Origin of the sequence: Burkholderia stagnalis (genome assembly GCF_039848545.1) — a bacterium.
In the GTDB taxonomy this organism is placed as follows: domain Bacteria; phylum Pseudomonadota; class Gammaproteobacteria; order Burkholderiales; family Burkholderiaceae; genus Burkholderia; species Burkholderia stagnalis.
Genome location: NZ_CP156685.1, coordinates 1235907 through 1349307, shown reverse-complemented (window position 1 = coordinate 1349307; position 113401 = coordinate 1235907). Strand labels below are relative to the sequence as shown.

Here is a 113401-nt window from a genome sequence, read left to right as displayed (position 1 = left end):
CGACCTGATGCGCGCCGGCGAGCGCCTGCTCGGTCTTCAGGCGAGTCTCGGCGGCCTGCGCGTCGAGCACCTTCTGGCGCGCGACCAGCGTGTCGTCGAGCCGGTCGACCTTGCGGTTCAGCGCATAGCCGCCGACGCCTGCCGCGCAGCCGAGCACGACGACGACGAGCCACAGGATCGCGCTGCCGCCGCGGCGCGCGGGCGGCTCGGGCGACCGGAAAGGTGGGCTGGCGGACGCGGCGGATGCAGCGGCCGGCTGGGAAGCGACGCTCTTGGAATCGTTGGTATCTGTCATGCGTTTAATCACCGGTGCGGCTGTCGCCGGTTGGACGGCCTCGTCGGCCATCGATCGAAACGCGCGGACGATGCGCTCATCGCCCGCGCCGGTCAGCGTAATCCTATCAAAACCCAATGCCCGCGCGGTCTGCTCGATCCGCGGGTGCGGCGTCACGAGCGGCGCGTGCTTCAACGCGCCGATCTCGGCCTCGGTGAGGTGCGCGTGCGCGAGTTCGTGCAGGTTGCGCACGCCTTCCGAGCTCGTCACGAGCCACGCATGCGGTTCGCCGCCGAGCAGCGCATGCACGCGCTCCCACGTGCCGATGCGCGGCTCCGGCACGACGCGGCGGTACGCGGCGACCAGGTGAACCTCCGCGCCGGCTTCGCGCAGCCGGTCGGCCAGCCATTCGCGGCCGCCGTCGCCGCGCACGATCAGCACGCGCCGGCCGGCGAGCGCGGCCGCGCCGCCGAACGCGGCCTCGATGCACGCGAACAGGCTTTCGGAATCGTAATGCGGCGCGCCGCCGTCGTCGGGCGCCTGCGGCGCGATCACCCGGTACGCGGGCGCGGCGATGCCGTGACGCTCGAGCGCGGCGACGCTGCCCGGACCGACGACGCCGACCGGCAGCGCGTTCGGCCAGATCGCGCCGTACTGCGCGAGCGCGCGGTCGATCGCGTTCGGCGACACGAAGATCACCAGCGCGTAGTCGGCGAGCGCCGCGAACGCGGCGGCGAGCGGCGCGGGATCGTCGAGCGGCGCGATGTCGATCAGCGGAAAGTCGAGGACGTCGCAGCCGGCTTCGGCCAGTTGCGCCGCGAGCCCGGCGGACTGGCCGTCCGGGCGCGTGAGGACGGCGGTGAACGCGCGTGCGCCGCCCGCCATCAGGCGTCGCCCTTGCCGGCCTGCGAACCGGCGAGCAACGCGTGGACGATGTCGAGCGCGCCCTGCGCTTCCAGCTCGTCGGAGACGGCGCGGCCGAGCGCGAGCGCATCGGCGACGGTCATCGCCGCCGCGCATGCGTCGGCCGTCAGCACGCGCTTGCCGTCGGTGGTCGACACGCGGCCCGTCAGGTACAGCTCGCCCGCGCGCCACACCGCGTGCGCGGCGAGCGGCACCTCGCAGCTGCCGCCGAGCGCGCGCGACACCATCCGCTCGGCCTCGACCGCGAGCGCGGTGTCGTGGTCGTGCAGCGGCGCGAGCCACGCGGCGACGTCGGCGCGGTGCGCGGCGATCTCGATGCCGAGCGCGCCCTGGCCGGCCGCCGGCGGGCTGTCCTCGACGTCGATGAGCGCGCGGATGCGTGCATCGAGACCGAGGCGCTTGAGCCCGGCCGCCGCGAGGATGATCGCCGCGTAGTCGCCGCGGTCGAGCTTGCCGAGCCGCGTGTCGAGGTTGCCGCGCAGCGGCTGCACCTGCAGGTGCGGGTAGCGCGCGCGCAGCATCGCCTCGCGGCGCAGGCTCGACGTGCCGACCACGGCGCCGGCCGGCAGCGCGTCGAGCGACGCGTAGTCGTTCGACACGAACGCGTCGCGCGGGTCTTCGCGGCTCATGATCGCCGCGAGCGAGAAGCCGTCCGGCAGCGCCATCGGCACGTCCTTCAGCGAATGCACGGCGAGATCCGCGCGGCCGTCGGCGAGCGCGTTCTCCAGCTCCTTCACGAACAGGCCCTTGCCGCCGACCTTCGACAGCGTGCGATCGAGAATTTGATCGCCACGGGTCGTCATCCCGAGGATTTTCACGTCACAAGCTGGATATAATTTGCGCAGCGCATCACGCACATGTTCGGCTTGCCACATCGCCAGGCGGCTTTCGCGCGAAGCAATCGTCAGCGTCGCCGGCGGCTGTGCCTGTCGCGGCCCGGCCGATAGGGTCTCGGAATTCATTGCAGGAACATCGAAGGACGGGATTGAAGATCGAACAATGGTAGCACGCACGCCCGCGCCCGCCGGGGCGCGGAGCCGGCCCCGGCGCCGCCTGGCGCGGGCGGCGGCGCGGATGCGCGGAAGTGCCGCAGAAGTCGCAGGTTGCTGGACCGCAGTGCCCGCAGTCCCTTTTCACTCGAGCTTTCCCAAGGAAACCCATCGTGAAGTCTTCCGGATCGGCGCGTACGGCGCGCCGCAATGCTGCCTTGCCCTCCTCCGATGCCCAGACGGGCTCCGTCGCCGCCGCCGCGAACGGCCGTGCGAAACCGGCAACCAAACCGAAAGACCCGATACGTCAGACCAAACGCGCGGCCGAGGCCGCCGGCGCAGCCGTCACGGCGACGAAGCCGAACGGCCGCACGCGCGAGGACAAGGACCGCCCGCTGTTCGAGGACATCCGCTTCCTCGGCCGCCTGCTCGGCGACGTCGTGCGCGAGCAGGAAGGCGACGCGGTGTTCGACGTGGTCGAGACGATCCGCCAGACCGCGGTGAAATTCCGCCGCGAGGACGACCGCGACGCCGCGCAGACGCTCGAGAAGAAGCTGCGCAAGCTGACGCCCGAGCAGACGGTGAGCGTCGTGCGCGCGTTCAGCTATTTCTCGCACCTCGCGAACATCGCCGAGGACCGCCACCACAACCGGCGCCGCCGCATCCACGCGCTCGCCGGCTCCGCGCCGCAGCCCGGCACCGTCGCGTTCGCGCTCGACCAGCTGAAGCAGGCGGGCGGCGCGTCGAAGGGCGTGCTGCAGCGCTTCTTCGACGACGCGCTGATCGTGCCCGTGCTGACCGCGCACCCGACCGAAGTGCAGCGCAAGAGCATCCTCGACGCGCAGCACGACATCGCGCGGCTGCTCGCCGAGCGCGACCAGGAGCTGACCGCGCGCGAACGCCAGCACAACGAATCGATGCTGCGCGCGCGCGTGACCGCGCTGTGGCAGACGCGGATGCTGCGCGACGCGCGCCTGACCGTCGGCGACGAGATCGAGAACGCGCTGTCGTACTACCGCGCGACGTTCCTCGACGAGCTGCCCGCGCTGTACGGCGACATCGAGGCCGCGCTGGCCGAGCACGGCCTGCCCGCCCGCGTGCCGGCGTTCTTCCAGATGGGCAGCTGGATCGGCGGCGACCGCGACGGCAACCCGAACGTCACCGCCACGACGCTCGACGAGGCGATCAACCGCCAGGCCGCGGTGATCCTCGAGCACTACCTGGAACAGGTGCACAAGCTCGGCGCCGAGCTGTCGGTGTCGAACCTGCTGGTCGGTGCGAACGACGCGGTGAAGGCGCTCGCCGCCGCGTCGCCGGACCAGTCGCCGCACCGTGTCGACGAGCCGTACCGCCGCGCGCTGATCGGCATCTACACGCGGCTCGCCGCGAGCGCGCGGGTGCGCGTGGGCGAAGGCACGGTGCCGGTGCGCAGCGCCGGGCGCGGCACGCCGCCGGTACGCGCGACGCCGTATGCCGATTCCGAGGAATTCGTGCGCGATCTCAAGGTGCTGATGGAATCGCTCGCCGAGCATCACGGCGCATCGCTCGCCGCGCCGCGCCTCGCGCCGCTCGCGCGCGCGGCCGAGGTGTTCGGTTTCCACCTGGCGAGCATCGACCTGCGGCAGAGCTCCGACATCCACGAGGCGGTGGTCGCCGAGCTGTTCGCGCGCGCCGGCGTCGAAGCCGACTACGCGGCGCTCGCCGAGGAAGACAAGCTGCGCGTGCTGCTCGCCGCGCTCGCCGATCCGCGGCCGCTGCGCTTGCCGTACTTCGAGTACTCGGCGCTCGCGCAGAGCGAGCTCGGCGTGTTCGAGAAGGCGCGCGCGGTGCGTGCGCAGTTCGGGCCGCGCGCGGTGCGCAACTACATCATCTCGCACACCGAGACGGTCAGCGACCTCGTCGAGGTGCTGCTGCTGCAGAAGGAAACCGGCCTGCTCGAAGGCGCGCTCGGCGCGAAGCACGGCGGCGCGCGCAACGGCCTGATGGTGATCCCGCTGTTCGAGACGATTCCCGACCTGCGCGATGCGTCGCGGATCATGCGCGAGTACTTCGCGCTGCCGGGCGTCGAATCGCTGGTCGCGCACCAGGGCGGCGAGCAGGAAGTGATGCTCGGCTACTCGGACAGCAACAAGGACGGCGGCTTCCTCACGTCGAACTGGGAGCTGTATCGCGCCGAACTCGCGCTCGTCGACCTGTTCCGCGAGCGCGGCATCACGCTGCGGCTGTTCCACGGCCGCGGCGGCACGGTCGGCCGCGGCGGCGGCCCGACCTACCAGGCGATCCTGTCGCAGCCGCCGGGCACCGTGAACGGCCAGATCCGCCTGACCGAACAGGGCGAGGTGATCGCGAGCAAGTTCGCGAACCCGGAAATCGGCCGGCGCAACCTCGAAACCGTCGTCGCCGCGACGCTCGAGGCGTCGCTGCTGCCGCAGTCGAACGCGCCCGCGCACCTGCCGGCGTTCGAGACGGCGATGCAGACGCTGTCCGATGCGGCCATGGCGTCGTACCGCGCGCTCGTCTACGAGACGCCCGGCTTCACCGACTACTTCTTCTCGTCGACGCCGATCAGCGAGATCGCCGAGCTGAACATCGGCAGCCGGCCCGCGTCGCGCAAGCTGCAGGATCCGAAGCACCGCCGGATCGAGGATCTGCGCGCGATTCCGTGGGGCTTCTCGTGGGGCCAGTGCCGCCTGCTGCTGACCGGCTGGTACGGCTTCGGCAGCGCGGTGGCCGCGTATCTGGACGGCGCAAAGGACGACGCCGAGCGCGCCAAGCGCCTCGCGCTGCTGAAGAAGATGCACAAGACCTGGCCGTTCTTCTCGAACCTGCTGTCGAACATGGACATGGTGCTCGCGAAGACCGATCTCGCGGTCGCGTCGCGCTACGCGCAGCTCGTCGCGGACAAGAAGCTGCGCAAGCACGTGTTCGAGCGGATCGTCGCCGAGTGGGAGCGCACGTCGCAGGCGCTGGCCGAGATCACCGGCCACGGCACGCGGCTCGCGACCAACCCGCTGCTCGCGCGCTCGATCAAGAACCGCTTCCCGTATCTCGATCCGCTGAACCACCTGCAGGTCGAGCTGATCAAGCGGCACCGCGCGGGCGACACCAACGCGCGGCTGCGGCGCGGGATTCACCTCACCATCAACGGGATCGCCGCCGGCCTGCGCAACACCGGCTGACCCGCGAACCCGGTGTGACGCATGCGGCGCATGTGCTGCACCGGAAATACATCGGCCGCGATACGCATTCGTGTGTGTCGCGGCCTTTTTTCGTCTGGCGCGATGCGGGGATCGCCAGGCAGTGCGCGCGTCAGTGCGCGTCGATCATCAGCGCATCGTGCTCGAACGAGCCGTCCGGCTGCACCGCGTAATGGCTGCGCACCTCGTCGGGCGCGTGCGCCCACAGCGCGCGGATGCCCGTCACGCTGTCGGCCGGCGTGCGGATCCGCGCGACCCAGGTGTCGAAATCGATCGGCAGGCGCCAGCGGCTCGCCACCTGCGCGTCGAAACCCGCGCCACGGAACATCGCGAGCCATTCGTCGGCCCGGTAGTCGCGCACGTGCGACGCGTCGCGCAGCACTTCCGCCGCTTGCAGGTAGGTATCGAGCAGCGGATGGTCGTGGCCCGCGATGTCGATCATCAGCACCCGGCCGCCCGGCTTCAGCACGCGGCGCATCTCGGCGAGCGCCGCGCGCACGTCGTGCCAGTGATGCGCGCTCATCCGGCTCACGATCCAGTCGAAGGTCGCCGCCTCGAACGGCAGCCGCTCGGCCGGCCCGTGGCAGGTGCGGATGTTTGCGAAGCCGCGCTCGCGCGCCGCTGCGTCGACCGTGGCGAGCATCTGCGGCGCGAGATCGTACGCGGTGACCTCGCGCGCATGCGGCGCGACCGCGAAGCTCGCATGGCCCGCGCCGCAGCCGAGGTCGAGCACCGCGGCGCCCGGCGTCGTGCGCACCGCGTCGGCGAGCGCCTGCAGGTCGGCGCCCGTCGCGTGCACGGCGCTCGTCAGGTAGGCTGCGGCCGTCGAGCCGAATGCGTCGGCGACCTGATCGTGATGTTTCATCGCACTCTCCTTTGTCGGCCGGAGTTGGCGCTTTAGCGCTTACTCCGGCCCCATGCAAGGTTGTCAGCCGGAGTTGGCGCTTCAGCGCCTGCTCCGGTCCCGTGCAAAGCGGTCGGCCGGAGGCGGCGCGTCAGCGCTTGCTCCGGCCACCATGCAAAGCCGGGTGGGGGGACCGTCCGCGCCGATGCGGGCGGACGCGTGAGCCGCTACAATAGGCCTGCATCTGTACCAGTACAAGTTAAGTAGTTATTCTGGTATTCGACCCACCTGCCTGACGCTTTCCGCATGAGCCTTCCACCCGCCGCCCCCACCCCGCCGCTCGACGCGTCGCCCGCCCGCGCGCTCGGCGATTTCATCCGCACGCACCGCGAGCGCCTGTCGCCGCAGGCCGTCGGCCTGCCGCCCGGCCCGCGCCGCCGCACGCCGGGGCTGCGCCGCGAGGAAGTCGCGCAACTGTGCGGGGTCAGCCCGACCTGGTACACATGGATCGAGCAGGGCCGCCCGGTGTCCGCGTCGGCCGACGCGCTCGCGCGCATCGCGGTCGCGCTGCAGCTGTCGCGGGCCGAGCGCGCGTACCTGTTCGAGCTGGCCGCGCAGCGCGACCCGGCCGAACCCGACGTCGCCGCCGGCGACCTGCCGCCGACGCTCGCCGCGACCGTCGCCGCGATCGCGACGCCCGCGTACGTACTCGACCGCCAATGGAACGCGCTCGCATGGAATGCGCCCGCCGCCGCGCTGTTCACGGGCTGGCTCGACGGCGATCACGACCGCAACCTGCTGCGCTTCACGTTCATGGCGCCGGCCGCGCGCGCGCTGATCGTCGACTGGGAAACGCGCGCGCGCCGGCTCGCCGCAGAATTCCGCGCCGATTCGATCCGCCACCTGAGCGATGCGCCGACCCGCGCGCTGATCGATGCGCTGACGGCCGGCAGCGACGCGTTCGCGCAGTACTGGGCGTCGCAGGACGTGTTCGAGCGCGAAGGCGGCCAGCGCGAGTTCGACCACCCGGCCGAAGGCCGGCTCGTGTACCAGCAGATCACGCTGAAGCCCGCGCACCGCGAGGACCTGAAGCTCGTCGTGCTGGTGCTCGAGTGACGCGGCTCGGGCTCAGAAGCTGATCGTCGCGGTGATCGTATCGCTGTAGTTGCCCGGCGCGGGCGTGGCCTGGGCCGGCACGCGCCCGTAGACGGTGATGGCCTGCGCGAGCCCACTGCCGGTGCCGGTCGCCATCGACGTGCCGCCGGTGCCGTCGCCCCATGGCTGCGTATAGCCGGCGTCCCGATAGAGCTGATAGCCGACCGAGCCCCCGCCGCCGCTGCGCTGCATCGTGCGCGCGGCGACATTGCTGCTGCTGCCGCCGTTCAGCGCGATCTGGAACGCGTCGCCGTTCGTGCACTGCGCGCTGATCGAGCCGGTGGCCGTCTGCGCCGACGTCAGCACGCCCGTTGCGGGAAACGCAACATTCGTCGCATTGATCAAGCAATTGTTCACGACGGTCGCATTCGTCGAGTACGCGAACGTGCCCGCCGACGCCTGCGACGTGCACGGCACCAGCTGGATGCCGAGCAGCGCGAAGTTGTAGCTGTACGACGCCTGGTTCCCGGCGAACGTCTGCGAGTAGAGCGTGCTGCTGTTGTTGACGCTCGGCACGGTCGGCTGGTTCGGCGCGATGCGGCCGTAGACGGTCAGCGTCGCGTTCGCGCTCGTGCCGAGCCCCGGCTTCGCCAGCGTGACCGACATCGGCGTCGTGCCGCTGGCGACCGCGCCCCAGACCTGCGTATAGCCGTTGTCCTGGTACAGGTCGTACTGCATCTGGTTGGCCCCGTTCGTCATCGCACGCGGGCTCGTGGCGCCGAGATTCAGGCAGACGAGCGCGGTCGTGTTCAGGCTCAGCGTATCCCACGTGCACGTCACGCCCACCGTGCTGGTGGTCGTGTACGCGGCCTGCGTGATCGGGCTGACCGAACCGAAGCTCGTCGTCTGCGCGCTCACCGTGCAGCTGTCCGCGTACGCGGACAGCCACGGCCCGCACAGCAGCGCGGCCAGCAGCCAGCACGCCACCCGATGCAGATACCGGTACGCCCGCACGACCCGCTGCTCCGTCATGGTTTTCCCCATAGAAAAGCGTCCGTTCCGGCGGCGGCCCGCATGCCGCCCCGATCGTTGATCCAGATCAAGCCGCCCGCCCGCACAATGTTCAGACAATGCGAACTAGTCAGCATTTCTACCATTGCATGCAACCAAATGCGTAGAGTAGTCTAGTCAGACGAATGTGCGGTTCCGTCGACACGGCGGCGCATCACGCGGTTCGGGCACCGCGGGCCGGGGCGACACTCCCTGAACGGCTGGAGACCATCACAATGAACGCCATCACGCGTCACGGGCTGTCCACCGCCATCGCGGCGGCCATCGCACTCACCCCGGCGTGGCGCCCTGTCGCCGCCGCCGTCTATTCCAACGGCACCGCCACCGCGCAATTCAACGTCACGCTGACCATCCAGGCGAACTGCGCGGTCAGCGCGAACCCGCTCGCATTCGGCACCTCGGGCGTGCTGACGTCCGCGATCAACCAGCAGACCACGCTGTCCGTCACCTGCAGCAACTCGACGCCGTACAACGTCGGGCTCGACGCGGGCGGCGTCTCCGGCTCGACGGTCAGCGCGCGGCTGATGGCCGGCACGACCAGCGGCAATACGGGCACGACGCTCGGCTTCCAGCTCTTCCAGGACAGCGGCCACACGACGATCTGGGGCAACACGCAGGGCACCGACACCGTCGGCGGCACCGGCAACGGCTCCGCCCAGACGATCAACGTGTACGGGCAGGTGCAGACGCAAGCCACCCCGAAGCCGGACACCTACCAGGCCACCATCACCGCGACCGTCTACTTCTGACGCGCCGTGGCGATCCGCTCCCGTCTCGCCGCCGCGCTGTGCGCCGCGTCGGCCGCGACCGCGCCGGCCGCGACGCTGCAGATTTCGCCGGTAACGCTCGAGCTGCCGCCGTCGGTCACGGCGGCGGGCGTCACGCTCGCCAATTCGGGCGTGCAGCCGATCTACGGCCAGGTGCGCACGTTCCGCTGGACGCAGGAGAACGGCGAGGACGTGCTGACGCCGACCGATTCGCTCGCCGCGTCGCCGCCGTTGCTGCAGATCGGCGCGAACGCCGAGCAGCTGATCCGCCTCGTGCGCACTATGCGCGCGACGCCTGCCACGGAGGAAAGCTATCGCGTGCTGATCGACGAGTTGCCTGCGCCCGGCACGCCGGCGCAGAACGGCATCGCGATCCGCGTGCGCTACTCGGTGCCCGTGTTCGTCGAGCCCGCCGCGCCGCCCGGCCCGCCGCAGCTCGACTGGCGCATCGAAGCCGATCAGCAGGGCCTGCGGCTGTCGGTCGCGAATCTCGGCGGCCGGCGCGCGCAGCTCTCCGCGGTGCAGCTCGTCGATGCGCACGGCAACGCGCACGAAGTCGCGCGCGGGCTGCTCGGCTACGCGCTGGCCGGCAGCGTGCGGCGCTGGCCGCTCAAGCTCGACGCGCGCCCGTCACCGTTCGTGAAAGTCCGCGCGACGGTGAACACGCAACCCATCGAGGCCCGGCTGACGCCGCGCTGAACCCGGCGCCAGCCCCCTCCCGCCCCGTTGCGCGCGCCGACGACGCGACATGCCAACCGAACGACGCCAGCGAGGCGCTACGCGTGGCTCGCCGCCCTCACGCTGGCGCTGCGCGCGGGCGCCGCAGGCGCGCAGCCGGCGGCCGAACTGCCGCCCTCCGCCGCCCCGGAGCCCGGCGCGCTGTATCTCGAGGTGTCGCTCAACGGCGAGCCGACCCACCGGATCGCGCGCTTCCGGCAGGCCGACGGGCACCTGTTCGCGGCGTCGGCCGACCTGAACGACCTCGGCATCGCGACCGGCGACCGCGCGCAGCCGCTGTCGAACACGCCGGTCGCGCTCGATGCGCTCGCGGGCCTGCGCTACGACTACGATCCGGGCCGCCAGACGATCGACCTGCACGTGCCCGACGCGCTGCGCATTCCGCACACGTTCGACGCGCGCGGCCTCGCCGCCACGCCGCCCGCGACGTCCGGCCGGGGCATCGTGCTGAACTACGATGCGTACGCGCAGACCACCGCGCATGCGCCGCTCGCGGTGTGGACCGAGATGCGCTACTTCGATCCGGCCGGCGTGTTCAGCAACACCGGCATCGGCTACTTCCGCCGCGACGGGCAGCGCTACATGCGCTACGACACGTCGTGGGCGACGTCCGACCCGCGCACGCTCACGACGACCCAGTTCGGCGACACGATCTCGTCGTCGCTGTCGTGGACCCGCTCGCTGCGCGTCGGCGGCGTGCAGTGGCGCAGCAACTTCGGCCTGCGCCCCGATCTCGTGACTTTCCCGGTGCCGGCGCTGTCGGGCAGCGCGGTCGTGCCGTCGGCCGTCGACCTGTACGTGAACAACGTGCGCCAGTTCAGCGGCAACGTGCCGGGCGGCCCGTTCGTGATCAACAGCGTGCCGGGCATCACCGGCGCCGGCAACGCGACGGTGATCACGCGCGACGCGCTCGGCCGCACGATCGCCACGTCGATCCCGCTCTACGTCGACACGCGCCTGCTCGCGCCCGGCCTCGCCAGCTATTCGGTGGAGGCGGGCTTCCTGCGCCGCGCGTACGGCCAGGATGCGTTCGACTATGCGCGCACGCCGGCCGCGAGCGGATCGCTGCGCTACGGCGTCACCGAGCGGCTGACGGCCGAGGCGCACGCCGAAGCGACGAGCGGCATCTACAACGCCGGCGCGGGCGTGCTCGCGCGCATCGGCGGCGGCGGCGTCGCCAACGCGTCGCTGGCCGTCAGCGCCGGGCGCTTCTCCGGCGCGCAGGCGGGCCTCGGCTACCAGTACGTGACGCCGCGCTTCTCGGTCGACGCGCAGACGCTGCGCGCGTTCGGCGGCTACGGCGACCTCGGCGCGCGCGAAGGCACGCCGGTCGCGACCGTCAGCGACCGCGTGACGGTGTCGTTCCCGTTCCTGCGCGCGCAGTCGCTGTCGTTCAGCTATCTCGGCCTCAAGTACCCGGGCGCGAGCGCGTCGCGGATCGGCTCGGCGGCGTGGTCGGTCAACTTCGGGATGCGGGCGTCGATGACGGTCAGCGCCTTCCAGGATTTCCGGCAGCACGACGCGCGCGGCTTCTTCGTCAGCCTGAGCATCGGCCTCGGCGACAACACGTCGGTCGCGGCGAGCGTCGGCCGGCAGAACGGCGAGTCGACCCGCGCGGTCAGCGCGTCGCGCGCGCCCGACTACGACGGCGGCTTCGGCTGGAACGTGCAGGCCGGCGAGAACGGCCCGCTGCGCTACGGCCAGGGGCAGCTGCAATACCTGGGCCGCGCGGGCCAGGTCACGCTGCTCGGGCAGTCGTTCCGCGGGCAGCGCGACGCGTCGGTCGACGTGACCGGCGCGCTCGTGCTGATGAGCGGCCAGTTGCTGGCGTCGCGCCGCATCGACGACGGCTTCGCGCTCGTGTCGACCGATGCCGGGCGCGTGCCGGTGCTGCACCAGAACCGGCCGATCGGCGAGACCGATCGCACCGGCTTCCTGCTGGTGCCGGACCTGAGCGCGTACCAGCACAACCGCGTCGCGATCGACGGCACGACGCTGCCGGCCGATGCGCGCCTCGCGGATACCACGCTCGACGTCGTGCCGCAGGCCCGCTCGGGCGTGCTCGCGCGCTTTCCGGTCACGCGCTACCGCGCGGCGTCGATCGCGCTGCGCGCGCCGGACGGCGCGCCGCTGCCGCCCGGCCTCGACGTCGTGCACGTGGAAAGCGGCCAGCGCACGATCGTCGGCTACGACGGCCTGACGTTCGTCGACGGCCTCGCCGCGGACAATCATCTGGAGATTTCCGGCGGCGGGCGCCGCTGCGGCGTCGAATTCGCGTACACGCGCCCGGACGACGGCACGCTGCCGCGCATCGGCCCGCTGACCTGCGCGCTGCGCTGACGCGCGCCCGGCCGCGCGGCGGCGGATGCTAAAATCCCCGGATTCCTCGCGGCGCACGCCGCCCAACACCCCCTCGAAGAATCGCCATGACGTCCCAACTGCACAAAAAGGGCGAGGCCTGGTCGGCCCGCTTCTCGGAACCGATGTCGGAGCTGGTCAAGCGCTACACGTCGTCGGTGTTTTTCGACAAGCGTCTCGCGCTCGTCGACATCGCCGGCTCGCTCGCGCACGCGAAGATGCTCGCGGCGCAGAAAATCATCAGCGCCGACGACCTGGCCGCGATCGAACGCGGGATGGCGCAGATCCAGGGCGAGATCGAGCGCGGCGAATTCGAATGGCAGCTCGACCTCGAGGACGTCCACCTGAACATCGAGGCGCGCCTCACCGCGCTGATCGGCGACGCCGGCAAGCGCCTGCACACCGGCCGCTCGCGCAACGACCAGGTCGCGACCGACATCCGCCTGTGGCTGCGCGGCGAGATCGACCGCATCGGCGGCCTGCTGAACGACCTGCGCGGCGCGCTGATCGACCTCGCGGAACAGAACGCCGACACGATCATGCCGGGCTTCACGCACCTGCAGGTCGCGCAGCCGGTCACGTTCGGCCACCACCTGCTCGCGTACGTCGAGATGTTCTCGCGCGATGCCGAGCGCATGCGCGACTGCCGCACCCGCGTGAACCGCCTGCCGCTCGGCGCGGCCGCGCTCGCGGGCACCAGCTACCCGATCGACCGTCACGCGGTGGCGAAGACCCTCGGCTTCGACGGCATCTGCGCGAACTCGCTCGACGCGGTGTCGGATCGCGACTTCGCGATCGAATTCACGGCCGCGTCGGCACTGGTGATGACGCACGTGTCGCGCTTCTCGGAAGAGCTCGTGCTGTGGATGAGCCCGCGCGTCGGCTTCATCGACATCGCCGACCGCTTCTGCACGGGCAGCTCGATCATGCCGCAGAAGAAGAACCCGGACGTGCCGGAACTCGCGCGCGGCAAGACCGGCCGCGTGAACGGCCACCTGATGGCGCTGCTCACGCTGATGAAGGGCCAGCCGCTCGCGTACAACAAGGACAACCAGGAAGACAAGGAACCGCTGTTCGACACGGTCGACACCGTCGCCGACACGCTGCGGATCTTCGCCGAGATGGTCGCGGGCATCACCGTGAAGCCGGACGCGATGCGCGCGGCGGCGCTGCAGGGCTTCTCGACCGCGACCGACCTCGCGGACTACCTCGTGAAGCGCGGCCTGCCGTTCCGCGACGCGCACGAGGCGGTCGCGCACGCGGTGCGGATCTGCGACGATCGCGGCATCGACCTCGCCGACCTGACGCTCGACGAGATGAAGCAGGAACTGCCGAACGTCGCGCACCTGATCGGCGACGACGTGTTCGGCTACCTGACGCTCGAAGGCTCGGTCGCGAGCCGCAACCACCCGGGCGGCACCGCGCCGGACCAGGTGCGCGCCGCCGTGAAGGCCGCGCGCGCCGCGCTCGGCAAGTAAGCCGGCCGCTTCGGACGGACGCCTCTGCGGCGTCCGTTTTTTGTTTGCGCGGCCACGCCCGTTGCGTGCGCCGCGCGCCCCCGACTCACGGATTTCCCATGACGTTTTCCGCTGCGATCTTCGACATGGACGGCCTGCTCATCGATTCCGAGCGGACGATCATGAACACGTGGATCGACGTCGCGCACGCGCATGGCGTCGCGCTGTCGGTCGCCGATTACCTGCAGATCGTCGGCCGCTCGTTCGCGGAAGGCCAGGTGATCCTCGCGGGCATCATCGGCGATACCGACACGTTCCAGTCGGTACGCACACGCGTGCGCGAACAGCTCGCCGCGCCCGAGCCGCATCCGAAGTTTCCGCTGAAGCCCGGCGCGCACGCGCTGCTCAGCACGCTCGCGCAGGCCGGCATTCCGTGCGCGGTCGCGTCGTCGTCCGCGCGCGACGTGATCCGCACGCGGCTCGACGCGGTCGGCGCGCTGCCGTTCTTCCACGCGATCGCGGGCGGCGACGAAGTCGCGCGCGGCAAGCCCGACCCGGCCGTCTACCGGCTCGCGGCCGAACGGCTCGGCGTGCCGGCCGATGCGTGCGTCGCGTTCGAGGACAGCGACTTCGGCGCGCAGTCCGCGGCCGGCGCGGGCGCGTCGGTCATCACCGTGCCCGACCTGAAGGCGCCCACGCCGGAAATCGTCACGCTGAGCCTGCACGTGCTCGCGTCGCTCGACGACGCGCTCGCGCTCGTGCCGACCTGGTTCGGGCTGCCCGACGCACTGCGCCGCTGAGCCGGCGCGCGCCCCAAACGCAAACGGGCACCGCGGTGCCCGTTTTTCATTGCCGTCGCAGAAGCGGCACACCATGCGCACCCTCGCGCGTCAGCGGTTGCCGGCCGTCTCCGACAAGCGCTTCATCGTCGCGATGCGCGCGCCGATCAGGTCGATCCGCCCTTCCTCGCCGACGAGCGGCGCCGTCGCGTCGCGGAAGGCGCTCCACGCGCGCTGCGCATGCACGAGCGTCGCGGCCGAGTGCGCGGGCATCTTGCGGCGCAGCTTCTGGTAGTAGCGATTCAGGTCGAACAGCGCGTGCTCGCACGCAGCGTCCTGCTCGCACGGCCGGATGCGGCGCACGGGGTCGCGCGTGTCGCTCTTCGATGCATTCGCCGGGCCGCCCGTCGCCGCGACCGCCGCACCCGCCGCGCCCGACGCGCCGCTGTCCACCGCCTTCGGCGCCGCATAGCGATCGGCCGCGGCCCGCAGCGCGAGCGCGCGCTCGCGCACCGGCTGCAGCTGCATGTCGGCGCTCGCCATCGTGTACATCGTGCCGCGCGTCGTCTCGTACACGGCCTTCAGCAGATACGCCTCGTCCTTGCGCCACGTGACCCAGCGCCGCTGGCTCTCCTGCCAGCCGCGCTTCGCGTCGCCGGGCGCGTCGTTCAGCAGGCGCTGGTACGCGTCGTCCATCACGGCCTGCCACTGCTGCTGCGCTTCGCCCATGCACTGGATCTGCCCGGCCGTCGACGAACGGTCGCGCCGCGCGAGACACTGCCGCATCGCCACGTCGTTCGGGTCAGCCGCCGCGACTTCCGCATGCGCCGCGCCCGACCAGGCCGCCCAGGCGACGAGCGCGGCCGCGGCCGCGCGCATCGTCCCGAATCGAGTCTGCTTCATCGTCAATCGCGCACGCAGTCGACGAAATACTCGACGCGCCCGTTCACCTCTTCCGCGACGAGGCCGTGGATGTCGGTGTGGAAGCCCGGGAAGCGCTCGTTGAAGTCGCGCGCGAACCGCAGGTAGTTGACGATCGTCTTGTTGAAGCGCTCGCCCGGGATCAAGAGCGGAATGCCCGGCGGGTACGGCGTCAGCAGGATGCTCGTCACGCGGCCTTCGAGCTCGTCGAGCGGCACGCGGTCGATCTTGCGGTGCGCGAGCTTCGCGAACGCGTCCGACGGCTTCATCGCGGGCTCCATGTCCGACAGGTACATCTCGGTCGTCAGGCGCGCGATGTCGTTCGCGCGATACACGTCGTGGATCTGCGTGCACAGGTCACGCAGGCCGACGCGCTCGTAGCGCGGATGCTGCGCGACGAATTCCGGCAGCACGCGCCACAGCGGCTGGTTGTTGTCGTAGTCGTCCTTGAACTGCTGCAGCTCGGTCACCATCGAGTTCCAGCGGCCCTTCGTGATGCCGATCGTGAACATGATGAAGAACGAGTACAGGCCCGTCTTCTCGACGATGATCCCGTGCTCGGCGAGGTACTTCGTGACGATCGCGGCCGGAATGCCGGTCTCGCCGAATTCGCCGTCGACGTCGAGCCCCGGCGTGATGATCGTCGCCTTGATCGGGTCGAGCATGTTGAAGCCTTCCGCGAGCGGGCCGAAGCCGTGCCAGCGGTCGTTCGGCTTCAGCATCCAGTCGTCGCGCGAGCCGATGCCTTCCTGCGCGAGGTCTTCCGGGCCCCACACGCTGAAGAACCAGTCGTCGCCGTATTCGGCGTCGACCTTGCGCATCGCGCGGCGGAAGTCGATCGCCTCGGCGATCGATTCCTCGACGAGCGCGGTGCCGCCCGGCGGCTCCATCATCGCGGCCGCGACGTCGCACGACGCGATGATCGCGTACTGCGGGCTCGTCGACGTGTGCATCAGGTACGCCTCGTTGAAGCGATGCTTGTCGAACGTGCGATTTTCGGAATCCTGCACGACGATCTGCGACGCCTGCGAGATGCCGGCGAGCAGCTTGTGCGTGGAGTGCGTCGCGAACACGAGCGCGCCGGTGCGCGGCCGGCCGTCGCCGATCGCGTGCATGTCGCGGTAGAAGTCGTGGAACGTCGCGTGCGGCAGCCATGCTTCGTCGAAGTGCAGCGTGTCGAGCAGGTCGCCGAGCAGGTCCTTGATCATCTCGACGTTGTAGACGACGCCGTCGTACGTGCTCTGCGTGATCGTCAGGATGCGCGGCTTCAGGTCCGGGTTCTGGCGCAGCGCCTCGCGCGCGAACGGGTTCGCCTCGATCTTCTTGCGGATGTTCTCCGGCTTGAATTCGTCGCGCGGGATCGGGCCGATGATGCCGAAGTGGTTGCGCGTCGGCGTGAGGAACACGGGGATCGCGCCCGTCATCGTGATCGCGTGCAGGATCGACTTGTGGCAGTTGCGGTCGACCAGCACGATGTCGCCGGGCGCGACCGTCGCGTGCCAGACGATCTTGTTCGACGTCGACGTGCCGTTGGTCACGAAGAACAGGTGGTCGGCGCTGAAGATGCGCGCCGCGTTGCGCTCGGAAGCGGCCACCGGGCCCGTGTGGTCGAGCAGCTGGCCGAGTTCGTCCACCGCGTTGCAGACGTCCGCGCGCAGCATGTTCTCGCCGAAGAACTGGTGGAACATCTGGCCGAGCGGGTTCTTCAGGAACGCGACGCCGCCCGAGTGGCCCGGGCAGTGCCACGAGTACGAGCCTTCGTCCGCGTACTTGACGAGTTCCTTGAAGAACGGCGGCGCGAGCGAGTCGAGATAGACCTTCGCCTCGCGGATGATGTGGCGCGCGACGAACTCCGGCGTGTCCTCGAACATGTGGATGAAGCCGTGCAGTTCGCGCAGGATGTCGTTCGGCAGGTGGCGCGACGTGCGCGTCTCGCCGTACAGGAAGATCGGGATGTCCGCGTTGCGGCGGCGCACTTCGGTCACGAACGCGCGCAGCTCGATGATCGCGGTGGCGAGCTCGGGCAGCTCGCCGTCCGGGCCGGTTTCGCCGAGCATGAGTTCGTCGTCGTCGATCGACAGGATGAAGCACGACGCGCGGCTCGACTGCTGCGCGAACGACGTCAGATCGCCGTAGCTCGTGAGGCCGAGGACTTCGACGCCCTCCTTCTCGATCGCTTCGGCCAGCGCCCGGATGCCGGAGCCCGAGATGTTCTCGGAGCGGAAATCTTCGTCGATGATGACGACGGGAAAACGAAACTTCATGGGCGAATCTCCAAAAAGAAACGACCGCGGCGCGTCACGCGCAGCGGTCACCCGGAAACTGGTCGGTGTCGGACGGATAGTCAACCAGATCAGGTTTTCGGCAGCGTGACACCCCGTTGCCCTTGATATTTGCCGCCGCGATCCGCGTACGACACGTCGCACACCTCGTCGCTCTCGAAGAAGAGCACCTGGGCGACGCCTTCGTTCGCGTAGATCTTCGCGGGCAACGGCGTGGTGTTCGAGAATTCCAGCGTGACGTAGCCTTCCCATTCGGGTTCGAACGGCGTCACGTTGACGATGATCCCGCAGCGCGCATAGGTCGACTTGCCGAGGCAGACCGTCAGCACGGTGCGCGGAATGCGGAAATATTCGACGGTGCGGGCCAGCGCGAACGAATTCGGCGGAATGATGCACACGTCGCCCTTGAAATCGACGAACGACCCTTCGTCGAAGTTCTTCGGATCGACGATCGTCGAGTTGATGTTCGTGAAGATCTTGAATTCGTCCGCGCAGCGGATGTCGTAGCCGTAGCTCGACGTCCCGTAGCTGACGATCCTGCGGCCGTCCTCGGACGCACGCACCTGATCGGGCACGAACGGCTCGATCATCTTGTGCTCTTCGGCCATGCGCCGGATCCACTTGTCGGATTTGATGCTCATATCAGGGCGCCAGAAAACGCTGCGTGACGGTAAACGAGGGCCGCCGCTTCGGGGCGGCCGGGAAAGGCGCACATTTTACGCGATCGCGGACGCACGCATGCGGCGCCCTTCAGCGGATCACGCCGCACGCGAGCGCGGGCCCCGCGCCGTGCTGCGCAAACGCGGGGTCGCTCGGGTCGCGGTGCACCAGCGCCGCGCGGTTGATCGCCGAGCGCACGCCGTCGAGCGCGAGGTCGGGCGCGACGATGAAGCCCGCCGCCACGCCGTTCGCGTCCGCATGGATGTTGCCGAGATCGCCCGCGACCCGCACGCCCGCGCGCAGCCGGTCGGCGGCCGGCGAGAACACCTGGCCGGCGCTCGAGCCGTCGCCCGCGTTGCAGTCGCCGCGCTCGTGCACCTGCAGCGCGTGGTCGCTGTTCGGCGGCAGGCCCGTCAGGTTGTAGGTGACCTGCACGCCGTCGGGGCGCTCGACCAGCGTCACCGAGCCGCGCGCCTGCGCGCCGACCGTCGGCTGCAGTTGCGCGTCGGCGCGCTTTTCGTACGTCGACGAAAAGGAAGTACAGCCGGCCACGAGGGCCAGCGTGGCGGCGGCCAGCAGCGCGTGCCTCGCGCTGCCGGCGCGCGCGCCGCAATATCGTTCGTTCATTCGATCCTCGTGCCGGCAGGCGGCCGTCTGACACGGCGCCCTGCCGGGCGGGCAAAGGGGACCCTGCAAAAGTCGCCATGATACCGCGCCTCGCGGCGCCGTAAACAGCGTCCGGCCCCGCCCCGCAAGGGTTTTACGTATTTTGAACAACGATGCTCGGAAACTTCGACGTCATGTCGCGCGCGCGCTCGGCAATCGCCAGCGCAACGCCGCGCGCGATTTCGCGGTAACGCTGCGCGATCGCGCCGTCCGGATCGGCCGCGACCGTCGGCGCGCCGCTGTCGGCCCGCTCGCGAATCGCGATGTCGAGCGGCAGGCTGCCGAGCACGTTCACGCCGTATTCCTTCGACATCCGCTCGGCGCCGCCCGCGCCGAAGATGTGCTCCTCGTGGCCGCAGTTCGAGCAGATGTGGATGCTCATGTTCTCGACGATGCCGAGGATCGGGATGCCGACCTTCTCGAACATCTTCAGGCCCTTTTTCGCGTCGAGCAGCGCGATGTCCTGCGGCGTCGTGACGATCACCGCGCCCGTCACCGGCACGCGCTGCGCGAGCGTCAGCTGGATGTCGCCGGTGCCCGGCGGCATGTCGACGATCAGGTAGTCGAGCTCGCGCCAGTTGGTCTGGCGCAGCAGCTGCTCGAGCGCCGAGGTCGCCATCGGGCCGCGCCACACCATCGGGTTGTCTTCCTCGATCAGGAAACCGATCGAGTTCGCCTGCAGGCCGTGGCCGACGAGCGGGTTCATCGACTGGTTGTCCGGCGACTCGGGCCGCTGGCCGTGGATGCCGAGCATCGTCGGCAGCGACGGGCCGTAGATGTCCGCATCGAGGATGCCGACCGACGCGCCTTCCGCGGCGAGCGCGAGCGCGAGGTTGACGGCGGTCGTGCTCTTGCCGACGCCGCCCTTGCCCGACGCGATGGCCACGATGTTCTTGACGTTCGGCAACAATTTCACGCCGCGCTGCACGGTGTGCGCGACGATCTCCTGCGACACGTTGACGCGCGCGTCGCGCACGCCCGGCACGGCCTTCAGCGCGGCGCTCACGCGCGCGCGCACGTCGTCGTGCTGGCTCTTCGCCGGATAGCCGAGCACGACGTCCACCGACACGGCGTCGCCGTCGATCGCGACGTTGCGCACGCCTTTGCCGGCCGCGTACGGGCGGCCCGTGTTGGGGTCAGCGACTGCCGCGAGCGCGGCGTCGACGAGGGCCCGGTCAATGCTCATCGAAACTCCGTGAAAAACGTTCTTTTCGCGCTCAAACGTCAAGAATTATCAAATAACGCGGCGAAAATCGGGAAAAGTGAAAGAATCTGTTGCATGCCATTGCGCGAACGCGCGAGCCGGCGCAATCTTCGCGTGCGGCACGCCATGGGGCCAAATCGACCCCTTACCGCCTATATTGTAGAGGCTGACGCGTCGCGCTGCCCGAACAGCCACGCTGCGGGGCAGGGCATGTGGTCGCCGCGGCGACCGCCGCGCGTGCAGGATCGCCCGGCCTGATCCGGGCGGGCCTGCCTGAAAGCCGTATCTGTTGTCGTTGTCGACTCGTTCAACCAAGAGAGGAATCCCAGATGAACATGAAAATCGCAACCCGCTTGTCCGTCTTCGTATTGGCCGGTGCGGTTCTCGCCGGCTGCGCGACGTCGCCGCAAGGCACCAACACGGCCGTCGGCACGGGCGCGGGCGCCGCGCTGGGCGCCGGCATCGGTGCGCTGGCGGGCGGCGGCAAGGGCGCGGCGATCGGCGCAGGCGTCGGCGCGCTGGTCGGCGGCGTGACGGGCTACAACTGGCAGGCGATCAAGAACAAGCTGGCGCCGTCGGCAGCCCAGACCGGCACGCAGGTGACGGAGCAGCCGGACGGCTCGCTGAAGCTGAACGTGCCGAGCTCGGTCACGTTCGCGACGAACCAGTACGCGATCACGCCGGCGTTCACGCCGCTGCTGAACGACCTGGCCACGACGCTGAACCAGAACCCGCAGGTGACCGCGTCGGTCGTCGGCTACACCGACAGCACGGGCTCGGCACAGCTCAACCAGACGCTGTCGCAGAACCGCGCGCAGAGCGTCGTGAACGCGCTCGCGCAGCGCGGCGTCAACGCCGGCCGCCTGTCGGCACAGGGCATGGGCCCGTCGAACCCGATCGCGGACAACGCGACGGAAGCCGGCCGCGCGCAGAACCGCCGCGTCGAGATCTACCTGCGCGCCGCGCAGGCGCAGTAAGCGCGCGACAGCGAAGGGAATATGCGGGCGCGCCGCTCGCACAGCCCCGCCGGACGCCTTGTCCGGCGGGGCAAGTAACAAATCGAAAAAAATTTCGAACTTCTGTCGCAAGCCGTGGTCTGTCTTTACGGTACGCGGCTGGTGTTGCCGGCGCGTCACCATTCTCCTCTTGTCGTTGTTGCTCCGGGGCCGTATCCGCCCCGGTTTTTTTTGCCCGCGAAAAACGTGCTGCATCGCAACAACCGGCACCCTGCCACGGCATGTCCATGCTGTCGGCCCCTGCCCGCCCGGCCTGCGGCGGCCACCCGCCTGCCTCGCCCGCGCCCCTGCTAGAATCGCAGTTTCCCGTGGTTTCCCGCCGTTCCTCTACAGACCCTATGTCCGCATCCGACCTCACTTCCGTGCAGGCCGCCGCGCCGCAAGGCCGCCGCCAGATCCTCGTCACGTCCGCGCTGCCGTATGCCAACGGCCAGATCCACATCGGCCACCTGGTCGAGTACATCCAGACCGACATCTGGGTGCGGGCGTTGCGAATGCACGGCCATGAGGTCTACTACATCGGCGCCGACGACACCCACGGCACGCCGGTCATGCTGCGCGCCGAGAAGGAAGGCGTCACGCCGAAGCAGCTGATCGACCGCGTCTGGACCGAGCACAAGCGCGACTTCGACAGCTTCGGCGTGTCGTTCGACAACTTCTACTCGACCGATTCCGACGAGAACCGCGTGCTGAGCGAGAAGATCTATCTCGCGCTGAAGGAAAACGGCCTGATCGCCGAGCGCGAGATCGAGCAGGCGTACGACCCGGTCAAGGAAATGTTCCTGCCGGACCGCTTCATCAAGGGCGAGTGCCCGAAGTGCCATGCGAAGGACCAGTACGGCGACAACTGCGAGGTGTGCGGCTCGACCTACCTGCCGACCGAGCTGCTGAACCCGTACTCGGTGGTGTCGGGCGCGACGCCGGTGCGCAAGACGTCGACGCACTACTTCTTCCGCCTGTCCGACCCGCGCTGCGAAACGTTCCTGCGCGACTGGGTGAGCGGCCTCGCGCAGCCGGAGGCGACCAACAAGATGCGCGAGTGGCTCGGCGACGCCGGCGAGGCGAAGCTGGCCGACTGGGACATCTCGCGCGACGCGCCGTACTTCGGCTTCGAGATCCCCGGCGCGCCCGGCAAGTATTTCTACGTGTGGCTCGACGCGCCGGTCGGCTACTACGCGAGCTTCAAGAACCTGTGCGACCGCCAGGGCATCGATTTCGACGCGTGGATCCGCCCGGGCACGGCCGCCGAGCAGTACCACTTCATCGGCAAGGACATCCTGTACTTCCACACGCTGTTCTGGCCCGCGATGCTCGAGTTCTCGGGCCACCGCACGCCGACCAACGTGTTCGCGCACGGCTTCCTGACGGTCGACGGTGCGAAGATGTCGAAGTCGCGCGGCACGTTCATCACCGCGCAGAGCTACATCGACACGGGCCTGAACCCCGAATGGCTGCGCTACTACTTCGCCGCGAAGCTGAACGCGACGATGGAAGACATCGACCTGAACCTCGACGACTTCCAGGCGCGCGTGAACAGCGATCTCGTCGGCAAGTACGTGAACATCGCGAGCCGCGCGGCGGGCTTCCTGCTCAAGCGCTTCGACGGCCGCGTGCAGGACAGCGCGATGAACCATCCGCTCGTCGCGACGCTGCGCGACGCGATTCCGCAGATCGCCGCGCACTACGAGGCGCGCGAATACTCGCGCGCGCTGCGCCAGACGATGGAGCTCGCCGACGAGGTCAACGCGTACGTCGACGGCGCGAAGCCGTGGGAGCTCGCGAAGGATCCGGCCAATGCGGTGGCGCTGCATGAAACCTGCAGCGTGAGCCTCGAGGCGTTCCGCCTGCTGTCGCTCGCGCTGAAGCCGGTGATGCCGCGTGTCGCGGAAGCGGTCGAGGCGTTCTTCGGCGTCGCGCCGCTCACGTGGGCCGACGCCGCCAAGCCGCTGTCGTCCGAGCAGCCGATCAAGGCGTACCAGCACCTGATGACGCGCGTCGACGTGAAGCAGATCGACGCGCTGCTCGCCGCGAACCGCGATTCGCTGCAGGCCGCGCCGGGCGGCGCGGCGGCGGATGCAGCCGGCAGCGCGAAGGCTGCGAAAGCTGCGAAGGCCGACGCGAAGACGAATGCAAAGCCCGCCGCAGCCGCCAACGGCGCGGACGACGACGCCGCGCCGATCTCGATCGACGATTTCGCGAAGATCGACCTGCGCATCGCGAAGATCGTCGCGTGCCAGGCGGTCGAAGGCTCGGACAAGCTGCTGCAGCTCACGCTCGACGTCGGCGAGGAGAAGACCCGCAACGTGTTCTCCGGCATCAAGTCCGCGTACCAGCCCGAGCAGCTCGTCGGCAAGCTGACGGTGATGGTCGCGAACCTCGCGCCGCGCAAGATGAAGTTCGGCCTGTCCGAAGGGATGGTGCTCGCGGCGTCGTCCGCCGACGAGAAGGCCGAGCCGGGCCTCTACATCCTCGAGCCGCACAGCGGCGCGAAGCCGGGCATGCGCGTGAAGTAAGCGGCGCGCGCGGGCGCATCGCCGCCCGCCCCGGAAAGGAAAAAAACCCCGCGCGGTTCTATCCGCGCGGGGTTTTTTATTGGTGCTGCGTCGGCTCGGCAACGGCGGGCGGCACGCGCACCGCCGTCACCGGCTCCCGAACCACCGGTCGAAGCGCCGCGTGTAGTTCAGGTCGACGCCCTGGAACGTGCCGCCGTACGCGGACACCGACCAGAAGCGCGTCAGGTTGATCGTCGCCTTGAACGCGTTGGCCGCCGATTGCAGCCCCTGCTCGTAGCCGAGCACGAAGCGCTCGTTGATCGCCTTCGAGATCTGCACGACCTGCGGATCGGTCAGGCCGACGTCGCTGCGGCCGATCGAGAATTCGTCGAGGCCGATGCTCTGCGCGACGCGCTTGCCGGTCGCGCTGCCGAGCAGCGCGAGCGCGGCGGTCATCGCGTTCTGCTGGCCGACGTTGTTGCCCTGGTCGGTGCCGTGGCCGAACAGCAGCCAAGACAGCTTCTCGTTGTCGGTCACGTTCGGCTCCGACACGAGCTTCACCGTCGGCGCCTGGATCGTGCCCGTCACCTGCACCCCCGCCTCGACTTCCTGGTTGCGCCGCATCGCGAGGATGTTGATCCCCGGGTTCGACACCGGGCCGTTGAACGTGAAGAAGCCGTTCTCGACCGCGAGCTTGCGGCCGAACGACGTGTAGGTGGAGCCTTCCGTCACGCGCACGTTGCCGACCGCGCGCAGCGGCACGCCGGGCGCGCTCGTCACGGTGATCGTGCCGCGCAGCCCGAGATCCGCGCCGTGGCCCTTGAAGCGGAAGTCGTTGCCGAGCCCGATGTCGATGTTCGCGCGCGGCGCGAGCGACGGCGCGGGCTTGTCCGCGGCCGGCTGCGGCTTCGCGATCGCGGTGCCGGTCTGCGTCTCGCCGCGCACCGTGCCGTCGGCGCGCACGATCACGACGTCGTCGGACAGGTGCGGCGCCGCCGCCTCCGGCAGGTCGAACAGCGCGCGATCGACGACGAACTTGCCGTCGATCGCGAGCCCGCCGCGCGGCCCTGCGTTCGCGACCGTGGCCTTGCCCGACAGCGACAGCTTGCGGTCAGGCGCCGCAAACAGCTCGAGCTTGTCGGCAACGATGCTTGCCGTGAGGTCAGGCGCCTCGTTGTCGAGCCGCACGCGGCCGATCGCGCGCAGCGTGCCGTCGCCGCCGTGGAACTCGACCTGCTGGAATTCGACGAGGTTCTCCGCGAGCCGGATGCGCACGATGCCGTCCTTCAGCTGCACGCCCTGGTCGACGAGCGTCGCGGACAGCGCGTCGCCGGTCAGCATGCCGGACACGGTCGGCTTCGCCGGCGTGCCGGCGACGGTGAGCTTCAGCGCCGCGCGCCCGCCGAGCAGGTAGCTCGGCCCGAACAGGTTGCCGGTCGCTTTCAGCGACGGGATGTCCGCGTCGATGCGGCCCGCCAGCGGGCCGTCGTCGGCCACCGCGAGCACGCCGTCGCGCGGCGCGAACGGCACCGCGACGTTCGCATCGAGCGTGCCGATCCGGCTCGCCTTGGCCTGCGCGGTCACGTTCAGGCGATTGCCCGCGCCGAACGCGGCGCGCGCGGCGAGTTCGGTCAGGCCGAGCGACGAGATCCCGCGCGCGGTCTCGACGGTCACGTCGCCGCCGCGCCGCTTGACCTGCAGGTAACCGGTCGCGGTCGCGCCGACCGAGAAATCCCAGTCGGCATCGAGCACGACGTCGGTGCGCACCGGCGGGCGCTGGCCGGTCAGCGCCTGGCGGACCTCGAGGAAGCGCGCGACCGACGCGCCGCGCACCGCGCCCGCGGAGCGCAGCTGGCCATGGTCGTATGCGAACGACTTCAGGTCGATCGCCGCGCCTTCGAGCGTGAGCTTCGCCGCGCCGAGCACCGCGCGCCCGCCGCCCGCGGATACGGCGAGCGGCGTCTCCAGCGCGAAGGACGGCGTGCCGCGGTTCGCCAGCCGCGTGACGGTGCCGTCCCAGCGCATCCCGTCGCGGTTCTCCACCACCCCGCCGTTCGCCGCGAGCGTCGCGTCGATCACGCGCCCGCCGGCCATCCCGAGCGCCGACGCGTCGAGCGTGTGCTTCGCGCGCGTGCCGTCGAGGTGCGCGCGCAGCGTCTTCAGTTGCAGCGAGCCGAGCGCGACGTTGCTCGCGTCGGCGGTGAACATCAGCGCACCGTGCGCGCCGTCGCGGATGTCGGCGCGGCCCTGCGCGGCGCCGATCCGGTTCGCGCCGAACACGACGCCTTCGGCCTTGTAGGTTGCAGTGACGTTCGGATGCGCGAAGCTGCCGGTCAGGTCGCCCTGCGCCTGCACGAGCCCCGCGACGCCGAAGCCGAGCCGGTCGAGCTGCGGCGCATCGACGGCGAAGCGCAGCCGGTCGCCGGGCGCGCCGAAGCTGCCGTGCAGGTCGACGCGGTTGCCGGCGATCGACAGGTTCGCGTTGCTCGGCAGGATGCGCGCGCCGGCGAGCTGCACGACGCCCGCGCCGGTCAGCGGCAAGCCGTCGTACAGGCTGTCGCCGAGCTTGAAGGTCGCCTTCGTCGACACCTGCGGCGCGAACGCGCCCGATGCGGTCAGCGTGCCGTTCACGCGCGTCTCGCCGCGCTTGGCCGGCGCGGCTTGCGCGGATCGCACGGCCCTCGCGCCCGGCTTACCCGCCGCGGCCGATTTCGGCGCAGCCGGCTTAGGCGCGGCCAGCGCAGCGAGCAGCAGCGGATCGAAGTTCGCGAGCGTCGCCTTCGCGTCGTAGCTCGAATGCGCGTCGTGGCGGAACACGCCGGTCAGGTCGATGCGCCCCTTGGCCGCCGTCACGCGCGCGTCCGTCACCACCGTCTGCTGCGGCGTGAGCGCGACCTTCGCGCGCGCGCCGAGCGCGAGCTTCGGATCGGCGAGATCGAACTCGACGGTCTGCGCGCCGCTCGCGAGCGTCACGCCGACCGGGCCGCCGAGCCGCATCGGGCGCAGCGCCGCGACGAACGCGTTGAGGTCGAGGTTCGCGACCTTCAGGTCGAAGCGGCCCTTGCCGCCCGCGAGCGCGCCGCCGCCCGTCACGCTGCCGTCGCGGATCAGCTTCAGCGCGAGGCCGTCGATGCGCTGCGCGTGCGCGTCGAGCCGCACCGTCGCCTTCGCGTCGACGACCGGCAGCAGCTGGTCGCCGAGCGTGCCGGGCTTCGCGTTGACGATCGACACGGGGCCCGTCACCGCGAACACGTGCGGATGCTCGGGATCGGCCGGCGCGGGCGCGAGTTCGGCACGCACCGCGAGATCGGCGGCCGGCGCGCCCGGCGCCAGCGCCTGCGGATTCACGTGATCGAACGCGAGCGATGCGCGCGTGAGCGGCACCGCGCCGAACGGCGCCGCCTCGACGTGCGCGCGCCCGTTCAGCTTCAGGCCGCTCGCGTCGACGTCGGCGACCAGCGCGTCGAGCGAACCCGACACGCGCGCCCGCGCATCGACCGGCTCGTCGGCGAGCTTGCCCGCGTAGGTCGCGTCGCCCGTCAGCGCGAACGGCCGCATCCCGTCGAGCTTCGCGCGCGCGCTCAGCGCGCCGAACGGCGTATCGACGTGTTCGAGTACCAGGTCGTGAAGGCGGCCGTCGCTGCGGCCGTTCAGCGCGAGATGGTCGAGCTGCGTCGTCGATACGCCTTCATGAATCGCGAGGCGATCGACACGCAGGTCGTCGATCCGCAACTGCAGCGGCAGGCGCAGATCCTGCGGCATCACCGTCGGCGTCGACGGCCCCGGCGCGATCCGCACGTCGATCGTGCCCGCGCGCAGATAGGCGATCGTCGCGCGCAACGGCGCGCGGGTCAGCGACCAGCGGCCGTCGAGACGGTCGATGCGCACCTCGGTGCCTGCGCCGTCCGGGCTCGTCCACGCGAACGACTTCACGCGCACGCCGGTGGCCAGCGCGCCGCCTTCGAGCGTGCCCGCGAGCCGCCCGCCGAGCACGCGCACCGCCGCGTCCCACGCGAGCCGCGTGCCGCGCTCGGTCGTGATCGCGGCCAGCACGAGCCCCGCCGCCAGCACGACGAGCAGCACGGCGCCGGCGAGCGTCCATGCGGCGCCGCGCACGAGCCGCGACCGGCGCGGCGCGCCGTCGGGCGCTCGCTCGGGCGAATCCGGATCGTGAGGCGGCGGCGTGTCGTGAATGTCCTTCGTCATGCGGTGTGTCGTGGCGGAAGCGGTTGGGTCAGAAGGCGACGCCGAGCGTCAGGTAAGGTCGCACGCTGTGGTTGCGCAGCCCGTAGGCGACGTCGAGGTTGATCGGCCCGACCGGGCTGCGCCAGCGCGCGCCGATGCCGACGCCCGGATAGAACACCCGCTCGCCCCATGCGTCGGTCGCGGTGCCGATGTCGAAGAAGGTCGCGGCGCCCCAGTCGCGGTTGAACCAGTGCTGGTATTCGGCGGTGCCGGTCACGAGGTACTTGGTCGGCAGCACCGAGCCGGCGACGTTGTTGCCGATGCCCTGGTAGCCGTAGCCGCGCACCGAGTTCGAGCCGCCCGCGCGGAACAGCAGCGACGCCGGCACGCTCGACGAGCTGCCGCTCGTGAACACGCCGCCGAGCTCCGCGCGGAACACGACCAGGTCGCGCTTGCCGATCGGCAGGTACTGCTGGCCGCGCGCGTAGCCGCGGACGAAGGTCTGGTCGGCCAGCGCGCCCTTCACAGCGAAGCCGGCCTCCGCATGAATCAGGTTGCCCGAGCGCGGAAACAGCGGATCGTCGACGTTGCGGCGCGTCCACGCCCACTGCGGCACGAGCGCGTGGCTCATGGTCGGCCCCGCGCCGTTCTGCTTGAGCCGGTCCTGATAGAACATCAGCGAATACGCGTAGTCGATGAACTGCCCGGTGCGGGTGCGCTGCACGCCGACCCGCGCGCTGAAGATGCGCGTGTCGGACACGTCGGTGTTCGTGTACGACGCGAGCACGCTGTTGGTCCACGCGCGCTCGCCCGGCGGCATCGACAGCTGGATCTGGCCGTACTGCTGGATCTGGTCGAGGCGGCCCGACACCGTCAGCGGCCAGGCCGCGCCGAACGTGTCGAGATACGTATATGCACCCTGCACGTGCGGGCCCGTGTCGGTCGCGTAGCCGACCCCGCCGCGGATGTTGTTGTACGGATACTCGCTGACCTTCACGTGCACCGGCGTCAGCTCGGGCTTCGCGGTGTCGCTGCCGACGTCGATCGCGACGCTCGCGTAGTACGGCGTGTTCTGCAGTTGCCGCTGCAGCTCGGTGATCCGCCGGGTGTCGTAGATCTCGCCTTCGGACAGCGGATTGACGTTGGTGACGATCTTCTCCGGATAGCGGCGCGCGCCCTCGACGTCGACCTTGCCGATCGTGAAGGTCGGGCCGCTGTCGAACGTGACCGCGAGCGTCGCGCGCTGCGTGCGCGGATCGATGCGCGCCTCGGACGCGGTGATCTTCGCGCCGAGATAGCGGCGCGACTGCAGCTGCCGCAGCGCGGCGCCCTTCGCGCCGTCCCAGCCGGCCTGCGTGAACGGGTCGCCCGTCTTCATCGAGAACGCGAAGCGCGTCGCGTTCTCCTGCTGCGGGTCTTCCGACTCGACCGGCCCGTGGAACGTCAGGTCGACCGCCGACACGACGGTCTGCGGCCCCGGGTCGACCGACACCCTGACGTCGCGCTTGCCGTCGCGGGTGCGCACGTCGGTGCGCACGACCGGCGAGAAGTAGCCTTCCGTCGCGGTCAGGTCGCGCACCTGCTGCGGCGTCGCGGTGACGAGGAAGTCGAACTGGTCGTCGCTGATGTCGTCACGCTTGGCGAAGCGCGCGATGTCGAGGTGCGACTTCAGCAGCTTGCGGACCGTGCGCGGCGCGTCGATCTCGACGTCGTACTTCGCATAGGCCGGCAGCGCGGCGAGCGCCGCCAGGCAGCCGGCGAGGATGCGCGCGGCCCGCGCCGCGCCCGCGTGGCCGCGCCGGACGCCGCCGCAGGCCGCGGGCCGCCCGGCGTCATGCGCCGTGATTCGTTGCTGGTTCGCCTGCCCCGCCAAATATGACCTCGCCCTCGGAGATGGATGAATGCTTGGAAACCCCGTATTTGACCATACGGATGCCGCCGCGCCCCGATGTGCGCCGCTTCGGCGGCGGCCTGACGCTTGCGCGCAACGGCGCGCGGGCGATCCGGCGGCCCGCGCATTCGACGTGCGTTTGGCGCCGGCTGTTCCCCGCGATGCGGTAAAATCCTGCCATCCCACATTCCGGCGCCCCGCGCGCCGCCTGAAACGGAAAGCCAAGCCATGCCGTACCAGTCCGACGTCACGCAGTTCCTGAACCAGCTCAAGCAGCAGAAGCCGGCGCTCGAAGAAGAACAGCGCAAGGGCCGCTCCCTGCTGTGGGACAAGCAGCCGATCGACCTCGACGAGCGCGCCGCGCAGCAGGAATCGCGCGTGAAGCAGACGCCGTACGTCTACTACCAGAACTTCTGACGACGTGAGCGCCGCCGACGAGCCCAGCGCCGCCCGGCCTGACGCGGCCCGGCCCGACGTGGCCCGCCCGGAAGACGCGGTCGCCGCGCCCGCGGGCGCCGATTCGACGCCCGACACGGTCGACAGCGTCGCGGCGTTCGCTCGCCTGTACGGCGAGCCGCTGTTCAAGCTGCCGCAGGATCTCTACATCCCGCCCGATGCGCTCGAGATCTTCCTCGAAGCGTTCGAAGGCCCGCTCGACCTGCTGCTGTACCTGATCCGCAAGCAGAACTTCAACGTGCTCGACATCCCGATGGCGCAGGTCACCGCGCAGTATCTCGGCTATGTCGACCAGATCCGCGAGACGAACCTCGAGCTGGCCGCCGAATACCTGCTGATGGCCGCGATGCTGATCGAGATCAAGTCGCGGATGCTGCTGCCGGTCAAGAAGGCCGACACCGGCGAGGAAGCCGAGGATCCGCGCGCCGAGCTGGTGCGCCGCCTGCTCGAATACGAGCAGATGAAGCTCGCCGCGCAGCGCCTCGACAAGCTGCCGCAGCTCGGCCGCGACTTCCTGCGCGCCGAGGTCTACATCGAGCAGAGCGTCACGCCGCGCTTCCCGGACGTGAATTCGGACGATCTGCGCGCCGCGTGGGCCGACGTGCTGAAGCGCGCGAAGCTCGTGCAGCACCACAAGATCTCCCGCGAGGAGCTGTCGGTGCGCGAGCACATGAGCCTGATCCTGCGCCGGCTGCAGAGCGCGCGCTTCATGGAGTTCGCCGACCTGTTCGACACGTCGCGCGGCGTGCCGGTCGTCGTCGTGAACTTCATCGCGATGCTCGAACTCGCGCGCGAGTCGCTCGTCGAGATCACCCAGGCCGAACCGTTCGCGCCGATCTACGTCCGCCTCGCTTACCTGCCCGCCTGAGCCGCCATAAGGCCCTCGAATCGGGGCCGGTTCGCCCCGGCCGGCCGTATTCCCGACAGAAGAGAACGACCGTGCGTTTATCGGTGCGTCCGGCGGTCAAATCCTCTACAATCCGCCGACGCCCGCCGCGCCGCCCGCGCGCGGGCACCTTTGCCGCTTCGACCCCGACGCCGCGTGCCGCGGCGCCAACGCGCGCCAGCGCGAGGAACCCCGCTACCCGATCATGAAAGTCATCAGCTCGATCCAGGAACTGCGCGACCAGCTGCGCGGCCAGAACCGCACCGCCTTCGTGCCGACGATGGGCAACCTGCACGAAGGGCATCTGTCGCTGATGCGCCTTGCGCGCCAGCACGGCGATCCGGTCGTGGCGAGCATCTTCGTGAACCGGCTGCAGTTCGGCCCGAACGAGGATTTCGACAAGTATCCGCGCACGATGCAGGACGACATCGAGAAGCTGCAGAAGGAAAACGTCTACGTGCTGTTCGCGCCGACCGAGCGCGACATGTACCCGGAGCCGCAGGAATACCGCGTGCAGCCGCCGGACGACCTCGGCGGGATCCTCGAGGGCGAGTTCCGGCCCGGCTTCTTCACCGGCGTGTGCACGGTCGTCACGAAGCTGATGGCGTGCGTGCAGCCCCGTGTGGCGGTGTTCGGCAAGAAGGATTACCAGCAGCTGATGATCGTGCGCCGCATGTGCCAGCAGCTCGCGCTGCCGGTCGACATCGTCGCGGCCGAGACGGTGCGCGACGCCGACGGCCTCGCGCTGTCGTCGCGCAACCGCTATCTCGCGCCGGCCGAGCGCCAGGAGGCGCCCGAGCTCGCGAAGACGCTGCAGCGCGTGCGCGAAAGCGTGCTCGACGGCGAGCGCGATCTCGTGAAGCTCGAACAGCAGGCGCACACGCACCTCGCCGGCCGCGGCTGGGCGCCGGACTACATCTCGATCCGCCGGCGCGCGAACCTGATCGCGCCCAGCGCCGCCGAACTCGACGCCGGCGAGCCGCTCGTCGTGCTCGCGGCCGCGAAGCTCGGCGCGACCCGCCTCATCGACAACCTGGAAATCTGACGGCCCCGCCCGCCAGTGCCTCTCGACGCATCAAGGAGTCACCCCATGCAGCGCCACATGCTCAAATCGAAGATCCACCGCGTGGCCGTCACGCACTGCGAACTGCACTACGAAGGTTCGTGCGCGATCGACGAGGATCTGCTCGACGCCGCGAACATCGCGGAAAACGAGCGGATCGACATCTGGAACATCAACAACGGCGAGCGCTTCTCGACCTATGCGATCAAGGGCGAGCGCGGCAGCGGCATGATCTCGCTGAACGGCTCGGCCGCGCGCCGCGCGCAGCTCGGCGACCTCGTGATCATCGCGGCGTTCGCGGTGGTCGACGAGGCCGAACTGCAGGCCGGCTGGAAGCCGAACCTCGTGTTCGTCGACGACGACAACAAGATCAAGGGCAGCCGCGACCACGTGCCGACGCAGGCCTGGTCGTAAGCCACGGCGCGATGCAACGCAAAGGGCCGGATTCCGTGCTGAACGGAATCCGGCCCTTGTCATTCGTGCCGGGCGCCCGCCGGCGCCGTCACGCGCCCTTCGACGGCTTGCGCTCCGCCCATTCGACGATCGGCCGCCACTGTTCGAGATCCTTGTCGACGCGGCTCTTCGCGACGTCCCACAGCGTGAGCCCGTGCGCGGCGAGCTGCACGTAGTTCTGCGTGTCGCGCACGTAGCCGAGCACCGGCAGCTTGAGCCCCTCGACGAAGCGGTGCAGCTGCTCCGACGAGCGCGTGCGCGCATCGACCCGCATCCCGACGATGCCGACCTCGATGTTGCCCTTGCGCACCGCCTTCTCGTTCGCGAGGTGCTCGAGAAAGTGCTGGGTCGCCAGGATATCGAACATCGACGGCTGCAGCGGCACGATCACCTTGTCGGCAAGCTGCAGCGCGACGTTGAGCCGGTTGCCGTGCAGCCCGGCCGGCGTGTCGATCACCGCGTATTCGAGCCCGCGCGGCGGCTTCGACGGCGCCTCGGGATCGAGCCCCCACGCCTCGATCGCGGGCAGCCCGGCCGGACGCAGGTCGAGCCACGCATGCGAGGACTGCTGCCGGTCGAGATCGGCCAGCGCGACCCACGCGCCCTGCGCCGCGAAGTAACCGGCAAGATTGGTGGACAGCGTGCTCTTTCCCACGCCGCCCTTCGGATTCGCCACCACGATGACCGTCATGAATTCCCCCGAAGAAGCCGCGCGACGCCGGCCGGCCCGGCGGGCGTCGCACAATTGCAGATACAGGGTGCGATGATATCGGCAAATGGGGTATCACCGGAACCGCCGGCGCCGATCCGGCCCCGCCGGTGGCCCGCGGTCCGGCGCAATCACGTGCAATGACGAGCGCTTACGTGCGCTTACGTGCGCTTATGCGCGCTGCGCCGCGGCGCCCGGCGTGCCGAGCGCAAACGCGCCGCCGCCCAGCAACGCCTGCACCGCGAGCGTCACCGCCCAGAATGCCGGATATTCCCAGCCGCCGTGCGGCGACCCGAAGCTCCAGCCGTTCGGCAGATGGGCCGCGGTCGCGCCGAGCATGAACGGCAGCAGCGCCAGCGCGACGATACGCACGCGGAAGCCCGCGATGAGCGCGATGCCGCCCGCCAGCTCGACGGCCGTCGTCAGGTACGCGAGCCACGCGGGCAGGCCGATCGATGCGAAGAACTGCGCGGTGCCGGGCAGCGTGAAAACGAACACCTTCTGCGCAACGTGCGCGAGATACAGCACGCCGAGCGCGACGCGCAGCAGCGTGGCGGCGAAATCGGGGTAGCGGTTCGGGTTCATGTCGGGGTTCCTTCGTGGATGAATGAGATGGAACGCACTCTATTCGAACCATTTTTCCCGATAAACACGCCAACTCGCTTAAATTGATTCCCAACTAGAACGAATCGAGCGAAAAAAGGGGCATGACCGATCATGCCCCGCGATTCAAGCCTCAGTAGCCGCCCTTGCCTTGCGCGGGGCCGCTGTAGCCGGACGAGCCGCTGCCCGATCCATACGAATCGCATGCCTGCGCCCACGTCGAGGCGGTCAGCAACGCCAGGAGCAGTACAGCCCACCACCGTCGTGCCTTCATCGTCGCGCTCCTTCGGACGGACATCCGCCCTCCTTTGGTTGTACGCCACGCGACGAAAAAAGCGAGGACGATCGGCCGCCGCCGGCCGAACGGCTCAGCGGAATTCGGCGTACAGCGCCGGCAGGTCGAGGTGCGCGGCGAAGGTGTCCGCGAGCCGTTCCAGCGATGCTTCGCGCAACGCCGGGTAGTCGATCCGCTCGGCCGCGTCGAGCCCCGCCCAGGCGAGCAGCGCCGTGCACGCGTCGGGCGCGTCGAACAAGCCGTGCACGTAGGTCGCGAGGATCCGGCCGTCGTCGGACAGCGCGCCGTCCGCGTGCGCGCCGCTCGCGCCGTCGGCCGTCAGTTCGAGCGCCGGCGCCGCGAGCGCGGGCCCGCGCGTCTCGCCCATGTGGATCTCGTAGCCGCGCACGGCCGCGCCGCCCGGCAGCGCCAGCCGTCCGGTCACGTTCTTCAGCGTCTTGTGCGGCTGCAGCGTCGTGTCGAAATCGAGCAGGCCGAGCCCCGGCACGCTGCCCGGCACGCCTTCGAGGCCGAGCGGATCGTCGAGCGAGCGGCCGAGCATCTGCATGCCGCCGCAGATGCCGATCACCTTGCCGCCATAGCGCAGGTGGCGCCGGATCACCGCATCCCAGCCCGCGTCGCGCAGCCACGCGAGGTCGCGCTGCACGCTCTTCGAGCCGGGCAGGATCAGCAGGTCGGCGGCCGGCACGGGGCCGCTCTTCCAGTAGGTGAACTCCACCTGCGGATGCGCGCGCAGCGGATCGAAATCGGTGTGGTTGCTGATGCGCGGCAGCGCCGGCACGACGACCCGCAGCACGCCGCCGTCGCCGTCCGCGCCGCGCGCGGCGCCGCTGCGCGCCTGCGCGGGCAGCATGTCCTCCGCGTCGAGCGTGAGGCCGTGCAGGTACGGCAGCACGCCGAACACCGGCTTGCCGGTCTGCGCGCGCAGCCAGTCGAGGCCCGGCTCGAGCAGCTTGAAGTCGCCGCGGAAGCGGTTGATCACGAACCCGCGCACGCGCGCGCGCTCGCTGTCGGACAGGCACGCGAGCGTGCCGACCAGATGCGCGAACACGCCGCCGCGGTCGATGTCGGCGACCAGCACGACCGGGCAGTCGACGCGCTCCGCGAAGCCCATGTTCGCGATGTCGCCTTCGCGCAGGTTGATCTCGGCCGGGCTGCCCGCGCCTTCGACGATCACGGTGTCGTACCCGGCGCGCAGCCGCGCGTACGACTCGAGCACCGCGTCGAACGCGACCGGCTTGTAGTCGTGGTACGCACGGGCGTTCAGGTTCGCGCGCGCCTGGCCGTGGATGATCACCTGCGCGCCGCGGTCGCTGGTCGGCTTCAGCAGCACGGGGTTGAAATCGGTATGCGGCGCGACGCCCGCGGCGAGCGCCTGCAGCGCCTGCGCGCGGCCGATCTCACCGCCGTCGGCCGTCACCGCGCTGTTCAGCGCCATGTTCTGCGGCTTGAACGGCGCGACGCGCGCGCCCGCGCGGCGCGCGAGGCGGCACAGGCCCGCGACGAGCGTGCTCTTGCCCGCATCGGACGTCGTGCCCTGGATCATCAGCGTGCCGCGCGGCCGCAGCTCGGGTGCATTCATCGTGTGGAAGGCGTGGCGAATCGAAGGCCGCATTATCGCCTGCGCCGTTACAATCACGCGATGATTCCGCACGACCTCACCTTCGTGCTCGGCGGCGCGCGTTCGGGCAAGAGCGCGTATGCCGAGCGGCTCGCCGCCGACTGCGGCCGCCCTGTCACCTATATCGCGACCGCGTACGCGGGCGACGCCGAATTCGCGCAGCGCATCGCGCATCACCGCGCGCGCCGGCCGGCGAGCTGGGGGTTCGCCGACGCGCCCGTCGAGCTCGCCGACACGCTCGCGCGGCTCGACGATCCGCACGCGTGCCTGCTCGTCGACTGCCTCACGTTGTGGCTCACGAACCTGCTGTGCCCGGCGCAGGGCGAGCCGCTCGACGACGCGCAGTACGACGCGCGCGTCGCGGCGCTCGAAGCCGCGCTGTGCAACGCCCGCGCGAAGGTGATCGTCGTCAGCAACGAGATCGGGCTCGGCGTCGTGCCGCTCGGCGCCATCACGCGCCGCTACGTCGACGAGCTCGGCCGCCTCAACCAGCGCGTCGCCGCGCTCGCGCCCCGCGTGACGCTGCTGGTCGCGGGGCTGCCGGTCGCGATCAAGACGGAGCCTGCGTGATGCTGATGCTGTCGTTGTCCACGGTCGCGATGCTCGCGGTCGTCGCCGTGATCGTCGATCGCATGCTCGGCGAACCGTCGGCCGGGCACCCGCTCGTCGCGTTCGGGCGGCTCGCCGCGCGCGTCGAAACCGCGCTCAATACCGGCCGGCGCGGCCGCCTGGTCGGCCTCGCCGCGTGGTTCGCGGCCGTCGCGCCGCCGGTCGCGCTGGCCGCGTGGCTCGCCGCCGTGCTGCCCGCGCCGCTCGCGGCCGCGCTGCACGTCGCGCTGCTGTGGTTCGCGCTCGGCGCGAAGAGCCTCGCCGATCACCTCGCGCCGATCGCCGCCGCGCTGCTGCGGCGCGACCTGCCCGGCGCGCGCGCGCTGACCGCACGGATCGTGTCGCGCGACACGAGCGACGCCGATGAAGGCGCGCTGTCGCGCGCGGCCGTCGAATCGGCGCTCGAGAACGGCAACGACGCGATCTTCGGCGCGCTGTTCTGGTTCGTCGTCGCGGGCGGCCCGGGCGCGTTGATGTTCCGGCTCGCGAACACGCTCGACGCGATGTGGGGCTACCGCACGCCGCGCTTCCTGAAGTTCGGCTGGGCCGCCGCGCGGATCGACGACGCGCTGAACTGGATTCCCGCGCGCCTCACCGCCGCCAGCTACGCGCTGCTCGGCGACACCGCGAACGCGTGGCGCTGCTGGCGCACGCAGGCGCGCCACTGGGACAGCCCGAACGCAGGCCCGGTGATGGCCGCGGGCGCGGGCAGCCTGAACGTGCAGCTCGGCGGCCCGGCCGTCTATCACGGCGAGCTCGAACAGCGGCCGGTGCTCGGCAGCGGCGCGCCCGCCAGCGCCGCGCACATCGTCGCCGCGCTGTCGCTCGTCACCCGCACGCTCGCGCTGTGGCTCGCGCTGCTCGTCGCGAGCGCCTTCCTCGTCATGGGCACCCAGCATGTCTGACCTTCCGATCGCACACGGCGGCAACCTGCACGAAGCCGCGCGCCGCCACGGCATCCCGTACGACGCGTGGCTCGACCTGTCGACGGGCATCAACCCGGTCGGCTACCCGGTGCCGCCCGTGCCCGCCGACGCATGGCGGCGGCTGCCCGACGACGGCGACGGGCTCGCCGCGTGCGCGGCCCGCTACTACGGCGCGCCGGGCCCCGCGCACGTGCTGCCGGTCGCCGGCAGCCAGGCCGCGATCCGCGCGCTGCCCGCGCTGCTGCCGCACGGCAATGCAGGCGTCGCCGCACTCGCGTACGGCGAATACGCGCCCGCGTTCGCGCGTCACGGCCATCGCATCGCCCCGCTCGACATCGCCGCGGACACGCTGCCCGCGACGCTGCGCCACGTCATCGTCGGGAATCCGAACAACCCGACCGCCGAGCGCGTCCCGGTCGAGCGCCTGCTCGGCTGGCACGCGCAGGTGTCGGCGCGCGGCGGCACGCTGATCGTCGACGAAGCGTTCGCCGACACCGGCGCGACCGATTCGCTCGCCGCGCACGTGGATCGCCCGGGGCTCGTCGTGCTGCGCTCGGTCGGCAAGTTCTTCGGCCTCGCCGGCATCCGCGCCGGCTTCGTGCTCGCGCATCCCGCGCAGATCGCCGCGCTGCGCGACACGCTCGGCGCGTGGACGGTCGGCGGCCCCGCGCGTCACGCGGTCGCGGCCGCGTTCGCCGATCGCGCGTGGCAGGCCGCCGCCCGCGAGCGGCTCGCCGCCGACGGCGCGCGCCTCGCGGCGCTGCTGCGCGGCCACGGCTTCACGGTACACGCGACGCCGCTGTTCAGCTGGACCGACGATCCGCGTGCCGCGGCGCTGCATGCGGCGCTCGCGCGCCGGGGCATCTGGACGCGCCATTTCGCGCAGCCGTCGAGCGTGCGCTTCGGCTTGCCGGCCAACGACGCCGAATGGCGACGGCTCGCGGATGCGCTCGCGCAATGCGCGGCGGAACTGGACGGGGACGCGCGTTGACGAAGCGCCTGCTTGCCTGCCCGCTCGCCTGCCTGCTGCCGGCCGCGGCGCTGCTCGCGCTCGGCAGCGCCCCATCTGCACACGCGGAAGTCAGCGCGCGCGACGACGCCGGCAACACGGTCACGCTGCCCGCGCCCGCGCAACGCGTCGTCAGTCTCGCGCCGCATGCCACGGAGCTGATCTACGCGGCGGGCGGCGGCGCGAAGCTGGTCGGCACCGTCACGTACAGCGACTATCCGCCCGCCGCGAAGGCCGTGCCGCGCGTCGGCGACAACAAAGCGCTCGATCTCGAGCGCATCGCCGCGCTGAAGCCCGACCTGATCGTCGTGTGGCGCCACGGCAACGCCGAGCGGCAGACCGATGCGCTGCGTGCGCTGCATCTCCCGCTGTTCTTCAGCGAGCCGAAGCATCTCGACGACATCGCCACGTCGCTCGGCCGCCTCGGCACGCTGCTCGGCACGCAGCCCGCGGCCGACGCGGCGGCGGCGGCCTTCACGCGCGACGTCGCCGCGCTGCGCGCGCGCTATGCGGCGCGCCCGCCCGTCACGCTGTTCTTCCAGGTCTGGGACCGGCCGCTGACGACGCTCAACGGCACGCATCTGATCGACGACGTGTTCGCACTGTGCGGCGGCCGCAACGTGTTCGCGCAGCTCAAGCCGCTCGTGCCGACCGTGACGGACGAGGCCGTGCTCGCGGCCAACCCCGAAGCGATCGTGACGACGAGCGCGGGCGCGACGCCGTCGCGCGAGCCGCTGCCGAGCCTCGTGCGCTGGCGTGCGTGGCCGGCGCTGACCGCCGTCGCGCGCGACAACCTGTTCGCGATCGACGGCGATCTGCTGACGCGCGCGTCCCCCCGGATCGCGCAGGGCGCGGCCGCGCTATGCGCGGATCTCGATCGCGCCCGCGCACGGCGGCCGGCACGCTGACGCCCGCGGGGCGCTCATGCGTCCCAGTGCACGAGCTCCCAGCCGCCGGCCGCATCGTGCATGCGCAGCCACACGACGCCGCCGAACGGCACGGGCCGCGACAGCAGCGTGTCGAGCGGCACGTGCAGCACCTGCGACGCGAACGCGCGAATCACCCCCGCATGCGTGACGGCCCATTGCGGGGCACGGGTTTCCGCGGCTGAATCGACCGCGCGCGAAACCCGCGCGGCGAAGCGCGCCACGCTTTCGCCGCCATGCGCGCACGCATGCATCAGGTCGGCCGCCCATGCGTCGAGCGCGGCGCGGTCAATGTCGTCCCAGCGCTGCCCTTCCCACGCGCCGAAATCCATTTCCTGCCAGCACGCATCGCGCCGCAGCGGCACGCCGAGTGCCTGCGCGAGCGGCGCGCCGACCGACGCGCAGCGCACGAGCGGGCTCGACCACACGCATTGCGGCAGCGGCGCGCGCAGTTCGGCGAGACGCGCGCGCATCGCCTGCGCGCCGGCCTCGGCCGATGCGGCGAGCGGCACGTCGCTGCGCCCGTAGCACACGCCCGGCTCGACGCCGACCGCCGGATGCCGGATCAGGACGACGTCCATCCGAGCACCACCAGGTAGATCGCAAGTTCGCTCAGCTGCTGCGCGAAGCCGAGGCAATCGCCGGTATAACCGCCGATGCGCCGCACCAGATAGCGCGCGAGCCACGCGCGCAGCAGCACCAGCGCGGCGAGCGCCGCCACGCCCGCGCGCCAGTCCGGCCAGAACAGCCACGGCAGCCCGAACGCGGCCGCGACGCACGCCGCACGCGGCCCCATCCGCTGGGCGACCGGCTTCGCCTTGCCTTCGGGCCGCACGTAGTCGAGCGACATCAGCAGGCTCACCGCCGCCGCGCGGCTCGCGGCGTGCGCGGCAATCATCGTCCACGCGGCGCGCAGCGGCGGCAGCGCGGCGAGCGCCTGCCACTTCAGGCCGAGCGCGATCACGAGCGCGGCCGCGCCGAACGTGCCGATCCGCGAATCGTGCATGATGCGCAGCACGTCGTCGCGCGTATAGCCGCCGCCGAACGCGTCGCAGCTGTCGGCAAGGCCGTCCTCGTGGAATGCGCCGGTGGCGAGCAGCGTCGCGGCGATCGACAGGCCCGCCGCGATCGACGCGGGCAACGCGTGCAGCGCGGCGAGGTACACGAGCGCGCCCCACGCGCCGACGCACGCGCCAACGAGCGGGAAATAGCGCGCGGCCTGGTCGAGATCGCCGGCCGCATAGCCGATCGCGCGCGGCACCGGCACGCGCGTGAAATAGCCGAGCGCGACGAAGAAATAGCGCAGTTCGGCGCGCAGGCCGCTCGCGCGATCAGGCGTCACGATTGTCGACGCCCGCGGATTCGAAGCTCGCCATCTCGCTCATGAACGCGGCCGCCGCGCGCACGAGCGGCAGCGCGAGCGCCGCGCCCGTGCCCTCGCCGAGCCGCAGGTCGAGCGCGAGCAGCGGCTTCGCGCCGAAATGCTCGAGCATGCGCCGGTGCCCCGCCTCGTTCGACGTGTGCGAGAACACGCAGTAGTCGCGCACGGCCGGCGCGAGCCGCTCGGCAACCAGCAGCGCGGACGTCGCGATGAAGCCGTCGACGAGGATCGTCATCCGCTCGCTCGCCGCGGCGAGATACGCGCCCGTCATCATCGCGATCTCGAAGCCGCCGAACGTCGCGAGCACGTCGAGCGGCTCGGTCGCATCGGGGTGCTGCGCGAGCGCGCGTTCGAGCACTGCGCGCTTGTGTGCAAGGCCTGCATCGTCGAGGCCCGTGCCGCGGCCGACGCACGCGTCGAGCGGCACGCCGAGCAGCCGGCTCATCAGGCACGCGGCCGACGACGTGTTCGCGATCCCCATCTCGCCGAAGCCGATCACGTTGGTGCCGAGCGCCGCGTGATGACGCACGCGCGCTGCGCCGGCGGCGAGCGCGCCGAGCGCCTCGTCGCGCGTCATCGCCGGCTCGTGCGCGAAATTGCGCGTGCCGCGCGCGACCGGCAGCGCGATCAGCCGGTCCGATGCGGGCAGCGGCGACGCGACGCCCGCATCGACGATCTCGAGCACGCTCTGCGCGACGCCCGAGAACGCGTTGATCGCCGCGCCGCCGGCGAGGAAGTTCGCGACCATCTGCGCGGTCACGGCCTGCGGATACGGGCTCACGCCTTCGGCCGCGATGCCGTGATCGGCGGCGAACACGATCGTCGCCGGGCGCTGCACGAGCGGGCGCTCGGTGCGCTGGATCAGGCCCAGCTGCAGCGCCAGCGCCTCGAGCTGGCCGAGGCTGCCGGGCGGCTTGGTCTTGTGGTCGATCACGTGCTGCAGGCGCGCGCGCAGCGGTGCGTCGAGCGGGGTGATGTCGGGGAGGAAGTCGGTCGGGTTCATCGGAGGTTCGCCTCGTTGGCGCGGCAGGCGCCGCGCATCGAAAGAATGGAATTCATCGTCGCGGCGGCCACGCGGGCAGCAGCGCGTCGTGGCCGTCCTGGCGGATCAGCACCAGCGGATAGCCGAACGCGTCGCTCGCGCGCTCGGGGGTCAGCACGTCGTGCACGGGCCCGGCCCACGCGTGGCCGCGGCCGTCGAGCAGCAGCGCGTGCGTCGCGAAACGGCGCGCGAGATTCAGGTCGTGGCACGAGAACAGCACGGTGCGCGCCCCCGCGTCGAGCCATGCGCCCAGCGCGGTCAGGCAATCGATCTGGTGATGCAGGTCGAGATGCGCGAGCGGCTCGTCGAGCAGCAGCAGCGGCGCATCCTGGCACAAGGTGGCGGCCAGCGCGACGCGCTGCCGCTCGCCGCCGGACAGCGACAGCACGTCGCGCCCGGCGAACGCCGCGAGGCCGAAGGTCGCGAGCGCGTCGCGCGCGGCCGCGCGGTCGCCGTCGCGTTCCCAGCCCCAGCCGCCGAGATACGGGAAGCGGCTGAGCAGCACCGTGTCGAACACGGTTGCGCTGAACGCGTCGTGCAACTGCTGCGGCATCAGCGCGCGACGCCGCGCGAGCTGCTCGGGCGCCCAGTCGGCGAGCGGCCGGCCGTCGGCCTCCACGTGGCCGCCCGCCGGCGCATGCAGGCCCGCGAGGGTCGCGAGCAGCGTCGTCTTGCCGGCGCCGTTCGGCCCCGCGACGCACCAGATCTCGCCGGGCCGGAACGCCTGCGTGAAGCCGTCCAGCAGCGTGCGCGCGCCGGCCCGCAGCGTCAGGCCGACGGCCGCGCAGGCGATGCCGCCGGCATCGAGGGATCGGGTTGCGGTCATCGCATCGGTCTCCTCAGCAACATCCAGAGGAACACCGGCACGCCGATCAGCGCGGTCATCACGCCGACCGGCAATTGTGCGGGCGCGATCACGGTGCGCGCGAGCAGGTCGGCCGCCATCACGCCGCCGCCGCCCGCGAGCATCGCGGCGGGCAGCAGCATGCGCTGGTCGTTGCCGAACGCGAGACGCAGCGCATGCGGGACGACGAGGCCGACGAAGCCGATCGTGCCGGCCGTCGTCACCGCCGCGGCCGCGGCCAGCGACGCGACCAGGTAGATCCGCATGCGCAGCCGCGCGACCGGCACACCGAGCGCGAGCGCGGTCGCATCGCCGCGCAGCAGCACGTTCAGCTGCGGCGCGGCCGGCAGCGCGACGCATGCGGCCAACGCGAGCGCGCCCCACGCGAACCACGGCGCCGTGACGCCGTTCAGGTCGCCGGTCAGCCAGAAGATGATGCCGCGCAGCCGCGCGTCGGGCGCGAGCGACAGCAGCAGCGTGACGAGCGCGCCCCACCCGGCCGCGATCACGACGCCGGTGAGCAGCAGCCGCGGCGACGCGTCGCGCGGGTCGCCGCGCCACAGCTCGCGGCGCGCGAGGCCGAGCACGAGGCCGACCGACACGAGCGCGCCGGCGAATGCCGACGCATCGACGAGCCACCACGCGCCGCCCGCGATCATCGCCACCAGCGCGAAGCCGGCCGCGCCGCCCGACACGCCGAGCACGTACGGCTCGGCGAGCGGATTGCGCAGCAGCACCTGCAGCAGCGCGCCCGCGAGCGCGAGCAGCGCGCCGCAGCCGAAGCCCGCGAGCGCGCGCGGCAGGCGCAGCGTGCGGACGATGTCGGCGAACAGCGCGGCGTCGCCGCCCGCATGCGGGGCCAGCGACGCGAGCGCCTGCCACGGCGAGATCGGCACGCTGCCGATCGACAGCGACGCGACGAACAGCGCGGCGACCGCGGCCGCGAGCGCGGCCCAGATCGCGGCGGCGCGCGCGGCGCTCATGCGGCGGCCCGCATCGCGCCCGCCGGCTTGCCGCCCGCCCGCTTACTGCTGCTGCCAGCCGAGCGTGACGTAGGCGCCGCGCCGCGGCGTGTTGTATGCGTAGGCAAGCTCGTAGTCCTTGTCGAAGAGGTTGTCGATGCGCGCGCTGACGTACCACGCCTTCGTGATGTTGTAGCGCGCGGACAGGTTGACGAGCCCGTAGCCGCCGAGCCGCCCGCCGCCCGAATCGTTGCGCGCGCCGCTGACGAGCCACTCGCCGCCGACGCGCAATGGGCCGAACGGGTGGCTCGCCGACGCCGACGCAAACCGCCGCGCGCGGCGGTCCAGGTCCTGATTCTGCGTTTCGTTGACCGGATTCTGCAAGGTGCCGGCCACCCGCACGTCGGTTGCGCCGACGTGCCCCTGCCACGATGCCTCGAGCCCCTGCACCTTCGCGCGGCCGACGTTGCGCGCGACATAGAAGCCGCTGCGCGCGTCGGGCTGGTAGTCGATCAGGTTCGCGTAGCGGGTCTGGAACGCGGTGACGCGCACGACGCCCACTTCGTCGGACGCGTACTGCACCGCGGCCTCGACCGAGTGGCTGCGCTCGGGCTGGATCGACGCGTTGCCCGCGTTCGGGTAGTAGAGGTCGTTGAAGGTCGGCGCGCGAAACGCGCTCGAATAGCTCGCGGTGACCTTCCAGCGATCGGTGAGCTCGAGACCGTAGCCGAGATAGTAGGAATTCGCGCCGCCGAAATCCGAATACTGGTCGCGCCGCACGCTCGCCTGAAACTGCTGGCGGCCGACGCGCCCCGTATAGCCGAGCCAGCCGGAGTTCACGTGGCGCTGCGGCGCGGAATACACGTTCGACATGAACTGCTGGTCGAGACGCTCGTAGCCGGCCTGGATCGTGTGATCCTGCGCGATCCGGAAATCGTTCTGCCACGTGTACTGGCGGTTGTCGGTATTGAAGTGGTCGGTGTACGCGCCGTTCAGCTGCGTCTGGCTGCGATCGTTGCCCGCGGCGACACTGACGTGCGTCGTCCACCAGTCGAACAGCTTGCCGTTCGCGAACACGCGCGCCTGCTGCACGCGCGAATAGAGATTGTTCAGGTCGGCCGGCGCGCCGAATGCATTGTCGTAGCTGTTGTTGCCGTTCGCCTGGAAGTAGCTGACGCCCGCGTCCCAGCGCGCATCGAAGCGATGGCGCAGCGATGCGGTCACGCTCTCGTTGAGGTAGCCGTTCGCGTTCGGGTTCGCACTCGGCCGCTTCGCCGGGTCGAGCGCGGAGAAACCGTTGTCCTTCTCGCGCGCGACCGCCACGCTGAAGGTCGTCCTGCCGTCGCCGTCGAGCCGGCCCGACACGCCGGCCTGCTGCGTCTGCGTGCCGTAGCTGCCGAGGCCCACCGCGAAATTGAAGCGCGGCGGATGGTTGCCGCCGTCCTTCGTGAACACCTGCACGACGCCGCCGATCGCGCCCGAGCCGTACAGCGACGACACGTTGCCGTTCACGATCTCGACGCGCTGGATCTGGTCGAGCGGCAACTGGCTGAGCTGCGCGTTGCCGAGGCTCGCGGAGTCGACCCGCACGCCGTCGATCAGCACGAGCGACTGGTTCGACTGCGCGCCGCGCAGGAACAGCGACGCGTTCGCGCCCGGGCCGCCGTTGCGCACGATCTGCGCCCCCGGCGCGAACGCGAGCAGGGTCGGCAGATCGGCGCCGGGGTGCGCGGCGATGTCCTGCGCGTCGAACACGGTCGTTTGCGGAATCGCGTCGGCGAGCGCCTGCGGCGCGCGCTGCGCGGTCACCACCATCGGCGCGAGCAGCGGCGCGTCGGCGTGCCGCCCGGCGGCGGGTGCGGCGGAGTTGGAAGACGGGGTGTCGGCGGGGGCCGTCTGCGCGGCGGCCGCGAGCGGCAGCCCGCATAGCGCGCCGAGCGCGGTGCGGGCGATTGGGGTCAGCATCGAAGAAGTCCTGTGAACCGCAGCGCAGCCTGCTTCCCCGCGGGCCGCGCGTCACGGAGCCCGCGTGCGGGCTCCCCGCCTCGGCCGGTATCCGGGCTGGCGGCGTTCCGGCTCGCCTTCCCGCGCGAACAGCACGCGCAGTGGCCTGCGCCCGCGTGCATGTGGCACACGCCGAGCGCACCCGAGCCGGCCTGCATCGTCCGATGCGGCCGCTTACCGTTGCGGGGGCAGCGCAGGTTGGCGGCACGCTGCGGCGCCACGCCCTGCTTCCCGTTTAACCGCGCGTCGCACGCGCGAGCACCGAGGCGGCGCCAGTTTAGGAGCGGGCCGCGCGAGCGTCAAGAAAGCATCCGGCCGCACGCAAAACCGGCTCGCGATGCGCGCATTCGAGGCAAGAAGCGGGGGTGTTACGACTGGAAACGTTACAGATGTCGGAATGCGCGTTATTCCGCGCTAAAATGCTGGGTCTTTAGAGGACGCAGCAGATGCTCAACGAACTCGAAACCCTATCTCAAAATATTGGCCGACTGATCGCGCTGAATCAGCGCTATCACTCGGAACGACTCGCGCTCGAGGAGCAGGTCGCGCAATTGCGCGCGGAAACGGACACGGTGCGCAGCGAGCTCGCGCAACTGCGCGAGGAACGCAATGCGCTCGCGGAGGAACGCGACACGCTGTCGGCAAAGATCGACGACGCGCAGGTGAAGCTGAACGCGATTCTCGAGAAGCTGCCGCGCACGAAGAGCGTGGCGGAGGCCGACAACCAGCTCGACCTGCTGGATACGCAGGCGCGCACCGATCGCGACGACGCAGCCAGCCACGGAGAACACGCATGAGCACCAAGCAGATCGAAGTCTCGATTCTCGGCCAGGCCTATCGGCTTGCCTGTTCGGCCGAGACCGAAGCGGCGCTGCTGGAGGCGGTCGCGCGTGTCGACGCGGAAATGACGAAGATCCGTTCGAACAGCTCGGTGCGCGGCACCGACCGCATCGCGGTGATGGCGGCGCTGTCGCTCGCGTCGGAACTGCTGCGGCTGCAAACGAGCGTGCGTCACGGTGAAGCATTTCCGGCGGAAGAAATCCGGCGTACAATGCACCAGATGAACGAACAACTCGGTGCGGTGCTCGCACAGCACGAGACGCAGTAACCTCGAATCGAAGCGTCGATTTTCCTTGATCTCGACGGTCAACGGTGGTCAAATTGGCGCGTAGATTCACAGTTCAATCAGCTTCCCTGCCTGGTTCGCCAAGGTCATATATTCCTTGAACCAATGCCATGTGCACGGTTGCGGAAATTTGTAGCACGGGCGCGCGCGTCACTCTGTCTGATGTACCCGAAGTGCTGCTAACTGCGACCAATTCTGAACCCCAGGTTCAGGATGCCGGCCTAGCGGCTAAGGCGGGGGCCTATCCAACGGCATCGGGCAATTCCCGGTGCCGTTTCCTTTTGTAGCCGCCGCTGTTTGCAGCAGCCTCTTTCTGCGTCGATTACGATCCATGCAATTCTGGCTGATGAAGTCCGAACCGGACGAAGCGAGCATCGACGATCTCGCGAATGCGCCGCAGCGCACGCTGCCGTGGACGGGCGTGCGCAACTATCAGGCGCGCAATTTCATGCGCGACACGATGAAGATCGGCGACGGCGTGCTGTTCTATCACTCGAGCTGCCCCGAGCCTGGCATCGCGGGCCTCGCCGAAGTGTCGTCGACACCCTACCCCGACCCCACGCAGTTCGATCCGAAGAGTCCCTATTACGACCCGAAGTCGACGCGGGAAGCGCCGCGCTGGCTGCTCGTCGATGTGCGCTTCGTGAAGAAGGCGGCGCTCGTGCCGCTCGGCGCGCTGCGCGAATACGACGAACTCGCGGACATGCGCGTGCTCGCGAAAGGCAACCGGCTATCGATCACGCCCGTCACGCGCGCCGAATGGCGCTTCATCACCGAACGGCTGATGAAGTGAGCGCAAGCGGACGAACGTCAAATTTGGTCAGCGCAGCGCGGCCCGCCCGGAACTCGCGGCGCCCTCGCACGGCCTAAGCAACCGCTGCCGGCCGATCGGGCCGGCTGTCGTTTTTTTCGTCGCGCGGTCCGCCCGCGTCGCGCACGCGTGATCCGCGTGCGCGCCCTCGCACAAGGAGTCCAACAATGACCAAGAAATCCGCACTCGCGCTGTCGCTCGTTCTCGCTGCCGCCGTGCCCGTCGCGCTGACGCTCGCGTCGCCGGCCGCGCGCGCACAGGCCGTCAACCCGCACTTTCCGGAGCCGTCGGGCGTGCTGTCGCTGTCGTCGCAGGCGAGCGCCGAGGTGCCGCAGGACATCATCCACATCACGCTGTTCTACGAACAGCAGGCGAAGGACCCGGGCAGCCTGACGTCCGCGCTGAACCAGCGCGCCGATGCGGCGCTCGCCCAGGCGAAGGGCGTGTCGGGCGTCACCGCGCACACGGGCGCGTTCTCCGTCTATCCGAGCACCGATCGCGACGGCAAGATCTCCGCGTGGCGCGGCCGCACGGAGATCGTGCTCGAATCGCGCGATTTCGCCGCGGCATCGAAGCTCGCGGGCCAGCTGTCGAACCTGATGCAGATCGCAAACGTCGAGTTCTCGCTGTCGCCGGAAGCGCAGCGCGCGGCCGAGCAGAAGCTCACGACCGAAGCGATCAAGTCGTTCCGCGTGCGCGCCGACGAGGCCGCGAAGGCGTTCGGCTACAACAGCTATGCGATTCGCGACGTGAACGTCGGCGGCGGCCGCAACGTGCAGCCGTATCCGCGCATGATGGCGATGGCCGCCCCCGCGATGGACAGCGCGAAGATGAGCGCACCGATCGCGGTCGAAGGCGGCAAGGCGACCGTGTCGGTCACGGTCAACGGCTCGGTGCAGATGAAGTAACGCGCGCCGCAGCGCGAATGCAAGAACGCCGGCCCGAAGGCCGGCGTTTTTCGTTGATGCACGCGTCAATCGCGGGCCCGCATCACGCGGCCGCAGCGCGGCGGCGATAAGCCCAGACCATCATCAGGACGCCCGCGAGGATCATCGGCAGCGACAGCCACTGCCCCATCGACAGGTTGAGCGCGAGCAGGCCGAGGAAGTCGTCCGGTTCGCGCGCGAACTCCACCGTGAAGCGCGCGAGGCCATAGCCGATCAGGAACAGCGCGGACACCGCGCCCATCGGCCGCGACTTGCGCGCGAACAGGAACAGCACGAAGAACAGCACGACGCCTTCGAGCGCGATTTCATAGAGCTGCGAAGGATGGCGCGGCAGCATCTGGTACTGCATGAACACGTCGGTCAGGTGCCACTTCTCGACCAGCTCGGGATGCTTCGGCAGCCATGCCGCGTCGTCGCGCATCGCGCCCGGGAACAGCATCGCCCACGGCGAATTCGGATCGGTCACGCGGCCCCACAGCTCGCCGTTGATGAAGTTGCCGAGCCGGCCCGCCGCGAGCCCCGTCGGCACCATCGGCGCGACGAAGTCGGTGACCTCCAGCCAGTGGCGCTTGCGCTGCCATGCGAACAGCGCCATCGCGAGCGTCACGCCGAGAAAGCCGCCGTGGAACGACATGCCGCCCTCCCACACCTTGAAGATGTCGAGCGGGTGCGCGAGGTAATAGCTTGCCTTGTAGAACAGCACGTAGCCGAGGCGACCGCCGAGCACCGTGCCGAGCACGCCGTAGAACATCATGTCGTCGATGTCCTTCACGGTCCAGCCCTGCGCGGCCACATGCGGCAGCTTCAGGCGGATCCGGCCGACGACGATCGCCGCGATGAACGCGACGAGATACATGAGCCCGTACCAGCGCACGGCCAGCGGCCCGAGATGGATCGCAACGGGGTCGAAATTCGGGTGAATGATCATGGGTTAGCGGTGAAGTTTTCGAATGCGGTGCGACGGCATGCAAACGTGCCGCGCCGCGCGTTGGACGGCGCCGGTGCGCCATCGTTCGCGTCATGCGTGCGTATTTGCCTGCGCACGCACGATGTCGATGAAGCCGGCCAGCACCGGACTGACGTCGCCGGTGCGCCACACGAGGCCCGTCTCGACGACGGGCGCGCCGCCGGCGAGCGGCCGGTAGACCACGCCGGTGCGCCGCAGGTTACGCAGCGATTGCGGCACCAGTGCGACGCCCATGCCGGCCGACACGAGGCTGACGATCGTCTGCATCTGGATCGCCTCCTGGCCGATGCGCGGGGTCTCCCCCGCCGCACCGTAGCAGCCCGTAATGATGTCATAAAAGCCGGGCGCCAAACGGCGCGGGAAGATCACGAGCGGCAGCGCGGCGACGTCGGCGAGGCGCACCGGCACATCGTCGGACGCGTCCGGCGATCCCGTCGCGGGCATCGCCAGCACGAGCGGCTCGCGCACCACCGGCAGGTACGACAGCTCGGCCGCGTGGCGCGGCGGCACCGGCGGAATGATCAGCCCGGCATCGATGCGGCCCGCGACGAGCTCCTCGATCTGCACGTCGCTCGTCGCTTCCGCGAGCTGCAGGCGCACCCTCGGGTAGCGCGCGCCGAACGCGTGCAGCAGCGACGGCAGCAGCCCGTAATCGGCGGTCGACACGAACGCGAGCGCGAGCGAGCCGGTCTCGCCGCGCGCAAGGCTGCGCGCGAGCGGCGGCAGCGCGTCGGCCGCCTCGAGCAGCTTGCGCACGTCCGGCAGCAGCGCGGCGCCGACCGCCGTCAGCGCGACCGAGCGCTTGGTGCGGGCGAACAGCACGACGCCGAGCGCGTCCTCGAGCGCGCGGATCGCCTGCGACAGCGGCGGCTGCGTCATCGACAGGCGCGTCGCCGCGCGGCCGAAATGCCGCTCCTCGGCGACCGTGACGAAATAGCGCCATTGGCGCAGGTCGGGGGTTGGGTCAGTCATATGAAAATCGACCTAATAGGCGATGAATAATATATTGGACACCCCAAAAGGGAAACTGCATCCTTGCCTCATCCGGACCGGTGCGCCGCGCGCGGCCGCATCGGCCGACGTCCCCGCGAAACAAGGATGGAGCCCCCCATGCCCTACAACCGCCGCTCGAAGAACGTCACGCAAGGCGTGGCCCGTTCGCCGAACCGCTCGATGTATTACGCGCTCGGCTACCAGAAGGAAGACTTCGACAAGCCGATGATCGGCATCGCCAACGGCCATTCGACGATCACGCCGTGCAACGCGGGCCTGCAGCGCCTGTCCGATGCCGCGGTCGCGGCCGTGAAGGCCGCCGACGCGAACCCGCAGATCTTCGGCACGCCGACGATCTCGGACGGCATGTCGATGGGCACCGAAGGGATGAAGTACTCGCTCGTGTCGCGCGAGGTGATCGCCGACTGCATCGAGACCTGCGTGCAGGGCCAGTGGATGGACGGCGTGGTGGTGGTCGGCGGCTGCGACAAGAACATGCCGGGCGGCATGATCGCGCTCGCCCGCCTGAACGTGCCGGGCATCTACGTGTACGGCGGCACGATCCGCCCCGGCCACTGGAAGGGCAAGGACCTGACGATCGTGTCGTCGTTCGAGGCGGTCGGCGAGTTCACCGCGGGCCGGATGTCGCAGGAGGATTTCGAAGGGGTCGAACAGAACGCGTGCCCGACGACCGGCTCGTGCGGCGGCATGTACACCGCGAACACGATGAGCTCGTCGTTCGAGGCGCTCGGCATGTCGCTGCTGTATTCGTCGACGATGGCGAACCCGGACCAGGAAAAGGTCGACTCGGCGGCCGAATCGGCGCGCGTGCTGGTCGAGGCCGTGAAGCGCGACCTGAAGCCGCGCGACATCATCACGAAGCAGTCGATCGAGAACGCGGTGTCGCTGATCATGGCGACGGGCGGCTCGACCAACGCGGTGCTGCACTATCTCGCGATCGCGCATGCGGCCGAGGTCGAGTGGAGCATCGACGACTTCGAGCGCATCCGCAAGCGCGTGCCGGTGATCTGCGACCTGAAGCCATCGGGCCAGTACGTCGCGACCGACCTGCACCAGGCCGGCGGCATTCCGCAGGTGCTGAAGATCCTGCTCGACGCGGGCCTGCTGCACGGCGGCTGCATGACGATCACGGGCCGCACGCTCGCCGAGGAACTGAAGGACGTCGCAAGCGTGCCGCGCGCGGACCAGAAGGTGATCTACCCGATCGATCAGGCGCTGTACAAGGAAGGCCACCTCGCGATCCTGAAGGGCAACCTCGCGGAAGACGGCGCGGTGGCGAAGATCACCGGCCTGAAGAACCCGGTCATCACCGGCCCCGCGCGCGTGTTCGACGACGAGCAGAGCGCGATGGACGCGATCCTCGGCGACCGGATCAATGCGGGCGACGTGATCGTGCTGCGGTATCTCGGCCCGCAGGGCGGCCCGGGGATGCCCGAAATGCTCGCGCCGACGTCGGCGATCATCGGCAAGGGCCTCGGCGAATCGGTCGGCTTCATCACCGACGGCCGCTTCTCGGGCGGCACCTGGGGGATGGTGGTCGGCCACGTCGCGCCGGAAGCGTTCGTCGGCGGCACGATCGCGCTCGTGCAGGAAGGCGATTCGATCACCATCGACGCGCACGCGCTGCTGTTGCAGCTGAACGTCGACGACGCCGAACTGGCGCGCCGCCGCGCCGCGTGGAAACAGCCGGCGCCGCGCTACACGCGCGGCGTGCTCGCGAAGTTCGCGGCGCTCGCGCGCCCGGCGAACCAGGGCGCCGCGACCGGCTGACGCCGGGCCGGGCGCGCGAAAAACGCGCGCGCCCTTTGCTTTTATAATTTGCAGACGTCATGCCGGCTGTGCCTGCCGGCGGAGAACTGCATGAAACAGACGATTTTGCGCGCAACGATCCTGCCCCTGCTGCTCGGCAGCGCGGCGGCCCACGCCGCCGACGCCGACGGCCTGGCGCTCGCGCAGCGCAAGAACTGCATGGCCTGTCATGCGGTCGGCAAGCCGCTGATGGGCCCATCGTTCCGCGATATTGCCAGCAAGTACGCGCCGCGCAGCGACGCCGGCGACTATCTCGCCCAGACGATCGTGAAAGGCAGCGTCGGGGTATGGGGCAATGTGCCGATGCCCGCGAACACGCAACTGACGGGCGCCGAGGCGCACACGCTCGCAACCTGGGTGATGTCGCTCAGATAACGGCCGCCCCGCCAATGCCCGCAAACGGGCGCCGGCTCAGTCCGGATGCCCGGCCCCGCGGCGCGCGATCTCTTCGTCGACCGCGTCCCGCACCCACTCCATCACTTCGGTTTCGAGCGCCAGCGCCACCTCGCGCGTGATCTGGCTGACGAGCCATGCCGTATGGTCGTGCAGCGCATCGCGGCAGCGCGCCTCGATCGCCTCCCGCCCCGCTCCGGTCAGGTAGCTCGTCAGACGATTGCGCAGCCGCTCGGCGATGCGCTGCGCGTCTTCCGGCGTCAGCGCGGCCGGCGCGGGCGCAGGCGCCTGATGAACAGCCGCCGATGCGGCAAGCGCTGCCGCCGCCACGGCTTCCTGCTCACCGGCGACCGGATGGTCGGCACCGCCACGTGCCGGCAGTTCGACGGCCGGCACGTGCGGCGTCGGCACCGGCTCGACGGTCACCGTTTCGGGGTCGGCTTCGACTTCAGCCGGCCGCGTGTCGGCAGCCGCCGCGTCCGCGCGCGCCGGATCGCCCGGCGCGATCACGTCGGTGAGCACCGGGATTGCCGCGTCGTCGCGCGGGGTCGCGCCCGCACGCGGGTGCGCGCGCGCCGGATTGCCCGGCACCAGCACGTCGGTCAGCGTCGGGATGGAGTTGGATTCGGCTTGCCCCACGGGGATACTCCGTCGACTGGGTTGGCTAGCTGCCCTGCTTGTGGTTGTTCAGAGCGTAACCCCGATCGCGATAGAAGCGGTAGCGCTCGCGGCCCGCCGCCAGCTCGGCCGGCTCGTTGCCGACCACCTCGAGCAGCCGCTCGAAGCGCGCGAACTGCGCCGGCACCGTCGCGCCGAGATTCAGCAGCACCTGATGATGCGGCGCCTTGTCGAGATCGGTGGTCAGCACGATCGGCGTATCGGCCGCGTGCGCGCTGTCGACCCCGCAATGCGGGATGAAATCGAGCGGCGAGAACGTCCAGAGCCGCTCGTCGAGCGCGCGCAGGCGCGCGGGCTCGGCGAGCACGACGACCGGCAGCCCGGCCTGGTAGGCCTTGCGCAGCAGCCGGCACGCGTAGGCGAGCGAATCGCCGACGTTCGTGTGGAAATCGATCCGCGTCATTGCCCGAACGCCCGCCGCATCATCCGCCCCGCCATCACTGGCCGGCGCGGTCGATCAGGAACTGCGCGAGCAGCGGCACCGGACGCCCGGTCGCGCCCTTCGCGGCGCCGCCCTTCCACGCGGTGCCGGCGATGTCGAGGTGCGCCCACGGGTACTTCTCGGCGAAGCGCGACAGGAAGCACGCGGCCGTCACGGCGCCGGCCGGACGCCCGCCGATGTTCGCGAGATCCGCGAAGTTCGACTTCAGCTGGTCCTGGTACTCGTCGTCGAGCGGCATGCGCCATGCGGGGTCGTTCGCCTCGCGCGACGCGTCGAGCAGTTCGCCCGCCAGCGCGTCGTCCTTCGAGAACAGGCCGCTGTTGTGGCCGCCGAGCGCGATCACACAGGCGCCCGTCAGCGTCGCGACGTCGATCACCGCGGCCGGCTTGAAGCGCTCCGCGTAAGTGAGCGCGTCGCACAGGATCAGGCGGCCCTCGGCGTCGGTGTTCAGCACCTCGATCGTCAGCCCCTTCATGCTCGTGACGATGTCGCCCGGCTTGGTCGCGTTGCCGCCCGGCATGTTCTCGCAGGTCGGCACGACCGCGACGACGTTGATCTTCAGGCCCATCTCGGCGACCGCGCGGATCGTGCCGAGCACCGAGCCCGCGCCGCACATGTCGTACTTCATCTCGTCCATGCCCTCGCCCGGCTTCAGCGAGATGCCGCCCGTGTCGAACGTGATGCCCTTGCCGACCAGCACCACCGGCGCGGCCTTCGCGGCGGCGCCCTGGTAATGCAGCACGATGAACTGCGGCGGCTCGACCGACGCTCGCGCGACCGACAGGAACGAGCCCATCTTCAGCGCCTGGATCTGCTTCAGCCCGAGCACCTCGGCCTTCAGGCCCCAGTCCTTCGCGATCTGCTTCGCGGTGTTCGCGAGGTAGGTCGGCGTGCAGACGTTGCCCGGCAGGTTGCCGAGATCGCGGGTCAGATCCATCCCGTTGGCGAGCGCGACGGCCTGCTTGACCGCGACCTTCGCGGCCTTCTCGTCGGCCGGATCGACGCTGAACACGATGCGCTTGAGCGCATGCGACGCCGGTTCCGGCTTGCTCTTCAGCTGCGTGAAGCGATAGGTCTCGTTGCGCAGCGCGAGGATCGCCGCGCGCACGCCCCAGTCGGAACTGCGCTCGTCGACCGGCAGCTGGGCCAGCGTGAAGGTGACCTGAACGACCTTGGTCGCGAGCAGCGCGCGCCACGCGGCCGTCACCGCGTCGTTATAGGCTTTCTGGTTGAAAGCGTCCTGCTTGCCGAGGCCGACCAGCAGCACGCGCGATGCGCCGATGCCCGACACTTCGTGCAGGAACAGCGTCTTGCCGCGCTTGCCGTCCATGTCGCCGGCCTTCACGATGCGCGAGATCAGCCCCTTGGTGGCCGTGTCGATGTCGAGCGCCGCGCCCGACAGCGTCTGCGCCTCGAAGATGCCGAGCACGATGCAGTCGGACTTCCCGGTCAGGAACCCCTTCGACTCCCCTTTGCTCCAATCACAGCCTTTTATGCTAAAGTCCATCGCGCTTGTCCTCGGATAAAATCTGGGCTAAGGATGAAAGCCGCAATTATCCGCTATTTTTCCCGTGGCGGCGCGAACGCCCGCCCGCGCGAGCATCGCCTCCCGCCCTCTTCTCATCAAGAATGATCTTCGAACGCTCCCTCCAGCGCGAGCTTGCGTATACGGCTGGCGCCGTGTTCATGGTGCTGCTCACGATCATGCTCACGACGATGATGATCCGCATCGTCGGCTATGCCGCGTCCGGTGAAATCGACCCGAAGGACGTGCTCGTGCTGATCGGCCTGACCGTGATCGGCTACCTTGCCGTGATGCTCGTCGTCACGCTGTTCGTTTCGATCCTGTTCGTGCTGACCCGGTGGTACCGGGATTCCGAAATGGTGGTCTGGCTCGCGTCCGGCGTGAGCCTGACCCGCCTGATCAAGCCGATCGGCGTGTTCGCGACGCCGATCGTGCTGCTGATCGCGTTCTTCGCGTTCGTCGGCTGGCCGTGGTCGAACCAGCAGAGCAAGATGATCAAGGCGCGCTTCCAGCAGCGCGACGAGATCTCGCTGCTCGCGCCCGGCCAGTTCCGCGAATCGACGTCGAACCACCGCGTGTTCTTCATCGAGAAGATGGCGCCGGACCAGAGCAAGGTGCAGAACGTGTTCGTGACGTCGACCGAGAACGGCAAGGTCAACGTCGTCGTGTCGCAGACGGGCCACACCGAAACGATGAAGGACGGCGACCGCTTCGTCGTGCTCGAGAACGGCCGCCGCTACGACGGCACGCCCGGCCAGCCGAACTTCAAGATCATGGAGTTCGAGCGCTACGGCGTGAAGATCACGAGCAAGCCGGTGGTCAACGCGACCACCACCACCGGCATGCCGACGCCGGAACTCCTGCGCAACCCGACCCGCGAGAATCTCGCCGAATTCGCATGGCGCGCGGGCCTGCCGCTGATCGCGATCAACCTGATGGTGCTCGGCATCCCGCTCGCATACCAGAACCCGCGCCGCAGCCGCACGATCAACCTCGTGATGGCCGTGCTGATCTACCTGACCTACTCGAACCTGCTGAACGTCGTGCAGGCGCAGATCGAGCAGGGCAAGCTGCCGTTCGGCGTCGGCCTCGTCGGCCTGCACCTGATCGTCGCGGCGCTCGTCGGCGTCATCTTCTGGCTGCGGGTGCGCAACCGCCCGCTGTTTTCACGCGCGCTGTTCAGCCGCTCGACGGGAGCATGATCGATGCGGCTCTATGAAAAGTACTTTGCGCGCCAGATCTACGTCACGTTCGTCTTCATCCTGTTCGCGTTCTCGGGCCTGTTCTTCTTCTTCGACCTGATCAGCGAGCTGAATTCAGTCGGGCACGGCAACTACAAGTTCGGCTACGCGGTGCTGCGCGTCGCGCTGCAGACGCCGTCGCGCTTCTACGAGATCATCCCGGTCGCGGCGCTGATCAGCGCGATCTACGTGTTCGCGCAGATGGCCGCGAACTCGGAATTCACGATCTTCCGCGTGTCCGGCCTCGCGACCAACCAGGCGCTGCGCTCGCTGCTGAAGATCGGCGTGCCGCTCGTGATCCTCACCTACCTGATCGGCGAATTCGTCGGCCCGTACGCCGACCAGCTGTCCGAACGCGTGAGGCTGCAGGCGCTCGGCGCGTCGGTGTCGTCGAACTTCCAGTCCGGCGTGTGGGTGAAGGACACGCTCACGGCGGGCGACAACGGCGAGCCGGTCACGCGCTTCGTCAACGTCGGCAGCCTGTCGCCCGATTCGACGATCAGCAATGTGCGGATCTACGAATTCGACTCGAAATTCCAGCTGAAGAACCTGCGCATCGCGCAGACGGGCCGCTACGAGCCGCCCGGCCACTGGCTGCTGACGGGTGTCACCGAGACGGAGCTGACGCCGATCAAGCCGATCAGCGGCCAGCCCGCCGATGCGCTGAACCCCGTGTACCGGTCGCAGCAGGTCACGCTGCCGGAGTTCCGGATGCGCTCGGACCTGACGCCGCAGATCCTGTCGGTGCTGCTCGTGTCGCCGGAACGCATGTCGATCGTCAACCTGTTCCGCTACATCCAGCACCTGAAGGAAAACCAGCAGGACACGCAGCGCTACGACATCGCGTTCTGGCGCAAGCTGCTGTATCCGTTCGCGGTGTTCGTGATGCTGGTGCTGTCGCTGCCGTTCGCGTACCTGCATACGCGCGCGGGCGTGGTCGGCGTGAAGGTGTTCGGCGGCATCATGCTCGGCATGAGCTTCCAGCTGCTCAATACGCTGTTCTCGCACATCGGCACGCTGAACACGTGGCCTGCGCCGCTGACCGCGGCGCTCCCCGGCCTGCTCTACCTGGGGCTCGGCCTGTTCGCGCTCAAATGGGTCGACCGGCACTGAGCGCCGGCGCCGCGACGGAGTTCGACATGGGTACGCACGGTATCGTCCTGTTCGGCCACGGCGCCCGCGATCCGCGCTGGGCGGAGCCGTTCGAGCGGCTTGCCGCGCGGCTGCGGGCGGCTGCGCCCGCTGCGCCGGTTTCGCTCGCGTTTCTCGAACTGATGACGCCGTCGCTCGACACCGCGGTCGCCGCGCAGGTGGCGGCCGGCTGCACACGCATCACCGTGGTGCCGGTGTTCTTCGGCCAGGGCGGCCACGTCCGGCGCGACCTGCCGCAGCTCGTCGACGCGTGCCGCGCCGCGCATCCGGGCGTCGAGATCCGCTGCGCAACCGCGGTCGGCGAGGACGACGGCGTGCTCGATGCGATCGCGCGCTATTGCCTCGACCAGGCGAACGACACCGCATAGCGCGAACCGGCGCCACATAAAACAAAAGCGCTGGCAGCAAGCTGCCAGCGCTTTTTCGTTTCGGGCCGCCTTTGACGTCGGCGATGCACCGACGCGCGCCCTGCCCCGCTCAGGCCGCGTCGCGCATCGCCCCGTCGGCCTTCGCCGGCAGCGCGCGCTCGGCGAACGCATCGCCGATCATCAGCAGGCTCGGTTCGGCCGGATCGAGCCATGCCTGCGCGTCGCCCGCCGCCATCCCGCCGAGCGTCAGCGTGAGCGTGCGCTCGCGCGCGGTACTGCACGCCTCGACGATCGCCACCGGCGTGGCGGGCGCGCGGCCCGCGTCGATCAGTTCCTGCGCGATGCCGGGCGCGCTGTCGCGGCCCATGTAGTAGACGATCGAATCGGCGCGCGCCGCTTCGCGGATCTCGTCGCTGCCCGGCGCGCGGCTGTGCGTCGCGAACGCGACGCTGCGCGCGACGCCGCGCAGCGTCAGCGAGCGCTTCAGCGTCGCCGCGCCCGCCAGCGCCGCGGTGATGCCCGGCACGATCTCGTAGTCGATGCCGGCCGCCTCGAGCGCGCGCATCTCTTCGTCCGCGCGGCCGAACAGCATCGGATCGCCGCCCTTCAGCCGCACGACGCACGCATGCTCGCGCGCCGCGTCGACGATCTGCTTGTTGATGAAATGCTGCGCGCTCGAACGCTGGCCGCAGCGTTTGCCGACCGCGATCCGGCGCGCGTTCGGCGCGTAGTCGAGCATCGCGGGCTCGACGAGCGCGTCGTGCAGCACGACGTCGGCCTCGCCGAGCAGGCGCGCGCCGCGCACCGTGATGAGGTCCGCCGCGCCCGGCCCGGCGCCGATCAGATATACCTTGCCCATATTCATCGCTTCGCTTTCCTGCGCGCGTCGGCATCGGAGCGCGCCGCCCGACAGGCGGCGCGGTGTTCCGATTACGCCGAAAACGCCCGGATCATGCCTGCGGCGACCGTGTGGTGCGTCGCCTCGTCGATCAGCACGAACGCGCCCGTGCCCGGATGCGCATCGTACGTATCGCACACGATCGGCTTCTGCAGCGTCAGCGCGACGCGGCCGATGTCGTTCATCTTCAGCTCGTGACGGTCGGTCGCGTGCGACAGCGTGTGCACGTCGAGCACCTGCTTGACCGCGCCGATCTTCGCGAACACCGTGCTGGTGGTCTGCTTCAGCAGGTACTTGCGCTGCGGCGACAGCGGCGCGTCGTCGAACCAGCACAGATCCGCCTCGAGCTTCTTCGCCGGCGCGACCGGCTCGGACGGCGCGACGAACATGTCGCCGCGCGACACGTCGACGTCTTCCGCGAGGCGGATCGTCACCGTCTGGCCCGCGAACGCCTGGCCGACCGCCGCGGTGCCGCCCGGCACCGGCGCGATGATCTCGGCGACCGTCGCGGTGCGGTTCGACGGCAGCACGACGATCTCGTCGCCGACCTTCACTTCGCCCGACTCGATGCGGCCCATGTAGCCGCGGAAATCGTCGGCCGAGCTGCCGTCCTGGCGCGCGACCCACTGCACCGGGAAGCGCAGCGCGTCATGCGCCTGCGTCTCGACCGGCAGCGACTCGAGCACGTCGAGCAGCGGCTCGCCCGCGTACCACGGCATGCGCTCGCTCGCGCCGACGATGTTGTCGCCCTTGAGCGCCGACACCGGCACGAAGCGCACGTCGGCGAGGCCGAGCTGCTTCGCGAGCGCGACGTACGCGTCGCGGATCTCGTTGAAGCGCGCCTCGCTGTAGTCGACGAGGTCCATCTTGTTGATCGCGACGATCACGTGCTGCAGGCCGAGCAGCTTGACGATCGCGCTGTGGCGCTTGGTCTGCGGCAGCAGCTGCACGACGCCGTTCTCGACCGTGATGCGCGTCGCGTCGATCAGGACGATCGCCGCGTGCGCGGTCGACGCGCCCGTCACCATGTTGCGCGTGTACTGCTCGTGGCCCGGCGTATCGGCGATGATGAACTTGCGCTTCGCGGTCGCGAAATAGCGGTACGCGACGTCGATCGTGATGCCCTGCTCGCGCTCGGCTTCCAGCCCGTCGGTCAGCAGCGCGAGGTCGAGCTCGTCGCCGACCGTGCGCTTGTTCTTCGCGCGCGACAGCGCGGACAGCTGGTCGGACAGCACGGCCTTGCTGTCGTACAGCAGGCGGCCGATCAGCGTGCTCTTGCCGTCGTCGACGCTGCCCGCGGTGATGAAGCGCAGCACGCCGAGGTCTTCGTTGTTCTCGATGATGCTCATGATGTGAATGTCCTCGTGTGCTTCAGAAATAACCTTGCTTCTTGCGCGTTTCCATCGCGGCCTCGGACGCCTGGTCGTCCATCCGGGTCGCGCCGCGCTCGGTGATCTCGGTCACCGCCGTCTCGGCGATGATCTTCTCGAGGTCGTCCGCGTCGCTCTCGACCGGGCACGTGCAGCTGATGTCGCCGACCGTGCGGAAGCGCACCTGCGCGAGCTCGCTCGTCTCGCCCTCGCGCATCGGCGTGAGCGGCGTGACCGGCACGAGCAGGCCGTTGCGGCGCACGATCTCGCGCTGGTGCGCGTAGTAGATCGACGGCAGCTCGAGGTTCTCGCGGGCGATGTACTGCCACACGTCGAGTTCGGTCCAGTTCGAGATCGGGAACACGCGCAGGTGTTCGCCGTTGTGCAGGCGCGCGTTGTACAGGCTCCACAGTTCCGGGCGCTGCGCCTTCGGATCCCACTGGCCGAATTCGTCGCGGAACGAGAAGATGCGCTCCTTCGCGCGGGCCTTCTCTTCGTCGCGGCGCGCGCCGCCGATCATCGCGGTGTAGCCGTGCTGCTCGATCGTCTCGAGCAGCGTGACGGCCTGCGCGGCGTTGCGCGAATCGGTCTCGCGGCGCAGCACGACGGTGCCGCGCTTGATCGAATCCTCGACGTGGCCGACCACCAGCTCGGCGCCGATCTCCTTCGCGCGGCGGTCGCGGAAGTCGATCACTTCGTCGTAGTTGTGGCCCGTGTCGATGTGCACGAGCGGGAACGGCAGCGACGTCTTGCGGTTCGCGCCGAGGCCGAACGCCTTCAGCGCGAGATGCAGCACGACGACCGAATCCTTGCCGCCCGAGAACAACAGCGCCGGCTTGCTGCACTCGGCGACGAGCTCGCGCAGGATGTGGATCGACTCGGCTTCGAGCCAGTCGAGGTGGCCCATGCGGCCGGCGTCGCCGGTGGGCGAGGCAAAGGCGGATTGCTCGAGCGTCGTGCTCATGGTTTCAGTCCTTCTCTTCTGGGTTCGTGCCGCCCGCTTTCGCGGGCGGCGCAATATTCTGTCTTGTATCGCTCAGTGCGCGGCGCTTGCGCCGGCCGTCGCGGGAATCGGCGTGATCGTGATGTGCAGGCCGCATTCCTTCGTATCGCGCGATTCCCACCACCAGCGGCCCGCGCGGCTGTCCTCGCCGGGACGGATCGCGCGCGTGCAGGGCTCGCAGCCGATGCTCGGGTAGCCGCGCGCATGCAGCGGGTTGACCGGCACGTCGAACGCCTTCAGGTACGCCCACACGTCGTCCTCGGTCCAGTCGGCGAGCGGATTGTACTTCGCGATGCCGCGCGCCTCGTCCTGCTCTTCCTCGTGCAGCTCCGCGCGCGTGACCGACTGCTCGCGGCGCTGGCCGGTGACCCACGCATCGACGTCGGCGAGCGCGCGGTTCAGCGGCTCGACCTTGCGGATGTGGCAGCACGACTTGCGCAGCTCGACGCTTTCGTAGAACGCGTTCAGGCCATGGTCGGCGACGTACTGGTCGACCGCGTCCTGCCGCGGATGGAACTGCTCGATCTCGTAGCCGTAGCGTTCGCGCACGCGGTCGATCATGCCGAGCGTCTCCGCGTGCAGGCGGCCCGTGTTCAGCGAGAAGATGCCGATCGACACGCCCTTCGACAGGATCGCGTGCGTAACGAGCATGTCCTCGGCCGCGAGGCTGCTCGCGAACTTCACGTTCGGATGGCGCGCGGCGATCTGCGCGAGCAGCGCGTCGAGCCGCTCGACCTTCGCGGCGAGCGCCGGCGTCAGGGTGGCGTGGGCGTCGCTCATGCGCTCACCTTCGCGTCGGGCGTCGCCGCGCCGCGGCGGCGGAACAGCGGCGCCGGCTCGTCGAACGCGCCCTGGTAGCGCTGCGAGAACTCGCCGAATGCGTTCAGCGCGTCGTGGATGTCCTTGTCCGCGCGCACCGCGAACGCATCGAAGCCGACCCGCGACATGTACAGCAGCTGGTCGCGCAGCACGTCGCCGATCGCGCGCAGCTCGCCCGTCCAGCCGTGGCGCTCGCGCAGCAGGCGCGCGATGCTGTAGCCGCGGCCGTCCGCGAAGCGCGGGAACTCGACGGCGATCAGCGAGATCGCGCCGAAGTCGGCCGCGAGATCGGCCGGTTCGCTGTCCGGCGCGAGCCACACGCCGAGTTCGTCCTTCGTCTTTGCGGCGACCAGCGCCGCGCGCTCGGCCTGCCACAACGCGAACGGCACCAGCACCTTGCCGGCCGGCAACGCGTCGACCGCGGGCAGTGCGCCGTCTTCCGCCGCGCGCACGACCTGCCATGCATCGTCGATCACTGCGCGGTTCTTGATAATCGAAGCCATCTGCTAATTCCTTCTACCCGGTTGGTTACGCGTTCACTGCCTGGCGCGCCGCATACACGCGCTCCTTGAACGGCGCGATGCCGATGCGATCGTACGTGTCGACGAAGCGCTCGCCGTCGATGCGCGACTCGACGAACGTGTCGATCAGCTTCGCGATCACGTCCGGCACTTCCTCCGCCGAGAACGACGGGCCGATCACGCGGCCGAGGCGCGCGCCGTCGTGGCCCGTGCCCTGCTCGCCGCCGAGCGACACCTGGTACCACTCGGCGCCGTCCTTGTCGACGCCGAGAATGCCGATGTTGCCGACGTGGTGATGGCCGCACGAGTTCATGCAACCGGAAATGTTCAGCGACAGGTCGCCGAGGTCGTACACGAAATCGAGATCGTCGAAGCGCTGCTGGATCGCCAGCGCGATCGGGATCGACTTCGCATTCGCGAGCGAGCAGAAGTCGCCGCCCGGGCACGCGATGATGTCGGTCAGCAGGCCGACGTTCGGCGTCGCGAAGCCGGCGGCCTTCGCCTTTTCCCACACCGCGAACAGGTCGCGCTTCTTCACGTTCGCGAGGATCAGGTTCTGCTCGTGCGACACGCGCAGCTCGCCGAACGAGTAGGCATCCGCCCAGTCGGCGACCTGCTCCATCTGCGCGTCGGTCGCATCGCCCGGCGCGACGCGATGGTTCTTCAGCGACAGCGTGACGGCCGCGTAGCCCGGCACCTTGTGCGGCGCGACGTTGCGCTCGACCCAGCGCGAGAACGCCTTGTTCTCGAGCAGGTGCTGCTCGTACGACGCGTCGGTGTCGGCGAGCTTCTCGTAGACCGGCGGCTGGAAGTACTGCGACACGCGGTCGACTTCCGCCTGCGTGAGCGTCGACGGGCCGTCCTTCAGGTGCTGCCACTCCTCCTCGACCTGCTGCGCGAACTTCGCCGGCGACAGCGCCTTCACGAGGATCTTGATGCGCGCCTTGTAGAGGTTGTCGCGGCGGCCGTAGCGGTTGTACACGCGCAGCACGGCTTCGCAGTAGGTCAGCAGGTGCTGCCACGGCAGGTCTTCCTTGATCACCGCGCCGATGATCGGCGTGCGGCCGAGGCCGCCGCCCGCGAGGATGCTCGCGACGATTTCGCCCTGCGCGTTCTTCTTCAGGTACACGCCGAGGTCGTGGATCTGCACGGCCGCGCGGTCGTCCTTCGAGCCGGACACCGCGATCTTGAACTTGCGCGGCAGCCACGCGAACTCGGGGTGGAACGTCGACCACTGGCGGAGGATTTCCGACCACGGGCGCGGATCGATCTCCTCGTCTTGAGCGACGCCCGCGAACTGGTCGGCCGTGATGTTGCGGATGCAGTTGCCCGACGTCTGGATGCCGTGCATCTGCACCGACGCGAGCTTCGCGAGGATCTCGGGCGTCTCCTCGAGCTTGATCCAGTTGAACTGGATGTTCGAGCGGGTCGAGAAGTGGCCGTAGCCGCGGTCGTGCTCGCGCGCGATGCGGGCCAGCATCCGCAGCTGGTCGCTGCGCAGGTTGCCGTACGGAATCGCGATGCGGTGCATGTATGCGTGACGCTGCATGTACAGGCCGTTCTGCAGGCGCAGCGGGCGGAACTCGTCTTCGCTCAACTCGCCCGACAAGCGGCGGCGCACCTGGTCGCGGTACTGCGCGACGCGCTCGTCGACGATCGTCTGGTCGTATTGGTCGTACTGATACATTCGGGGACCCCAGGGTTTTCGTGTTGACCGCGCGACGTCCTAGCCACGCCGCGCCCGAATCTCCGTTTCGCCGCCGCGCCGGGCCATCATCGGCGGCCCGGTGGATTGCTAATGACGAAAACAGATATCCATATTTGAAAAACTCCGGTGAATCGTAATAAACTCGCCTTATATTTCAAACGACTAAAAAATTCTGTTGATATGCGAAAGGGTTATAAATGAACCTGCACCAATTTCGCTTCGTGCGCGAGGCCGTCCGGCAGAATTTCAACCTCACCGAGGCTGCCAAGGCGCTGTACACGTCGCAGCCGGGGGTCTCGAAGGCCATCATCGAGCTGGAAGACGAGCTCGGCGTCGAGATCTTCACGCGGCACGGCAAGCGCGTGCGTTCGCTCACCGAACCTGGGCGGATCATCCTCGCGTCGGTCGAGCGGATCCTCCAGGAGGTCGAGAGCCTGAAAAGGGTCGGAAAGGATTACGCCGCGCAGGATCAGGGCAACCTGACGATCGCGGCGACCCACACGCAGGCCCGCTACTCGCTGCCGGCCGCGATCGCCGAATTCAAGAAGCGCTTCCCGAAGGTGCACCTGTCGATCCTGCAGGGCAGCCCGACGCAGGTCGCCGAGATGGTGATCCACGACCAGGCCGATCTCGCGATCGCGACCGAGGCGATCGCCGACTACAAGGAACTCGTGTCGCTGCCCTGCTTCCAGTGGCACCACGCGGCCGTGGTGCCCGTCGACCACCCGCTGCTCGAACGCAAGCCGCCGACCCTCGACGATCTCGCGCAGTATCCGCTGATCACCTACGACGACGCGTTCGCGGGCCGCAAGAAGATCAACCATGCGTTCGCGCTGCGCGGGCTGTCGCCGGACATCGTGCTCGAGGCGATCGACGCCGACGTGATCAAGACCTACGTCGAGCTCGGCCTCGGCGTCGGGATCATGGCCGACATCGCGTTCAACCCGGAGCGCGACCGCAACCTGCGGCTGATTCCGGTGGGCCACCTGTTCGGCAGCAACGTCACGCGCGTCGCGCTCAAGCAGGGTGCGTACCTGCGCAGCTATGTGTATACGCTCGTCGAGCTGCTGTCGCCGACGCTGAACCGCAAGCTGATCGAGCAGGCGCTGAAGGGCGAAGCCGAATCGTACGAACTTTGACCGGACTGCATCACGACGGGGGCGCACATTGCCCCCCTTTTTTCCGCCCGACGGAGGTTCACGCATGCCGCTTTCCGCCCCGCTGCTGCGCCGCGCCGCCGGCGCCGTCCTCGCCCTCGCCTGCGCCGCCGCGCACGCGGACCTGAAGGTTGGCGTCGACCTGTCGACGACCGGCCCCGCGGCCGCGATCGGCATCACGAGCAAGAACGCGATCCTGATGTGGCCGAAGACGATCGCCGGGCAGAACCTGCAGGTGACGGTGCTCGACGACGCGTCCGACCCGGGCGCCGCGGTGCGCAACATCCGCAAGCTGGTCGCGGAAGACCGCGTGGACGTCGTGATCGGGCCGAACATCACGCCGGCCGCGCTCGCGGCGCTCGACGCCGTCGCGGATGCGCAGACGCCGATGATCACGCTGGTGGGTTCCGGCGCGGTCGTCGAGCCGCAGGAAGGCGCGCGCACCTGGGCGTTCAAGATGGCGCAAAGCGACCGCGCGATGGCCGACGTGATGACCCGCACCATGTCGAACCGCGGCGTGAAGACGGTCGGCTTCATCGGCTTCGCGGACAGCTACGGCGACAGCTGGCTGAACGAATTCACGCGCTTCGCCGAGCTGCGCAAGATCCGCGTGGTCGCGGCGGAGCGCTTCAACCGCACCGATGCGAGCGTCACCGGCCAGGCGCTGAAGCTGATCGCGGCGAAACCCGACGCGATCCTGGTCGCCGGGTCCGGCACGCCGGCCGTGCTGCCGCAGCGCACGCTGATCGAGCGCGGCTACAAGGGCCCGATCTACCAGACGCACGGGATCGCGACGCCGGAGTTCATCAAGCTCGGCGGCAAGGACGTGGACGGGACGCTGTTCCCGACCCAGCCCGTCGTCGTTGCGCGCACGCTGCCGGCCGACCACCCGGCCCGCCGCGCCGCGCTCGCGTTCGTCGACGCGTACGAGGCGAAATACGGCGCCGGCACGGTCACGCAGTTCGCGGGCGATGCGGCAGGCGTGTACCCACGCCTCGCCGACGCGGTCGGCCGCGCGCTGAAGGCCGCGCAGCCGGGCACCCCCGCGTTCCGCGCGGCGCTGCGGCGCGAGCTCGAACGCGCGCACGAGCTGGTGGTGCCGAACGGCGTCGTCAATACGAGCGACCAGGATCACGTCGGGCTCGACCAGCGCGCGAGCGTGATGGGGATCGTCCGGCACGGCGCGTTCGCCTATCTCGGCCAGTGAACGACCGCAACGCGGCTTGCCCGGTGCCGCGATTTCAGCGATAATTCGCGTTTTCGCCGCGCACAACCGCATGCGCGGGCCCGAACAAGCCCAGGTGGTGAAATTGGTAGACGCAGGGGACTCAAAATCCCCCGCCGCAAGGCGTGCCGGTTCGATTCCGGCCCTGGGCACCAGATTTCGGCGTCATACGCCAACCGTAGTCGAAACCCGCGAACGCGCACCGCTTCGCGGGTTTTTTGTTTCCGGCGCGCGCCGCAACGCACCGAACGAGCGGTTCGGCCGCGCGCGCTCAGCGCTCGCTCCCACCCTCCCGCAGCGCCCCGCCCATCAGCTCCGCGAACCACTCGATGAACGCATTGAGCCTGCGCGACCGGTGCCGGCGATGCGGATACACGGCCGACACGTCCATCGGCGCGGCCCGATAGCCCGGCATCACGTCGACCAGCGCGCCGCTGTCGAGCAGGTGCTGGACGTCGAACCGCGGAATCTGGATCAGCCCCATCCCCGCGAGGCAGCTGGCGATGTAGGTCTCCGCGTTGTTGACGATCACGCGGCTCGGCAGCGCCAGCTCGCGCGTGACGCCGCCGGCGCAGACTTCCCACGGCAGCTCGCGGCCGCTCGCCGGCGACGCGTAGCCGACCGCCCAGTGCCCGTGCGCCAGCGCGTCCGGATGCGCGGGCACGCCGCATTCGCGCAGGTAGTCGGGGCTCGCGCAGTTGACCAGCACGAATTGCCCGAGCGGCCGCACGACGAGGCTGCTGTCGGCGAGCCGTCCGACCCGGATCGCGCAGTCGACGCCCTCCTGCACGAGGTCGATCGAGCGGTCGGTCGAGCCGAGGAACAGTTGCAGCTTCGGGTGACGGCGGAACAGCGACGGCAGCGCGGGCGCGATCACGCGGCGCGCGATCCGGCTCGGCACGTCGACGTTGAGCCGGCCGATCACGTCGCGGTCGCGGCTGCGGAACAGCCGATCGAGTTCGTCGGCTTCCGCGAGCAGGCGCCGGCCGCGCTCGAGCAGCAGCGCGCCGTCGGCGCTCAGCTGCACCTGCCGCGTCGTGCGATGCAGCAGCCGCGTGCCGAGCCCCGTCTCGAGCTGCTGAACGGCCGCCGACACGGTCGCGCGCGGCACGTCGAGCGCATGCGCGGCCTTGATGAAGCTGCCCATCTCGGCAACCTGAAGGAAGATTCTGACCTGATCCAGCTTGTCCATCGGCGAAGAGGCGGGTTCGTTCGGGCGGCGGGCGCCGGAAATGAAACAGGCGCGCGGCCGTGACGCCCGCGCGCCTGCCCATTGTCCACGCAAACCGGCCAGTGCGGTACGCGCCCGGCAGCCTGGCTCGGCGCCTATTTCGTCGTATAGCCGCCGTTGATCAGGATCGTCTGGCCCGTGATCCACCAGCCGTCGGTCACGAGGTGGCGGATGAACGGCACGACGTCCTCGATGTCGGTGAGCCCCGTCTTGCTGAACGGCGACAGCGCGGCCGCGCTCTTGTGATACGCGACCGCATCGGCGCCTTCGGCCGGATAGAAGAACGGCGTATCCATCGGGCCCGGCCCGACGGCCGTCACCGAGATCCCGCGCGCGCCGTATTCCTTCGCGGCCGCGCGCGTGAAGTGCTCGACCGGCGCCTTCGCGCCCTCGTAGGCCGCATAGAACGGCGTGAACGCGCCGAGCAGCGACGTCACGAGCGTGACGAGCTTGCCGTGATCCTCGAGATGCCGCCCCGCCTCCTTGATGAAGAAGAACGCGGACTTGCTGTTGACCGCGAACATCTCGTCGTACTCGGCCTCGGTGATCTCGGCGATCGGCTTCTTCAGCACCTTGCCGACGGTGTTGATCGCGATGTCGATCCTGCCGAAGCGCTGCTTGACCGCGTCGAACAGCCGCTCGAGCGCGGCGGCCGTCGTCAGGTTCGCCTGGAACGTCGCGGCATCGGCGCCCGCCGCACGCACCGCGGCCGCCGTCTCCTCGGCCTGCGCCAGCGTCGCCGCGCTGTTGTAGTGGATCGCCACCGCCTTCGCGCCGTGGCTCGCCAGGTCACGCGCGATCAGGCCGCCGAGGTTCTTCGCGCCGCCTGCGATCAGGACGACCTTGTCTGCGAGTGCATGAGTGGCCACGGTTGACTCCTTTCTCGTTGAACGAAGTCCTGAGTGTAGGCACGGATGGGGCGCCGGTCAGCCGGCCGCGGCTGGATGGATTGTCCAGGAAATCGATCCAATCCGGCGCCGTCAGCGCGCGTGCCGTGCGGCGTCGATTTTGCCGAGCAGCCACTGCATCCCCGCCAGATGCTGCTGGTCGTGGCTGCTCAGGTAATGGACGAGCCCGCGCACCGTCAGCGCGCCATAGCCGTCGAATTCGCCGGTGCGCGCCCACTGGTCCGGCGTGAGCGCCGACACGCGCTCGAGCGTGCGGCGCCGCGCGTCGCGAAACGCGGCGAGCACGTCCGGCGCGTGCGCGTCGTCGTAGCGCCGCTCGAGCGCGAGCGCATCGCTGTCGACCGACACGAGCCGCGGGCGATCCTCATCGAGCATCCGGCGCAAGCGCACGTGATATCCGTCGATCTCGATGTCCCGCACATGACAGAGCTGCCCGAGCGGAGAAAAACGCTCGCTCGGAATGCCCTCCCAGTCGCCGGGCGTCCAGCGTGCGTAACCGTCGGGCACCGCCGCGAAGTGGGCTTCGAGCAGACGCGGAAAATCGGCAAGGGCGTCGAGGGTCACCGGGTTCATGCGAGGGTCTCCGGGTCGGTCGCGGGGAAGATGGCCGCGGGCCGCAGCCCGCCTGCCGCGGCGATTACTTCACGCTGAAGCGGTAGCTGCCCTGCGTGCGGTGCCCGTCCGCCGCGACGGCCACCCACTTGACGGAATAGGCGCCCGCTCCGAGCGCCGGCAGCGGCACCGTCATCCGCTTGCGGTTCGCGGCGTCGACGCTCGCCTTGCCGTCCGACACCGTCTTGCCCGCACCGTCGACGACGACGATCGAGCTGAAGGCCGGCTCGAGCGGCTCGGTGAAATCGAGCGTGACGGCGGCCGGCGCGACGCTCAGCTCGGCGTTGGCGGCGGGATCGGTGTTCGCCGGCCGCGCATGCGCGAACGCGGCCGTCGACACGGTCGCGGCAAGTACGACGGCGGCCGCGCGGCGGCCGAGGGAGAGCAGATCGAAGGTCATGTCCTGTCCGTGAGAGATGAGCGGATGCCGCGGGCAGGCGCGCCGCCCGCGGCGTTTCGGCAGCTTACCAGCGCGCGCGCCGGCATGCCGGCGACGGGCCGGCGCTTGATAGAATGCGCGCGCTATGGATCTCGAAAGCATTCTCTTCACCCAGGGCTTCGGCTCGCGCCGCCAGTGCCGCGGCCTGATCGAGGCCGGCCGGGTCGGCGCCGCCGGCGCGCCCTGCACGGACCCCGACGCCGCGTTCGACACCGACGGCCTCGTCTTCACGGTCGACGGCGCGGCATGGCCGTTCCATGCACGCGCGTATCTCGCGCTGAACAAGCCGGCCGGCTACGAGTGCTCGCGCGATCCGCAGCATCACGCGAGCGTGTTCAGCCTGTTGCCGCCGCCGCTCGTCGCGCGCGGTGTGCAGTGCGTCGGCCGCCTCGACCAGGACACCACCGGCCTGCTGCTGCTGTCCGACGACGGCCAGTTCGTGCATGCGTACACGTCGCCGAAGCGCAAGGTGCCGAAGACCTACGTCGCGACCGTGCGCCATCCGCTCGACGACGCACAGCTGAACGCGCTGCGCGCGGGCGTGCAGCTGCACGGCGAGCCGAAGCCGATCGCGGCGATCGCCGCCGAGGCCCGCGACACGCACGCGCTCGCACTCACCGTGCTCGAAGGCAAATATCACCAGGTCAAACGGATGGTCGCCGCCGCGAGCAACCGCGTCGAAGCGCTGCACCGCGAGCGCATCGGCGGCTTCACGCTGCCCGCGACGCTCGCGCCGGGCGCGTGGCAATGGCTGAGCGAAACCGAGCTGGCCGCGTTGCGCGGCACCGCACCGTAAAAACCCTGTAAGGGAAAATCAGCACGACCGTTCGATGGTCTCCCCTCGCTATACTCGAATTACAAGCTGTTACGAACAGCGATGCAGGGGAGACATCATGCAAATCACTCAACCGTTCGAATTGTCGTACGTGATACTTGCCTTTGCCGCGGTCGGCGCGATCGGGATCGGCGGGCTGCTGGCGGCCATGCACCGCAAGCACAAATACCATCCGAACCTGATCGGTGCGCTGATCGGCGCGCTGCTGTGCTTCCTGCTGATCGAGGCGTTACCCGCGCTGACCTGACCCGCCGCCGGGCGCGAGCGTTTGAAGGAAATCGTCTACGGTCGGATAGCGCAAGGTCACGCACAATTCGCGCTTGAGCCGGGCATTGGACAGCCGCCGCGACTCGCGCATGAACGACAGCAGCGTCGGCTCGAGCAGGCGCTCGGCGTCGGCGCGGCTCACGCGCGGCGGCGGCGCCAGGCCGAACGCGTGCGCGACTCGGTCGAAATACTCCCCCATCCGCAGTTCGCTATCGTCTGACGCGTGCACCGCGCGCGACGGCTGGCCGCGCGCGGCCGCGCGCAGCAGGATCGCCGCGAGGTCGTCGGCGTGGATGTGGTTCGTGTAGACGTCGTCTTCCGGCACGAGCGCCGGCGTGCCGCGCTCGAGGCGCGCGAGCGGCAGCCGGTTGGCCGCGTAGATGCCGGGGATCCGCACGATGCGCGCCGACAGCACGCCGCGCGCGGTCGCGGCGCGCAGTTGCCGCTCCGCCGACACCCGGCGAAACGCGCGCGGATTGGCCGGGCGCAGCGGGTGCGTCTCGTCGATGCGCGCGCCGCCGCAGTCGCCGTAAACGCCGGTCGTGCTCGCATAGACGAGCGTGGGCGCGCGAAGCCCCTCGGGTACAATACGCGCTGCCCGGAAACGCGAGCCGGCCGGCCGTGCCACGGCACGCTCGCGCCGCAGTCTGCCGTAGGCGGGCGCCGGCTGAGCCGACGCTCGCCGCGTGGTCGCGGCCAGTGCCGCGACGAGCGCACGCGTGCGGCGGTCTTCGGCGCCGTCGGCTTGCGGCGGGGCGAGATGCAGGACCGTGCGCGGCGCCAGGCCCGCAAGGCGCCGCAGCGTGGACGGGTGGTCGAGGTCGCCGACGATCGGCGTCGCGCCGGCTGCGCGCAATGCTTCGCGCCGTGCCGGATGGCTCGTCAGCGCGACGATCCGCAGGTCGGCGCGGCGTGCGCGCCATTGCGCGACGCAGCGCAGGCCGACGTCGCCACAGCCGACGATCAGCACGCGCGGCCGGCGCAGGATTCGTGTCGCGATCATGATGTTTGCGAAATATCAGTATCCACCGTTGCGCGACGCGCAACGGCTTGCATTGTAGCTGCCGTGCGCAACCTGCACGGTCCCCACATTTTGTTCTAGTTGGTTCTATGGCATTCAACGTCACTCTCAAGCAAAGCGGCCGGCAATTCCATGTCGAGTCGGACGAAACCGTGCTGGCGGCAGCACTGCGCCAGAACATCCATCTGCCGTACGGCTGCAAGAACGGCGCCTGCGGCTCGTGCAAGGGTCACATCGCATCGGGCCAGATCGAGCAGGGGCCGCATGCCGCGTCGGCGCTGTCGAACGACGAGCGCACCCGCGGCCTCGCGCTGCTGTGCTGCGCGAAGGCGCAGTGCGATCTCGAGATCGACGTGCGCGAGATCGCCGGCGTCGACGGCGTGCAGGTCAAGAAGCTGCCGTGCCGGGTCGCCGCGCTCGAGCGCAAGGCCGACGACGTGGTCGTGCTGAAGCTGCAGCTGCCGGCGAACGAGCGCCTGCAGTATCTCGCGGGCCAGTACATCGAATTCATCCTGAAGGACGGCTCGCGCCGCAGCTACTCGATGGCGAGCGCGCCGCACGAGGAAGGCCCGATCGAGCTGCACATCCGCCACATGCCCGGCGGCAAGTTCACCGACCACGTGTTCGGCGCGATGAAGGAGCGCGACATCCTGCGCTTCGAAGGCCCGCTCGGCACGTTCTTCCTGCGCGAGGATTCGGACAAGCCGATCGTGCTGCTCGCGTCGGGCACCGGCTTCGCGCCGATCAAGGCGATCATCGAGCACGTGAAGCACTCCGGCATCACGCGCCCGATGACGCTCTACTGGGGCGCGCGCCGCAGGAAGGACATCTACCTCGAGGCGCTCGCCGCCGAGTGGGCGAACGAGATCCCGAACTTCAAGTTCGTGCCGGTGCTGTCCGAGCCGGACGATGCCGACGCGTGGGACGGCCGCACCGGCTTCGTCCATCGCGCGGTGATCGAGGATCTGCCCGACCTGTCCGCATACCAGGTCTATGCATGCGGCGCGCCGGTGATGGTCGAATCCGCGCAGCGCGACTTCACGCAGCATCACGGCCTGCCCGCGGACGAGTTCTACGCCGACTCGTTCACGAGCGCCGCCGATCTCGCGCACCCGGTCTGAGCCCGCACGGCCCGCCCGCGCCCCGCGCCCCGCCGCGACACATTTGTTGCATCGCGGCGGTTTACAGTGGGACGCGGGATGCCGTATGCTTGCGCACATGAACCGCTTCCTGTCCGCTCTCCGACGTCGCCGCTCGCCGCTCCGCCCGGATGCCGCCGGCTCGTCACGGACTCGCGCGTAACCCTCACCCCGTTACGCACAAGCTGTTCGAACCACCCAGCCACGGCATCACCCGTGGCTTTTTTCTTGCCTGTTTCCCTTTCAACCTCCGCTGGAGTCTGCTGCCATGCCGCTGAACGATTTTCCGATCGACTCGCTGATGTACATCACGAACCGCCCCGACATCGTGTTCACGCACGGCAAGGGGTCGTGGCTCTACGATCACACCGGCAAGCGCTATCTGGACTTCATCCAGGGCTGGGCGGTCAACAGCCTCGGGCACTGCAACGACGGCGTGGTCGAAGCGCTGAAGACGCAGGCCGAGAAGCTGCTGAACCCGTCGCCGGCGTTCTACAACGAACCGATGGCGAAGCTCGCGGGCCTGCTCACGCAGCACAGCGTGTTCGACAAGGTGTTCTTCACGAACAGCGGCGCCGAGGCGAACGAAGGCGCGATCAAGCTCGCGCGCAAGTGGGGCCGCAAGTTCCGCAACGGCGCGTACGAGATCATCACGTTCGACCACAGCTTCCACGGCCGCACGCTCGCGACGATGTCGGCAAGCGGCAAGCCGGGCTGGGACACGATCTACGCGCCGCAGGTGCCGGGCTTCCCGAAGGCCGAGCTGAACAACATCGAGTCGGTCGAGAAGCTGATCGGCGAGAAGACCGTCGCGGTGATGCTCGAGCCGATCCAGGGCGAAGGCGGCGTGATTCCGGCCACGCGCGAATTCATGCGCGCGCTGCGCGCGCTGACGAAGCAGCACGACCTGCTGCTGATCGTCGACGAAGTGCAGAGCGGCTGCGGCCGCGCGGGCACGCTGTTCGCGTACGAGCTGGCCGACATCGCGCCGGACATCATGACGCTCGGCAAGGGCATCGGCAGCGGCGTGCCGCTCGCGGCGCTGCTGTCGACGGCGGATGTCGCGGTGTTCGAGGCCGGCGACCAGGGCGGCACCTACAACGGCAACCCGCTGATGACGGCGGCCGGCTATTCGGTGATTTCGCAGCTCGTCGCGCCGGGCTTCCTGGAAGGCGTGCGCGCGCGCGGCGAATACCTGAAGCGCAAGCTGCTCGAGCTGTCGGAAGAGCGCGGCTTCGAAGGCGAGCGCGGCGAGGGCCTGCTGCGCGCGCTGCTGCTCGGCAAGGACATCGGCCCGCAGATCGTCGAAAAGGCGCGCGACATGCAGCCGGACGGCCTGCTGCTGAACGCGGCGCGCCCGAACCTGCTGCGCTTCATGCCCGCGCTGAACGTCACGACCGACGAAATCGACCAGATGATGGCGATGCTGCGGTCGATTCTCGACACGCTCTGACGCGATCCGCGCGATGGATGCCGCCGCCGATGACGTCGCGATCCGTCCGTTCGATCGCGCCGATACCGATGACGTGCTCGCGCTGTGGCGCGACGCGTTTCCCGAATATGGCGATACGAGCGCGCCGCACCGCGATCCACTGCGCTCGATCGAACAGAAGTGCGCGACGCAGCCTGAACTCTTCTTCGTTGCGACGCTGCACGGGCGCGTGGTCGGCACGGTGATGGCCGGCTACGACGGCCATCGCGGCTGGCTGTACTCGCTCGGCGTCGGCCGCGGCGTGCGGCGGGCCGGCGTGGGCCGCGCGCTCGTCGCCCACGCGGAAGCGGCGCTCGGCGCGCTCGGCTGCCTGAAGGTGAACCTGCAGGTACTCGCCGACAACGCGCAGGCATGCCGCTTCTACGAGACGATCGGCTATCGCGTCGAGGAACGCGTGTCGTTCGGCAAGCGGCTCTACGCCGCCTGATCGCGCACGCGCCATGAAAAAAGCCGCATGCCCTCGCGGACATGCGGCTTTTTCACATCCCGACCAATCGGCTTACTCGCCCAGATACGCGGCCCGCACCTTCGGATCGTCGAGCATCTGCTTCGCATCGCCTTCCATCGTGACCGTGCCCGAGTCCATCACGTAGCCGCGATCGGCCGCCTGCAGCGCGAGCCGTGCGTTCTGCTCGACCAGCAGCACCGTGATGCCCTCCTTCGAGATCGTCCGCACGACTTCGAAGATCTTCTCGACCATGATCGGCGACAGGCCCATCGACGGCTCGTCCAGCAGCAGCAGCTTCGGCTTGGAGAGGATCGCCCGCGCCATCGCCAGCATCTGCTGCTCGCCGCCCGACAGCGTGCCCGCGAGCTGCGTCGCACGCTCCTTCAGGCGCGGGAAGAAGCCGAACATCCGCTCGACGTCCTTCTTGATCTGCTCCTTGTCGTTGCGCAGGTACGCGCCCATCTGCATGTTCTCGACGATCGACATCCGCGCGAAGATCCCGCGGCCTTCCGGCACCATCGCGAGGCCGCGCTTCAGCAACTCGTGCGACGGCACGCCCTTGATCGATTTGCCGTCGTACTCGATGTCGCCCGCCGAATACGGCTTCAAGCCCGTGATCGCCTTCATCGTCGTGGTCTTGCCCGCGCCGTTCGCGCCGATCAGCGTCACCAGCTCGCCCTGGCGGACTTCCATGTCAACGCCCTTCACGGCCTGGATCCCGCCGTAGTTGACCTGCAAGCCCTTGATTTTCAACATTGCCGCTGCCATCAGTGCACCCCTGCGCCGAGATATGCCTCAATCACCTTCGGATTCTTCTGCACGTCCTGCGGCAGACCCTCGGCGATCACCTTGCCGTAATCGAGCACCGTCATCCGGTTGCACAATCCCATCACGAGCTTCACGTCGTGCTCGATCAGCAGGATCGTGCGGCCGTCCGCGCGGATCTTGTCGAGCAGGCGCGTCAGTTCCACTTTCTCCGTCGCGTTCATCCCCGCCGCCGGCTCGTCCAGCGCGAGCAGCTTCGGATCGGTCGCCAGTGCGCGCGCGATCTCCAGGCGGCGCTGGTGGCCGTACGACAGGTTGCGCGACGTGTAGTCCGCGTACTGCAGCACGCCGACGTATTCGAGCAGCTCGATCGCGCGCTCCTTGATCTCGCGTTCTTCCTGGCGTTCCGCCGGCGTCTGGAACACCGCACCCAGCAGGCCGTGCTTGGTCCGCACGTGGCGGCCCACCATCACGTTCTCCAGCGCGGTCATCCCGCCGAACAGGCGGATGTTCTGGAACGTGCGCGCGATGCCCGTCTTCGCCACCTGGTGCACCGCGGTCGGCTTGTATTCCGTGCCGTCCAGCTTGAACTCGCCGGAATCCGGCGTGTAGAGGCCCGTGATCACGTTGAAGAACGTCGTCTTGCCGGCGCCGTTCGGGCCGATCAGGCCGTAGATCTCGCCTTCCTTGATCTCGAGGCCGACGTCGGACAACGCCTGCAGGCCGCCGAAGCGCTTGTTCACGCCTTTGACGGACAGTCGGATTTGTTTGTCGCTCATGTTCTCTTGCTCCTCGTCCGTCCGTTACGCGCGCGCCGACTTGGCGCTGCGCTTCGCCAGTTTCGCGATCTTGTCCTCATGCTTCGGCGCCGGCCACAGGCCTTCCGAGCGGTACAGCATGATGATCACCATCGCGAGGCCGTACAGCGCCTGGCGGATCACTTCCGTATCGACGATGTCATGACCGAAGATCGCATGCTGCAGCGGGCTCATCGTCGAACGCAGGAATTCCGGGAAGATCGCGAGCAGCACCGCGCCGAGGATCACGCCCGGGATGTGGCCCATGCCGCCCAGCACCACGCAGGCCAGCACCACGATCGATTCCCAGAACGTGAACGATTCCGGCGACACGAAGCCCTGGAACGAACCGAACATCGCGCCCGACAGGCCGCCGAACGACGCGCCCATCGCGAACGCGAGCAGCTTGACGTTGCGGGTGTTGATGCCCATCGCCTTGGCGGCGATCTCGTCCTCGCGGATTGCCGCCCATGCGCGGCCGATGCGCGAGTGCTGCAGGCGCGTACACGTCCAGATCACCAGCAGCGCGCACAGCACGAACAGGTAGTAGTACATGTACACCGACGGCAGCTGGATGCCGAACAGCGAGTGCGTCTGCGACAGGTTGAAGCCCGCGACCTGCACCGGGTCGATCCCCGTGATCCCCTTCGGGCCGTTGGTGATGTTCACCGGACGGTCGAGGTTGTTCATGAAGATCCGCACGATTTCACCGAAGCCGAGCGTGACGATCGCGAGGTAGTCGCCGCGCAGGCGCAGCGTCGGCGCGCCGAGCAGGATCCCGAAGATCGCGGCGATCGCCATCGCGATCGGCACGATGATCAGGAACGGGATGTGCAGGCCGCCGGGCGCGAGCTGCGCGATCCACTCGAACTGCGTCGCCAGGTGCGGCGAGCTCAGCAGTGCCGCGGTATAGGCGCCCACCGCATAGAACGCGATGTAGCCGAGGTCCAGCAGGCCGGCGAAGCCGACCACCACGTTCAGGCCCAGCGCGAGCATCACGTACAGCATCGCGAAGTCGAGCACGCGGACCCAGTAGTTGCCGCCGGCAGCGCCGATGATGATCGGCGCGGCAATCACGAACGCCGCGGTGAGAATGCCGATGGTGACGGTCTTCGCGGTGTTGCGTTCTTCGACGAGCGTCGTCGAGGTTTCAATCGGTTGAATGGATGTCATGTTCTTGCTCCCCTTCCGTTACGCGCGATCCGCGACCCGTTCGCCCAGCAGGCCCGACGGACGGAACACCAGCACGATGATCAGCACGATGAATGCGAACACGTCCTGGTAGTTGCTGCCGAACACGCCACCCGTCAGATTGCCGATGTAGCCTGCGCCGAGCTGCTCGATCAGGCCGAGCACGATGCCGCCGACCATGGCGCCCGCGAGGTTGCCGATCCCGCCCAGCACCGCGGCCGTGAATGCCTTCATGCCCGGGATGAAGCCCATGTAGAAGTGCACGTTGCCGTATTCCGACGCGATCATCACGCCGGCCAGCGCGGCGAGCGCCGAGCCGATCATGAAGGTCGCCGAGATCACGAAGTTCGGGTTCACGCCCATCAGGCTCGCGGTGTTCGGGCTTTCCGCGATCGCGCGCATCGCGCGGCCGAGCTTGGTCTTGTGCACGAGCAGCAGCAGGCCGCCCATCACGAAGAACGCGACGGCGATGATCACGATTTCGGTCAGCGAGATCACGGCGCCCGGCGTCGTGTCGGTGGCCTTGATCACGTTGATCGGGTCGGTCGGCAGAAGCTGCGGGAACGGCAGCGGGTTGCGCGACCAGATGATCATCGCGGCGGTCTGCAGCAGGATCGATACGCCGATCGCAGTGATCAGCGGCGCGAGGCGCGGCGCGCGGCGCAGCGGCCGGTACGCGACCCGTTCGATCGTGTAGCCGACGATCGCGCAGACGATCGCGGCGATACCCAGGCCAATCGTCAGCGTCGCGACGTTGCCCAGCGCGGGGAAGTGGTTCTGCAGCACGGTGATCGCCGACAGCGCGACCATCGCGCCGATCATCAGCACGTCGCCGTGCGCGAAGTTGATGATGCCGAGAATGCCGTACACCATCGTGTAGCCCAACGCGATGATGGCGTAGACACTGCCGAGCACCAGCCCGTTGAGGATCTGCTGGACGAAGATATCCATTTAAAGCTCCTTGGCCCGTGCTGCCGGATGAAGCTGCGCCTCGCGGGTAAGCGGGGAATCACGTCATCTCGACGACACTGCGGGTACTAAAAAAGACCGGTAAGGGTTGATCGTCCCGGCGTGCGCCGCCCGGCCTGTACGGCCGGACCTGCCGCCGGAGCGGATACAGAAACGGCACCGCACTGTTCCGGTGCCGTCACGAGTCCCGTCGCTACATCTTCACGACATCGAGGACGGTTTTCCTGGCCTCCTTGAAGTCGTAGAGCGTAATCGCCCCCTCTTTCAGATCGCCGTTCGGCGCGAATGCGATGTGACCGATTACCCCGCGGTAATCGGTCGACGGCATCGCAGCCAGCACCTTGGACGCGTCGATCGAGTTGGCGCGCTTCATTGCGTCGACGATCACGTAGACGGCGTCGTACGTGAACGGCGCGTAAATCTGCACCGGCGTGTGGAAGCGGTCTTCGTACTTCTTCACGAAATCCGCCCCGTTCTCCATCCGCGACAGGGCGAGCCCCGCCTCCGAACAGATCAGGTTCCGCACCGCGTTGCCCGCGAGCTCGACCACCTTGTCGGTGCACACACCGTCGCCGCCAAGGATTTTTGCTCCGATACCGAGCGCCATCGCCTGCTTCGCAAACGGGCCGCCGGTTGCGTCCATGCCGCCGTACATGATGACGTCGGGATGGTCGCGCTTGATCTTCGTCAGGATCGCCTTGAAATCCGTCGCACGGTCGCTGGTCGCTACGCGCGCGACGATCTGTCCGCCCGCCGCCGTGACGGTCTTCGCGAATTCATTGGCAAGGCCCTTGCCGTATACGGTCGCGTCGTCGACGACCGCGAAGCGCTTCGCGTGGAGCGCATGCAGCGCGTAGTTGGCGAGCGCAGGGCCTTGCTGCGCATCCGTCGCCACCACGCGATAGGTGGTCTTGAACCCCTGCTTCGTATAGTCGGGGTTGGTCGAGGACGGCGAAATCTGCACGATGCCTGCGTCGCTGTAGATTTTCGACGCCGGGATCGACACCCCCGAATTGAGGTGCCCCACCACGGCCACGACCCGGTCGCCGACCAATTTCTGCGCGACCTGCGTGCCGACCTTCGGATCCGCCGCGTCATCCTCGGCGACCAGTTCCAGCCGCACCGGATGCGCGTCGATCGTCAGGCCATGCGCGTTGATTTCCTCGACTGCCAAACGTGCCCCGTTCTCATTGTCCTTGCCCAGATGGGCGATGCTGCCCGTCAATGGGGCCGCATGGCCGATCTTGACGACGCGCACGTCGCTGGCCGGCGGTGCCGCGGACGCCGCAGCCTCCTTGCCCGCCCCGTCGTCGCTCTTTTTGCTGCAGGCGGCAAGCATTGCAACCGCTGCGGCGACGGACACGGCGTAAGCCAACTTCACATGCATTAAATAGGTCTCCCGCGCCTTGCCAAAACCAGGTTCCACGACCGTTCGGGCATGAAAACGGGCGCATTGTAACTCCATTTATAGGACGCCAATATTCCTGATTTGATGGGGTTTTCCTGCATTGCAACCAATTTTGAGACAGGGCTTTGGCGACGCGGAGCAACCCGGTTGCGCCCGCCGCGGAAATGCCGGTTGCGATTGCTTTCGCGAAGGACAAAAAAAAGCGCGCCCAACGGGCGCGCTTCGGTAACGCAATGATTTTGAAAGGATCAGGCGGCGGGCGGCAGGTTCAGGCCGCGCGGCAGCGGGAACGACACGTTCTCCTCGATGCCTTCGAGCGCGCGCACGTTGCGCACGCCGAGTTCGCGCAGGCGCGCGATGACCGCTTGTGCGAGCACCTCGGGCGCGGACGCGCCGGCCGTCACGCCGATGCGATGTTTGCCGGCCACCCACGCGGGATCGATCTGCTCGGGCGCGTCAACCATGTATGCGGCGACGCCGCGCTTCTCGGCCACTTCGCGCAGCCGGCTCGAATTGGAGCTGTTCGGGCTGCCGACGACGATCACGACGTCGCACTGCGGCGCCATGAACTTCACCGCATCCTGGCGGTTCTGCGTCGCATAGCAGATGTCCTGCTTCTTCGGTTCGCGGATCTTCGGGTACTTCGCCTTCAGCGCGGCGATGATCTCGGCCGCATCGTCGACGGACAGCGTCGTCTGCGTGACGAGCGCGATGCGCTCCGGATCGGCCAGCTCGAGCTTCTGCACGTCCTCGACGCTCTCGACGAGATGCATGCCGCGCTCGACCTGCCCCATCGTGCCTTCGACTTCCGGGTGCCCCTTGTGCCCGATCATGACGATGTCGACGCCGTCCTGGCGCATTTTCGCCACTTCGACGTGCACCTTCGTGACGAGCGGACACGTCGCGTCGTAGATGCGCAGCCCGCGCACGCCGGCCTCGTCGCGCACCGCCTTCGACACGCCGTGCGCGCTGAAGATCACGGTGTTGCCGGACGGCACTTCCTCGAGCTCCTCGACGAAGATCGCGCCTTTCTTCTTCAAGTCCTCGACCACGTACTTGTTGTGGACGATCTCGTGGCGCACGTAGATCGGCGCGCCATGCATCGCGATCGCCCGCTCGACGATCTCGATCGCGCGATCGACGCCCGCGCAGAAGCCGCGCGGCTGGGCCAGCAGGATTTCGGCGTCGGCGGCGACGGTCTGCCCGGACAGCGTATCGGTGGTGCTCATGATTACAGAATCCCGATGATTTTCACTTCGAACGTGAGCGCCTGGCCCGCGAGCGGATGGTTGAAGTCGAACAGCGCCGAGGTTTCGCCGACTTCCTTCAGCACCCCTGCATATCGACCGCCGTCCGGCGCGTTGAATTCGATCAGGTCGCCCGGCGTGAAGTCGTCGCCGACCATCCCGTTCTCGCGCAGCGTCTTGAGCGTCACGCGCTGCAGCATCTCCGGGTTTCGGGGACCGAACGCCTGCTCGGGCGCTAGCTGATAAGTCGAATGGTCGCCCACCCGCAGCCCGACGAGAATCTGTTCCAGCGAGGGCGCCAGTTGCCCTGCGCCGAGCAGCAGCGTCGCGGGCTTGTCGGAAAAGGTGTTGACGATATCGGCGCCGTCGGCCAGTGCCAGCCGGTAGTGCAGCGTGACGTGCGAACCGGGCTTCACTTCGGAAAGATCGATGAGGCTCATGAATGACTCGTTCAATGGCGCCTGACACGGCCGCGAGGCCCGGCGCAAAACCGATATTGTAAGTCACCTGCGCGCGCAAGGCTGAAACTGCGACGACGGCGCGCAGGCCGGCGCGCCGACAACGGAGAACCGACGATGCAGCAACCCCTTCCGCCCGCACCCGAATGCCGCGCCGCCGGCGGCGACGCACCGCGCGCGGTCCGGCCGCGCAAGCGCCGCCCCCGGCGCGCGCAGTGCGCCAACCTGCCGCGCGAGCGGCTGCTCGATCGCGGGCCCGGCGCGCTGACCGACGACGAACTGATCGCGCTGCTGCTCTGCACCGGCGTGCCCGGCCTCAACGTGTTCGACAACGCGCAGGCGCTGCTCGACCAGTTCGGCGGCTCGCTGCGCGGGCTGCTCGACGCGACGCCGGCCGATTTCCGCGGCCGCCGCGGCATCGGCGACGCGCGCATCGCGCTGCTCTCCGCGGTGGCCGAGATCGGGCGGCGCGCGCTCGCGGAAAAGGCCCGCGAACGGCTGGTGATCGAATCGCCCGGCGCGGTCGAGGATTTCCTGCGCATCAAGATCGGCACGCGCCCGCACGAAGTGTTCGTCACGCTGTACCTCGACGCGCGCAATGGCGTGGTGGATATCGAGGAAAGCGCGCGCGGCTCGCTGACGCGGATGGCCGTCTACCCGCGCGAGATCGTGCGCCGCGCGCTGCTGCTGAACGCCGCCGCACTGGTCGTCGCGCACAACCACCCGTCCGGCGCGGTGCGGCCGAGCGCGGAAGACCGGCGGCTGACCCGCGTGCTGCACGACGCGCTCGCGCTCGTCGACGTGCGGCTGCTGGATCACGTCGTCGTCGGCGTGAGCGATACGTTCTCGTTCGCGCGCGCAGGGTGGCTGTCGATGTAGAATGTCGGGCTGCGGGCCGGCCGGTGCCGGTTCCCGCAGACGGCGCACCGTCGTCACAACGACGGGATGAAATTGCGTTTGATTTTTCTGAACTTTTTCTGCTAGAATCGCCGTCTGTCTTTTTTCCAACCAGTTCTAGCCATCGAAGGGCCTTGTCTGCAAGGGCTTGGGCGTTCGGAGTGCAGCTATGGATCACGTGGCTGCTCGATGAGAACCTTCACCGGCGATCGAACCCCGAATTTAGCGTATTAGGAGTGCTCTCATGGCACGCGTATGCCAAGTAACTGGGAAAGCGCCGATGAGCGGCAACAACGTTTCCCACGCCAACAACAAGACGAAGCGTCGCTTCCTGCCGAACCTGCAAAACCGCCGGTTCTGGGTGGAAAGCGAAAACCGCTGGGTGCGCCTGCGCGTCTCGAACGCCGGCCTGCGCCTGATCGACAAGAACGGCATCGATTCCGTGCTCGCTGACCTGCGCGCACGCGGCGAAGCCTAAGCCCAAGGAGCACAATCATGGCAAAAGGCGCACGCGACAAGATCAAGCTTGAGTCGACCGCTGGCACGGGTCACTTCTACACGACCACGAAGAACAAGCGCAACATGCCGGAAAAGATGGCGATCAAGAAGTTCGATCCCGTCGTCCGCAAGCATGTGGAATACAAAGAAACCAAGATCAAGTAATCTCCTGGTTTCTGCCAGCCTGACGATGACCGAAAAGCCCCGCAATCGCGGGGCTTTTTGTTTTGCGCGCACGCTGGAGCCCGACGCGGTATGCTCTCCCCTTTCCGCACGCGGCTGCGCCGCCGGAAGCGACAAGATCAAAAGTGCAATGATGGAGATGCAGCAATGAATTTCGACGTGGCGATCGTCGGCAGCGGCCTGGCAGGCCTGTCGGTCGCGCTCAATCTGGCCAGCACGCGACGTGTCGCGCTGATCGCGAAACGTTCGTTGATGGAGGGCGCGAGCGATAACGCGCAAGGCGGCATCGCCGCCGTGCTCGATTCCGCGGACAGCATCGAGAACCATGTCGACGACACGCTGGTTGCCGGCGGCGGCCTGTGCGACGAAGGCGCGACGCGCTACATCGTCGAGCACGGCCGCGAAGCGATCGAGTGGCTGATTTCGCAGGGCGTGCCGTTCACGAAGGACGATGCGGCCGAGCTCGGCTTCCACCTGACCCGCGAAGGCGGCCACAGCCACCGCCGCATCATCCACGCGGCCGACGCCACCGGCCATGCGGTGCTCGCGACGCTGTCCGAGCGTGCGCGGCAGCATCCGAACATCACGTTCTTCGAAAACCATCACGCGATCGACCTGATCACGTCGGAGCGGCTCGGCCTGCCCGGCCGCCGCTGCCACGGCCTGTATGCGCTCGACGTCGACAACGATCGCACGATCACGATCGAGGCGCCGCACACGGTGCTCGCCACCGGCGGCGCGGGCAAGGTCTACCTGTACACGACCAACCCCGACACCGCGACCGGCGACGGCATCGCGATGGCCTGGCGCGCGGGCTGCCGGGTCGCGAACATGGAGTTCATCCAGTTCCATCCGACCTGCCTGTTCCACCCGTATGCGAAGTCGTTCCTGATCTCCGAGGCCGTGCGCGGCGAAGGCGGCTTGCTGAAGCTGCCGGACGGCACCCGCTTCATGCCGGCGCACGACCCGCGCGCGGAGCTGGCGCCGCGCGACATCGTCGCGCGCGCGATCGACTTCGAGATCAAGAAGCGCGGGATCGACTGCGTGTATCTCGACATCAGCCACCAGCCGGAAGCGTTCCTGCGCGAGCATTTCCCGACGATCCACGCGCGCTGCCTCGAATTCGGCATCGACATCGCGAAGCAGCCGATTCCGGTCGTGCCGGCCGCGCACTACACCTGCGGCGGCGTCGTCACCGACCTCGCGGGCCGTACCGACCTCGCGGGCCTGTACGCAGTCGGCGAAACGTCCTGCACGGGGCTGCACGGCGCGAACCGGCTCGCCAGCAATTCGCTGCTCGAATGTCTGGTGATCGGCCGCGCGGCGGCCGACGCGATCGAAACGGCCGGCTTCGCAGCGGAAGCGACCGGCCCGCTGCCCGCATGGGACGAGAGCCGCGTGTCCGACGCGGACGAGGAAGTGGTCGTCGCGCACAACTGGGACGAGCTGCGGCGCCTGATGTGGAACTACGTCGGCATCGTGCGCACCGACAAGCGCCTCGAGCGCGCGAAGCACCGGTTGTCGCTGCTGCGCGACGAGATCCACGAGTATTACGCGAACTTCCGCGTGAGCCGCGACCTGCTCGAACTGCGCAACCTCGTCGATGTCGCGACGCTGATCGTCAAGAGCGCGCAATCGCGCCGCGAAAGCCGCGGGCTGCATTACAGCCGCGACTGGCCGCACACACTGCCGAAGGCACTGCCGAGCGTGCTGACGCCGAAAGCGCGCCGCTGACGCCTGCCCTGCCTCCCAAAACAAAAGCCGTTGGCGCTTGCGCGCCAACGGCTTTTTCGTCTGCGGCGTGCGCCGCGCTCAGTCGACGATGCGCATCGAGTAATCGGTCGCGCGCACGTCCTTCGTCAGCGCGCCGATCGAGATGCGGTCGACGCCCGTTTCGGCAATCGCGCGCACCGTGTCGAAATTGACTCCGCCCGACACTTCGAGCACCGCCTTGCCGGCCGCCACGCGCACCGCGTCACGCATCATGTCGAGCGTGAAGTTGTCGAGCAGCACCGACTGCGCACCATGCGCGAGCGCCGTGTCGAGCTGCGCAAGGGTCTCGACCTCGACCTGCACCGGCACGCCCGCGTTCAGCGCGAAGGCCGCATCGAGCGCCTCGCCGACGCCGCCCGCCGCCGCGATGTGGTTTTCCTTGATCAGGATTCCGTCGTACAGCGCGAGCCGCTGGTTCGCGCCGCCGCCGACCCGCACCGCGTACTTCTGCGCGAGCCGCAGGCCTGGCAGCGTCTTGCGCGTATCGAGAATCTTCGCGCGGGTGCCTTCGATGCGCTCGACATAGCGCCGCGTGGCCGTCGCGACGCCCGACAGCAATTGCAGGAAATTGAGCCCGTTGCGCTCCGCGGTCAGCAGCGCGCGCGCCGGGCCTTCGAGTTCGCAGACGGTCGAATCGGCCGTCATGCGGTCGCCTTCGCGGTAGTGCCAGTGCACGTCGATCGCCGGATCGATCCGGCGCATCACCGCGTCGAACCACGGCACGCCGGCGAGCACGGCCTCTTCGCGCACGATGATGCGTGCACGGCGGCGCTCGCCGGCCGGTACCAGCCGCCCGGTCTGGTCGCCAGTGCCGACATCTTCGGCCAGCGCGTCGGCGACGTTGCGCGCGAGCGCGTCATCGAACGCGGCGCCGTATTGCGCGCGAATCGTTTCGTAAAGCGGGGAGACTGCGTCGGTCATGCTGCCCCCACGTTCGCGAACAGTTGCTGGTCGCGCTGCAGGTCGCCGCTCGCCTGCACACGCTTCTTGTGGGCCGCGGCGAAATCGAGCATGCGGTCGATCGGCAGCCGCGCGCGTGCGCCGATGGCCGGGTCGACGAAGATCTCGTTGTGGCCGCGCTCGAGCACGTCGGCGAGATTCGCGAGGCCGTTCATCGCCATCCACGGGCAATGCGCGCAGCTCTTGCAGGTCGCGCTGTTGCCGGCGGTCGGCGCCGCGATGAAGGTCTTGCCGGGCGCGGCGAGCTGCATCTTGTGCAGGATGCCGAGATCGGTCGCGACGATGAAGCGCGTCGCATCGAGCTTCACCGCGGCATCGATCAGTTGCGTCGTCGAACCGACGACGTCGGCCTGCGCGACGACGCTTTCCGGCGACTCCGGATGAACGAGCACCTTCGCATCCGGATACTCGGCGCGCAGCAGGTCCAGCTCGATGCCCTTGAATTCGTCGTGCACGAGGCACGAACCCTGCCACAGCAGCATGTCCGCGCCGGTTTTCTTCTGGATATAGCTGCCGAGATGGCGATCCGGCGCCCAGATGATCTTCTCGCCGCGCGCATGCAGGTCGGCGACGATCTCGAGCCCGATCGACGACGTGACCATCCAGTCCGCGCGCGCCTTCACGGCGGCGCTGGTGTTCGCGTAGACGACGACGGTGCGATCCGGGTGCGCATCGCAGAACGCGGAGAATTCATCGACCGGGCAGCCGAGGTCGAGCGAGCAGGTCGCATCGAGATCGGGCATCAGGATCCGCTTGCCGGGGCTCAGGATCTTCGCGGTTTCGCCCATGAAGCGCACGCCGGCGACGACGAGCGTCTGTGCATCGTGGTCGCGGCCGAACCGGGCCATCTCGAGCGAATCGGCGACACATCCGCCGGTTTCGTCGGCGAGTTCCTGCAATTCGGCGTCCACGTAATAGTGCGCGACCAGCACGGCCTTCTCGCGCGCGAGCAGCGCCTTGATCCGCGCCTTCAGTGCGGCGCGCTCCTCGGCAGAGGGCGTCTCGGGCACTTTCGCCCATGCCTGCCCGATGCCGCAGGCCGTGCCTGCCGCGACCGGTCGGTCGTACTCGACGGGCTTGATCGTCGATTGCATCTCCATCTCTCCTATGTCGATCGAAGTATGCGCTTCAGCGCCTACTTCGATCCCATGCAACGCTCGACCAGAGTCGAGCGTGTGCGCGCGTGCTCCGGTTCCGTGCAAAGTCCAGCCTTGCCGATCGCCGCCACCAAACGGCCGGCCCAAAAGAAAAAACCCCGCCAGCGCGGGGTTTGTGACGTCCTGAGATTCTAATCGATTTCGAATCAGGCGTAGCGGCGCAGGCGCGTCGCAAATTCCTGCAACGCCTTGATCCCGCTTTGTTCTGCGCGGTGGCACCAATCCTGCAATTGGGCCAGCAGCTGTTCGCGCGATGCGGTCGAGCGATCCCAGATCGCAGCCAGTTCCTGGCGCAGCTGGAAGTACGTCTGCAGCTTCTGGCTGTTCGCGAAGATTTCCGGCAGCAGCTTCTTCTTCTGCTCGTCGAGGCCGTCCTCGTCCTTGTGGAACCACTTGCGCGCGCCGCGCATCAGTTGGTACTTGTCGCTCGAACCGAGCTCCTTGAGGCGCGCGAGCTCCTGGCGATACGCACGCTTGACGGCCTTGCCGTAGCGCGCCATCACTTCGTAGCGGTTCGACAGCACGGCCTGCAGCGTTTCCTGGTCGAGCACCGTCTTCGGCTTGTTCAGGCGCGGCGTGGGCGCGACCTTCTTCACCTTCGCGAGACCGAACGCCGACATGATGCGGATGTACATCCAGCCGATGTCGAATTCGTACCACTTGTTCGACAGCTTCGCCGACGTCGCGAACGTGTGGTGGTTGTTGTGCAGTTCCTCGCCGCCGATCACGATGCCCCACGGGAACAGGTTCGTGCTCGCATCGGCCGAGTTGAAGTTGCGATAGCCCCAGAAGTGGCCGAAACCGTTGACGACGCCGGCCGCCCAGAACGGGATCCAGACCATCTGCACGGCCCACACGGTCAGGCCGACCACGCCGAACAGCGCGATGTCGATCACCATCATCAGGCTGACGCCGAGGATCGGGTATTTCGAATAGATGTTGCGTTCGATCCAGTCGTTCGGCGTGCCGTGCCCGAACTTGCGCATCGTTTCCTCGTTCTTCGCTTCCGCGCGGTACAGCTCGGCGCCCTCGAGGAACACCTTCCAGATGCCACGCGTCTGCGGGCTGTGCGGATCTTCCTCGGTCTCGCACTTCGCATGGTGCTTGCGGTGGATCGCGGCCCACTGGCCGGTCAGCATGCCGGTCGTCATCCACAGCCAGAGCCGGAAGAAATGGCTGGCGATGGGGTGCAGCTCCAGCGCGCGGTGCGCCTGGCAGCGGTGCAGGTAGACCGTCACGCCGATGATCGTGACGTGCGTGACGGCGAGCGCGAACAGCACGATCTGCCACCACGAAAAGCGCAGGAGCCCGTGGGAAAGAAAGTCGAGCAGGGAATTCAGCAAGGCAGTTACCTGTGGTGTAAGCGACGTCGGCCACGCACCGGCGTCAGAAAGATGAAAGCATACCGCGGAATAGACCGGGATTTTACTTCAACCGTTCCAAGTCTTTGTAAAAAATGACTATTTCTTGCCTTGAAGCAACGCCGGCAGTCCACCGGCGGACTGCGCCGGCCGGACGATCCGGATCTGGCCGGCCTACATGACCGCGCGCTCGGGCGGGCTGCCGATGTCGGCTTCGCGCCCGACTGCAAAACCGTCCGGCAGGCCGACGACGCGCACTTCCCGCTGCGGGAATGGAATCGACACGCCGTGCTCGGAAAACAGCCGCCAGATGTTGCGGTTCACCGCCGAGCGCACGCCCGACGTGCCTGTCGCGGAATCCTCGATCCAGAAGCCGAGCTCGAGGTCGATGCCGTCCGCGCCGAAGCTCACGAGGTACGGCGTCGGCGCCGGCTCCGCAAGCACGCGGGGCACGCCCTTCGCGGCATCGGCGAGCAGCGCGAGCGCGTGCTCGACGTCGCTCGTGTACGCGACCTGCACCGCGACCTTCGCATAGCCGCGCGTCAGGTACGACGACTGGTTCTGCACGACGTCGGTGATCAGCTTCTCGTTCGGGATCAGCGTTTCGTTGCCGTCGAGACCGCGCACGACCGTGTAGCGCGTGCGGATCTGCGTGACGACGCCCTGCAGCCCGCCGACGTTGATCGCGTCGCCGAGCCGAAGCGAGCGGTCGAGCAGGATGATGAAGCCCGACACGTAGTTGCTCGCGATCTTCTGCAGCCCGAAGCCGAGCCCGACGCCCACCGCGCCGCCGAACACGCCGAGCACGGTCACGTCGATGCCGACCAGCGACAGGCCGATCAGCACCGCGGCGAACACCAGCAGCGCGCGGCCGACCCGCGACAGCACGACCTTCAGGTTCGCGTCGAGCGTGGTCGCGCGCTTCAGGCGCTCCTCGAGCACCGAGCCGAGCCACATCGCGACCATCAGCGTCACGCAGACCCACAGCGCGCCGGAGATCACGGACAGCAGCGTCAGGTGCGCGTTCGCGACGCGGAACTGCACGCTGTCGAGCCACGCGAGCACGTCGCGCTGGATGCCGAGCACGGTCAGCACCATCGCGGCCCACACGACCACCGACACGAGCCTTTCGACGACCGACAGCCACGCATGCGTGTGGCCGTCGCGCGCAAACACGCGCCGCGCAAAAAAGAACAGCACGTAGATGAGCCCGATGCCGAGCAGCGGCACGAGCGCGAGCGACAGCAGCGACGTCGACATGAACGGCTCGAACGCGAGCTGCGCGCCCCATACGAACACGCCGCCGAACAGCGGGAACAGCGCGCGCTTCAGGCTCTGCGCGCCGGCGCCGGGCGTGCGCCCGGCCGCACGGCGGCGGGCGTCGATGCGGTCGTGCACGAAGCGCGCGGCGAGCCACGCGAAACACAGCGCGCCGACCAGCACCGCCGCCTGCCAGATCATCACCGGCTGGTTGAAGTCCTGGATCACCGACGCGAGGCGGCGCGACAGCAGGCGGTTCTGCATCATCCGTCGAACCCGCCGTTACTGCGGCTGCGCGCGCCGCTCGAGCACCGCGGCGAAGAAGCCGTCGGTCGCATGGCGGTGCGGCCACAGCGACAGGTAGTCGCCCGTCTCGAGCGCGATGCGCTGGTCGGCCAGCACCTTCTGCGCCGGCACGAGCACGAAGTCCGGGTGATCGGCGAGGAACTGGCCGACGATCGCCTCGTTCTCCGCGTCGAGCACGCTGCAGGTCGCGTACACGAGCCGCCCGCCCTTCTTCACGAGCCGCGCCGCGCTCGCGAGGATCGACGCCTGCTTCGGCGTGAGCTCGTCGATCGACGTGCGCGACTGGCGCCACTTCAGGTCCGGATTGCGGCGCAGCGTGCCGAGGCCGCTGCACGGCGCATCGACCAGCACGCGGTCGATCTTGCCGGCGAGCCGCTTGATCTTCGCGTCGTGCTCGCTGTCGATCAGCACCGGGTTCACGTTCGACAGCCCGCTGCGCGCGAGGCGCGGCTTCAGCTTCGCGAGGCGCTTTTCCGACACATCGAACGCGTACAGGCGCCCGGTCGAGCGCATCATCGCGCCGAGCGCGAGCGTCTTGCCGCCCGCGCCCGCGCAGAAATCGACGACCATCTCGCCGCGGCGCGGCGCGACGAGCGAGCACAGCAGCTGGCTGCCCTCGTCCTGCACCTCGATCAAGCCTTCCTCGAACAGCTTGAGCTTGGTCAGCGCGGGCTTGCCGACGACCCGCACGCCGTACGGCGCGAACGGCGTCGCGCCGGCGTCGATGCCGTTCGCGCGCAGCGCGTCGACCACCTGGTCGCGGGTCGCCTTCTGCGCATTCGCGCGCAGGTCGAGCGGCGCCGGATAGTTGAGCGCCGCGGCGAGCTGCGCGAGCTCCTCCGCGTCGAAGCGCGTCGCGAGCGCCTGCTGGATCCACTCCGGCAGGTTCGTGCGGATCCGCACCGGCAGGCTCGCCGGGTCGATCTTCGACACGTGCTCGAGCCACGCGGCCTCGGCGTCGGACAGGAACGGCTTCAGCGCATTGCGGCCGACCGTCTGCATCAGGCCGAGCAGCGTGAGCCGCCGCGCCGGGCTGCCCGAGCCGCTCTCGGCGAGGTGCGCAAACTCCATCTTGCGGCGCAGCACCGCGAACACCGCCTCGGCGATCACGCCGCGCTCCGCGTGCCCGAGCTTCGGGTGGGCCCGGAAGAACCGGCTCGTCGTCGCATCGGCCGGGCCGGCGAACTTCAGGACCTCGGCGAGCAAGGTTTCGGTCTGGCCGATCAGGAATCCATGCAGCTTCATACGCCCTCGCTCGTGTTGGGTTGTTCGTCCGAGAAAATCCAGCGCGCCTCCTCCGGCGCGACCACCGCGCGGCCGGCGTCGAGGCGCAGGCGCCCGTCGACGAACCAGCGCACCGCGCGCGGATACAGCACGTGCTCGAGCGCCAGCACGCGCTGCGCGAGCGCGGCCGCGTCGTCGCCCGCGCGCACGGGCACCGCGCCCTGCGCGACGATCGCGCCGCTGTCGAGTTCGGGGATGACGAAGTGCACGGTCGCGCCGTGCAGCGCGCAGCCTGCGTCGAGCGCCGCCTGGTGCGTATGGATGCCCTTGAAGCTCGGCAGCAGCGACGGGTGGATGTTCAGCATCCGCCCCTCGTATCGTCTGACGAATGCCGGCGTGAGGATCCGCATGAAGCCGGCGAGGATCACGAGATCGGGCGCGAAGCGGTCGATCTCGTCGGCCAGCGCCGCGTCGAAGCTGTCGCGGCCGTCGAACGACCGGTGGTCGACCACGGCGGTCGCAATTCCGTGCGACGCCGCGAAAGCAAGGCCGGCCGCATCCGGCCGGTTGGCGATCACGGCGGCAACCTGGGCCGGCCACCGTTCCTGCGCGCACGCGCGGACGATGGCTTCCATGTTGCTGCCGCGACCGGAAATCAAGATGACGAGTTTTTTCATCCGCGAATTTTACCATTCGGCCTCGCGTTTCCCGCCGGCTGAGCCGCCTGCCCGCCCGAACGTTTATAATCTTCTGCTTTGCGGCATCCATCCGCCCATTCCCCGACGCTGCAGCTATCGTGAAAGTCTTCCGCGGCCTGCCCAACGCCGAAAGCCGCGCCCCGTGCGCGCTGACGATCGGCAACTTCGACGGTGTCCATCGCGGCCACCAGGCCCTGCTCGCGCGCGTGCGCGCGGCGGCGGACGCGCGCGGCCTGCCCGTCTGCGTGATGACCTTCGAGCCGCACCCGCGGGAATTCTTCAATCCGGCCGGCGCGCCGCCGCGCATCGCGATGCTGCGCGACAAGCTCGAGGCGCTGCGCGAGCACGGCGTCGACCGGGTCGTGGTCGAGCACTTCAACCATACGTTCGCGAGCCAGTCGCCTGAGACGTTCGTCGAGCGCACGCTCGTCAATGGGCTGCACACGCGCTGGATGATGGTCGGCGACGATTTCTGCTACGGCGCGAAGCGCGCCGGCACGTTCGACACGCTGAAGGCGGCCGGAGAGCAGTACGGCTTCGAGGTCGAGCAGATGGGCACGGTCGCCGGCAGCGACGGCACGCGCATCTCGAGCTCCGGCGTGCGCGCCGCGCTCGCGGCGGGCGATCTCGCCGCGGCCGCGCAGGCGCTCGGCCACGGCTACGCGATCAGCGGCCACGTCACGCACGGCCTGAAGCTCGGCCGCGACCTCGGTTTCCCCACGCTGAACCTGCCGATCGCGCACAAGCGGCCGGCGCTGATGGGCATCTTCGTCGTCCAGGTGCACGGCCTCGCCGATACCCCGCTGCCCGGCGTCGCGAGCCTCGGCCTGCGCCCGACCGTCGTCGATTCGGGCCGCGTGCTGCTCGAAGTCCACCTGCTCGACTGGCACGGCGACGCATACGGCAAGCTGGTGCGCGTCGAGTTCCTGCAGAAGCTGCGCGACGAGGCGAAGTTCGACGATCTCGAAGCGCTGTCGCGCGCGATCGCGCAGGACGTCGCGAACGCCCGCGCGTATTTCGCCGCGCGCGACCACGCGCCCGGCAGCCGCACGACCGGCTTCTCGACGTCGGCCACCGACCGAATTAGCTGACCCCGCCGGCGGCGCGATGCGCCGCACCCCGGCGCCGCCGATGCGCGCGCTCACCCGATTCACGACGCCCGAGCGTCTCCCGATTTGATAGCGATCTCATCATGAGCAACAAGAAAGCCGATTCGAAACCGCAGGCCAAGTATCCGGTCAACCTGCTCGACACGCCGTTCCCGATGCGCGGCGACCTGCCGAAGCGCGAGCCGCAGTGGGTCAAGGAATGGGAAGCGCGCGGCATCTACGAGAAGATCCGCGCGGCCAGCCAGGGCCGGCCGAAGTTCATCCTGCACGACGGCCCGCCGTATGCGAACGGCGACATCCACCTCGGCCACGCGGTGAACAAGATCCTGAAGGACATCGTCGTCAAGTCGCGCAACATGGCCGGCTTCGACGCGCCGTACGTGCCGGGCTGGGATTGCCACGGGATGCCGATCGAGATCCAGATCGAGAAGCAGTTCGGCAAGTCGCTGCCGGCGGCCGAAGTGATGACCAAGGCGCGCGCGTACGCGACCGAGCAGATCGAGAAGCAGAAAGGCGGCTTCAAGCGGCTCGGCGTGCTCGGCGACTGGAGCAACCCGTACAAGACGATGAACTTCGTCAACGAGGCGGAGGAAATCCGCGCGCTCGGCAAGATCATCGAGAAGGGCTACGTGTATCGCGGCCTGAAGCCGGTGAACTGGTGCTTCGACTGCGGCTCGGCGCTCGCCGAGGCGGAAGTCGAATACAAGGACCGCACCGACCCGACGATCGACGTGATGTTCCCGTTCGCGGAGCCGGAAAAGACCGCGCAGGCGTTCGGCCTGGCCGCGCTGCCGCGCCCCGAGGGCGGCATCGTGATCTGGACCACCACGCCGTGGACGATCCCGGCGAACCAGGCGCTCAACCTGCATCCGGAGATCGTCTACGCGCTCGTCGACACCGAGCGCGGCCTGCTGATCATCGCGGAAGAGCGCGTCGCCGCGTGCATGGAAGAGTTCAAGCTGACCGGCCGCGTCGTCGCGACGACACTCGGCGAGAAGCTCGTCAACCTGCGCTTCCACCACCCGCTCGCGGCGGCCCACCCCGGCTACAAGCGCACGTCGCCCGTCTATCTCGGCGACTACGTGACGACCGACACCGGCACCGGCGTCGTGCACTCGTCGCCCGCCTACGGCGTCGAGGATTTCATGTCGTGCAAGGCGCACGGCATGACCGACGCGGACTTCATCAACCCCGTGCTGGGCGACGGCCGCTACAGCGAATCGCTGCCGCTGTTCGGCGGCCTGACGATCTGGGACGCGAACCCGAAGATCGTCGAGGCGCTGAACGCGGCCGGCACGCTGCTGCGCAACGAGAAGTACACGCACAGCTACATGCACTGCTGGCGCCACAAGACGCCGATCATCTATCGCGCGACGTCGCAGTGGTTCGCGGGCATGGACGTGACGCCGCGCGACGGCGGCGCGACGCTGCGCGAAACCGCGCTCGCGGGCGTGGACGCAACGGCGTTCTACCCGTCGTGGGGCAAGCAGCGCCTGCACAGCATGATCGAGAACCGTCCTGACTGGACGCTGTCGCGCCAGCGCCAGTGGGGCGTGCCGATGGCGTTCTTCGTGCACAAGGAAACCGGCGAGCTGCATCCGCGCACGCTCGAGCTGCTGGAAGAAGTCGCGAAGCGCGTCGAGCAGTCGGGCATCGAGGCATGGCAGTCGCTCGATCCGCGCGAGCTGATCGGCGACGACGCGAACCTGTACGAGAAGAACCGCGACACGCTCGACGTGTGGTTCGACTCGGGCACGACGCACTGGCACGTGCTGCGCGGCTCGCACAAGGATCAGCTGCAGTTCCCGGCCGACCTGTACCTCGAAGGCTCGGACCAGCACCGCGGCTGGTTCCACTCGTCGCTGCTGACCGCGTCGATGCTCGACGGCCGCGCGCCGTACAAGGGCCTGCTCACGCACGGCTTCACGGTCGACGGCGAAGGCCGCAAGATGAGCAAGTCGCTCGGCAACGGCATCGATCCGCACGAAGTCGCGAACCGTCTCGGCGCGGAAATCATCCGCCTGTGGATCGCGTCGACCGACTACTCGGGCGAGCTCGCGATCTCCGAGGAAATCCTGAAGCGCGTGACGGAAGGCTATCGCCGCATCCGCAACACGCTGCGCTTCCTGCTCGCGAACCTGTCCGACTTCGACTACGCGCAGCATGCGCTGCCGGTCGGCGAGTGGCTCGAGATCGACCGTTACGCGGTCGCCTTCTCCACGCAGCTGCAGACCGAACTGCTCGCGCACTACGAGAAGTACGAATTCCACCCGGTCGTCGCGAAGCTGCAGACGTACTGCTCGGAAGATCTCGGCGGCTTCTACCTCGACGTGCTGAAGGACCGCCTGTACACGAGCGCGCCGGATTCGACCGCGCGCCGCTCCGCGCAGACGGCGCTCTATCACCTGACGCAGGGCCTGCTGCGCGTGCTCGCGCCGTTCCTGTCGTTCACCGCCGAGGAAGCATGGAAGGTGTTCCAGCCGGCGAGCGACACGATCTTCACGGAAACGTACTACGCGTATCCGGAAGTCGCCGACGCCGACGCGCTGGTCGCCAAGTGGACGCTGCTGCGCGACGTGCGCGGCAACGTGACGAAGGCGCTCGAGGAAGCCCGCACCGCGAACCGCATCGGCTCGTCGCTGCAGGCGGAAGTGACGGTGCACGCGAGCGGCGCGCGCTACGACGCGCTCGCGAGCCTCGCCGACGATCTCAAGTTCGTGCTGATCACGTCGGCCGCGACGGTCGTCAAGGTCGACGACGAAGCGCAGGAAGGCGTCGACGTGGCCGCCTCGAAGTACCAGAAGTGCGAGCGCTGCTGGCACTACCGCGAGGACGTCGGCGCGCATGCCGATCACCCGACGCTGTGCGGCCGCTGCTTCTCGAACCTGTTTGAAAACGGCGAAACCCGGAGCGCGGCGTAACCATGGCGAAAACCCTGTCGAAATCGACCGGCGGCGCACTGGCGCCGTGGCTCGGCATTTCGCTGATCGTCATCCTGTTCGATCAGCTGACGAAGATCGCGATCCTGAAGACCTTCGCGTACGGCGCGCAGCATGCGCTGACGTCGTTCTTCAATCTCGTGCTGGTCTACAACCAGGGCGCGGCGTTCGGCTTTCTCGCGACCGCCGGCGGCTGGCAGCGCTGGGCGTTCACCGCGCTCGGCATCGGCGCGACGCTCGTGATCTGCTACCTGCTGAAGCGCCACGGCCAGCAGCGCCTGTTCAGCCTGTCGCTCGCGCTGATCCTCGGCGGCGCGCTCGGCAACGTGATCGACCGTCTCGTCTACGGCCACGTGATCGACTTCCTCGACTTCCACGTCGGCGCCTGGCATTTCCCGGCGTTCAACCTTGCCGATTCGGCGATCACGGTCGGCGCGGTGCTGCTGATCTACGACGAGCTGCGTCGCGTGCGCGGCGCGCGCTAAGCGCGCATACTCTGCGTCGACGGCCGGCCGCGCGCCGGCCGTCCTGATCGATCCCTTCGGAGGCCCGCGTTGGTACACGCAGAACTCGCAGGAAAACATCTCGTCCTCGGCCTGACGGGCGGCATCGCCTGCTACAAGATCGCCGAGCTCACCCGCCTGCTCACCAAGGCCGGCGCGACCGTGCAGGTCGCGATGACGGAAGCCGCGACCCAGTTCATCACGCCCGTCACGATGCAGGCGCTGTCCGGCCGGCCCGTCTACACGAGCCAGTGGGACGCGCGCATCGACAACAACATGGCGCACATCGACCTGTCGCGCGAAGCCGACGCGATCGTCATCGCGCCCGCGTCGACCGACTTCCTCGCGAAGCTCGCGCACGGGTTCGCGGACGACCTGCTGTCGACGCTGTGCGTCGCCCGCGATTGCCCGCTGCTCGTCGTGCCCGCGATGAACCGCCAGATGTGGCAGAACCCGGCCACGCAGCGCAACGTCGCGCAGCTGCGCGCCGACGGCGTGTCGGTGCTCGGCCCCGATTCGGGCGCGCAGGCGTGCGGCGAGATCGGCGACGGCCGCATGCTCGAGCCGGAAGCGATCTACGAGGCGATCGTCGCGCACTTCCAGCCGAAGCGGCTCGCGCACCGGCGCGTGCTGATCACGGCCGGCCCGACGTTCGAGCCGCTCGACCCCGTGCGCGGGCTGACCAACCGCTCGAGCGGCAAGATGGGCTTCGCGCTCGCGCGCGCGGCGCAGCAGGCCGGCGCGGAGGTGCACCTGATCGCCGGCCCGGTCGGCCTCGCGACGCCGTGGGGCGTCTACCGCGAGGACGTGCAGACCGCGCAGCAGATGTACGACGCGGTCATGAACGCGGTGCCCGACGCCGACATCTTCATCGCGGTAGCCGCGGTGGCCGACTGGCGCGCGGCGCAGCCGGCCGAGCACAAGATGAAGAAGACCGCCGACCGCAAGATGCCCGAGCTGACGTTCGTCGAGAACCCGGACATCCTCGCGACGGTCGCGGCTCTCCCCGATCCGCCGTTCTGCGTCGGCTTCGCGGCGGAAAGCGGCGATCTCGACGTGCACGGCGACGAGAAGCGCAAGCGCAAGAACGTGCCGCTGCTCGTCGGCAACCTCGGCCCGCAGACGTTCGGCCGCGACGACAACGAAGTTGCGCTGTTCGACGCGGCCGGCATCACGTGCCTGCCGCGCGCGCCGAAGGACGCACTCGCGCACGTGCTCGTCGACGAAATCGCGAAGCGCCTGCCCGACAACAGCCTGATCTGACCGCCTCATCCGACGCACGCGCGGCGGCCTGTGTGCCGCCGCGCCTTTTTCCCAGCGATTCGACGACCGAATGAAACTCGACCTGAAGATTCTCGACGCGCGCATGCGCGATTACCTGCCCGCCTACGCGACGACCGGCAGCGCGGGCCTCGACCTGCGTGCGTGCCTCGATGCGCCGCTCACGCTGAAACCGGGCGAGACCGCGCTCGTGCCGACCGGCCTCGCGATCCATCTCGCCGATCCGGGCTACGCGGCGCTGATCCTGCCGCGCTCGGGCCTCGGCCACAAGCACGGCATCGTGCTCGGCAACCTGGTCGGCCTGATCGACTCCGACTACCAGGGCCAGCTGATGATCTCGACGTGGAACCGCGGCCAGACGGAGTTCGTGCTGAACCCGTTCGAACGCCTCGCGCAGCTCGTGATCGTGCCGGTCGTGCAGGCGCAGTTCAACATCGTCGACGACTTCGCCGAAAGCGATCGCGGCGCGGGCGGCTTCGGCAGCACGGGCCGTCACTGAACGACGCAAGGGGCCTCGCGGCCCCTTTCTTTTTTCCGCTCGCCGTCACTCCCCGACGGGCTGCGCGATACGCGCGGGCGACAGGTCGCGCCGCCGCGCCTGTGTGACGCTCGCGTAGATCACCAGCGCGACCAGCACGCCCAGCAGCACGGCCGACGAACCGATCGTACCCAACGCGAGGCCGCCCTTCGCGGCCGGCTTCGTCAGTAGGTCGCCGACCGTCGCGCCGAACGGGCGCGTGAGCACGAACGCGGCCCAGAACAGGAACACGCCCGAGATTCGCGTGAAATAGTGCGCCAGCACGATCGCCACGAGCAGGCTGCCGATCAGCAGCGCGCCGCCCGCGAATCCGAGGCCCGAACTGTCTGCGAGGAAATCGCCGAGCGCGGTGCCGAGCGTGTTCGAGAACAGGATCGCGATCCAGTACAGCAACTCGACCTTGCGCGTCCGGATTTCGTCCACCGACAGCGATTCGCCCGTCAGGCGCCAGATCGCGAAGATGCCGAGCAGGATCGCGACGAGGATCGACGAGCCGGCCGCGTAGCCGAGGCCGAGCGTGCGGTCCATGAAATCGGACATCGTCGTGCCGGCCGTGCTCGTCGCGACGATCACCGCCCAGTAGATGGCCGGGCGATAGCCCGTGGTCCTGAGCTGCGCGCCGAGCGTGACGAGAAAGAAGCCGAACAGCAGGATCGAGCTGGCCGCGTAGCCGACGTTCAGCGTCATCGACAGCAGGTCGCCGCCGGTTTCGCCGAGCGTGGTCGCGCAGATCTTCATGATCCAGAACGCGAGCGTGATTTCGGGAAGTTTGTTCATTCGCACCCCTTTGCGGAAAGGCAGCGAGGCGGCGCGCCGCCTCGCGTGGCAGATGGGCTCGAATGTAGTCGTCGTCGGCTTAACGGAACCTTAGCAAACGTGAAAGACAGCGCGGTGGGGCGGCTGCCCCGTCAACGCGCGTGCTGGTGCCGATAGTGCAGCGCGTACGCGACCATCAGCAGCACGCCGAACGCGACGCCGACCACCATCGTCATCCGGAATTCGCGCGTGAATGCGGTCGTGAGCAGGATCGCCGCGACGAGCCCCGCGCCAAGCAGGCTGCCGAACGGGTGCCCCCACATGCGAAACGCGAGCGCGGGGCCGCGATACCGCGCACGGAAGCGCAGGTGCGTGACGAAGATCATCAGCCAGGTGAACAGCGCGCCGAACATCGCGATCGCCATCATCACGGTGAACGCCGTGTCGGGCGCCAGCGCAACCAGCACGGCCGCGACCGCGACGCCGCTCGTCGAGATCCACAGCGCCGCGCGCGGCACGCCGTTCGCGCCGAGCCGGCCGAACACGGCCGGCGCGAGCCGCGCGCGCGACAAGCTGAACATCATCCGCGTCGTCACGTAGAGCTGGCTGTTCATCGCGGACAGCGCCGCGATCAGCAGCACGAAGTTGATCACGCCCGCCGCATACGGCACGTGCGTCGCGGCCATCACCTTCACGAACGGGCTCTCGTCGGTGCCGGCCTGGGTCCACGGCACGATCGCGAGCATCAACGACAGCGTCAGCAGATAGAACAGCACGAGGCGGAACACCGTCGAGCGGAATGCGCGCGTGACCGCGTGCTGCGGATCGCGCGCTTCGCCCGCCGCGATCGCGACGGCCTCGATGCTCATGTAGCTGAAGATCGCGACGATCACCGCGACCCACGTTCCCCACGGCCCCTTCGGCAGGAAGCCCCCGTGCGCGGTGTAGTTCGCGAAACCGATCCCGGACGCGGCCGGCGCCGACCAGACGAGATACGCGCCGAGCACGATGAACACGACGATCGCCGCGATCTTCAGCAGCGAGAACGCGTATTCGACCGAGCCGTACAACGTGACGCTCGCGAGGTTCACGGCGATCAGCAGCGCGGAGAAGCCGATCACCCAGTACCAGCCGGGCACCGCCGGAAACCAGTACTTCATGAACACGGCGATCGCGCTGATCTCGGTGCCGATCGCGAACACCACCGCGAACCAGTACGCGTAGCGCACGAGGAAGCCCGCCAGCGGGCCGACGTAATGCTCCGCATACGCGCCGAACGAACCGGCCGTCGGGTGCGCGACGGTCATTTCCGCGAGCGCCCCCATCAGCAGCAGCGCGATCAGCGCACCGATCGCATACGAAACGAGCACGCTCGGGCCCGCGAGCCCGATCGCGAACCCGCTGCCGAGAAACAGCCCCGTGCCGATCGCGCCGCCGATCGCGATCATCGCCATCTGCCCCGACGACAGCGCGTGGCGCAACCCTTGCTCGCGCTCGACGATGCTGTCGAACGACCGTTGTTGTTGTGTCACAGCCTTGCCACTCCCCTGCACCACCATTGCGCGCCGCCGGCGCCGGATAAAACGAAACGGCGCGGAAAACTTCCCGCGCCGTTCGCATGAACCGCCGATTATCGCTTATTCGACTTCGACCGCCTCTTCGTTCGGCTTGTGCGGCGGATTCGCCAGCTTGTCGAACGACAGCTGCACCTTGTCGTTTTCGTCCACGTCGACCGTCACGTGACCGCCGTTCACCAGCTTGCCGAACAGCAATTCGTCCGCCAGCGCGCGACGGATCGTGTCCTGGATCAGCCGCTGCATCGGCCGCGCGCCCATCAGCGGGTCGAAGCCGTGCTTCGCGAGATGCTTGCGCAACGCGTCGGTGAAGAGCGCGTCGACCTTCTTCTCGTGCAGCTGTTCCTCGAGCTGGATCAGGAACTTGTCGACCACGCGCATGATGATTTCCTCATCGAGCGAGCGGAAGCTGATGATCGAGTCGAGACGGTTGCGGAACTCCGGCGTGAACAGGCGCTTGATGTCGACCATTTCGTCGCCGGTTTCGCGGCGCGTGGTGAAACCGATCGTCGCCTTCTGCATCGACTCGGCGCCCGCGTTCGTCGTCATGATGATGATGACGTTGCGGAAATCCGCCTTGCGGCCGTTGTTGTCCGTCAGCGTGCCGTGGTCCATCACCTGCAGCAGCACGTTGAAGATGTCCGGATGCGCCTTCTCGATCTCGTCGAGCAGCAGCACGCAGTGCGGCTTCTTCGTGACGGCTTCGGTCAGCAGGCCGCCCTGGTCGAACCCGACATAGCCCGGCGGCGCGCCGATCAGGCGGCTCACCGCGTGACGCTCCATGTACTCCGACATGTCGAAGCGAATCAGCTCGATGCCCAGCGTGAACGCGAGCTGGCGCGCCACTTCGGTCTTGCCGACGCCCGTCGGGCCGGAGAACAGGAACGCGCCGATCGGCTTGTCCATCTTGCCGAGGCCCGCGCGCGCCATCTTGATCGATGCCGCGAGCGCGTCGATCGCCGGATCCTGGCCGAACACGACGCTCTTCAGGTCGCGATCGAGCGTCTGCAGCTTGCTGCGGTCGTCCTGCGACACGCTCTGCGCCGGCACCCGCGCGATCTTCGAGATGATTTCCTCGATCTCGCTCTTGCCGATCGTCTTCTTCTGCTTCGACTTCGGCAGGATGCGCTGCGCGGCGCCCGCTTCATCGATCACGTCGATCGCCTTGTCCGGCAGGTGACGGTCGGTGATGAAGCGTGCCGACAGCTCCGCCGCGGCCGACAGCGCGCCCGACGAATACTTGACGCCGTGATGCTCCTCGAAGCGCGACTTCAGGCCGCGCAGGATCGCAACCGTCTGCTCGACGGTCGGCTCGGTCACGTCGACCTTCTGGAAGCGCCGCGACAACGCCGCATCCTTTTCGAAGATGCCGCGATATTCGGTGAACGTCGTCGCGCCAATGCACTTGAGCGTGCCCGACGACAGCGCCGGCTTCAGCAGGTTCGACGCATCGAGCGTGCCGCCCGACGCCGCGCCGGCGCCGATCAGCGTGTGGATCTCGTCGATGAACAGGATCGCGTGCGGGCGCTCCTTCAGTTCCTTCAGCACCGTCTTCAGACGCTGCTCGAAATCGCCGCGATACTTGGTGCCCGCCAGCAGCGCGCCCATGTCGAGCGAATAGACCTGCGCGTTCGCGAGGATGTCCGGCACCTCGCCGCGCGTGATGCGGTAGGCGAGGCCTTCCGCGATCGCGGTCTTGCCGACGCCGGCCTCGCCGACGAGCAGCGGATTGTTCTTGCGGCGGCGGCACAGCACCTGCACGACGCGCTCGACCTCGGACTCGCGCCCGATCAGCGGATCGATGCGGCCGTCCTTCGCCATCTGGTTCAGGTTCTGCGTGAACTGCGCGAGCGGGGTTTCCTTCTGCGCATTCGCGTCCTCGCTCTCGGCGTTCGCGTCGCTCGCCTTCGCGGCCTCGCCGCTGTTGGTCTTCGCGATGCCGTGCGAGATGAAGTTGACGACGTCGAGGCGCGTCACGCCCTGCTGCTGCAGGTAGTAGACCGCGTGGGAATCCTTCTCGCCGAAGATCGCGACCAGCACGTTCGCGCCGGTCACTTCCTTCTTGCCGTTTGACGTCGACTGGACGTGCATGATCGCGCGCTGGATCACGCGCTGGAAACCGAGCGTCGGCTGCGTGTCGACGTCGTCGGTGCCCGGAACGGTAGGCGTGTTGTCGTGGATGAAATTGCGCAGGTTCTGGCGCAGGTCCTCGATGTTCGCCGCGCAAGCGCGCAACACCTCGGCCGCCGTCGGATTATCCAGCAGGGCCAGCAGCAGATGCTCGACTGTTATGAACTCATGGCGCGCCTGGCGTGCTTCCATGAACGCCATGTGCAGGCTGACTTCCAATTCCTGGGCAATCATGCTTCCTCCATCACGCACTGCAGCGGATGCCCGGCCTGCCGCGCATGGGTAACGACTTGCTCAACCTTGGTCGACGCGATGTCCCGCGTGTAGACCCCACAAACCCCTCGCCCTTCGCGATGGACCTTCAGCATGATCTGCGTGGCCGTCTCGCGATCCTTCTTGAAATACTCCTGCACGACCATCACGACGAATTCCATCGGCGTGAAGTCGTCGTTGAGCAGCACCACCTTGTACATCGAAGGCGGCTTCAGCTTCTGCTGCTTGCGTTCCAGGACGGTACTGTCCTGCTTGTCCGGGATAATCGCCATACACCCATTCTAAACAACTCGGACAGGCCCGCAATCCTGCCATTACCCGACCGACCGGCCGGCGCCCTCCCCGGAACCCCGGAAACTCGCATGTGCTCTCGCGCCATACGAAAGCCGGCTGCGGTGCCGGCTTTCACGCGTGGCGCGGGACACGTTCCGTCACGGAGAATCGCACCGCGACGTCGCGTCCGCACCAGTATCCCACAAGCCGGGACGGCTCGAACGCGTGTCACTCGAGCCTGGTATATGAGCCGATTATGCGACTTTTCAAGTCTGCGCGCTTGCCGCGTTGCGATTCGGCAAAGCCGGAAAAACCCTGAAAATGGGTTCTTTACAACGTCCCCCTATACGTCTAAAAATTCACTTGACACTCCAATAAAGAGCGCCAACAATCAAGCTGGCACTTTTTTAGATTTGCCTGAACGGCGAAGCATGAAAGGCCGAGGTGAGCTTGTGAGGGGGGAACGGCTGCATTTTCCGGTCGTTTAGCTTTTCGAGCGTGCTCGTGGTAAGTAGCGACTGTGTGACAGGGGAAGTAGGTATGGCAACTGGTATTGTCAAATGGTTCAATGACGCGAAGGGCTTCGGTTTCATCACCCCCGACGAGGGCGGTGAGGATCTGTTCGCACACTTCTCGGCCATCAACATGCAGGGCTTCAAGACCCTGAAGGAAGGCCAGAAGGTCAGCTTCGAGGTCGTTCAAGGACCGAAAGGCAAGCAGGCTTCGAATATCCAAGCTGCCTGAGGGCAATGGATTTCGAATGAGGAAACCCGGCTAAATGCCGGGTTTTCTTTTTTGCAGTCGGCAAACGATCTTTCGATCGGCCGCTTCGATTGGCCGCTTCTTTCGTCCAATCGCAATACATGGCCGCAGATTGTATTGGCGAGCGTGCAGATAGGCATCGCACGCCCGCATGCCGCCGAATCGCGGAGGGCGCGTCACACGACTTTCAGCGTGCCCATCATGCCGAGATCCTCGTGCTCGAGGATGTGGCAATGAAACATGCGTTCGCCGCGCGTGTCCTGCGTGGTGACGAACGTGACGGTTTCCCCGCTGCGGACGTTCACGGTATCGCGCCATGCGCGGAACGGCTCCGGCGTGCGCGTGCCGTTCGACGCGCGCTCGATCACCTGGAACTGCGTGCCGTGCAGGTGGAACGGGTGATCCATGTCGGTCTCGTTGCGGATCGTCCAGCGCTCGACGTCGCCCGCGCGGCTCGTCAGCGTCGCACGGTGCGGCGCGTAGGTGTCGCCGTTGATCGTAAAGCGCATGCCCGCGGGCCGGCCGTGCGCCGGCGCCGCCATCATCGCGTCCATGTCCATTTCCTCGCCGAACGCGACCGTCTTGTCCGCGACCGGCTTGCCGAGCGCGGGCACCGCGCGCAACGTCGCGGGCACCGGGCGCGCGGCGGCCGGCGCAAAGGCGACATCGGCGAGCGGCAGCGCCGGGTCCGGCGGCAGGCTGCCGTGTCCGTCGTCCGACATCGCCATCTTGCGCCGGTCGTACTCGGCCGCGACCAGCACCGCGCGCGAGGCGCGGTCGCCCGCGCGCATCAGCAGCTCCGCACGCTCGCCCGGCGCGAGCAGCAGCGACGTGACGCGGCGCGGCGCCTCGAGCAGCCCGCCGTCGGTGCCGGCGTGCTCGAACGCGCGGCCGTCGTCGAACGCGAGCCGCAGATAGCGCGCACTGCACGCGTTCCACACACGCCAGCGCTCGTCGCCGGCCACGTCGATGCGCGGCCTGCGCGCACCGTTGACCAGCACGAACTGGCCTTCGCGGCCGTTCATCCAGTCCATCATGTCGTTCGGCGGAATCGTGCCGTCGCGCGCCAGCTTCAGGTCGGACACGAACAGGTTGCGCTCCGGCCAGCCGGCCAGCGGATCGTCCGCTGCGCGCACGACGAACGGCCCCGCGAGCCCGCGGAAGACCTGCTCGGCCGTCATCATGTGCGGATGCGGGTGGTACCAGTAGGTGCCCGCGCTGCCCTTCGGCAATGTGAAGCGATAGACGTGCGACGCGCCCGGCGCAACCGGGTCGGACGGGTTGCCGTCCTGGTCCGGCGGCACCGGCAGGCCGTGCCAGTGAATCGTCGACGGCTGCGGCAGCCGGTTCACGAACCGGATCTCGACCGTGTCGCCCTCGCGGACATCGATCAGCGGTCCGACGACCGGCCCCTGCGCACCGTCGCCGAACTGCCAGAACGTCGTCGGTCGCGCACCGCGCAGCAGCGGTCGCGCGACCGGCTGCGCGACGAGCGTCGCGCGGAACGTTCCGGGCTCGCGGCTTTCGTTCGCGAGCATGCGCAGCGGTGCGAGCGGCGCGCCGGCCGGCAGCGCGTCGGCGGCCGCGAGCGGCGCCGGACGCGCGGCCGATGCGTGCTTCCCGTGCTGTCCATGGGACATGCCGGCCATGCCGGGCATGTCGTCCATCTGCTCCATGCCGGCCATGCCCGCGTGCTGCGCCCATGCGCTGCGCGCGACCAGCGACGCGACGGCAACGCCGACAGCGCGCGACAGGAAGGTTCTGCGTATCATCAATCGTTCCTCGTTCTTGACGGTTTTTGTCCGGAAGGCCCTGCGAAGCGGGATTGCCGGTGGGCGGCGGGCCACGCCGGGCGGATGCGCCGCTCGCCTGGCTGGCGGCGGATAAGCGCGCATCCGCGCGCGCATCGCAGGCCGGCGTCACCCGGCTAGCGCCGACCCGATGATCAGGCGGCGCGCGGCGTCTTTCGACCGCACGCTTCTTCGAATAGAGCGACGACTCGAGGTCGGCGGCCCCCGCTGGTCGGGCGAACGCGCTCGAACACAGTCGAACGCATTGGCAGCGTAACCCGCAACATCATAACCGGACGTCTGTCCCGTAAATCGGTGGCTGCAGCCGGGCGGCCAAACGTCGCATGCGTGCCCAGGATCGATGCGAAGGTCCGCCCGCCTCCCCGTGCGGACCATTCGCCGTCGATCCGGCGACCGCTTCCCGCCCCGAACGACGAAAATCGCCGCATCCGCCGCGATCACACAGCACGTCCGTTGGCCGAACGCGCGTCGGCTTTCCGCTACCCGGTCAACCCAATCTCAAAAATTTCACGATGTGGAACAAGTCCCTGCCTTCTGAAAATTCGTGGTGCAGGGCACAAATTTTCTGTTTCGCGATGCCGAAAATCGTTCCGCAATACAAAACGACAGAAATAATCGATTGTTTTTAAAAGAGAATTTTTGTTTCGAGCAGCGCATCTAGGTGCACCATCCGACTGGGTCGCGGACGTAGACTTTGTTCCATGCACTGGCGACATGCAGCGCGGTTCGAAACGCACCGGCGACGAACCCGACGCAGCAGCCGCCAGACCAGAGCCTGCCGGACCGGCGGGCGGCGCCAGGAAATCGAATCGCGTGTAATCGGAAAGGGAGAACGGAAATGAAAGGATTTCGCTTTGGTTCAGCGCTCGGGTCGTTCTACATCCTGCCGGGCAACGGCGGCTGGGAAGCGACGTTCGGCAACGCACTGCTCGGCGCGTTCTCGAGCCCCGAGCATGCCGCGGACCACATCTCCCGCGGCGACTGCCCGCAACTGTCCGAACTGGACACGGCAACCCTCGAGGTGCCGCACGAAATCGCCGAATGGGAAATCGTCCACGTGTGAATGACGGCCCTGCAACGAAAAACGCCCCGCGCGTGCGGGGCGTTTTTCTTTTCGGGCGGCCGTGATGCCGTGCCGCGCGCGTCGTCAGGCGACGGCGTCGACGATGCCGTTCAGCGTCGCGCTCGGGCGCATCGCCTGGCTCGTCAGCTCGACGTTCGGGCGATAGTAGCCGCCGATGGCCACCGGCTTGCCCTGCGCCGCGCCCAGTTCCTCGAGGATGCGCGCCTCGCTGTCGCCCAGCGCCTTCGCGATGCCGGCGAACTGCGCCTGCAGCGCCGCGTCGTCGGTCTGGGCGGCGAGTGCCTGCGCCCAGTACAGGCACAGGTAGAAGTGGCTGCCACGGTTGTCGAGGCCACCGACCTTGCGCGCCGGCGACTTGTTCTCGTCGAGGAACTTGCCGGTCGCCTGGTCGAGCGTCTTCGCGAGCACGACCGCCTTCGGGTTCTGGTACGCGTGGCCGAGGTGCTCGAGCGACGCCGCGAGTGCGAGGAATTCGCCGAGCGAATCCCAGCGCAGGAAGCCCTCTTCGACGAACTGCTGCACGTGCTTCGGCGCGGAGCCGCCTGCGCCCGTCTCGAACATCCCGCCGCCCGCCATCAGCGGCACGATCGACAGCATCTTCGCGCTGGTGCCGAGTTCCATGATCGGGAACAGGTCGGTCAGGTAGTCACGCAGCACGTTGCCCGTCACCGAAATCGTGTCCTGGCCCGCGCGGATGCGCTCGAGCGAGAAACGAGTCGCGTCGACCGGCGTCATGATGCGGATGTCGAGGCCGTTCGTGTCGTGATCCTTCAGGTAGCGCTCGACCTTTGCAATCACCTGCGCGTCGTGCGCACGGGCCGGATCGAGCCAGAACACGGCCGGTGCGCCGGTCGCGCGCGCGCGGTTCACCGCGAGCTTGACCCAGTCCTGCACCGGTGCGTCCTTGGTCTGGCACATGCGCCAGATGTCGCCCGCCTCGACCGTGTGCTCGAGCAGCACGTTGCCCGCTTCGTCGGTGACGCGCACGACGCCGTCCGCCGGAATCTGGAACGTCTTGTCGTGCGAACCGTATTCTTCGGCCGCCTGCGCCATCAGGCCGACGTTCGGCACGCTGCCCATCGTGACCGGGTCGAATGCGCCGTGCTGCTTGCAATCCTCGATCACGGCCTGGTAGACGCCCGCGTAGCAGCGGTCCGGAATCACGGCCTTTGCGTCGTACAGTTCGCCGTCCGGGCCCCACATGCAGCCCGACTCGCGGATCATCGCCGGCATCGATGCGTCGACGATCACGTCGCTCGGCACGTGCAGGTTCGTGATGCCCTTGTCCGAGTTGACCATCGCGAGGCGCGGGCGCACCGCGTATTCGGCCTTGATGTCGGCTTCGATCGCTTCACGCGTGTCGGCCGGCAGGTCCTTCAGGCGCGCGTACAGGTCGCCGATGCCGTTGTTCGGGTTGAAGCCGGCCTGCGCGAGCACGTCCGCGTGCTTCGCGAGCGCGTCGCGGTAGAACACCGACACGAAATGGCCGAACAGGATCGGATCGGAGACCTTCATCATGGTCGCCTTCAGGTGCACCGAGAACAGCACGCCCTGCGCCTTCGCATCGGCGATCTGCGCTTCGATGAAGCTGCGCAGCGCGTTCTTGCTCATCACCGACGCGTCGATGATCTCGCCCGCCTTGACGGCCGTCTTTTCCTTCAGCACCTTCTTCGCGCCGTCGGTCGTCGTCAGCTCGATCTTCACGCTGCCGGCGTCGGCGATCAGCGCCGACTTCTCGCTGCCGTAGAAATCGCCCTCGCTCATGTGCGCGACGTGCGCCTTCGACGTGGCCTGCCATGCGCCCATCTTGTGCGGGTGCTTGCGTGCGTAGTTCTTGACCGACAGCGGCGCGCGGCGATCGGAGTTGCCTTCGCGCAGCACCGGGTTCACCGCGCTGCCCTTGATCTTGTCGTAGCGGGCCTTGACGGCCTTCTCTTCGTCGGTCGACGGCTCTTCCGGGTAGGCCGGCAGTGCGTAGCCCTGCGCCTGAAGTTCGGCGATCGCGGCCTTCAGCTGCGGCACCGATGCGCTGATGTTCGGCAGCTTGATGATGTTCGCTTCCGGCTTCAGCGTGAGCTGGCCCAGCTCGGCCAGATCGTCAGAACCCTTCTGCGCGGGCGGCAGGACGTCCGCGAACGCGGCGATGATGCGGCCGGCGAGCGAGATGTCGCGCGTCTCGACGGCGACGCCGGACGAGCGCGTGAAGGCCTTGACGATCGGCAGCAGCGAATAGGTCGCGAGCGCGGGCGCTTCGTCGGTGAGGGTGTAGATGATCTTGGGCGAAGTGGACATGGTCGATGCGTTGCTACGTGAATATTGGAACTGAAGATCGCCGGCGGTAACCGGCGGAGGGGCGACCGGATCGGTCGCGAATGGGCGCCGCGGCGGCTCAGCCGGGCGGCGGTGTTGCGAGGGCCGTCATGTTCTACCTTGCAGGGCATGCGGGCCGCATGCCGGACCGCCCTGCCAAACCTGCCATTCACAAAACGCCCCGGCGCCGGCAGTGGGCGCCGGGGCGGCCGGACCTGCGCCGGCCCGCCCCGCAAGGGGCTTACATGTTCTCGATCAGCACTTCACCGAAGCCCGAGCACGACACCTGCGTCGCGCCTTCCATCAGGCGCGCGAAGTCGTACGTGACGCGCTTCTGCAGGATCGACTTCTCCATCGCGGCGATGATCGTGTCCGCCGCTTCCGTCCAGCCGAGATGGCGCAGCATCATTTCCGCCGACAGGATCTCGGAACCCGGGTTCACGTAATCCTTGCCGGCGTACTTCGGCGCGGTGCCGTGGGTCGCCTCGAACATCGCGACCGAATCCGACAGGTTCGCGCCCGGCGCGATGCCGATGCCGCCGACCTGCGCGGCCAGCGCGTCGGAGATGTAGTCGCCGTTCAGGTTCAGCGTCGCGATCACGTCGTATTCGGCCGGGCGCAGCAGGATCTGCTGCAGGAACGCATCGGCGATCGAATCCTTGATGACGATCTCGTTGCCCGTCTTCGGGTTCTTCACGCGCATCCACGGGCCGCCGTCGATCAGCTCGCCGCCGAACTCCTTCTGCGCGAGCGCGTAGCCGGCGTCACGGAACAGGCCTTCCGTGAACTTCATGATGTTGCCCTTGTGCACCAGCGTGACCGACTTGCGGTCGTTGTCGATCGCATACTGGATCGCCTTGCGCACGAGACGCTCGGTGCCTTCGGTCGACACGGGCTTCACGCCGATCCCCGAGGTTTCCGGGAAGCGGATCTTCTTCACGCCCATCTCGTCCTGCAGGAACTGGATGACCTTCTTCGCCTGCTCGGAGCCCGCCGCCCATTCGATGCCCGCGTAGATGTCTTCCGAGTTCTCGCGGAAGATCACCATGTCGATCTTTTGCGGCTCGCGCACCGGCGACGGCACGCCCTTGAAGTACTGCACCGGGCGCAGGCACACGTAGAGGTCGAGTTCCTGGCGCAGCGCGACGTTCAGCGAGCGGATCCCGCCGCCGACCGGGGTCGTCAGCGGCCCCTTGATCGACACGACGTATTCCTTCAGCACCTGCAGCGTCTCGTCCGGCAGCCACACGTCGGGGCCGTAGACCTTGGTCGCCTTCTCGCCCGCGTAGATCTCCATCCAGTGGATCTTGCGCTTGCCCTTGTACGCCCGCTCGACCGCCGCATCGACGACCTTGATCATGACCGGGGTGATATCGAAGCCCGTACCGTCGCCTTCGATATAGGGAATGATCGGCTGCTCGGATACGTTGAGCGAGAAATCCTTGTTGACGGTGATCTTGTCACCGCCCTCCGGAACCTTGATGTGCTGATACGGCATGATCGACTCCAGTGACGTGGCTGAGCAGGTAATTCTGGTCGAAGCTGCGCGCGCACGGGAACGCGGTGACGCCACTCCCGTGAGGGCTACAGCGAGCCGCTATTCTAGCGCCCCAATCGGGGGCGGCGGCGCGAACCGCGGCGCTGCGTATCAAGTCTCCCCTTATGTCTTATATAAGACAGATGACTTGCCGTTCCGTATTATGCATTAAGATTCCGCCATTTGCCATAGACCGTCCGGCGCGCCCCCGGCCCGACGGGCACGCCCCAGCCGCCATGACCCTGATCGCCCTCAACAAGCCGTTCGGTACGATTTGCCAGTTTTCCGCGCACGAGTCGCGGCCGTCGCTCGGCGACTGGGTAAAAACGCCCGGCGTCTATGCGGCCGGCCGGCTCGACGCGGACAGCGAGGGGCTGCTGCTGCTCACCGACGACGGCGCGTTGCAGGCGCGCATCGCCGAGCCGCGCCACAAGCTCGTGAAGCGCTACTGGGCGCAGGTCGAGGGCGCGCCGGGCCCCGCCGACCTGAAGGCGCTCGCGCGCGGCATCGATCTCGGCGACTACGTGACGCGCCCGTGCCGCGCCGAATTCATCGAGCCGCCGCACGCGCTGTGGCCGCGCACCCCGCCGATCCGCTACCGGGCAGCGATCCCGACCACCTGGATCGAACTCGCGATCACCGAAGGCAAGAACCGCCAGGTGCGCCGGATGACCGCGGCGGTCGGCTTCCCGACCTTGCGCCTCGTGCGCGTCGGCATCGGTGCGCTGGACATATTCGCGCTCGGCATTGCGCCCGGAGAAACAATCGAGTTGCCGCCGCGTGCGCCCTGGGACGGTTTCGCGCGCATCGAATGACATTTGCGTGATGCGTGAATTTTTTCGTCAACCACCTGCGAAGATCGCGCGTTAAACCACGCAGATGCCATCCTGAGCTATCCGGCATTGGCGCCAGAATCGCGTTTGCGTCACGAAAGCGACGTTTTTCTCGAATACGATTCGGCGCCCGCAGCGCAATGAGAAATTTCTCGAAGCGTCTGTCAACCGAAAGGTGGATGGCACCGTTAGACGTCATGACTCCTATGCCGGGTCATTTGGTTAATTAACTAAAAGCTGAGGAACACAACATGAACAAACTGATCGCCGCTCTGGTCGCTGGCCTCTTCGCAACGGCAGCTTTCGCACAAGCTTCGGCACCGGCAGCTGCTCCGGCAGCTCCGGCAGCAGAAAAGGCAGAAGCTGCTTCGGCACCGGCGAAGAAGGCTGCTAAGAAGCACCACGCAAAGAAGCACCACGCTTCGAAGAAGGCTGCTGCTAGCGCCGCTGAAGCACCGGCTGCTGCTTCGAACTAAGCAGGCAAGCTGTAAAAATAACGCAGTCAAGAACACGTAGTTGCCGTTCTTACGGCGTTGAAAGGCAGGTCACCGCAAGGCGATCTGCCTTTTTCTTTTTTGCGCCCGCCGGCGCGCTTCGCGTACCATGCGGGTCTTGCTTTTCCGAAAGGAGCCCCGCTGTGCGATTCCCCCTGCGCTCGTCGTTCGGCCGCCTTGCGCGCGCCGCCATGTTTCCCGTCGCGTTCGCCGTCGCCGCGCTCGGCATGCAAGCCGCGCTCGCGCAGATGCCGCCCGGCGCCAAGCAGCCGAGCGAATTCCCGCACGTCAAGCTGCGCGCGGGCATGCACATGATCGACGCGGCCGTCGCCGCCAACGACGCCGATCGCGAACAGGGGCTGATGTACCGCTCGCAGCTCGCGCCGAACGAAGGGATGCTGTTCGTGTTCAACGAGAACGCCGTGCACTGCTTCTGGATGAAGAACACGCTGATCCCGCTGTCGATCGCGTTCATCCGCGCGGACGGCACGGTCACCGACATCGACGAGATGCAGGCCGAGACGACCAGCAACCACTGCCCGCGCAACAACGGCGTCTATGCGCTCGAGATGTCCAAGGGCTGGTTCGCGGCGAAGGGCATCAAGCCCGGCATGAAGATCGAAGGGCTGCCGAAGCCGCAGTGACGGCACCCGCCGCGGCGCGACGCCGCGCGTGCCCACCGGCCGGCCGCCTCGCGCGCCGGCTTTTTTTTCGTCCGCCGGCCGCGCGCGGACCTTGAATGCGCGCCGGTGGTCCGCATCTGCAAAAGCCACATACAAGCGCTATGCTTTAAATCTCGCTTGATCCACCCCGGGCCGGCGCAGCCGGCCGGATTTTGACCCGAACCACTGGAGGTTCACGTGCCCCGCAAAACCCC

Annotated in this window: 105 protein-coding genes, 1 tRNA gene, 1 other RNA gene and 1 riboswitch (2 of these 108 only partly in view); of the genes, 50 read left to right on the top strand and 57 right to left on the bottom strand. The window is 68.5% G+C overall.

All coding sequences use genetic code 11. The annotated features are described in order from the left end of the window. Positions 1-1159, bottom strand: partial view of a fused uroporphyrinogen-III synthase HemD/membrane protein HemX gene (hemDX, locus tag ABFO07_RS06410; RefSeq protein WP_347468564.1) — the 5' portion only. 818 nt of this gene lie to the left of the window's left edge; the window shows 1159 of its 1977 coding nt (coding positions 1-1159); the start codon lies at positions 1157-1159; the stop codon falls past the left edge of the window. Further along, complete coding sequence (gene hemC / locus ABFO07_RS06405) at positions 1159-2160, bottom strand: hydroxymethylbilane synthase (protein WP_347468563.1); 1002 nt, start codon at positions 2158-2160, stop codon at positions 1159-1161. The genes hemDX and hemC overlap by 1 nt, the downstream gene beginning before the upstream one ends. Positions 2161-2360: 200 nt before the next feature. Here hemC and ppc point away from each other — a divergent pair, with 200 nt between their 5' ends. After that, on the top strand, positions 2361-5366 hold the full coding sequence (gene ppc / locus ABFO07_RS06400) for a phosphoenolpyruvate carboxylase (RefSeq protein ID WP_059891856.1): 3006 nt from the start codon (positions 2361-2363) through the stop codon (positions 5364-5366). A gap of 130 nt (positions 5367-5496) precedes the next feature. Here ppc and ABFO07_RS06395 read toward each other — a convergent pair whose 3' ends face one another. Then, on the bottom strand, positions 5497-6249 hold the full coding sequence (locus ABFO07_RS06395; protein WP_059891857.1) for a class I SAM-dependent methyltransferase: 753 nt from the start codon (positions 6247-6249) through the stop codon (positions 5497-5499). A gap of 285 nt (positions 6250-6534) precedes the next feature. On the opposite strand from ABFO07_RS06395, the gene ABFO07_RS06390 reads away from it, so the two are divergent. Further along, positions 6535-7344, top strand: coding sequence for a helix-turn-helix transcriptional regulator (locus tag ABFO07_RS06390; protein WP_124490136.1), 810 nt, complete (start codon positions 6535-6537; stop codon positions 7342-7344). 12 nt (positions 7345-7356) lie between these two features. Here ABFO07_RS06390 and ABFO07_RS06385 read toward each other — a convergent pair whose 3' ends face one another. Beyond that, positions 7357-8355, bottom strand: a complete 999-nt coding sequence (locus tag ABFO07_RS06385; RefSeq protein WP_347468562.1) for a Csu type fimbrial protein — start codon at positions 8353-8355, stop codon at positions 7357-7359. A gap of 254 nt (positions 8356-8609) precedes the next feature. On the opposite strand from ABFO07_RS06385, the gene ABFO07_RS06380 reads away from it, so the two are divergent. From ABFO07_RS06380 to ABFO07_RS06360, 5 genes are all read left to right on the top strand, one after another. Beyond that, a complete protein-coding gene (locus tag ABFO07_RS06380) occupies positions 8610-9143 on the top strand; it encodes a Csu type fimbrial protein (RefSeq protein ID WP_059883976.1) in 534 nt (177 codons plus the stop codon). Positions 9144-9149: 6 nt separating this feature from the next. After that, positions 9150-9860, top strand: coding sequence for a fimbrial biogenesis chaperone (locus tag ABFO07_RS06375; RefSeq protein ID WP_059996077.1), 711 nt, complete (start codon positions 9150-9152; stop codon positions 9858-9860). Positions 9861-9887: 27 nt separating this feature from the next. Then, positions 9888-12239, top strand: coding sequence for a fimbria/pilus outer membrane usher protein (locus ABFO07_RS06370; protein WP_347468561.1), 2352 nt, complete (start codon positions 9888-9890; stop codon positions 12237-12239). Between the two features lie 86 nt (positions 12240-12325). Then, positions 12326-13735, top strand: coding sequence for an argininosuccinate lyase (gene argH / locus ABFO07_RS06365; RefSeq protein ID WP_059564458.1), 1410 nt, complete (start codon positions 12326-12328; stop codon positions 13733-13735). A gap of 98 nt (positions 13736-13833) precedes the next feature. Continuing rightward, positions 13834-14514 (top strand): HAD family hydrolase, encoded by a 681-nt coding sequence (locus ABFO07_RS06360; RefSeq protein WP_059564457.1) that lies wholly within the window; start codon positions 13834-13836, stop codon positions 14512-14514. A gap of 90 nt (positions 14515-14604) precedes the next feature. On the opposite strand, the gene ABFO07_RS06355 is transcribed toward ABFO07_RS06360, so the two are convergent. The 5 genes from ABFO07_RS06355 to apbC all read right to left on the bottom strand — a co-directional run bounded on the left by ABFO07_RS06355 (position 14605) and on the right by apbC (position 20208). Next, positions 14605-15372 carry a lysozyme inhibitor LprI family protein gene (locus tag ABFO07_RS06355; protein WP_124516777.1) on the bottom strand — a complete coding sequence of 256 codons (768 nt, stop codon included), beginning with the start codon at positions 15370-15372 and terminating at the stop codon, positions 14605-14607. 26 nt (positions 15373-15398) lie between these two features. Beyond that, positions 15399-17678 carry an arginine/lysine/ornithine decarboxylase gene (locus ABFO07_RS06350; RefSeq protein ID WP_059564456.1) on the bottom strand — a complete coding sequence of 760 codons (2280 nt, stop codon included), beginning with the start codon at positions 17676-17678 and terminating at the stop codon, positions 15399-15401. 89 nt (positions 17679-17767) lie between these two features. Then, positions 17768-18337, bottom strand: coding sequence for a dCTP deaminase (dcd, locus tag ABFO07_RS06345; RefSeq protein ID WP_006398615.1), 570 nt, complete (start codon positions 18335-18337; stop codon positions 17768-17770). Between the two features lie 109 nt (positions 18338-18446). After that, positions 18447-18983, bottom strand: coding sequence for a superoxide dismutase family protein (locus tag ABFO07_RS06340; RefSeq protein ID WP_059564455.1), 537 nt, complete (start codon positions 18981-18983; stop codon positions 18447-18449). Positions 18984-19116: 133 nt separating this feature from the next. Continuing rightward, positions 19117-20208, bottom strand: a complete 1092-nt coding sequence (apbC, locus tag ABFO07_RS06335) for an iron-sulfur cluster carrier protein ApbC (protein ID WP_059564454.1) — start codon at positions 20206-20208, stop codon at positions 19117-19119. 347 nt (positions 20209-20555) lie between these two features. Between apbC and ABFO07_RS06330 the strand changes: the two genes are divergently transcribed. Both ABFO07_RS06330 and metG read left to right on the top strand, forming a co-directional pair. Continuing rightward, positions 20556-21203, top strand: a complete 648-nt coding sequence (locus ABFO07_RS06330) for an OmpA family protein (RefSeq protein ID WP_017333872.1) — start codon at positions 20556-20558, stop codon at positions 21201-21203. Positions 21204-21580: 377 nt separating this feature from the next. Continuing rightward, the gene (gene metG, locus ABFO07_RS06325) at positions 21581-23755 is read left to right on the top strand and encodes a methionine--tRNA ligase (protein WP_059564453.1); all 2175 of its coding nucleotides are present in this window, start codon (positions 21581-21583) and stop codon (positions 23753-23755) included. Between the two features lie 126 nt (positions 23756-23881). Here the strand turns inward: metG and ABFO07_RS06320 are convergent, their stop codons facing one another. Continuing rightward, positions 23882-27940, bottom strand: a complete 4059-nt coding sequence (locus ABFO07_RS06320) for a translocation/assembly module TamB domain-containing protein (protein ID WP_347468560.1) — start codon at positions 27938-27940, stop codon at positions 23882-23884. 28 nt (positions 27941-27968) lie between these two features. Beyond that, on the bottom strand, positions 27969-29792 hold the full coding sequence (locus tag ABFO07_RS06315) for an autotransporter assembly complex protein TamA (protein ID WP_059883980.1): 1824 nt from the start codon (positions 29790-29792) through the stop codon (positions 27969-27971). A gap of 246 nt (positions 29793-30038) precedes the next feature. On the opposite strand from ABFO07_RS06315, the gene ABFO07_RS06310 reads away from it, so the two are divergent. From ABFO07_RS06310 to panD, 4 genes are all read left to right on the top strand, one after another. Next, entirely contained in the window at positions 30039-30227 is a 189-nt protein-coding gene (locus tag ABFO07_RS06310; protein ID WP_059564450.1) for a DUF3460 family protein, read from the top strand. Between the two features lie 4 nt (positions 30228-30231). Then, a complete protein-coding gene (locus ABFO07_RS06305) occupies positions 30232-31134 on the top strand; it encodes a segregation and condensation protein A (RefSeq protein WP_409071650.1) in 903 nt (300 codons plus the stop codon). A gap of 223 nt (positions 31135-31357) precedes the next feature. After that, positions 31358-32197 carry a pantoate--beta-alanine ligase gene (gene panC, locus ABFO07_RS06300; protein ID WP_347468559.1) on the top strand — a complete coding sequence of 280 codons (840 nt, stop codon included), beginning with the start codon at positions 31358-31360 and terminating at the stop codon, positions 32195-32197. Positions 32198-32242: 45 nt separating this feature from the next. Then, positions 32243-32629, top strand: a complete 387-nt coding sequence (gene panD / locus ABFO07_RS06295) for an aspartate 1-decarboxylase (RefSeq protein WP_059564447.1) — start codon at positions 32243-32245, stop codon at positions 32627-32629. Between the two features lie 88 nt (positions 32630-32717). Here panD and ABFO07_RS06290 read toward each other — a convergent pair whose 3' ends face one another. From ABFO07_RS06290 to ABFO07_RS06275, 4 genes are all read right to left on the bottom strand, one after another. Beyond that, complete coding sequence (locus tag ABFO07_RS06290; protein WP_059564446.1) at positions 32718-33359, bottom strand: ParA family protein; 642 nt, start codon at positions 33357-33359, stop codon at positions 32718-32720. 189 nt (positions 33360-33548) lie between these two features. Further along, on the bottom strand, positions 33549-33962 hold the full coding sequence (locus tag ABFO07_RS06285; protein ID WP_059883982.1) for a DoxX family protein: 414 nt from the start codon (positions 33960-33962) through the stop codon (positions 33549-33551). A 151-nt stretch (positions 33963-34113) separates the two neighbouring features. Continuing rightward, positions 34114-34254 (bottom strand): hypothetical protein, encoded by a 141-nt coding sequence (locus tag ABFO07_RS06280; protein ID WP_164721383.1) that lies wholly within the window; start codon positions 34252-34254, stop codon positions 34114-34116. Positions 34255-34348: 94 nt separating this feature from the next. Then, positions 34349-35857: a cobyric acid synthase gene (locus ABFO07_RS06275; protein ID WP_060017526.1), complete on the bottom strand. Its 1509-nt coding sequence runs from the start codon at positions 35855-35857 to the stop codon at positions 34349-34351. A gap of 60 nt (positions 35858-35917) precedes the next feature. Between ABFO07_RS06275 and cobU the strand changes: the two genes are divergently transcribed. From cobU to ABFO07_RS06255, 4 genes are read left to right on the top strand one after another with little or no spacing between them, the layout of a single operon-like run. After that, entirely contained in the window at positions 35918-36466 is a 549-nt protein-coding gene (cobU, locus tag ABFO07_RS06270; protein ID WP_347468558.1) for a bifunctional adenosylcobinamide kinase/adenosylcobinamide-phosphate guanylyltransferase, read from the top strand. Next, positions 36466-37410, top strand: coding sequence for an adenosylcobinamide-phosphate synthase CbiB (cbiB, locus tag ABFO07_RS06265; RefSeq protein WP_059891864.1), 945 nt, complete (start codon positions 36466-36468; stop codon positions 37408-37410). The genes cobU and cbiB overlap by 1 nt, the downstream gene beginning before the upstream one ends. Then, positions 37403-38422 carry a threonine-phosphate decarboxylase CobD gene (cobD, locus tag ABFO07_RS06260; RefSeq protein WP_347468556.1) on the top strand — a complete coding sequence of 340 codons (1020 nt, stop codon included), beginning with the start codon at positions 37403-37405 and terminating at the stop codon, positions 38420-38422. The genes cbiB and cobD overlap by 8 nt, the downstream gene beginning before the upstream one ends. Beyond that, a complete protein-coding gene (locus tag ABFO07_RS06255) occupies positions 38389-39348 on the top strand; it encodes a cobalamin-binding protein (protein ID WP_059922697.1) in 960 nt (319 codons plus the stop codon). Before cobD ends, ABFO07_RS06255 begins: the two co-directional genes overlap by 34 nt. Before the next feature lie 14 nt (positions 39349-39362). Here ABFO07_RS06255 and cobC read toward each other — a convergent pair whose 3' ends face one another. The 6 genes from cobC to ABFO07_RS06225 are packed head-to-tail and all read right to left on the bottom strand — an operon-like array spanning position 39363 to position 45560. Beyond that, positions 39363-39947 carry an alpha-ribazole phosphatase gene (gene cobC / locus ABFO07_RS06250; RefSeq protein WP_060149702.1) on the bottom strand — a complete coding sequence of 195 codons (585 nt, stop codon included), beginning with the start codon at positions 39945-39947 and terminating at the stop codon, positions 39363-39365. After that, positions 39932-40708: an adenosylcobinamide-GDP ribazoletransferase gene (locus ABFO07_RS06245; RefSeq protein ID WP_059996060.1), complete on the bottom strand. Its 777-nt coding sequence runs from the start codon at positions 40706-40708 to the stop codon at positions 39932-39934. The genes cobC and ABFO07_RS06245 overlap by 16 nt, the downstream gene beginning before the upstream one ends. Further along, entirely contained in the window at positions 40698-41750 is a 1053-nt protein-coding gene (gene cobT, locus ABFO07_RS06240) for a nicotinate-nucleotide--dimethylbenzimidazole phosphoribosyltransferase (protein ID WP_059958289.1), read from the bottom strand. The genes ABFO07_RS06245 and cobT overlap by 11 nt, the downstream gene beginning before the upstream one ends. A gap of 52 nt (positions 41751-41802) precedes the next feature. Then, positions 41803-42615: an ABC transporter ATP-binding protein gene (locus ABFO07_RS06235; protein WP_347468555.1), complete on the bottom strand. Its 813-nt coding sequence runs from the start codon at positions 42613-42615 to the stop codon at positions 41803-41805. Next, a complete protein-coding gene (locus ABFO07_RS06230) occupies positions 42612-43616 on the bottom strand; it encodes a FecCD family ABC transporter permease (RefSeq protein WP_322238893.1) in 1005 nt (334 codons plus the stop codon). Before ABFO07_RS06230 ends, ABFO07_RS06235 begins: the two co-directional genes overlap by 4 nt. Positions 43617-43658: 42 nt before the next feature. Next, the gene (locus ABFO07_RS06225) at positions 43659-45560 is read right to left on the bottom strand and encodes a TonB-dependent receptor plug domain-containing protein (RefSeq protein ID WP_347468554.1); all 1902 of its coding nucleotides are present in this window, start codon (positions 45558-45560) and stop codon (positions 43659-43661) included. A 65-nt stretch (positions 45561-45625) separates the two neighbouring features. Continuing rightward, positions 45626-45880: riboswitch (cobalamin riboswitch) on the bottom strand. Positions 45881-46045: 165 nt separating this feature from the next. Here ABFO07_RS06225 and ABFO07_RS06220 point away from each other — a divergent pair. From ABFO07_RS06220 to ABFO07_RS06200, 5 genes are all read left to right on the top strand, one after another. After that, positions 46046-46396, top strand: a complete 351-nt coding sequence (locus tag ABFO07_RS06220; RefSeq protein ID WP_059564434.1) for a hypothetical protein — start codon at positions 46046-46048, stop codon at positions 46394-46396. Then, complete coding sequence (locus ABFO07_RS06215; protein WP_059564433.1) at positions 46393-46707, top strand: cell division protein ZapA; 315 nt, start codon at positions 46393-46395, stop codon at positions 46705-46707. Before ABFO07_RS06220 ends, ABFO07_RS06215 begins: the two co-directional genes overlap by 4 nt. A gap of 80 nt (positions 46708-46787) precedes the next feature. After that, a non-coding RNA gene (ssrS, locus tag ABFO07_RS06210) (6S RNA) lies at positions 46788-46969 on the top strand. 87 nt (positions 46970-47056) lie between these two features. Beyond that, positions 47057-47518 (top strand): EVE domain-containing protein, encoded by a 462-nt coding sequence (locus ABFO07_RS06205; RefSeq protein ID WP_059564432.1) that lies wholly within the window; start codon positions 47057-47059, stop codon positions 47516-47518. 185 nt (positions 47519-47703) lie between these two features. Then, positions 47704-48444: an SIMPL domain-containing protein gene (locus tag ABFO07_RS06200; protein ID WP_059810718.1), complete on the top strand. Its 741-nt coding sequence runs from the start codon at positions 47704-47706 to the stop codon at positions 48442-48444. An 82-nt stretch (positions 48445-48526) separates the two neighbouring features. Here ABFO07_RS06200 and lgt read toward each other — a convergent pair whose 3' ends face one another. Continuing rightward, positions 48527-49411 (bottom strand): prolipoprotein diacylglyceryl transferase, encoded by an 885-nt coding sequence (gene lgt, locus ABFO07_RS06195; RefSeq protein ID WP_059564430.1) that lies wholly within the window; start codon positions 49409-49411, stop codon positions 48527-48529. 90 nt (positions 49412-49501) lie between these two features. Further along, positions 49502-50422, bottom strand: coding sequence for a LysR substrate-binding domain-containing protein (locus tag ABFO07_RS06190; RefSeq protein WP_059564429.1), 921 nt, complete (start codon positions 50420-50422; stop codon positions 49502-49504). 138 nt (positions 50423-50560) lie between these two features. Here ABFO07_RS06190 and ilvD point away from each other — a divergent pair, with 138 nt between their 5' ends. After that, on the top strand, positions 50561-52234 hold the full coding sequence (gene ilvD, locus ABFO07_RS06185) for a dihydroxy-acid dehydratase (RefSeq protein ID WP_059810716.1): 1674 nt from the start codon (positions 50561-50563) through the stop codon (positions 52232-52234). Positions 52235-52324: 90 nt separating this feature from the next. After that, complete coding sequence (locus ABFO07_RS06180) at positions 52325-52648, top strand: c-type cytochrome (protein ID WP_060017568.1); 324 nt, start codon at positions 52325-52327, stop codon at positions 52646-52648. 36 nt (positions 52649-52684) lie between these two features. On the opposite strand, the gene ABFO07_RS06175 is transcribed toward ABFO07_RS06180, so the two are convergent. The 3 genes from ABFO07_RS06175 to ABFO07_RS06165 are packed head-to-tail and all read right to left on the bottom strand — an operon-like array spanning position 52685 to position 55293. Continuing rightward, the gene (locus ABFO07_RS06175) at positions 52685-53305 is read right to left on the bottom strand and encodes a DUF2486 family protein (RefSeq protein WP_059810715.1); all 621 of its coding nucleotides are present in this window, start codon (positions 53303-53305) and stop codon (positions 52685-52687) included. Between the two features lie 25 nt (positions 53306-53330). Next, on the bottom strand, positions 53331-53747 hold the full coding sequence (locus ABFO07_RS06170; RefSeq protein WP_017333905.1) for a DNA polymerase III subunit chi: 417 nt from the start codon (positions 53745-53747) through the stop codon (positions 53331-53333). Positions 53748-53781: 34 nt separating this feature from the next. Beyond that, positions 53782-55293 carry a leucyl aminopeptidase gene (locus ABFO07_RS06165; RefSeq protein ID WP_059564425.1) on the bottom strand — a complete coding sequence of 504 codons (1512 nt, stop codon included), beginning with the start codon at positions 55291-55293 and terminating at the stop codon, positions 53782-53784. Positions 55294-55415: 122 nt separating this feature from the next. Between ABFO07_RS06165 and lptF the strand changes: the two genes are divergently transcribed. Genes lptF through ABFO07_RS06150 form a run of 3 tightly spaced genes read left to right on the top strand, consistent with a single transcriptional unit; the run spans position 55416 to position 58072 of the window. After that, positions 55416-56513 (top strand): LPS export ABC transporter permease LptF, encoded by a 1098-nt coding sequence (lptF, locus tag ABFO07_RS06160; RefSeq protein WP_059564424.1) that lies wholly within the window; start codon positions 55416-55418, stop codon positions 56511-56513. A gap of 3 nt (positions 56514-56516) precedes the next feature. Further along, positions 56517-57665, top strand: coding sequence for an LPS export ABC transporter permease LptG (gene lptG, locus ABFO07_RS06155; protein WP_059564423.1), 1149 nt, complete (start codon positions 56517-56519; stop codon positions 57663-57665). 26 nt (positions 57666-57691) lie between these two features. Beyond that, entirely contained in the window at positions 57692-58072 is a 381-nt protein-coding gene (locus ABFO07_RS06150) for a sirohydrochlorin chelatase (protein WP_059884027.1), read from the top strand. Positions 58073-58181: 109 nt separating this feature from the next. Here ABFO07_RS06150 and cobA read toward each other — a convergent pair whose 3' ends face one another. The 6 genes from cobA to ABFO07_RS06120 form a co-directional block, all read right to left on the bottom strand. Beyond that, positions 58182-58931 carry a uroporphyrinogen-III C-methyltransferase gene (cobA, locus tag ABFO07_RS06145; protein ID WP_059922706.1) on the bottom strand — a complete coding sequence of 250 codons (750 nt, stop codon included), beginning with the start codon at positions 58929-58931 and terminating at the stop codon, positions 58182-58184. Positions 58932-59002: 71 nt separating this feature from the next. Beyond that, positions 59003-60319: a sulfate adenylyltransferase subunit 1 gene (locus ABFO07_RS06140; RefSeq protein WP_059883996.1), complete on the bottom strand. Its 1317-nt coding sequence runs from the start codon at positions 60317-60319 to the stop codon at positions 59003-59005. A 22-nt stretch (positions 60320-60341) separates the two neighbouring features. After that, positions 60342-61304, bottom strand: coding sequence for a sulfate adenylyltransferase subunit CysD (gene cysD, locus ABFO07_RS06135; RefSeq protein ID WP_059564420.1), 963 nt, complete (start codon positions 61302-61304; stop codon positions 60342-60344). A gap of 72 nt (positions 61305-61376) precedes the next feature. Continuing rightward, a complete protein-coding gene (locus ABFO07_RS06130; RefSeq protein WP_347468553.1) occupies positions 61377-62123 on the bottom strand; it encodes a phosphoadenylyl-sulfate reductase in 747 nt (248 codons plus the stop codon). Then, complete coding sequence (locus tag ABFO07_RS06125) at positions 62120-62665, bottom strand: DUF934 domain-containing protein (RefSeq protein ID WP_059564418.1); 546 nt, start codon at positions 62663-62665, stop codon at positions 62120-62122. The genes ABFO07_RS06130 and ABFO07_RS06125 overlap by 4 nt, the downstream gene beginning before the upstream one ends. A 25-nt stretch (positions 62666-62690) precedes the next feature. Next, positions 62691-64370 (bottom strand): nitrite/sulfite reductase, encoded by a 1680-nt coding sequence (locus ABFO07_RS06120; RefSeq protein ID WP_059810712.1) that lies wholly within the window; start codon positions 64368-64370, stop codon positions 62691-62693. Between the two features lie 218 nt (positions 64371-64588). On the opposite strand from ABFO07_RS06120, the gene ABFO07_RS06115 reads away from it, so the two are divergent. From ABFO07_RS06115 to ABFO07_RS06105, 3 genes are all read left to right on the top strand, one after another. Further along, positions 64589-65530, top strand: coding sequence for a CysB family HTH-type transcriptional regulator (locus ABFO07_RS06115; protein WP_017333917.1), 942 nt, complete (start codon positions 64589-64591; stop codon positions 65528-65530). Positions 65531-65594: 64 nt separating this feature from the next. Continuing rightward, complete coding sequence (locus ABFO07_RS06110) at positions 65595-66755, top strand: ABC transporter substrate-binding protein (RefSeq protein ID WP_059891875.1); 1161 nt, start codon at positions 65595-65597, stop codon at positions 66753-66755. 88 nt (positions 66756-66843) lie between these two features. Then, a tRNA-Leu gene (locus ABFO07_RS06105) sits at positions 66844-66928 on the top strand. Positions 66929-67044: 116 nt separating this feature from the next. On the opposite strand, the gene ABFO07_RS06100 is transcribed toward ABFO07_RS06105, so the two are convergent. From ABFO07_RS06100 to copC, 4 genes are all read right to left on the bottom strand, one after another. Beyond that, positions 67045-67965: a LysR family transcriptional regulator gene (locus tag ABFO07_RS06100; protein WP_347468552.1), complete on the bottom strand. Its 921-nt coding sequence runs from the start codon at positions 67963-67965 to the stop codon at positions 67045-67047. Positions 67966-68099: 134 nt separating this feature from the next. Then, a complete protein-coding gene (locus tag ABFO07_RS06095) occupies positions 68100-68873 on the bottom strand; it encodes an SDR family oxidoreductase (RefSeq protein ID WP_347468550.1) in 774 nt (257 codons plus the stop codon). A gap of 111 nt (positions 68874-68984) precedes the next feature. Continuing rightward, entirely contained in the window at positions 68985-69485 is a 501-nt protein-coding gene (locus ABFO07_RS06090) for a DinB family protein (protein WP_059958323.1), read from the bottom strand. A gap of 64 nt (positions 69486-69549) precedes the next feature. Continuing rightward, a complete protein-coding gene (copC, locus tag ABFO07_RS06085; protein WP_347468549.1) occupies positions 69550-69924 on the bottom strand; it encodes a copper homeostasis periplasmic binding protein CopC in 375 nt (124 codons plus the stop codon). A gap of 124 nt (positions 69925-70048) precedes the next feature. Between copC and ABFO07_RS06080 the strand changes: the two genes are divergently transcribed. Continuing rightward, the gene (locus ABFO07_RS06080; protein WP_060017549.1) at positions 70049-70759 is read left to right on the top strand and encodes a pseudouridine synthase; all 711 of its coding nucleotides are present in this window, start codon (positions 70049-70051) and stop codon (positions 70757-70759) included. Positions 70760-70856: 97 nt separating this feature from the next. Further along, positions 70857-71045, top strand: a complete 189-nt coding sequence (locus ABFO07_RS06075) for a hypothetical protein (protein ID WP_059810706.1) — start codon at positions 70857-70859, stop codon at positions 71043-71045. Here the strand turns inward: ABFO07_RS06075 and ABFO07_RS06070 are convergent. After that, on the bottom strand, positions 71028-72068 hold the full coding sequence (locus ABFO07_RS06070; RefSeq protein ID WP_060017551.1) for an NAD-dependent epimerase/dehydratase family protein: 1041 nt from the start codon (positions 72066-72068) through the stop codon (positions 71028-71030). The two genes, ABFO07_RS06075 and ABFO07_RS06070, sit on opposite strands and share 18 nt — an antisense overlap. A gap of 107 nt (positions 72069-72175) precedes the next feature. Here ABFO07_RS06070 and ABFO07_RS06065 point away from each other — a divergent pair, with 107 nt between their 5' ends. From ABFO07_RS06065 to ABFO07_RS06055, 3 genes are all read left to right on the top strand, one after another. Then, complete coding sequence (locus ABFO07_RS06065) at positions 72176-73207, top strand: CDP-6-deoxy-delta-3,4-glucoseen reductase (protein ID WP_347468548.1); 1032 nt, start codon at positions 72176-72178, stop codon at positions 73205-73207. 286 nt (positions 73208-73493) lie between these two features. Continuing rightward, positions 73494-74678, top strand: coding sequence for an acetylornithine transaminase (locus ABFO07_RS06060; RefSeq protein ID WP_059559316.1), 1185 nt, complete (start codon positions 73494-73496; stop codon positions 74676-74678). 13 nt (positions 74679-74691) lie between these two features. Continuing rightward, a complete protein-coding gene (locus ABFO07_RS06055; protein WP_059891880.1) occupies positions 74692-75144 on the top strand; it encodes a GNAT family acetyltransferase in 453 nt (150 codons plus the stop codon). 72 nt (positions 75145-75216) lie between these two features. On the opposite strand, the gene ABFO07_RS06050 is transcribed toward ABFO07_RS06055, so the two are convergent. From ABFO07_RS06050 to ABFO07_RS06020, 7 genes are all read right to left on the bottom strand, one after another. Beyond that, positions 75217-75933, bottom strand: a complete 717-nt coding sequence (locus ABFO07_RS06050) for an ABC transporter ATP-binding protein (protein ID WP_059559322.1) — start codon at positions 75931-75933, stop codon at positions 75217-75219. After that, entirely contained in the window at positions 75933-76709 is a 777-nt protein-coding gene (locus ABFO07_RS06045; RefSeq protein ID WP_059559325.1) for an ABC transporter ATP-binding protein, read from the bottom strand. The genes ABFO07_RS06050 and ABFO07_RS06045 overlap by 1 nt, the downstream gene beginning before the upstream one ends. A 24-nt stretch (positions 76710-76733) precedes the next feature. Beyond that, positions 76734-77900 (bottom strand): ABC transporter permease subunit, encoded by a 1167-nt coding sequence (locus tag ABFO07_RS06040; RefSeq protein WP_059559328.1) that lies wholly within the window; start codon positions 77898-77900, stop codon positions 76734-76736. An 18-nt stretch (positions 77901-77918) separates the two neighbouring features. Further along, on the bottom strand, positions 77919-78869 hold the full coding sequence (locus tag ABFO07_RS06035) for a branched-chain amino acid ABC transporter permease (protein ID WP_059884005.1): 951 nt from the start codon (positions 78867-78869) through the stop codon (positions 77919-77921). Positions 78870-79080: 211 nt separating this feature from the next. Beyond that, positions 79081-80274: a branched-chain amino acid ABC transporter substrate-binding protein gene (locus ABFO07_RS06030; RefSeq protein WP_059559333.1), complete on the bottom strand. Its 1194-nt coding sequence runs from the start codon at positions 80272-80274 to the stop codon at positions 79081-79083. Positions 80275-80543: 269 nt separating this feature from the next. After that, positions 80544-81524: a 4-hydroxy-3-methylbut-2-enyl diphosphate reductase gene (gene ispH / locus ABFO07_RS06025; protein WP_059559337.1), complete on the bottom strand. Its 981-nt coding sequence runs from the start codon at positions 81522-81524 to the stop codon at positions 80544-80546. Positions 81525-81526: 2 nt separating this feature from the next. Continuing rightward, on the bottom strand, positions 81527-81982 hold the full coding sequence (locus ABFO07_RS06020; RefSeq protein WP_059559341.1) for an FKBP-type peptidyl-prolyl cis-trans isomerase: 456 nt from the start codon (positions 81980-81982) through the stop codon (positions 81527-81529). Between the two features lie 135 nt (positions 81983-82117). Here ABFO07_RS06020 and radC point away from each other — a divergent pair, with 135 nt between their 5' ends. From radC to nadB, 4 genes are all read left to right on the top strand, one after another. Next, positions 82118-82879 (top strand): RadC family protein, encoded by a 762-nt coding sequence (radC, locus tag ABFO07_RS06015; RefSeq protein WP_059810701.1) that lies wholly within the window; start codon positions 82118-82120, stop codon positions 82877-82879. 262 nt (positions 82880-83141) lie between these two features. Further along, positions 83142-83375 (top strand): 50S ribosomal protein L28, encoded by a 234-nt coding sequence (gene rpmB, locus ABFO07_RS06010; protein WP_004186391.1) that lies wholly within the window; start codon positions 83142-83144, stop codon positions 83373-83375. Between the two features lie 17 nt (positions 83376-83392). Then, entirely contained in the window at positions 83393-83560 is a 168-nt protein-coding gene (gene rpmG / locus ABFO07_RS06005) for a 50S ribosomal protein L33 (protein WP_006478046.1), read from the top strand. Positions 83561-83725: 165 nt separating this feature from the next. After that, positions 83726-85312, top strand: coding sequence for an L-aspartate oxidase (gene nadB, locus ABFO07_RS06000; protein WP_059810700.1), 1587 nt, complete (start codon positions 83726-83728; stop codon positions 85310-85312). A gap of 78 nt (positions 85313-85390) precedes the next feature. Here nadB and nadC read toward each other — a convergent pair whose 3' ends face one another. The 6 genes from nadC to purN all read right to left on the bottom strand — a co-directional run bounded on the left by nadC (position 85391) and on the right by purN (position 92296). Next, positions 85391-86272, bottom strand: coding sequence for a carboxylating nicotinate-nucleotide diphosphorylase (gene nadC, locus ABFO07_RS05995; RefSeq protein ID WP_059559352.1), 882 nt, complete (start codon positions 86270-86272; stop codon positions 85391-85393). Then, positions 86269-87405, bottom strand: coding sequence for a quinolinate synthase NadA (gene nadA, locus ABFO07_RS05990; protein WP_059559436.1), 1137 nt, complete (start codon positions 87403-87405; stop codon positions 86269-86271). Before nadA ends, nadC begins: the two co-directional genes overlap by 4 nt. Positions 87406-87614: 209 nt before the next feature. Then, positions 87615-88811, bottom strand: coding sequence for a DesA family fatty acid desaturase (locus ABFO07_RS05985; protein WP_059559356.1), 1197 nt, complete (start codon positions 88809-88811; stop codon positions 87615-87617). Between the two features lie 192 nt (positions 88812-89003). Further along, a complete protein-coding gene (locus ABFO07_RS05980) occupies positions 89004-90356 on the bottom strand; it encodes a mechanosensitive ion channel family protein (RefSeq protein WP_059884009.1) in 1353 nt (450 codons plus the stop codon). Between the two features lie 15 nt (positions 90357-90371). Then, on the bottom strand, positions 90372-91640 hold the full coding sequence (locus ABFO07_RS05975) for an RsmB/NOP family class I SAM-dependent RNA methyltransferase (RefSeq protein WP_059884010.1): 1269 nt from the start codon (positions 91638-91640) through the stop codon (positions 90372-90374). Continuing rightward, a complete protein-coding gene (gene purN, locus ABFO07_RS05970; protein ID WP_059559366.1) occupies positions 91637-92296 on the bottom strand; it encodes a phosphoribosylglycinamide formyltransferase in 660 nt (219 codons plus the stop codon). Before purN ends, ABFO07_RS05975 begins: the two co-directional genes overlap by 4 nt. Positions 92297-92415: 119 nt before the next feature. Here purN and ABFO07_RS05965 point away from each other — a divergent pair, with 119 nt between their 5' ends. From ABFO07_RS05965 to dut, 5 genes are all read left to right on the top strand, one after another. Continuing rightward, on the top strand, positions 92416-93408 hold the full coding sequence (locus ABFO07_RS05965; RefSeq protein ID WP_059559371.1) for a bifunctional riboflavin kinase/FAD synthetase: 993 nt from the start codon (positions 92416-92418) through the stop codon (positions 93406-93408). A gap of 101 nt (positions 93409-93509) precedes the next feature. After that, complete coding sequence (gene ileS, locus ABFO07_RS05960) at positions 93510-96347, top strand: isoleucine--tRNA ligase (RefSeq protein ID WP_059891884.1); 2838 nt, start codon at positions 93510-93512, stop codon at positions 96345-96347. 2 nt (positions 96348-96349) lie between these two features. Beyond that, positions 96350-96850, top strand: coding sequence for a signal peptidase II (gene lspA / locus ABFO07_RS05955; protein ID WP_059810697.1), 501 nt, complete (start codon positions 96350-96352; stop codon positions 96848-96850). Between the two features lie 69 nt (positions 96851-96919). Beyond that, a complete protein-coding gene (coaBC, locus tag ABFO07_RS05950) occupies positions 96920-98131 on the top strand; it encodes a bifunctional phosphopantothenoylcysteine decarboxylase/phosphopantothenate--cysteine ligase CoaBC (RefSeq protein ID WP_059891885.1) in 1212 nt (403 codons plus the stop codon). A gap of 70 nt (positions 98132-98201) precedes the next feature. Continuing rightward, on the top strand, positions 98202-98648 hold the full coding sequence (gene dut, locus ABFO07_RS05945) for a dUTP diphosphatase (protein ID WP_059810695.1): 447 nt from the start codon (positions 98202-98204) through the stop codon (positions 98646-98648). 45 nt (positions 98649-98693) lie between these two features. Here the strand turns inward: dut and ABFO07_RS05940 are convergent, their stop codons facing one another. From ABFO07_RS05940 to clpS, 4 genes are all read right to left on the bottom strand, one after another. Continuing rightward, complete coding sequence (locus ABFO07_RS05940; protein ID WP_060028199.1) at positions 98694-99464, bottom strand: COG4705 family protein; 771 nt, start codon at positions 99462-99464, stop codon at positions 98694-98696. Between the two features lie 131 nt (positions 99465-99595). Next, complete coding sequence (locus ABFO07_RS05935; protein WP_059810758.1) at positions 99596-100975, bottom strand: amino acid permease; 1380 nt, start codon at positions 100973-100975, stop codon at positions 99596-99598. Positions 100976-101080: 105 nt separating this feature from the next. After that, positions 101081-103381 (bottom strand): ATP-dependent Clp protease ATP-binding subunit ClpA, encoded by a 2301-nt coding sequence (gene clpA, locus ABFO07_RS05930; RefSeq protein ID WP_059559394.1) that lies wholly within the window; start codon positions 103379-103381, stop codon positions 101081-101083. Continuing rightward, on the bottom strand, positions 103378-103692 hold the full coding sequence (clpS, locus tag ABFO07_RS05925; protein ID WP_006398529.1) for an ATP-dependent Clp protease adapter ClpS: 315 nt from the start codon (positions 103690-103692) through the stop codon (positions 103378-103380). Before clpS ends, clpA begins: the two co-directional genes overlap by 4 nt. Before the next feature lie 541 nt (positions 103693-104233). Here clpS and ABFO07_RS05920 point away from each other — a divergent pair. Next, positions 104234-104437 carry a cold-shock protein gene (locus ABFO07_RS05920; protein ID WP_004196460.1) on the top strand — a complete coding sequence of 68 codons (204 nt, stop codon included), beginning with the start codon at positions 104234-104236 and terminating at the stop codon, positions 104435-104437. A gap of 194 nt (positions 104438-104631) precedes the next feature. Here the strand turns inward: ABFO07_RS05920 and ABFO07_RS05915 are convergent, their stop codons facing one another. Next, on the bottom strand, positions 104632-106227 hold the full coding sequence (locus ABFO07_RS05915; protein ID WP_060017559.1) for a multicopper oxidase family protein: 1596 nt from the start codon (positions 106225-106227) through the stop codon (positions 104632-104634). Positions 106228-107104: 877 nt separating this feature from the next. On the opposite strand from ABFO07_RS05915, the gene ABFO07_RS05910 reads away from it, so the two are divergent. Continuing rightward, positions 107105-107329 (top strand): hypothetical protein, encoded by a 225-nt coding sequence (locus ABFO07_RS05910; protein ID WP_059559403.1) that lies wholly within the window; start codon positions 107105-107107, stop codon positions 107327-107329. Positions 107330-107413: 84 nt separating this feature from the next. Here the strand turns inward: ABFO07_RS05910 and ABFO07_RS05905 are convergent, their stop codons facing one another. Continuing rightward, positions 107414-109642, bottom strand: a complete 2229-nt coding sequence (locus ABFO07_RS05905; protein WP_059884014.1) for an NADP-dependent isocitrate dehydrogenase — start codon at positions 109640-109642, stop codon at positions 107414-107416. Between the two features lie 259 nt (positions 109643-109901). Further along, the gene (gene icd, locus ABFO07_RS05900; protein WP_059884015.1) at positions 109902-111158 is read right to left on the bottom strand and encodes an NADP-dependent isocitrate dehydrogenase; all 1257 of its coding nucleotides are present in this window, start codon (positions 111156-111158) and stop codon (positions 109902-109904) included. A 275-nt stretch (positions 111159-111433) separates the two neighbouring features. Between icd and ABFO07_RS05895 the strand changes: the two genes are divergently transcribed. From ABFO07_RS05895 to fusA, 4 genes are all read left to right on the top strand, one after another. Continuing rightward, positions 111434-112012: a pseudouridine synthase gene (locus tag ABFO07_RS05895; protein WP_060149691.1), complete on the top strand. Its 579-nt coding sequence runs from the start codon at positions 111434-111436 to the stop codon at positions 112010-112012. A 269-nt stretch (positions 112013-112281) separates the two neighbouring features. Continuing rightward, positions 112282-112506, top strand: coding sequence for a hypothetical protein (locus ABFO07_RS05890; RefSeq protein ID WP_071733224.1), 225 nt, complete (start codon positions 112282-112284; stop codon positions 112504-112506). 161 nt (positions 112507-112667) lie between these two features. After that, the gene (locus ABFO07_RS05885) at positions 112668-113168 is read left to right on the top strand and encodes a DUF192 domain-containing protein (RefSeq protein ID WP_059559419.1); all 501 of its coding nucleotides are present in this window, start codon (positions 112668-112670) and stop codon (positions 113166-113168) included. 216 nt (positions 113169-113384) lie between these two features. Continuing rightward, positions 113385-113401 carry the 5' end (the start) of an elongation factor G gene (gene fusA, locus ABFO07_RS05880; protein ID WP_059559422.1) on the top strand. Its footprint extends 2098 nt past the window's final position, so only the first 17 of its 2115 coding nucleotides appear in the window; the start codon lies at positions 113385-113387; the stop codon falls past the right edge of the window.

Excerpts from the sequence above, each read along its gene's own strand:
- hemC (WP_347468563.1), bottom strand. The coding sequence starts at position 2,160 with ATGAATTCCGAGACCCTATCGGCCGGGCCGCGACAGGCACAGCCGCCG.
- ABFO07_RS06395 (WP_059891857.1), bottom strand. The coding sequence starts at position 6,249 with ATGAAACATCACGATCAGGTCGCCGACGCATTCGGCTCGACGGCCGCA.
- ABFO07_RS06390 (WP_124490136.1), top strand. The coding sequence starts at position 6,535 with ATGAGCCTTCCACCCGCCGCCCCCACCCCGCCGCTCGACGCGTCGCCC.
- ABFO07_RS06385 (WP_347468562.1), bottom strand. The coding sequence starts at position 8,355 with ATGACGGAGCAGCGGGTCGTGCGGGCGTACCGGTATCTGCATCGGGTG.
- ABFO07_RS06380 (WP_059883976.1), top strand. The coding sequence starts at position 8,610 with ATGAACGCCATCACGCGTCACGGGCTGTCCACCGCCATCGCGGCGGCC.
- argH (WP_059564458.1), top strand. The coding sequence starts at position 12,326 with ATGACGTCCCAACTGCACAAAAAGGGCGAGGCCTGGTCGGCCCGCTTC.
- ABFO07_RS06360 (WP_059564457.1), top strand. The coding sequence starts at position 13,834 with ATGACGTTTTCCGCTGCGATCTTCGACATGGACGGCCTGCTCATCGAT.
- ABFO07_RS06355 (WP_124516777.1), bottom strand. The coding sequence starts at position 15,372 with ATGCGCGCGGCCGCGGCCGCGCTCGTCGCCTGGGCGGCCTGGTCGGGC.
- ABFO07_RS06350 (WP_059564456.1), bottom strand. The coding sequence starts at position 17,678 with ATGAAGTTTCGTTTTCCCGTCGTCATCATCGACGAAGATTTCCGCTCC.
- dcd (WP_006398615.1), bottom strand. The coding sequence starts at position 18,337 with ATGAGCATCAAATCCGACAAGTGGATCCGGCGCATGGCCGAAGAGCAC.
- ABFO07_RS06340 (WP_059564455.1), bottom strand. The coding sequence starts at position 18,983 with ATGAACGAACGATATTGCGGCGCGCGCGCCGGCAGCGCGAGGCACGCG.
- apbC (WP_059564454.1), bottom strand. The coding sequence starts at position 20,208 with ATGAGCATTGACCGGGCCCTCGTCGACGCCGCGCTCGCGGCAGTCGCT.
- ABFO07_RS06330 (WP_017333872.1), top strand. The coding sequence starts at position 20,556 with ATGAACATGAAAATCGCAACCCGCTTGTCCGTCTTCGTATTGGCCGGT.
- metG (WP_059564453.1), top strand. The coding sequence starts at position 21,581 with ATGTCCGCATCCGACCTCACTTCCGTGCAGGCCGCCGCGCCGCAAGGC.
- ABFO07_RS06320 (WP_347468560.1), bottom strand. The coding sequence starts at position 27,940 with ATGACGAAGGACATTCACGACACGCCGCCGCCTCACGATCCGGATTCG.
- ABFO07_RS06310 (WP_059564450.1), top strand. The coding sequence starts at position 30,039 with ATGCCGTACCAGTCCGACGTCACGCAGTTCCTGAACCAGCTCAAGCAG.
- panC (WP_347468559.1), top strand. The coding sequence starts at position 31,358 with ATGAAAGTCATCAGCTCGATCCAGGAACTGCGCGACCAGCTGCGCGGC.
- panD (WP_059564447.1), top strand. The coding sequence starts at position 32,243 with ATGCAGCGCCACATGCTCAAATCGAAGATCCACCGCGTGGCCGTCACG.
- ABFO07_RS06290 (WP_059564446.1), bottom strand. The coding sequence starts at position 33,359 with ATGACGGTCATCGTGGTGGCGAATCCGAAGGGCGGCGTGGGAAAGAGC.
- ABFO07_RS06285 (WP_059883982.1), bottom strand. The coding sequence starts at position 33,962 with ATGAACCCGAACCGCTACCCCGATTTCGCCGCCACGCTGCTGCGCGTC.
- ABFO07_RS06280 (WP_164721383.1), bottom strand. The coding sequence starts at position 34,254 with ATGAAGGCACGACGGTGGTGGGCTGTACTGCTCCTGGCGTTGCTGACC.
- ABFO07_RS06275 (WP_060017526.1), bottom strand. The coding sequence starts at position 35,857 with ATGAATGCACCCGAGCTGCGGCCGCGCGGCACGCTGATGATCCAGGGC.
- cobU (WP_347468558.1), top strand. The coding sequence starts at position 35,918 with ATGATTCCGCACGACCTCACCTTCGTGCTCGGCGGCGCGCGTTCGGGC.
- cbiB (WP_059891864.1), top strand. The coding sequence starts at position 36,466 with ATGCTGATGCTGTCGTTGTCCACGGTCGCGATGCTCGCGGTCGTCGCC.
- cobD (WP_347468556.1), top strand. The coding sequence starts at position 37,403 with ATGTCTGACCTTCCGATCGCACACGGCGGCAACCTGCACGAAGCCGCG.
- ABFO07_RS06255 (WP_059922697.1), top strand. The coding sequence starts at position 38,389 with ATGCGCGGCGGAACTGGACGGGGACGCGCGTTGACGAAGCGCCTGCTT.
- cobC (WP_060149702.1), bottom strand. The coding sequence starts at position 39,947 with ATGGACGTCGTCCTGATCCGGCATCCGGCGGTCGGCGTCGAGCCGGGC.
- cobT (WP_059958289.1), bottom strand. The coding sequence starts at position 41,750 with ATGAACCCGACCGACTTCCTCCCCGACATCACCCCGCTCGACGCACCG.
- ABFO07_RS06235 (WP_347468555.1), bottom strand. The coding sequence starts at position 42,615 with ATGACCGCAACCCGATCCCTCGATGCCGGCGGCATCGCCTGCGCGGCC.
- ABFO07_RS06230 (WP_322238893.1), bottom strand. The coding sequence starts at position 43,616 with ATGAGCGCCGCGCGCGCCGCCGCGATCTGGGCCGCGCTCGCGGCCGCG.
- ABFO07_RS06225 (WP_347468554.1), bottom strand. The coding sequence starts at position 45,560 with ATGCTGACCCCAATCGCCCGCACCGCGCTCGGCGCGCTATGCGGGCTG.
- ABFO07_RS06220 (WP_059564434.1), top strand. The coding sequence starts at position 46,046 with ATGCTCAACGAACTCGAAACCCTATCTCAAAATATTGGCCGACTGATC.
- ABFO07_RS06215 (WP_059564433.1), top strand. The coding sequence starts at position 46,393 with ATGAGCACCAAGCAGATCGAAGTCTCGATTCTCGGCCAGGCCTATCGG.
- ABFO07_RS06205 (WP_059564432.1), top strand. The coding sequence starts at position 47,057 with ATGCAATTCTGGCTGATGAAGTCCGAACCGGACGAAGCGAGCATCGAC.
- ABFO07_RS06200 (WP_059810718.1), top strand. The coding sequence starts at position 47,704 with ATGACCAAGAAATCCGCACTCGCGCTGTCGCTCGTTCTCGCTGCCGCC.
- lgt (WP_059564430.1), bottom strand. The coding sequence starts at position 49,411 with ATGATCATTCACCCGAATTTCGACCCCGTTGCGATCCATCTCGGGCCG.
- ABFO07_RS06190 (WP_059564429.1), bottom strand. The coding sequence starts at position 50,422 with ATGACTGACCCAACCCCCGACCTGCGCCAATGGCGCTATTTCGTCACG.
- ilvD (WP_059810716.1), top strand. The coding sequence starts at position 50,561 with ATGCCCTACAACCGCCGCTCGAAGAACGTCACGCAAGGCGTGGCCCGT.
- ABFO07_RS06180 (WP_060017568.1), top strand. The coding sequence starts at position 52,325 with ATGAAACAGACGATTTTGCGCGCAACGATCCTGCCCCTGCTGCTCGGC.
- ABFO07_RS06170 (WP_017333905.1), bottom strand. The coding sequence starts at position 53,747 with ATGACGCGGATCGATTTCCACACGAACGTCGGCGATTCGCTCGCCTAC.
- ABFO07_RS06165 (WP_059564425.1), bottom strand. The coding sequence starts at position 55,293 with ATGGACTTTAGCATAAAAGGCTGTGATTGGAGCAAAGGGGAGTCGAAG.
- lptF (WP_059564424.1), top strand. The coding sequence starts at position 55,416 with ATGATCTTCGAACGCTCCCTCCAGCGCGAGCTTGCGTATACGGCTGGC.
- lptG (WP_059564423.1), top strand. The coding sequence starts at position 56,517 with ATGCGGCTCTATGAAAAGTACTTTGCGCGCCAGATCTACGTCACGTTC.
- ABFO07_RS06150 (WP_059884027.1), top strand. The coding sequence starts at position 57,692 with ATGGGTACGCACGGTATCGTCCTGTTCGGCCACGGCGCCCGCGATCCG.
- cobA (WP_059922706.1), bottom strand. The coding sequence starts at position 58,931 with ATGGGCAAGGTATATCTGATCGGCGCCGGGCCGGGCGCGGCGGACCTC.
- ABFO07_RS06140 (WP_059883996.1), bottom strand. The coding sequence starts at position 60,319 with ATGAGCATCATCGAGAACAACGAAGACCTCGGCGTGCTGCGCTTCATC.
- cysD (WP_059564420.1), bottom strand. The coding sequence starts at position 61,304 with ATGAGCACGACGCTCGAGCAATCCGCCTTTGCCTCGCCCACCGGCGAC.
- ABFO07_RS06130 (WP_347468553.1), bottom strand. The coding sequence starts at position 62,123 with ATGAGCGACGCCCACGCCACCCTGACGCCGGCGCTCGCCGCGAAGGTC.
- ABFO07_RS06125 (WP_059564418.1), bottom strand. The coding sequence starts at position 62,665 with ATGGCTTCGATTATCAAGAACCGCGCAGTGATCGACGATGCATGGCAG.
- ABFO07_RS06120 (WP_059810712.1), bottom strand. The coding sequence starts at position 64,370 with ATGTATCAGTACGACCAATACGACCAGACGATCGTCGACGAGCGCGTC.
- ABFO07_RS06115 (WP_017333917.1), top strand. The coding sequence starts at position 64,589 with ATGAACCTGCACCAATTTCGCTTCGTGCGCGAGGCCGTCCGGCAGAAT.
- ABFO07_RS06110 (WP_059891875.1), top strand. The coding sequence starts at position 65,595 with ATGCCGCTTTCCGCCCCGCTGCTGCGCCGCGCCGCCGGCGCCGTCCTC.
- ABFO07_RS06100 (WP_347468552.1), bottom strand. The coding sequence starts at position 67,965 with ATGGACAAGCTGGATCAGGTCAGAATCTTCCTTCAGGTTGCCGAGATG.
- ABFO07_RS06090 (WP_059958323.1), bottom strand. The coding sequence starts at position 69,485 with ATGAACCCGGTGACCCTCGACGCCCTTGCCGATTTTCCGCGTCTGCTC.
- copC (WP_347468549.1), bottom strand. The coding sequence starts at position 69,924 with ATGACCTTCGATCTGCTCTCCCTCGGCCGCCGCGCGGCCGCCGTCGTA.
- ABFO07_RS06080 (WP_060017549.1), top strand. The coding sequence starts at position 70,049 with ATGGATCTCGAAAGCATTCTCTTCACCCAGGGCTTCGGCTCGCGCCGC.
- ABFO07_RS06075 (WP_059810706.1), top strand. The coding sequence starts at position 70,857 with ATGCAAATCACTCAACCGTTCGAATTGTCGTACGTGATACTTGCCTTT.
- ABFO07_RS06070 (WP_060017551.1), bottom strand. The coding sequence starts at position 72,068 with ATGATCGCGACACGAATCCTGCGCCGGCCGCGCGTGCTGATCGTCGGC.
- ABFO07_RS06065 (WP_347468548.1), top strand. The coding sequence starts at position 72,176 with ATGGCATTCAACGTCACTCTCAAGCAAAGCGGCCGGCAATTCCATGTC.
- ABFO07_RS06060 (WP_059559316.1), top strand. The coding sequence starts at position 73,494 with ATGCCGCTGAACGATTTTCCGATCGACTCGCTGATGTACATCACGAAC.
- ABFO07_RS06055 (WP_059891880.1), top strand. The coding sequence starts at position 74,692 with ATGGATGCCGCCGCCGATGACGTCGCGATCCGTCCGTTCGATCGCGCC.
- ABFO07_RS06050 (WP_059559322.1), bottom strand. The coding sequence starts at position 75,933 with ATGGCAGCGGCAATGTTGAAAATCAAGGGCTTGCAGGTCAACTACGGC.
- ABFO07_RS06045 (WP_059559325.1), bottom strand. The coding sequence starts at position 76,709 with ATGAGCGACAAACAAATCCGACTGTCCGTCAAAGGCGTGAACAAGCGC.
- ABFO07_RS06040 (WP_059559328.1), bottom strand. The coding sequence starts at position 77,900 with ATGACATCCATTCAACCGATTGAAACCTCGACGACGCTCGTCGAAGAA.
- ABFO07_RS06035 (WP_059884005.1), bottom strand. The coding sequence starts at position 78,869 with ATGGATATCTTCGTCCAGCAGATCCTCAACGGGCTGGTGCTCGGCAGT.
- ABFO07_RS06030 (WP_059559333.1), bottom strand. The coding sequence starts at position 80,274 with ATGCATGTGAAGTTGGCTTACGCCGTGTCCGTCGCCGCAGCGGTTGCA.
- ispH (WP_059559337.1), bottom strand. The coding sequence starts at position 81,524 with ATGAGCACCACCGATACGCTGTCCGGGCAGACCGTCGCCGCCGACGCC.
- ABFO07_RS06020 (WP_059559341.1), bottom strand. The coding sequence starts at position 81,982 with ATGAGCCTCATCGATCTTTCCGAAGTGAAGCCCGGTTCGCACGTCACG.
- radC (WP_059810701.1), top strand. The coding sequence starts at position 82,118 with ATGCAGCAACCCCTTCCGCCCGCACCCGAATGCCGCGCCGCCGGCGGC.
- rpmB (WP_004186391.1), top strand. The coding sequence starts at position 83,142 with ATGGCACGCGTATGCCAAGTAACTGGGAAAGCGCCGATGAGCGGCAAC.
- rpmG (WP_006478046.1), top strand. The coding sequence starts at position 83,393 with ATGGCAAAAGGCGCACGCGACAAGATCAAGCTTGAGTCGACCGCTGGC.
- nadB (WP_059810700.1), top strand. The coding sequence starts at position 83,726 with ATGAATTTCGACGTGGCGATCGTCGGCAGCGGCCTGGCAGGCCTGTCG.
- nadC (WP_059559352.1), bottom strand. The coding sequence starts at position 86,272 with ATGACCGACGCAGTCTCCCCGCTTTACGAAACGATTCGCGCGCAATAC.
- nadA (WP_059559436.1), bottom strand. The coding sequence starts at position 87,405 with ATGCAATCGACGATCAAGCCCGTCGAGTACGACCGACCGGTCGCGGCA.
- ABFO07_RS05980 (WP_059884009.1), bottom strand. The coding sequence starts at position 90,356 with ATGATGCAGAACCGCCTGCTGTCGCGCCGCCTCGCGTCGGTGATCCAG.
- ABFO07_RS05975 (WP_059884010.1), bottom strand. The coding sequence starts at position 91,640 with ATGAAGCTGCATGGATTCCTGATCGGCCAGACCGAAACCTTGCTCGCC.
- purN (WP_059559366.1), bottom strand. The coding sequence starts at position 92,296 with ATGAAAAAACTCGTCATCTTGATTTCCGGTCGCGGCAGCAACATGGAA.
- ileS (WP_059891884.1), top strand. The coding sequence starts at position 93,510 with ATGAGCAACAAGAAAGCCGATTCGAAACCGCAGGCCAAGTATCCGGTC.
- lspA (WP_059810697.1), top strand. The coding sequence starts at position 96,350 with ATGGCGAAAACCCTGTCGAAATCGACCGGCGGCGCACTGGCGCCGTGG.
- dut (WP_059810695.1), top strand. The coding sequence starts at position 98,202 with ATGAAACTCGACCTGAAGATTCTCGACGCGCGCATGCGCGATTACCTG.
- ABFO07_RS05940 (WP_060028199.1), bottom strand. The coding sequence starts at position 99,464 with ATGAACAAACTTCCCGAAATCACGCTCGCGTTCTGGATCATGAAGATC.
- clpA (WP_059559394.1), bottom strand. The coding sequence starts at position 103,381 with ATGATTGCCCAGGAATTGGAAGTCAGCCTGCACATGGCGTTCATGGAA.
- clpS (WP_006398529.1), bottom strand. The coding sequence starts at position 103,692 with ATGGCGATTATCCCGGACAAGCAGGACAGTACCGTCCTGGAACGCAAG.
- ABFO07_RS05920 (WP_004196460.1), top strand. The coding sequence starts at position 104,234 with ATGGCAACTGGTATTGTCAAATGGTTCAATGACGCGAAGGGCTTCGGT.
- ABFO07_RS05915 (WP_060017559.1), bottom strand. The coding sequence starts at position 106,227 with ATGATACGCAGAACCTTCCTGTCGCGCGCTGTCGGCGTTGCCGTCGCG.
- ABFO07_RS05910 (WP_059559403.1), top strand. The coding sequence starts at position 107,105 with ATGAAAGGATTTCGCTTTGGTTCAGCGCTCGGGTCGTTCTACATCCTG.
- ABFO07_RS05905 (WP_059884014.1), bottom strand. The coding sequence starts at position 109,642 with ATGTCCACTTCGCCCAAGATCATCTACACCCTCACCGACGAAGCGCCC.
- icd (WP_059884015.1), bottom strand. The coding sequence starts at position 111,158 with ATGCCGTATCAGCACATCAAGGTTCCGGAGGGCGGTGACAAGATCACC.
- ABFO07_RS05895 (WP_060149691.1), top strand. The coding sequence starts at position 111,434 with ATGACCCTGATCGCCCTCAACAAGCCGTTCGGTACGATTTGCCAGTTT.
- ABFO07_RS05890 (WP_071733224.1), top strand. The coding sequence starts at position 112,282 with ATGAACAAACTGATCGCCGCTCTGGTCGCTGGCCTCTTCGCAACGGCA.